General features: G+C 54.7%; 115 protein-coding genes, 1 tRNA gene, 1 other RNA gene and 3 pseudogenes (2 of these 120 cut by a window edge). 60 read left to right on the top strand and 60 right to left on the bottom strand.

What is annotated here, in order from left to right; translation table 11 throughout:
* Positions 1–5,026: the 3' portion of an RHS repeat-associated core domain-containing protein gene (locus ACL2XN_RS11605; protein WP_413730862.1), read on the top strand. It extends 20 nt beyond the left edge of the window; the window shows 5,026 of its 5,046 coding nt (coding positions 21–5,046); its start codon lies beyond the left edge, outside the window; the stop codon is at positions 5,024–5,026.
* A gap of 86 nt (positions 5,027–5,112) precedes the next feature.
* Here ACL2XN_RS11605 and ACL2XN_RS11600 read toward each other — a convergent pair whose 3' ends face one another.
* The 8 genes from ACL2XN_RS11600 to ACL2XN_RS11565 all read right to left on the bottom strand — a co-directional run bounded on the left by ACL2XN_RS11600 (position 5,113) and on the right by ACL2XN_RS11565 (position 14,016).
* Positions 5,113–6,477: an MFS transporter gene (locus ACL2XN_RS11600; protein WP_410016198.1), complete on the bottom strand. Its 1,365-nt coding sequence runs from the start codon at positions 6,475–6,477 to the stop codon at positions 5,113–5,115.
* Positions 6,478–6,639: 162 nt separating this feature from the next.
* Positions 6,640–7,530, bottom strand: a complete 891-nt coding sequence (gene cyoE, locus ACL2XN_RS11595; RefSeq protein WP_410016197.1) for a heme o synthase — start codon at positions 7,528–7,530, stop codon at positions 6,640–6,642.
* Positions 7,531–7,545: 15 nt separating this feature from the next.
* Positions 7,546–7,881 carry a cytochrome o ubiquinol oxidase subunit IV gene (locus ACL2XN_RS11590; protein ID WP_410016196.1) on the bottom strand — a complete coding sequence of 112 codons (336 nt, stop codon included), beginning with the start codon at positions 7,879–7,881 and terminating at the stop codon, positions 7,546–7,548.
* Positions 7,881–8,501 (bottom strand): cytochrome o ubiquinol oxidase subunit III, encoded by a 621-nt coding sequence (locus ACL2XN_RS11585; protein ID WP_413722257.1) that lies wholly within the window; start codon positions 8,499–8,501, stop codon positions 7,881–7,883. Before ACL2XN_RS11585 ends, ACL2XN_RS11590 begins: the two co-directional genes overlap by 1 nt.
* Positions 8,491–10,485 (bottom strand): cytochrome o ubiquinol oxidase subunit I, encoded by a 1,995-nt coding sequence (gene cyoB, locus ACL2XN_RS11580; RefSeq protein ID WP_410016194.1) that lies wholly within the window; start codon positions 10,483–10,485, stop codon positions 8,491–8,493. The genes ACL2XN_RS11585 and cyoB overlap by 11 nt, the downstream gene beginning before the upstream one ends.
* A gap of 5 nt (positions 10,486–10,490) precedes the next feature.
* Positions 10,491–11,423 carry a cytochrome o ubiquinol oxidase subunit II gene (gene cyoA / locus ACL2XN_RS11575; protein WP_410016192.1) on the bottom strand — a complete coding sequence of 311 codons (933 nt, stop codon included), beginning with the start codon at positions 11,421–11,423 and terminating at the stop codon, positions 10,491–10,493.
* Between the two features lie 449 nt (positions 11,424–11,872).
* Positions 11,873–13,360 (bottom strand): muropeptide MFS transporter AmpG, encoded by a 1,488-nt coding sequence (gene ampG / locus ACL2XN_RS11570; RefSeq protein WP_410016191.1) that lies wholly within the window; start codon positions 13,358–13,360, stop codon positions 11,873–11,875.
* Between the two features lie 77 nt (positions 13,361–13,437).
* Positions 13,438–14,016: a lipoprotein gene (locus ACL2XN_RS11565; protein ID WP_410016190.1), complete on the bottom strand. Its 579-nt coding sequence runs from the start codon at positions 14,014–14,016 to the stop codon at positions 13,438–13,440.
* 309 nt (positions 14,017–14,325) lie between these two features.
* Here ACL2XN_RS11565 and bolA point away from each other — a divergent pair, with 309 nt between their 5' ends.
* From bolA to ACL2XN_RS11520, 9 genes are all read left to right on the top strand, one after another.
* Positions 14,326–14,640, top strand: coding sequence for a transcriptional regulator BolA (gene bolA / locus ACL2XN_RS11560; protein ID WP_413727072.1), 315 nt, complete (start codon positions 14,326–14,328; stop codon positions 14,638–14,640).
* A 904-nt stretch (positions 14,641–15,544) separates the two neighbouring features.
* Complete coding sequence (gene tig, locus ACL2XN_RS11555; RefSeq protein ID WP_410016188.1) at positions 15,545–16,849, top strand: trigger factor; 1,305 nt, start codon at positions 15,545–15,547, stop codon at positions 16,847–16,849.
* A 412-nt stretch (positions 16,850–17,261) separates the two neighbouring features.
* Entirely contained in the window at positions 17,262–17,894 is a 633-nt protein-coding gene (gene clpP, locus ACL2XN_RS11550; RefSeq protein WP_413722258.1) for an ATP-dependent Clp endopeptidase proteolytic subunit ClpP, read from the top strand.
* A gap of 141 nt (positions 17,895–18,035) precedes the next feature.
* Positions 18,036–19,310: an ATP-dependent protease ATP-binding subunit ClpX gene (gene clpX, locus ACL2XN_RS11545; protein WP_410016186.1), complete on the top strand. Its 1,275-nt coding sequence runs from the start codon at positions 18,036–18,038 to the stop codon at positions 19,308–19,310.
* Between the two features lie 198 nt (positions 19,311–19,508).
* Positions 19,509–21,869: an endopeptidase La gene (gene lon, locus ACL2XN_RS11540; protein ID WP_410016185.1), complete on the top strand. Its 2,361-nt coding sequence runs from the start codon at positions 19,509–19,511 to the stop codon at positions 21,867–21,869.
* Positions 21,870–22,081: 212 nt separating this feature from the next.
* Positions 22,082–22,354, top strand: a complete 273-nt coding sequence (gene hupB, locus ACL2XN_RS11535; RefSeq protein ID WP_162367713.1) for a nucleoid-associated protein HU-beta — start codon at positions 22,082–22,084, stop codon at positions 22,352–22,354.
* Positions 22,355–22,596: 242 nt separating this feature from the next.
* The gene (gene ppiD, locus ACL2XN_RS11530; protein ID WP_410016184.1) at positions 22,597–24,477 is read left to right on the top strand and encodes a peptidylprolyl isomerase; all 1,881 of its coding nucleotides are present in this window, start codon (positions 22,597–22,599) and stop codon (positions 24,475–24,477) included.
* Positions 24,478–24,673: 196 nt separating this feature from the next.
* Positions 24,674–25,264 (top strand): ComEA family DNA-binding protein, encoded by a 591-nt coding sequence (locus tag ACL2XN_RS11525; protein ID WP_413722259.1) that lies wholly within the window; start codon positions 24,674–24,676, stop codon positions 25,262–25,264.
* A gap of 171 nt (positions 25,265–25,435) precedes the next feature.
* Positions 25,436–25,765: an Arc family DNA-binding protein gene (locus ACL2XN_RS11520; protein WP_413722260.1), complete on the top strand. Its 330-nt coding sequence runs from the start codon at positions 25,436–25,438 to the stop codon at positions 25,763–25,765.
* Between the two features lie 194 nt (positions 25,766–25,959).
* On the opposite strand, the gene queC is transcribed toward ACL2XN_RS11520, so the two are convergent.
* Together queC and ACL2XN_RS11510 are read right to left on the bottom strand one after the other, a co-directional pair.
* Complete coding sequence (queC, locus tag ACL2XN_RS11515; RefSeq protein WP_410016181.1) at positions 25,960–26,661, bottom strand: 7-cyano-7-deazaguanine synthase QueC; 702 nt, start codon at positions 26,659–26,661, stop codon at positions 25,960–25,962.
* A gap of 72 nt (positions 26,662–26,733) precedes the next feature.
* The gene (locus ACL2XN_RS11510; protein WP_410016180.1) at positions 26,734–27,774 is read right to left on the bottom strand and encodes a PLP-dependent cysteine synthase family protein; all 1,041 of its coding nucleotides are present in this window, start codon (positions 27,772–27,774) and stop codon (positions 26,734–26,736) included.
* Positions 27,775–27,894: 120 nt separating this feature from the next.
* On the opposite strand from ACL2XN_RS11510, the gene ACL2XN_RS11505 reads away from it, so the two are divergent.
* From ACL2XN_RS11505 to amtB, 5 genes are all read left to right on the top strand, one after another.
* Positions 27,895–28,350, top strand: coding sequence for an Lrp/AsnC family transcriptional regulator (locus tag ACL2XN_RS11505; RefSeq protein WP_413722261.1), 456 nt, complete (start codon positions 27,895–27,897; stop codon positions 28,348–28,350).
* Positions 28,351–28,401: 51 nt separating this feature from the next.
* Positions 28,402–30,171: a SmdA family multidrug ABC transporter permease/ATP-binding protein gene (locus ACL2XN_RS11500; RefSeq protein ID WP_413722262.1), complete on the top strand. Its 1,770-nt coding sequence runs from the start codon at positions 28,402–28,404 to the stop codon at positions 30,169–30,171.
* Positions 30,164–31,945 carry a SmdB family multidrug efflux ABC transporter permease/ATP-binding protein gene (locus tag ACL2XN_RS11495; protein WP_413730861.1) on the top strand — a complete coding sequence of 594 codons (1,782 nt, stop codon included), beginning with the start codon at positions 30,164–30,166 and terminating at the stop codon, positions 31,943–31,945. The genes ACL2XN_RS11500 and ACL2XN_RS11495 overlap by 8 nt, the downstream gene beginning before the upstream one ends.
* A gap of 320 nt (positions 31,946–32,265) precedes the next feature.
* Positions 32,266–32,604: a P-II family nitrogen regulator gene (gene glnK, locus ACL2XN_RS11490; protein WP_009639071.1), complete on the top strand. Its 339-nt coding sequence runs from the start codon at positions 32,266–32,268 to the stop codon at positions 32,602–32,604.
* Between the two features lie 41 nt (positions 32,605–32,645).
* Entirely contained in the window at positions 32,646–33,932 is a 1,287-nt protein-coding gene (amtB, locus tag ACL2XN_RS11485) for an ammonium transporter AmtB (protein ID WP_410016176.1), read from the top strand.
* A gap of 106 nt (positions 33,933–34,038) precedes the next feature.
* Here amtB and tesB read toward each other — a convergent pair whose 3' ends face one another.
* Positions 34,039–34,902, bottom strand: a complete 864-nt coding sequence (gene tesB, locus ACL2XN_RS11480) for an acyl-CoA thioesterase II (RefSeq protein WP_410016175.1) — start codon at positions 34,900–34,902, stop codon at positions 34,039–34,041.
* Between the two features lie 267 nt (positions 34,903–35,169).
* On the opposite strand from tesB, the gene ACL2XN_RS11475 reads away from it, so the two are divergent.
* Entirely contained in the window at positions 35,170–35,730 is a 561-nt protein-coding gene (locus ACL2XN_RS11475) for a YbaY family lipoprotein (protein ID WP_410016174.1), read from the top strand.
* Between the two features lie 268 nt (positions 35,731–35,998).
* On the opposite strand, the gene ACL2XN_RS11470 is transcribed toward ACL2XN_RS11475, so the two are convergent.
* Complete coding sequence (locus ACL2XN_RS11470; RefSeq protein WP_410016173.1) at positions 35,999–36,313, bottom strand: MGMT family protein; 315 nt, start codon at positions 36,311–36,313, stop codon at positions 35,999–36,001.
* Positions 36,314–36,516: 203 nt separating this feature from the next.
* On the opposite strand from ACL2XN_RS11470, the gene ffs reads away from it, so the two are divergent.
* Positions 36,517–36,613: signal recognition particle sRNA small type (gene ffs / locus ACL2XN_RS11465), an RNA gene on the top strand.
* Positions 36,614–37,081: 468 nt separating this feature from the next.
* Here the strand turns inward: ffs and ACL2XN_RS11460 are convergent.
* Both ACL2XN_RS11460 and tomB read right to left on the bottom strand, forming a co-directional pair.
* Entirely contained in the window at positions 37,082–37,285 is a 204-nt protein-coding gene (locus tag ACL2XN_RS11460) for an HHA domain-containing protein (protein ID WP_162367725.1), read from the bottom strand.
* A gap of 46 nt (positions 37,286–37,331) precedes the next feature.
* Positions 37,332–37,691: an Hha toxicity modulator TomB gene (tomB, locus tag ACL2XN_RS11455; protein WP_162367726.1), complete on the bottom strand. Its 360-nt coding sequence runs from the start codon at positions 37,689–37,691 to the stop codon at positions 37,332–37,334.
* Positions 37,692–38,309: 618 nt separating this feature from the next.
* Here tomB and ACL2XN_RS11450 point away from each other — a divergent pair.
* Positions 38,310–39,026: a metal ABC transporter ATP-binding protein gene (locus ACL2XN_RS11450; protein ID WP_413722265.1), complete on the top strand. Its 717-nt coding sequence runs from the start codon at positions 38,310–38,312 to the stop codon at positions 39,024–39,026.
* The gene (locus ACL2XN_RS11445) at positions 39,020–39,907 is read left to right on the top strand and encodes a metal ABC transporter permease (protein WP_410016607.1); all 888 of its coding nucleotides are present in this window, start codon (positions 39,020–39,022) and stop codon (positions 39,905–39,907) included. The genes ACL2XN_RS11450 and ACL2XN_RS11445 overlap by 7 nt, the downstream gene beginning before the upstream one ends.
* An 86-nt stretch (positions 39,908–39,993) precedes the next feature.
* Here ACL2XN_RS11445 and ykgO read toward each other — a convergent pair whose 3' ends face one another.
* From ykgO to ACL2XN_RS11425, 4 genes are all read right to left on the bottom strand, one after another.
* Positions 39,994–40,134, bottom strand: coding sequence for a type B 50S ribosomal protein L36 (gene ykgO, locus ACL2XN_RS11440; RefSeq protein ID WP_410016171.1), 141 nt, complete (start codon positions 40,132–40,134; stop codon positions 39,994–39,996).
* Positions 40,135–40,160: 26 nt separating this feature from the next.
* Positions 40,161–40,412, bottom strand: a complete 252-nt coding sequence (locus tag ACL2XN_RS11435; RefSeq protein WP_410016170.1) for a type B 50S ribosomal protein L31 — start codon at positions 40,410–40,412, stop codon at positions 40,161–40,163.
* 170 nt (positions 40,413–40,582) lie between these two features.
* Positions 40,583–43,753, bottom strand: coding sequence for an efflux RND transporter permease subunit (locus tag ACL2XN_RS11430; RefSeq protein ID WP_410016169.1), 3,171 nt, complete (start codon positions 43,751–43,753; stop codon positions 40,583–40,585).
* Positions 43,754–43,771: 18 nt separating this feature from the next.
* Positions 43,772–44,959 carry an efflux RND transporter periplasmic adaptor subunit gene (locus ACL2XN_RS11425; protein ID WP_410016168.1) on the bottom strand — a complete coding sequence of 396 codons (1,188 nt, stop codon included), beginning with the start codon at positions 44,957–44,959 and terminating at the stop codon, positions 43,772–43,774.
* A gap of 144 nt (positions 44,960–45,103) precedes the next feature.
* Here ACL2XN_RS11425 and acrR point away from each other — a divergent pair, with 144 nt between their 5' ends.
* Positions 45,104–45,757: a multidrug efflux transporter transcriptional repressor AcrR gene (acrR, locus tag ACL2XN_RS11420; RefSeq protein ID WP_410016167.1), complete on the top strand. Its 654-nt coding sequence runs from the start codon at positions 45,104–45,106 to the stop codon at positions 45,755–45,757.
* 19 nt (positions 45,758–45,776) lie between these two features.
* Here the strand turns inward: acrR and ACL2XN_RS11415 are convergent, their stop codons facing one another.
* Positions 45,777–45,929, bottom strand: a complete 153-nt coding sequence (locus ACL2XN_RS11415; RefSeq protein ID WP_410016166.1) for a DUF2496 domain-containing protein — start codon at positions 45,927–45,929, stop codon at positions 45,777–45,779.
* 106 nt (positions 45,930–46,035) lie between these two features.
* Complete coding sequence (gene priC, locus ACL2XN_RS11410; protein WP_413730860.1) at positions 46,036–46,578, bottom strand: primosomal replication protein PriC; 543 nt, start codon at positions 46,576–46,578, stop codon at positions 46,036–46,038.
* A gap of 380 nt (positions 46,579–46,958) precedes the next feature.
* Between priC and apt the strand changes: the two genes are divergently transcribed.
* The 7 genes from apt to hemH all read left to right on the top strand — a co-directional run bounded on the left by apt (position 46,959) and on the right by hemH (position 55,839).
* Positions 46,959–47,510, top strand: a complete 552-nt coding sequence (gene apt / locus ACL2XN_RS11405; RefSeq protein WP_410016164.1) for an adenine phosphoribosyltransferase — start codon at positions 46,959–46,961, stop codon at positions 47,508–47,510.
* A gap of 74 nt (positions 47,511–47,584) precedes the next feature.
* Entirely contained in the window at positions 47,585–49,972 is a 2,388-nt protein-coding gene (gene dnaX, locus ACL2XN_RS11400; protein WP_413722266.1) for a DNA polymerase III subunit gamma/tau, read from the top strand.
* 61 nt (positions 49,973–50,033) lie between these two features.
* The gene (locus ACL2XN_RS11395) at positions 50,034–50,363 is read left to right on the top strand and encodes a YbaB/EbfC family nucleoid-associated protein (RefSeq protein ID WP_410016162.1); all 330 of its coding nucleotides are present in this window, start codon (positions 50,034–50,036) and stop codon (positions 50,361–50,363) included.
* Positions 50,363–50,968: a recombination mediator RecR gene (gene recR / locus ACL2XN_RS11390; protein WP_410016161.1), complete on the top strand. Its 606-nt coding sequence runs from the start codon at positions 50,363–50,365 to the stop codon at positions 50,966–50,968. The genes ACL2XN_RS11395 and recR overlap by 1 nt, the downstream gene beginning before the upstream one ends.
* Before the next feature lie 144 nt (positions 50,969–51,112).
* Positions 51,113–53,041 (top strand): molecular chaperone HtpG, encoded by a 1,929-nt coding sequence (gene htpG, locus ACL2XN_RS11385; protein ID WP_413730859.1) that lies wholly within the window; start codon positions 51,113–51,115, stop codon positions 53,039–53,041.
* Positions 53,042–53,988: 947 nt separating this feature from the next.
* Positions 53,989–54,633, top strand: a complete 645-nt coding sequence (gene adk, locus ACL2XN_RS11380; protein WP_413722267.1) for an adenylate kinase — start codon at positions 53,989–53,991, stop codon at positions 54,631–54,633.
* 240 nt (positions 54,634–54,873) lie between these two features.
* On the top strand, positions 54,874–55,839 hold the full coding sequence (hemH, locus tag ACL2XN_RS11375; protein ID WP_410016158.1) for a ferrochelatase: 966 nt from the start codon (positions 54,874–54,876) through the stop codon (positions 55,837–55,839).
* Between the two features lie 3 nt (positions 55,840–55,842).
* On the opposite strand, the gene ybaL is transcribed toward hemH, so the two are convergent.
* The 5 genes and pseudogenes from ybaL to copA form a co-directional block, all read right to left on the bottom strand.
* Complete coding sequence (ybaL, locus tag ACL2XN_RS11370) at positions 55,843–57,513, bottom strand: YbaL family putative K(+) efflux transporter (protein WP_413722268.1); 1,671 nt, start codon at positions 57,511–57,513, stop codon at positions 55,843–55,845.
* A gap of 224 nt (positions 57,514–57,737) precedes the next feature.
* Positions 57,738–58,883, bottom strand: a pseudogene (locus ACL2XN_RS11365) (MFS transporter); the annotation flags it as partial.
* 53 nt (positions 58,884–58,936) lie between these two features.
* Positions 58,937–59,443, bottom strand: coding sequence for a Cys-tRNA(Pro)/Cys-tRNA(Cys) deacylase YbaK (gene ybaK, locus ACL2XN_RS11360; protein ID WP_410016156.1), 507 nt, complete (start codon positions 59,441–59,443; stop codon positions 58,937–58,939).
* A 97-nt stretch (positions 59,444–59,540) separates the two neighbouring features.
* Positions 59,541–60,341 (bottom strand): TraB/GumN family protein, encoded by an 801-nt coding sequence (locus ACL2XN_RS11355; protein ID WP_413730858.1) that lies wholly within the window; start codon positions 60,339–60,341, stop codon positions 59,541–59,543.
* Positions 60,342–60,402: 61 nt separating this feature from the next.
* A complete protein-coding gene (gene copA / locus ACL2XN_RS11350; protein ID WP_413730857.1) occupies positions 60,403–63,123 on the bottom strand; it encodes a copper-exporting P-type ATPase CopA in 2,721 nt (906 codons plus the stop codon).
* 135 nt (positions 63,124–63,258) lie between these two features.
* Between copA and cueR the strand changes: the two genes are divergently transcribed.
* Entirely contained in the window at positions 63,259–63,672 is a 414-nt protein-coding gene (gene cueR, locus ACL2XN_RS11345) for a Cu(I)-responsive transcriptional regulator (RefSeq protein WP_413730856.1), read from the top strand.
* A 37-nt stretch (positions 63,673–63,709) separates the two neighbouring features.
* Here the strand turns inward: cueR and ACL2XN_RS11340 are convergent, their stop codons facing one another.
* The 5 genes from ACL2XN_RS11340 to tesA all read right to left on the bottom strand — a co-directional run bounded on the left by ACL2XN_RS11340 (position 63,710) and on the right by tesA (position 67,684).
* The gene (locus tag ACL2XN_RS11340; protein WP_410016152.1) at positions 63,710–64,168 is read right to left on the bottom strand and encodes an NfeD family protein; all 459 of its coding nucleotides are present in this window, start codon (positions 64,166–64,168) and stop codon (positions 63,710–63,712) included.
* Positions 64,169–64,170: 2 nt separating this feature from the next.
* On the bottom strand, positions 64,171–65,085 hold the full coding sequence (locus ACL2XN_RS11335; protein ID WP_410016606.1) for an SPFH domain-containing protein: 915 nt from the start codon (positions 65,083–65,085) through the stop codon (positions 64,171–64,173).
* Between the two features lie 248 nt (positions 65,086–65,333).
* Complete coding sequence (locus ACL2XN_RS11330; RefSeq protein ID WP_410016151.1) at positions 65,334–66,191, bottom strand: tetratricopeptide repeat protein; 858 nt, start codon at positions 66,189–66,191, stop codon at positions 65,334–65,336.
* Between the two features lie 49 nt (positions 66,192–66,240).
* On the bottom strand, positions 66,241–67,017 hold the full coding sequence (locus tag ACL2XN_RS11325; RefSeq protein WP_410016605.1) for an SDR family oxidoreductase: 777 nt from the start codon (positions 67,015–67,017) through the stop codon (positions 66,241–66,243).
* A gap of 4 nt (positions 67,018–67,021) precedes the next feature.
* Complete coding sequence (gene tesA, locus ACL2XN_RS11320) at positions 67,022–67,684, bottom strand: multifunctional acyl-CoA thioesterase I/protease I/lysophospholipase L1 (protein WP_410016150.1); 663 nt, start codon at positions 67,682–67,684, stop codon at positions 67,022–67,024.
* Between tesA and ybbA the strand changes: the two genes are divergently transcribed.
* The 3 genes from ybbA (at position 67,652) to ACL2XN_RS11305 (ending at position 73,267) form a co-directional block, all read left to right on the top strand.
* The gene (gene ybbA, locus ACL2XN_RS11315; protein ID WP_410016149.1) at positions 67,652–68,338 is read left to right on the top strand and encodes a putative ABC transporter ATP-binding protein YbbA; all 687 of its coding nucleotides are present in this window, start codon (positions 67,652–67,654) and stop codon (positions 68,336–68,338) included. The genes tesA and ybbA overlap by 33 nt on opposite strands.
* A complete protein-coding gene (gene ybbP / locus ACL2XN_RS11310) occupies positions 68,335–70,767 on the top strand; it encodes a putative ABC transporter permease subunit YbbP (RefSeq protein WP_410016148.1) in 2,433 nt (810 codons plus the stop codon). Before ybbA ends, ybbP begins: the two co-directional genes overlap by 4 nt.
* Positions 70,768–71,035: 268 nt before the next feature.
* Positions 71,036–73,267, top strand: coding sequence for an NADP-dependent isocitrate dehydrogenase (locus tag ACL2XN_RS11305; RefSeq protein ID WP_410016147.1), 2,232 nt, complete (start codon positions 71,036–71,038; stop codon positions 73,265–73,267).
* 203 nt (positions 73,268–73,470) lie between these two features.
* On the opposite strand, the gene purK is transcribed toward ACL2XN_RS11305, so the two are convergent.
* From purK to ppiB, 4 genes are all read right to left on the bottom strand, one after another.
* Complete coding sequence (purK, locus tag ACL2XN_RS11300) at positions 73,471–74,547, bottom strand: 5-(carboxyamino)imidazole ribonucleotide synthase (RefSeq protein WP_410016146.1); 1,077 nt, start codon at positions 74,545–74,547, stop codon at positions 73,471–73,473.
* A complete protein-coding gene (purE, locus tag ACL2XN_RS11295; protein ID WP_410016145.1) occupies positions 74,544–75,053 on the bottom strand; it encodes a 5-(carboxyamino)imidazole ribonucleotide mutase in 510 nt (169 codons plus the stop codon). The genes purK and purE overlap by 4 nt, the downstream gene beginning before the upstream one ends.
* Positions 75,054–75,211: 158 nt before the next feature.
* Positions 75,212–75,937 (bottom strand): UDP-2,3-diacylglucosamine diphosphatase, encoded by a 726-nt coding sequence (locus ACL2XN_RS11290; protein WP_410016144.1) that lies wholly within the window; start codon positions 75,935–75,937, stop codon positions 75,212–75,214.
* 9 nt (positions 75,938–75,946) lie between these two features.
* Positions 75,947–76,441, bottom strand: coding sequence for a peptidylprolyl isomerase B (gene ppiB / locus ACL2XN_RS11285; protein ID WP_410016143.1), 495 nt, complete (start codon positions 76,439–76,441; stop codon positions 75,947–75,949).
* Positions 76,442–76,731: 290 nt separating this feature from the next.
* Here ppiB and cysS point away from each other — a divergent pair, with 290 nt between their 5' ends.
* Complete coding sequence (cysS, locus tag ACL2XN_RS11280; RefSeq protein ID WP_413730855.1) at positions 76,732–78,117, top strand: cysteine--tRNA ligase; 1,386 nt, start codon at positions 76,732–76,734, stop codon at positions 78,115–78,117.
* Positions 78,118–78,291: 174 nt separating this feature from the next.
* Here cysS and ybcJ read toward each other — a convergent pair whose 3' ends face one another.
* Both ybcJ and folD read right to left on the bottom strand, forming a co-directional pair.
* Positions 78,292–78,504, bottom strand: a complete 213-nt coding sequence (gene ybcJ / locus ACL2XN_RS11275; protein ID WP_410016141.1) for a ribosome-associated protein YbcJ — start codon at positions 78,502–78,504, stop codon at positions 78,292–78,294.
* Positions 78,505–78,516: 12 nt separating this feature from the next.
* On the bottom strand, positions 78,517–79,380 hold the full coding sequence (gene folD, locus ACL2XN_RS11270; RefSeq protein ID WP_410016140.1) for a bifunctional methylenetetrahydrofolate dehydrogenase/methenyltetrahydrofolate cyclohydrolase FolD: 864 nt from the start codon (positions 79,378–79,380) through the stop codon (positions 78,517–78,519).
* 185 nt (positions 79,381–79,565) lie between these two features.
* On the opposite strand from folD, the gene ACL2XN_RS11265 reads away from it, so the two are divergent.
* Positions 79,566–79,642, top strand: a tRNA-Arg gene (locus tag ACL2XN_RS11265).
* A 15-nt stretch (positions 79,643–79,657) separates the two neighbouring features.
* Here the strand turns inward: ACL2XN_RS11265 and ACL2XN_RS11260 are convergent.
* The 9 genes and pseudogenes from ACL2XN_RS11260 to ACL2XN_RS11220 all read right to left on the bottom strand — a co-directional run bounded on the left by ACL2XN_RS11260 (position 79,658) and on the right by ACL2XN_RS11220 (position 86,609).
* Positions 79,658–80,821 (bottom strand): tyrosine-type recombinase/integrase, encoded by a 1,164-nt coding sequence (locus ACL2XN_RS11260; RefSeq protein ID WP_413730854.1) that lies wholly within the window; start codon positions 80,819–80,821, stop codon positions 79,658–79,660.
* A 161-nt stretch (positions 80,822–80,982) separates the two neighbouring features.
* Positions 80,983–81,063, bottom strand: a pseudogene (locus ACL2XN_RS11255) (hypothetical protein); the annotation flags it as partial.
* A gap of 297 nt (positions 81,064–81,360) precedes the next feature.
* The gene (locus ACL2XN_RS11250) at positions 81,361–82,239 is read right to left on the bottom strand and encodes a putative phage abortive infection protein (RefSeq protein ID WP_413730853.1); all 879 of its coding nucleotides are present in this window, start codon (positions 82,237–82,239) and stop codon (positions 81,361–81,363) included.
* A 132-nt stretch (positions 82,240–82,371) separates the two neighbouring features.
* The gene (locus ACL2XN_RS11245) at positions 82,372–84,225 is read right to left on the bottom strand and encodes a DNA cytosine methyltransferase (protein ID WP_413730852.1); all 1,854 of its coding nucleotides are present in this window, start codon (positions 84,223–84,225) and stop codon (positions 82,372–82,374) included.
* Between the two features lie 251 nt (positions 84,226–84,476).
* Positions 84,477–85,271 (bottom strand): annotated as a pseudogene (locus tag ACL2XN_RS11240) (ParB/RepB/Spo0J family partition protein); the annotation flags it as partial.
* Positions 85,271–85,480 (bottom strand): hypothetical protein, encoded by a 210-nt coding sequence (locus tag ACL2XN_RS11235; RefSeq protein WP_413730851.1) that lies wholly within the window; start codon positions 85,478–85,480, stop codon positions 85,271–85,273. The gene ACL2XN_RS11235 and the pseudogene ACL2XN_RS11240, both read right to left, overlap by 1 nt.
* Positions 85,477–85,650 (bottom strand): ANR family transcriptional regulator, encoded by a 174-nt coding sequence (locus tag ACL2XN_RS11230; RefSeq protein WP_413730850.1) that lies wholly within the window; start codon positions 85,648–85,650, stop codon positions 85,477–85,479. The genes ACL2XN_RS11235 and ACL2XN_RS11230 overlap by 4 nt, the downstream gene beginning before the upstream one ends.
* A gap of 84 nt (positions 85,651–85,734) precedes the next feature.
* The gene (locus ACL2XN_RS11225) at positions 85,735–86,220 is read right to left on the bottom strand and encodes a hypothetical protein (RefSeq protein ID WP_413730849.1); all 486 of its coding nucleotides are present in this window, start codon (positions 86,218–86,220) and stop codon (positions 85,735–85,737) included.
* A 152-nt stretch (positions 86,221–86,372) separates the two neighbouring features.
* Positions 86,373–86,609: a DNA polymerase V gene (locus ACL2XN_RS11220; RefSeq protein ID WP_413730848.1), complete on the bottom strand. Its 237-nt coding sequence runs from the start codon at positions 86,607–86,609 to the stop codon at positions 86,373–86,375.
* Between the two features lie 188 nt (positions 86,610–86,797).
* Between ACL2XN_RS11220 and ACL2XN_RS11215 the strand changes: the two genes are divergently transcribed.
* Positions 86,798–89,491 carry a phage tailspike protein gene (locus ACL2XN_RS11215; protein WP_413730847.1) on the top strand — a complete coding sequence of 898 codons (2,694 nt, stop codon included), beginning with the start codon at positions 86,798–86,800 and terminating at the stop codon, positions 89,489–89,491.
* 36 nt (positions 89,492–89,527) lie between these two features.
* Here the strand turns inward: ACL2XN_RS11215 and ACL2XN_RS11210 are convergent, their stop codons facing one another.
* The 12 genes from ACL2XN_RS11210 to ACL2XN_RS11155 form a co-directional block, all read right to left on the bottom strand.
* Positions 89,528–89,911, bottom strand: coding sequence for a hypothetical protein (locus tag ACL2XN_RS11210; protein ID WP_413730846.1), 384 nt, complete (start codon positions 89,909–89,911; stop codon positions 89,528–89,530).
* Positions 89,908–90,132 carry a hypothetical protein gene (locus tag ACL2XN_RS11205; protein ID WP_413730845.1) on the bottom strand — a complete coding sequence of 75 codons (225 nt, stop codon included), beginning with the start codon at positions 90,130–90,132 and terminating at the stop codon, positions 89,908–89,910. The genes ACL2XN_RS11210 and ACL2XN_RS11205 overlap by 4 nt, the downstream gene beginning before the upstream one ends.
* Positions 90,133–90,138: 6 nt before the next feature.
* The gene (locus tag ACL2XN_RS11200; RefSeq protein WP_413730844.1) at positions 90,139–90,366 is read right to left on the bottom strand and encodes a hypothetical protein; all 228 of its coding nucleotides are present in this window, start codon (positions 90,364–90,366) and stop codon (positions 90,139–90,141) included.
* A 2-nt stretch (positions 90,367–90,368) separates the two neighbouring features.
* On the bottom strand, positions 90,369–90,614 hold the full coding sequence (locus ACL2XN_RS11195; RefSeq protein WP_413730843.1) for a hypothetical protein: 246 nt from the start codon (positions 90,612–90,614) through the stop codon (positions 90,369–90,371).
* A gap of 2 nt (positions 90,615–90,616) precedes the next feature.
* Complete coding sequence (locus ACL2XN_RS11190) at positions 90,617–91,096, bottom strand: hypothetical protein (protein WP_413730842.1); 480 nt, start codon at positions 91,094–91,096, stop codon at positions 90,617–90,619.
* 10 nt (positions 91,097–91,106) lie between these two features.
* Entirely contained in the window at positions 91,107–91,439 is a 333-nt protein-coding gene (locus tag ACL2XN_RS11185) for a hypothetical protein (protein ID WP_413730841.1), read from the bottom strand.
* 3 nt (positions 91,440–91,442) lie between these two features.
* Complete coding sequence (locus ACL2XN_RS11180) at positions 91,443–91,850, bottom strand: hypothetical protein (protein WP_413730840.1); 408 nt, start codon at positions 91,848–91,850, stop codon at positions 91,443–91,445.
* Between the two features lie 45 nt (positions 91,851–91,895).
* Positions 91,896–93,488 carry a YqaJ viral recombinase family protein gene (locus ACL2XN_RS11175; RefSeq protein WP_413730839.1) on the bottom strand — a complete coding sequence of 531 codons (1,593 nt, stop codon included), beginning with the start codon at positions 93,486–93,488 and terminating at the stop codon, positions 91,896–91,898.
* Positions 93,475–94,305, bottom strand: coding sequence for a phage recombination protein Bet (gene bet, locus ACL2XN_RS11170; protein ID WP_413730838.1), 831 nt, complete (start codon positions 94,303–94,305; stop codon positions 93,475–93,477). Before bet ends, ACL2XN_RS11175 begins: the two co-directional genes overlap by 14 nt.
* Positions 94,305–94,598: a hypothetical protein gene (locus ACL2XN_RS11165; RefSeq protein WP_413730837.1), complete on the bottom strand. Its 294-nt coding sequence runs from the start codon at positions 94,596–94,598 to the stop codon at positions 94,305–94,307. The genes bet and ACL2XN_RS11165 overlap by 1 nt, the downstream gene beginning before the upstream one ends.
* A gap of 180 nt (positions 94,599–94,778) precedes the next feature.
* Positions 94,779–94,928: a hypothetical protein gene (locus ACL2XN_RS11160; protein WP_413730836.1), complete on the bottom strand. Its 150-nt coding sequence runs from the start codon at positions 94,926–94,928 to the stop codon at positions 94,779–94,781.
* A gap of 282 nt (positions 94,929–95,210) precedes the next feature.
* Positions 95,211–95,390, bottom strand: a complete 180-nt coding sequence (locus ACL2XN_RS11155; protein ID WP_413730835.1) for a hypothetical protein — start codon at positions 95,388–95,390, stop codon at positions 95,211–95,213.
* A 69-nt stretch (positions 95,391–95,459) separates the two neighbouring features.
* Here ACL2XN_RS11155 and ACL2XN_RS11150 point away from each other — a divergent pair, with 69 nt between their 5' ends.
* Positions 95,460–95,657, top strand: coding sequence for a hypothetical protein (locus tag ACL2XN_RS11150; protein WP_413730834.1), 198 nt, complete (start codon positions 95,460–95,462; stop codon positions 95,655–95,657).
* 784 nt (positions 95,658–96,441) lie between these two features.
* Here the strand turns inward: ACL2XN_RS11150 and ACL2XN_RS11145 are convergent.
* Both ACL2XN_RS11145 and ACL2XN_RS11140 read right to left on the bottom strand, forming a co-directional pair.
* On the bottom strand, positions 96,442–96,861 hold the full coding sequence (locus tag ACL2XN_RS11145; RefSeq protein ID WP_413730833.1) for a hypothetical protein: 420 nt from the start codon (positions 96,859–96,861) through the stop codon (positions 96,442–96,444).
* 166 nt (positions 96,862–97,027) lie between these two features.
* Positions 97,028–97,708, bottom strand: a complete 681-nt coding sequence (locus ACL2XN_RS11140) for a LexA family protein (RefSeq protein WP_413730832.1) — start codon at positions 97,706–97,708, stop codon at positions 97,028–97,030.
* A 117-nt stretch (positions 97,709–97,825) separates the two neighbouring features.
* Here ACL2XN_RS11140 and ACL2XN_RS11135 point away from each other — a divergent pair, with 117 nt between their 5' ends.
* From ACL2XN_RS11135 to ACL2XN_RS11030, 22 genes are all read left to right on the top strand, one after another.
* The gene (locus tag ACL2XN_RS11135) at positions 97,826–98,059 is read left to right on the top strand and encodes a transcriptional regulator (RefSeq protein ID WP_413730831.1); all 234 of its coding nucleotides are present in this window, start codon (positions 97,826–97,828) and stop codon (positions 98,057–98,059) included.
* Positions 98,060–98,122: 63 nt separating this feature from the next.
* Positions 98,123–98,476, top strand: coding sequence for a hypothetical protein (locus ACL2XN_RS11130; RefSeq protein WP_413730830.1), 354 nt, complete (start codon positions 98,123–98,125; stop codon positions 98,474–98,476).
* Positions 98,477–98,505: 29 nt separating this feature from the next.
* Entirely contained in the window at positions 98,506–99,204 is a 699-nt protein-coding gene (locus ACL2XN_RS11125; RefSeq protein ID WP_413730829.1) for a hypothetical protein, read from the top strand.
* 59 nt (positions 99,205–99,263) lie between these two features.
* The gene (locus ACL2XN_RS11120) at positions 99,264–100,241 is read left to right on the top strand and encodes a replication protein (RefSeq protein WP_413730970.1); all 978 of its coding nucleotides are present in this window, start codon (positions 99,264–99,266) and stop codon (positions 100,239–100,241) included.
* Positions 100,238–100,945, top strand: coding sequence for a replication protein P (locus tag ACL2XN_RS11115; RefSeq protein WP_413730828.1), 708 nt, complete (start codon positions 100,238–100,240; stop codon positions 100,943–100,945). Before ACL2XN_RS11120 ends, ACL2XN_RS11115 begins: the two co-directional genes overlap by 4 nt.
* The gene (locus ACL2XN_RS11110; protein ID WP_413730827.1) at positions 100,938–101,138 is read left to right on the top strand and encodes a hypothetical protein; all 201 of its coding nucleotides are present in this window, start codon (positions 100,938–100,940) and stop codon (positions 101,136–101,138) included. The genes ACL2XN_RS11115 and ACL2XN_RS11110 overlap by 8 nt, the downstream gene beginning before the upstream one ends.
* The gene (locus ACL2XN_RS11105) at positions 101,139–101,588 is read left to right on the top strand and encodes a DUF1367 family protein (protein ID WP_413730826.1); all 450 of its coding nucleotides are present in this window, start codon (positions 101,139–101,141) and stop codon (positions 101,586–101,588) included.
* Positions 101,589–101,597: 9 nt separating this feature from the next.
* Complete coding sequence (locus ACL2XN_RS11100) at positions 101,598–101,933, top strand: hypothetical protein (RefSeq protein ID WP_413730825.1); 336 nt, start codon at positions 101,598–101,600, stop codon at positions 101,931–101,933.
* Positions 101,926–102,258 (top strand): hypothetical protein, encoded by a 333-nt coding sequence (locus ACL2XN_RS11095; protein WP_413730824.1) that lies wholly within the window; start codon positions 101,926–101,928, stop codon positions 102,256–102,258. The genes ACL2XN_RS11100 and ACL2XN_RS11095 overlap by 8 nt, the downstream gene beginning before the upstream one ends.
* Positions 102,242–102,532 (top strand): DUF1364 domain-containing protein, encoded by a 291-nt coding sequence (locus ACL2XN_RS11090; RefSeq protein ID WP_413730823.1) that lies wholly within the window; start codon positions 102,242–102,244, stop codon positions 102,530–102,532. The genes ACL2XN_RS11095 and ACL2XN_RS11090 overlap by 17 nt, the downstream gene beginning before the upstream one ends.
* On the top strand, positions 102,529–102,891 hold the full coding sequence (locus ACL2XN_RS11085) for a RusA family crossover junction endodeoxyribonuclease (RefSeq protein WP_413730822.1): 363 nt from the start codon (positions 102,529–102,531) through the stop codon (positions 102,889–102,891). The genes ACL2XN_RS11090 and ACL2XN_RS11085 overlap by 4 nt, the downstream gene beginning before the upstream one ends.
* A complete protein-coding gene (locus tag ACL2XN_RS11080) occupies positions 102,888–103,703 on the top strand; it encodes an antitermination protein (protein ID WP_413730821.1) in 816 nt (271 codons plus the stop codon). The genes ACL2XN_RS11085 and ACL2XN_RS11080 overlap by 4 nt, the downstream gene beginning before the upstream one ends.
* 295 nt (positions 103,704–103,998) lie before the next feature.
* On the top strand, positions 103,999–104,571 hold the full coding sequence (locus ACL2XN_RS11075) for an MT-A70 family methyltransferase (protein WP_413730820.1): 573 nt from the start codon (positions 103,999–104,001) through the stop codon (positions 104,569–104,571).
* A gap of 483 nt (positions 104,572–105,054) precedes the next feature.
* Complete coding sequence (locus ACL2XN_RS11070; RefSeq protein WP_413730819.1) at positions 105,055–105,423, top strand: hypothetical protein; 369 nt, start codon at positions 105,055–105,057, stop codon at positions 105,421–105,423.
* A complete protein-coding gene (locus ACL2XN_RS11065; protein ID WP_413730818.1) occupies positions 105,423–105,755 on the top strand; it encodes a hypothetical protein in 333 nt (110 codons plus the stop codon). Before ACL2XN_RS11070 ends, ACL2XN_RS11065 begins: the two co-directional genes overlap by 1 nt.
* Positions 105,752–106,291, top strand: coding sequence for a glycoside hydrolase family 108 protein (locus ACL2XN_RS11060; RefSeq protein ID WP_413730817.1), 540 nt, complete (start codon positions 105,752–105,754; stop codon positions 106,289–106,291). The genes ACL2XN_RS11065 and ACL2XN_RS11060 overlap by 4 nt, the downstream gene beginning before the upstream one ends.
* Positions 106,291–106,533 carry a hypothetical protein gene (locus tag ACL2XN_RS11055; RefSeq protein WP_413730816.1) on the top strand — a complete coding sequence of 81 codons (243 nt, stop codon included), beginning with the start codon at positions 106,291–106,293 and terminating at the stop codon, positions 106,531–106,533. Before ACL2XN_RS11060 ends, ACL2XN_RS11055 begins: the two co-directional genes overlap by 1 nt.
* Positions 106,530–106,835, top strand: coding sequence for a hypothetical protein (locus ACL2XN_RS11050; protein WP_413730815.1), 306 nt, complete (start codon positions 106,530–106,532; stop codon positions 106,833–106,835). Before ACL2XN_RS11055 ends, ACL2XN_RS11050 begins: the two co-directional genes overlap by 4 nt.
* Positions 106,836–107,062: 227 nt before the next feature.
* A complete protein-coding gene (locus tag ACL2XN_RS11045; protein ID WP_413730814.1) occupies positions 107,063–107,590 on the top strand; it encodes a hypothetical protein in 528 nt (175 codons plus the stop codon).
* 81 nt (positions 107,591–107,671) lie between these two features.
* Positions 107,672–108,088 carry a hypothetical protein gene (locus ACL2XN_RS11040; RefSeq protein WP_413730812.1) on the top strand — a complete coding sequence of 139 codons (417 nt, stop codon included), beginning with the start codon at positions 107,672–107,674 and terminating at the stop codon, positions 108,086–108,088.
* Positions 108,089–108,218: 130 nt separating this feature from the next.
* On the top strand, positions 108,219–108,638 hold the full coding sequence (locus ACL2XN_RS11035) for a hypothetical protein (RefSeq protein WP_413730811.1): 420 nt from the start codon (positions 108,219–108,221) through the stop codon (positions 108,636–108,638).
* A 172-nt stretch (positions 108,639–108,810) separates the two neighbouring features.
* Positions 108,811–109,014, top strand: a complete 204-nt coding sequence (locus tag ACL2XN_RS11030) for a hypothetical protein (RefSeq protein WP_413730810.1) — start codon at positions 108,811–108,813, stop codon at positions 109,012–109,014.
* A 55-nt stretch (positions 109,015–109,069) separates the two neighbouring features.
* Here ACL2XN_RS11030 and ACL2XN_RS11025 read toward each other — a convergent pair whose 3' ends face one another.
* Positions 109,070–109,504, bottom strand: coding sequence for a DUF6173 family protein (locus ACL2XN_RS11025; protein WP_413730809.1), 435 nt, complete (start codon positions 109,502–109,504; stop codon positions 109,070–109,072).
* Between the two features lie 76 nt (positions 109,505–109,580).
* Here ACL2XN_RS11025 and ACL2XN_RS11020 point away from each other — a divergent pair, with 76 nt between their 5' ends.
* The 3 genes in view from ACL2XN_RS11020 to ACL2XN_RS11010 are tightly spaced (at most 1 nt apart) and all read left to right on the top strand, a layout consistent with a single transcriptional unit that may run on beyond the window.
* Positions 109,581–110,183 carry a hypothetical protein gene (locus ACL2XN_RS11020; protein ID WP_413730808.1) on the top strand — a complete coding sequence of 201 codons (603 nt, stop codon included), beginning with the start codon at positions 109,581–109,583 and terminating at the stop codon, positions 110,181–110,183.
* Entirely contained in the window at positions 110,183–111,664 is a 1,482-nt protein-coding gene (locus ACL2XN_RS11015; protein WP_413730807.1) for a terminase, read from the top strand. The genes ACL2XN_RS11020 and ACL2XN_RS11015 overlap by 1 nt, the downstream gene beginning before the upstream one ends.
* A 1-nt stretch (position 111,665) precedes the next feature.
* Positions 111,666–112,745, top strand: the 5' portion of a protein-coding gene (locus ACL2XN_RS11010) for a DUF4055 domain-containing protein (protein WP_413730806.1). The gene runs 330 nt beyond the window's last position; 1,080 of the gene's 1,410 nt are visible here — the first part of the coding sequence; its start codon is at positions 111,666–111,668; its stop codon lies off the right edge, out of view.

Raw genomic sequence — 112,745 nt, 5'->3', positions numbered from 1 at the left:
CCAGGCATTTAATTATAGCGATGCCAATCAAACCACGGTCAATCCGCGTACCGGCATGTTTAATGTTTATTTGCCCTTAGTGAACTTGGTGGGCAATGCGGGATTAGGGCCCGTTTTCCAGGTCGCGCTCAGCTATAATGGGTTTGGTAGCTTTAATTATGGTTTTGGCTTAGGATTTCATCTTGGCTATTCTTATTATGATACTGCCTATGGGATTTTAGTACTGAGTTCAGGTGAACAATATAGTGTCATCGAAACCCCACAAGGCATTGAGGTGATACAAAAAAAACTGACTAACTTCCATTTTGTTAGAACAGAAAACGGTTATCGGATTATATGGAAAAATGGCATAGTGGAAGAATTAGGCAGCCCGCAAAAGATGGACACGTTCAAAGTTGTCCTGAGGATTTACAACCCCTTTGGTTTAATGTTGATGTTTCAATGGGATATTGTCGACTCCAATACGATGCCTAAGTTGACTTCCATAGTCGACAATGATTTTGGGACCTTAAGAATTGATTATTTCAATCAAAGTGGTCTCCCCGAAGATCGGCTTACTTTAATAACTGCCTGGCCGGGCACCCAAGAATCTATTTCGTTCGCATTACGATTTGATGACCATAATAGTCTTAGCGAAGTGTTGACCTTAAGCGAAAACGAAATATTGGCGAGTTCCGAATTTGAATATACTAATTTTCTTCATTACCGCTTACTTACAAAAATGCATGCCGATCCTGATATTACGTATGAAATAACCTATGAAGATAGCGCAACGGTCTTCCCTACTAGCGCGTATTTACCGGCATTACCGAGAGTATCGAAAAAGGTAACAAGCATCGGCGGTAAAACTCCCCTCATCACCAGCAACTACACCTACTCTTTATCCAATTTTCTTGGCGGTCACTCCCCTGAACAATTTTGGGTACACTATCGTGACTATCTGCTTGAGCATAGTCAGTATCTTTTTGATTATCAATACTATCAACATGAAGAATATACAAACGGTGCTGATACCATTAGTATTCGATATGTATTTGATGTATTGCATAATGATATAGAAGTGATAAAAACGGTAACGCGTGACTCAAAAAGCTATGTCACTAAAAAAGAAACTGTGTTTAATTCTAATTTGACAGAGCCTTTTGATGCCCAGCCCAGTCAATATCAGCTGGCGTCCACTCAAAAAATAACCTACATATCTCCGGATAAAATCACCAGGGTGGAAACTACCGAAACGCGCTACGACGAAGGCGGCAACCTAGTTTGGCAGCAAAATCCCGATGGTATGATTATCGAAAATGAATATTATCAGAATAATAAGGAGCATCCAGAGACATTAGATCCCTGGGGGTTTGTACGCTATTTATATAAACAAACCATCAAACCTTCTAGTCGGGAATTTATTACTGAATATACAGTGACAGTACATGAATATGAAAGTTTTCCCTCAATAGATAATGCACCGGCCGCCTGGTCCATTGTTCCGAAAAAAAGCCACTTTTATGCCCATGAATCGGTGAAATCAGAAGAGGTACTTATCACCAGCGAGGAACTATTCTATATAAGCAGCCCTCTTAACAACAACCCAATGCATGGCAGGCTAGAACGGAGGGTCAAAACGTTTATCGATGGCGATCACAGCTATCCCGCCACCACACAATTTACCTATTTCTTGTCGGGTGTTATTTTAGTCATATCCAGGGATGACACCGGCTATGATGGCCTAGCCTATGCCACCGCCAGCAGAACCTCTTCTTGCACCGGACGCGTGCTGTCAGAAGTCGATGCGCAAAACAGTCAACACAATTATGACTATGATTTGTTGGGCCGTTTAATCCGGCACACGCAAAATCCCGGCACCGCCTATCAACGTATAAGCACACTAGATTACTACATAGAGAGAAACTGTGACGGTAATTTTGGGGTGACAACCACCACCGATGCTTCCGGCAATAAGATACGCAGCTGGTTTGATGGTCTAGGAAGGCCAGTTAAAAAGGCATCCAATAATATTGATCGCGCCGAAAGCGATGAATGGTTTGAGATCGAAAGTAAGGAATATAATGCTATTAGCCAGGTTTTATCTAATACCCTGACTGACCACTTTGTTCCCACACCTGATGAAATAGAAGAAAGCGTAAGTATTACAGCTACCATGGAATATGAACCTTGGGGAAATGTCAGCGTGATAAGACGCAGTGACGGAACCCATGAGGAAATACAGTTTGATCCGATTAAACTTCAGGCAACCTTGAAAAAATACAGTTCCACCGATCCTAATAAAAAACTTGGCGATATCAGGATCGATTTTAATATAGGGATGCAACCGCTAAAAAAATCATGTATTAGTCTTGATGGCAGCGTTTATTCTGAAACTAGCTCAAGATATGATGGCTACGGCTTGCTGCGTGAGTACAAAGACGAAAAAGGCTATGTCACCCATTACGAATATGATGCGTTTCATAGGCAAGTTATGGTAGGTTTGCCTGATAAAAATGCAACTTTACGAAAGTATGCCGTCCATACTGATAAACCCTGCGTAACCGAAGTTAGTGTACAAGATATACAGGAAAACGTGACGATATTAGGCACTCAGGCATTCGATAGTTTGGGACGTTTGAAGGAGTCCGTTTCTGGCGGGCGCAGATATACTTATGAATATATTGGTGCTAATCCTAAACCTAGCGTAGTAACCACCCCGGCGGGACAATCACTTGAATATCAATATATTCCAGAATTGGGCAATGTGGTCAGTTTAGTAGCCGATCGAAGTCTATACAAAGTATATTCCTGGAATACCCTGGCCGGGAAAATACAAGCTTCGACAAGTGAAAATGTTGACTATCCGGTAGGCCGGGGGCGGATTATGCAACGCTGGTTTTATTCACCTTCTGGGCAACTTGGGCAAGAAGATTTTTCTTCTGACATCAACGCTAGTATTAGATTCGATTGGACATTGTTGGGCGCTGAAAAAAAAGGTAGTCTGTCAGGGGATAATCCATCATCCACTTATGAACGTTCTTTTTGGTACTCTAAACAAACAGGTCAACAAATATTAGGTCAAAATATTAATTCTTACACTAAAACGGATTACGATGATTTTGGCCGCGTGGCCGAGTTAAACCATACCGATGGTTATGTTGATTTTTACGTTAATACCAAATTTTCCTATGATGAGTTCAGTCGTGAGTATAAACGTGAAATTGTTATGGGAGCGGATTTTCAAACCAATTTCAAGGAAACGAAACTAACAATAGAATATTTTTATGAACGAAATGGGAATATTCTTGATAAAAAGATCACTTTGGATGAAAAACTTGTAAACCATGAATTATACGAATATGACGAGTGTAACCGGCTTATTCATATGAAAAGTGAAAGCCAGGAGTTTGCCACGGATGCTTATGGTCAACAATTTGATGAACAGAATTTTTCCTACGATGCATTGAATAATATGACCCGCTGTCACACGCATTTTTTTTATGGAGATGATTATGCGGAGTTTCATTATGACAATCCGGATGATCCTACTCAATTGACCTCGGTCTCACACAGTGCTCCAGTCTATCCCCCGTTAATTTCACTCCACTATGATGCTAATGGGAGAATGGATGTGGACGAGGCGGGGCGTACATTGCAGTACGATATTCTCGGGCGGCTAGTAAAAGCCCATTCACCTGAGCATTCAGGTAATTATGATTATGATGGCATGGATCGCCTGGCAAAAGAAGAAATTGATCATCAGCCGGTGAGTAACATTATATACGAGCATAATACACCACAGTTGAAACGTGATGCTGATGCCAATGATACTGCCTGGGTTGCTAAATGGTTAAAGATATCAAGAGCCAACGGCTTTTTTGAAGACATGGCAGAAATGGCGAGAGATAGATTGCTAAATGTAGTTTTAACCGGCCGCGTAAGTTTTGACGTTACTGCCACCTTTAATACCGAACTCCATTTGTACACCCCATGGGGTTACCGTCAAACGGAGGATCCAGCCTTGCCGGGATTTAAGGGTGAGCTGCGCGATGCTATTACCGGCGCTTACCCATTGGGCAATGGCTACCGTTCATACAACCCGATTTTAATGCGCTTTAACAGCCCCGACAGCCTCAGCCCATTTGGTGCGGGGGGCATAAACCCCTACGTCTATTGCAACAATGATCCAATAAACGGCATTGATTTGGATGGTCACTTAAGCAGAAGATTAGCATTTACCGTTTTATTTAGTGTGATAGGGTTAGTGTTAGCCATACCTACCTTCGGCTACTCATTGGCGGCAGCCACCGCGGGCGTGATGGCCTTATATGGGGTGGCAGGTTTACTTGAGCTCACCTCCGCCGCGACCGGAATTGCTTCGGCTGCTTTAGAAGGATCGAATCCGCGTACATCAGCTATTCTCGGTTGGGTTTCATTAGGGACAGGCCTCGGTGGATTAGGAGCCTTGGGTGCGGCGGCGGCGGGTGCGAAGTTGTCGGTACTCGCTGCTAATAGGGCTGCATTGGCTGCGGGTGGGGAAATGTTAGGCGAAGATTTTATTATATTCAGAGGCTCGCAATATTCCGATCGATTAATCATTGACGCCCATGGGGCTCAACCATTTTTTAGTGGTGAACGTATTGAGGTTTCTGATGGCACCGCTGTCCGTTTTTTTGGGCGCGAAGGGCGATTTCTTAATGATCCTGGGTTGGTTGGCATTATGGATAGTAGCTATCAATCAAGGAATATTGTTCTTCCTGGGGCTTATGTAATTAATTATAATCTTATGCAATATCCAATTGAAGACAGCTTGGAAATCGAAGAACAAGCATATGAGACGCTATTCCATCTATCTCAACGGTATAATGTGGACGTCGTGTTCCCCGCCAGAGGCGTAATTGATTATAAATTTGCCAACTTAAATAGCCTTTTCAGTGAGCTAGGTAAGGCGGGTCTTCGTTATCAATATATTGATGGCGTCTTTTGCCGATTGAATCCATGGCGTTATTTTTGGGCTGCCGCAGATGATGCTATACACTTTTGAACCCTATACTCATATGCTTTCATTATCGGACAGCGCCTGGGATTTATTCAATCCAAGACCTAAGTAGAGACCCTAATAAATTTGGTTTATACCAAGCTTATCAACCGTTCGAGTTCTAATCGGCTGGTTTGCTTGGTATCAATTTTGATATAGGCGCTCCGTTCTTCCGCCACCACCACCACCTCGGTAACCCCAGGCTGCGCTTTCAGTCTTTCCGCCAGCGCGCCATCCTTAACCGCCAGTTCCGACAAGGTAATCCGCAGGCTGCTGACATAAGGCGGTTCCTTAAGCGAAATGCTGATAACCCACCACATCGCCGCCAGCGCCGCGCCAAAGGTAAATACCAGCCACGCCCCCTGCCATTGATACAATAATCCCCCCAGGCTACCGCCGGCCGCCACGCCGAGAAACTGGCTGGTGGAATAGACGCCCATGGCGGTGCCTTTATACCCGGCCGGTGCTTCTTTACTGATAAGCGAGGGCAGAATGGCTTCCATGACATTGAACGCCAGGAAAAAAATCTGGATGCCGGCAAATATCGTCCACAAATGCTGCCCCGCGGCCAGCAGCACGATTTCCGCCAGCAGCAACAGGGTAATGCAGATCATAAATACCCGCTTCATCCGCCGCTTAACCTCGGCGTAGATGATAAATGGCACTACCGCGGCAAAGGATACCAGCATGGTAATAAGATAGACTTTCCAATGATCGGCGGGCGCCAGGCCGGCCTTGGCCATCATCGGCGGCAGGGCGACGAAACTCGACATCAGCAGCGCATGCAGGCAAAAAATGCCGATATTGAGCTTAACCAGCTGGCCGTTGGCCAGCACCTTGCTAAAGCTTCCTCTGACGATGCCGGACTCGCGGTTAAGCATATGGCTATCCGCCGCCGGTACGATGGCCAGGGTGATGATGATGCCCGCCAGCGCCAGCAGGGCGATACCCCAAAACAGCGCATGCAGGCCCAGGGCATGGGTTATTATCGGCCCCAGCACCATGGCGATGGCAAAGGTGACGCCGAAGCTGACGCCGATAAATGCCATGGCTTTGGTGCGGTTCTGCTCGCGGGTTAAATCGGACAGCAGCGCCATAACGGCGGCGGCGATGGCCCCCGATCCCTGCAGCGCACGCCCTAAAATGACGCCCCAGATCGAATCGGTGAGGGCGGCGATAACGCTGCCCAGGGCAAACACCAGCAGCCCGCCGATAATCAGCGGCTTGCGGCCGACCCGGTCGGAGATCAGGCCGAAAGGTACCTGGAATAGCGCCTGCGCCAGGCCATAGATGCCGATGGCCAGCCCAATCAGGGCTTCGCTGGCGCCTTGTAATGCCATACCGTAAGTGGTCAGTACCGGTAGCACCATAAACATGCCCAGCATGCGTAACGAGAACACCGTACCCAAGCCCCAGGTGGCGCGCAGTTCGCTGCCGGTCATTTTAGTATCGTTCATTACTACCTCAAGAGAGCTACCCACATCATTTTAATGCGCCGTGCGAACCGGGTAAACGGAACGTCTTTTAACAGATGTAACAGATGGCGGCGAAAGGGTGTCGATGGCGGGGCAGGTGGCTGGCAAAACCGGGGCTTTGCCAGCCATAGGTCAATGCGGATTTTACCAGACGTACGATAACAGGCTGTTGCTGGCCGGGACCATAAAGTCCACGGACATCATCACGCTCAATGAGGTGATCGCCACGATGGAGAAAATAAACAGCTTGCGCGCCCAGACCTTGTCGTCGTTGGCCGATTTATAGCCCTGCAACGCCATGCCCAGCCACCAGACGCTGACCGCGGCCGCGACGATAAAATATTTATAGCCGGCGTAACCGCCCAGGGTCAGCATCAGCGTCGCCACCATAAACCCGATAATATACAGGGTAATATGGTTTTTGGTCACCGATATGCCGCGTTTTACCGGCAGCACCGGGATTGACGCCGCCTGGTAGTCCTTGAAACGGTAAATGGCGATGGCGTAAGAATGCGGCATTTGCCAGAGACTGAAAATCAGCAGCAGAATCAACGCGCCCATATCGAACCGGCCGCTGACGGCGCAGTAGCCGATAACCGGCGGCGCCGCGCCGGACAAACTGCCGATAAGGGTGCCATAAACTGACTTGCGCTTCATATACAGGCTATAAACGCCCACATAGACAATAAAGCCCGCCACCGCCAGCCACATGGCCAGCGGGTTGGCCGCCACGTACAGCAGCACAAAACCGGCGATACCCAACACAGTCGCGTAAACCAGGGTCACTTGCGGGGAGATAAGTCCTTTCACCAGGACCCGGTTCTTGGTCCTTTCCATTTTCTTATCAATGTCCCGGTCGATAAAGTTGTTGAAAACACAACCCGAGGCGACCACCAGCGAGACACCGATTAAGGTGGCGAAAAATAAGGCATGGTCAATTTGGCCTTTGGAGGCCAGCAAAAATCCGCCGATGACAGAAATTAAATTACCGAAAATAATTCCTGGTTTTGTTACTTGCAGGTATTGCTTAATCATCAGGATTACGCTCGGTTAATGGCTCATCAGGTTGTAGTTCAGATGCAGCATGACCCACAGGGAACCGACAACCAGAATGGCGATGATGAGTACGGCGAAGACCAGCGCCACCACGTTCCACCGCTGCTCGGAGGAGCGATCCAGATGCAGGAAATACACCAGGTGGACCATGATCTGCACCACGGCGCACAGCGCCAGGACGGCAATCAGCGTGGTCTTGGTCGCCGAGCCGTTCATCACCATGACAAAAGGAATGACGGTCAGGATAATCGACAGGACAAAACCGATGAGATACGACTTCAGGCTGCCGTGGCTGGCGCCGCCGTGCCCGGTTGTTGCATGACTACTCATTACATGGCCCCCATCAAGTACACCACGGTAAAGACGCATATCCAGATTACGTCAAGGAAATGCCAGAACAGGCTCAGGCACATCAACCGGGTCTGGTTGGTGGCGGTGAGGCCGCGTTTCGCCACCTGTACCATCATTACCGCCATCCAGATCAGTCCCGAGGTCACGTGCAGACCGTGCGTCGCCACCAGGGTAAAGAACCCCGAGAGGAAGCCGCTGCGGTCCGGGCCGTTGCCTTCGGCAATCAGGTGATGGAATTCATACAGTTCCATGCCGATAAACGCCAATCCGAACAGGAACGTCAGGCCCAGCCAAGCGTTGACCCGGCTTTTATTGCCTTTGTTCATGGCAAGTATCGCCATGCCGTAGGTAATGCTGCTGAACAGCAGGCAGAAGGTTTCCACCAGCACAAACGGCAGTTCAAAGATTTCCTTACCCGACGGACCGCCCGCGGTGCTGTTGACCAGTACGGCATAGGTGGCGAACAGCGTGGCGAATAAAATACAGTCGCTCATCAGGTAAATCCAGAAGCCGAAGACCTTGATCGCCCCGGCGTCGTGGTGCCCATGACCGGCATGGGCGTCTACGTGATCGTGATTATGTAAGATCTCAGTTGACATTATTCAGGCCCGCTTCGCTGATTTGTTCAAAATGACGGTTTTCGATGCGTTCCACTTCCGCGACGGGCACGTAGTAGTCCACGTCTTCCTTGAAGCTGTGCACAATCCAGGTCACGATCATGCCGGCGAAGCCGATAATCGCCAGCCACCAGATATGCCAGATCATGGCAAACCCGAAGAACAGGCTGAACGCCGCGATCACCACGCCCGCGCCGGTGTTTTTCGGCATATGGATCGGCTCGTAGGACGCCGGTTTCTGGTAAGCGGTGCCGTCTTCCTTCATCTGCCAGAAGGCGTCGCGGTGATCCTGGACATCCGGCACCACGGCAAAGTTATAGAACGGCGGCGGCGAGGAGGTGGACCATTCCAGGGTACGTCCGCCCCACGGGTCGCCGGTCAAATCGCGGTTCTGATCGCGCTGGATAACGCTCAACACAATCTGGATGACCTGGCACAGGATACCGAGCGCGATTAACGCCGCCCCGCCGGCGGCAACCAGCAGCAAAGCATGGAACTGCGGATCAATCTGCTGGCTCAGACGACGGGTCATGCCCATGAAGCCCAGGGCGTACAGCGGCATAAAGGCGACATAGAAACCGACGATCCAAAACCAGAACGCGCGTTTACCCCATTTTTCATTCAGGGTGTAGCCGAAGGCCTTCGGCCACCAGTAGGTCATGCCGGCAAAGCAGCCGAACACCACGCCGCCGATGATGACGTTATGAAAGTGGGCAATCAGGAACAGGCTGTTGTGCAGCACGAAGTCGGCGCCCGGCACCGCCAGCAGCACCCCGGTCATGCCGCCGATGGAGAAGGTGATGATAAAGCCGACGGTCCAGAGCATGGCCGAGTTAAAGACGATACGGCCCTGGTACATGGTAAACAGCCAGTTGAAGATTTTAACCCCGGTCGGAATGGCGATAATCATCGTCATGATGCCGAAGAAGGCGTTGACGTTGGCCCCGGAGCCCATGGTGAAGAAGTGATGCAGCCACACGCAGAACGACAGGATGGTAATGGCGATGGTGGCCCATACCAGGGACGTATACCCGAACAGCCGCTTCTTGGAGAAGGTGGCCACCACTTCCGAGAACACGCCGAACACCGGCAGCACCAGGATATACACTTCCGGATGGCCCCAGGCCCAGAACAGGTTGACATACATCATCATGTTGCCCCCCATGTCGTTGGTAAAGAAATGGGTGCCGAGGTAGCGGTCCAGGGTCAGCAGCACGATGGTCACGGTCAGGATCGGGAAGGCGGCGATGATCAGCACGTTGGTGCACAACGAGGCCCAGGTAAAGACCGGCATTTTCATCATCGGCATGTTCGGCGCGCGCATCCGCATGATGGTGGCGAAGAAGTTAACGCCGGTGAGGGTGGTGCCGATACCGGCTATCTGGATACTCCAGATCCAGTAGTCGACCCCGACGCCGGGACTGTACTCCTTGCCGGCCAGCGGCGGATAGGCGACCCAGCCGGTCTGGGCGAATTCGCCGATGCCCAGCGAGACGTTAATCAAGATCACGCCCACCACGAAGAACCAGAAGCTCAGTGAGTTCAGGAACGGGAAGGCCACGTCGCGCGCGCCGATTTGCAGCGGCACCGCCAGGTTCATCAGCCCGACCACGAACGGGGTGGCCATGAAGATGATCATGATGACGCCGTGGGCGGTCACCACCTGGTCGTAATGGTGCGGCGGCAGGAAGCCGGCCTCGCCGGCCGAGGCCAGCGCCTGCTGCGAACGCATCATGATGGCGTCGGCGAAGCCGCGCAGCAGCATGACGAACGCCACGATCATATACATGACGCCGATTTTTTTATGATCGACGGTGGTGAACCACTCTTTCCAGAGATATTCCCATTTACCGAAATACGTAATGCCTGCCACCAGCGCCGCGCCGATGACGATAATGGCGGCGACGGTGATCATAATGATCGGTTCGTGGTACGGAACCGAATCCAGCGTTAATTTTCCCAACATCGTAGTTATTCCTCGGTTCCCGCGTGAGAGTGCTCACTCATGCTCATGTCCATGTCCTTGTCCTGGGTCATGTCCATGCTCTTGCCCTTGCCCATGAATTTATCAATCACCGCATGGTACAAGTCAGGCTTAACGCTGGAGAAATACTCAACCGGATTGAATTCGCTGGGCGCGGCCAACTGTTCGTAGGCATCCATGGTGGTGAGCGTTTCCGGCGAGGCTTTAACTTTGGCCACCCAATCATCAAACCCTTGCTGGTCCGGCGTGGCAATGGCCTTGAATTTCATGCCGGAGAACCCCCTGCCGCTGAAGTTCGACGAGATGCCGTCATAGGAGCCGGATTCGTTGGCAATCAGATGCAGCGTGGCGTTCATGCCCGCCATGGCGTAGATCTGGCCGCCCAGGCGCGGGATAAAGAACGAATTCATCACCGAGTTGGAGGTGATTTCGAACCTGACCGGCACGTTGGTGGGGAAGGCTATCTGGTTGACGGTGGCGATGCCCTGCTCAGGATAAATGAACAGCCACTTCCAGTCCATGGCGACCACCTGGATGGTGATGGGCTTGGCGTCGGAGGCAATCGGCTTGCTGGGGTCCAGCGCATGGGTTGATTTCCAGGTAAGGAGCGCCAGGAAAATAATGATCAGGATCGGGACAGTCCACACCACCAGTTCCACTTTGCTGGAGTGGGACCAGTTGGGGCTGTACGTCGCCTGGGTATTGGACGCGCGATATTTGATGGCAAAAACCACTGCCATGACGATTGCAGGTACAACCACTAATAACATCAGCCCAAGGGCGGTGAGTATGAGTGAACGTTGCTCCAGTCCAATCTGTCCTTTGGGATTCATTAACGCCATATCGCAACCGCTCAGCAGGGCGGAGGCGCAAAACAATGACAGAATCCCTAAACTTTTATTGTATTTCCTGAGTCTCATCTAACGACCTCAATAAAAAAAGGGCTTTAATGTCGTTTCTTGTGTGTGGGCATTTTACGGGAAGGTTGCAGTACTGTAAACACGCTTAAGCTTTTGTCAGAAACATGTTTCCGCTTTTTGCAAATGAAATCTTTGGCAACCGAAATTATAACAAAACATGAATATCCACAAAGGCTTAGAGAGAAATAAACCAAACCGCCGCTTTATCCGCCTTAGAAAGAATAACACCGCAGTTTTAGTATCATTGCATTAACAATGCAGTAGCATTTTTAGACAAATAAACTACAAGCCGGCAAATATGACCGCTTGAAAATAGTAGATTGACTAAATTGTCACATTACTGGCATAAAAAAATATCGTATTCCGATACAAAAAATATGTCCCCGCTATCCGGGCTATTTTTTCGCCAGTTATTGCGTCGGCAACACAACGCTTATTTTTTAATCGACTCAAACGGCGTTTTTGGCGCGCCGCATTGATATAAAATCGCACCAGCACCCGCTTAGTATACCCAAAGCCAGCAACATCGCCCCTGATTCCCACAAAAAACCTGTAATGGACCCGGACGCCAGCCATCCCAGGGCCTGCAGCGCCAGCAGCAGCAGGCTTATGGCCAGCAGCGCCGCGCCCAGCATCAGCAGCCGCAGCGCCCAGCGATAGGGACCGATAAAACCGTCGCGCCGCAGGAAACTGTCGGTTTCCTGGGTAAACCGCAGGGTTTCACGGCATAACAGCAGCAGGAGCAGGCCGGGAAACGCGGCGATGATGGAAAAGACATAGAACCAGGCCCAGCCATGGAGCTCCACGAACCAGCCGGCGATGGGGCCGACATAGACCCGGCCCACCGCCGACAGCGCGGACAGCAGGGCAAACTGCGTGGCGGAAAAGGACTTGTTGCATAAAGTCATCAACAACGCCACGAAGGCTGCGGTTCCCATGCCGCCGCAAAGATTCTCGACAAAAATGGCCGCGCCCATGGTCAGGATATGCCGATCCGTAACCGCCAGCAGCCAGTAACCGGCGTTGGAGACCGCCTGCAGCAGGCCGAACAGCATCAGGGCGCGAAACAGCGACAGGCGCTGCATCAGCAGGCCGCCTGCCAGGGTGCCCACCACGGTGGCCAGCAGGCCGAGGGTTTTGTTGACCACCCCCACTTCCCCGGCGGCAAAACCGACGCCGCGAATAAGGAACGTGGTGCTAAGGCTGCCGGCAAAGGCGTCGCCAAGCTTATAAAAGACAATCAGCATCAGGATAAGCCACGCGTTATTGCGGCCGAAAAAATCCTTCAGCGGCGCCACCACCGCTTGTTCAAGGGTCGGCGGCGCGGGAACCGCGTCGTCCGGCTCCGGCGCCAGCAGGGCGACGATCACGCCGATCAGCATCAGTCCTGCCATCAGCCAGTAGGTGGCCTGCCAGCCCAGCAGCCGATCCGCCAGCCACAGGGCCAGCCCGCCGGATACCAGCATGCCGACGCGATAGCCCAGCACCGACACCGCCGCGCCGGTGCCGCGATCCTGCGGCGCCAGGAGATCGGTTTTATAGGCATCGAACACGATATCCTGCGAGGCGGAGCAAAACGCCACCCATACCGCCAGCAGGGCCATCAGCATGAGATCGCGCGACGGATCCCGGGTGCCCATGGCGATAAGCCCGGCCATCAGCAACAGTTGGGTTATCACCAGCCAGCCGCGCCGCCGGCCCAGCAGCGGCGGCTGGTATCTGTCCATCAGCGGCGACCAGAGAAACTTAAACACGTACGCCTGCCCCACCAGCGAAAAGAATCCGATGGTCTTTAAATCGACATCGGCCACCGTCATCCAGGCCTGGAGCGTGCCTGATGTGAGCGCGAGCGGCAGCCCCGAGGCGAAGCCCAGGCACAATAACATGAGGGATCGCGGCTGGGCGAGGGTGGCGAGGCTGAGCTGGTGATTAGGCATGGGCGGCTTTCTGCTGTCTCATTGGCGTTGCGGGACCGGCGGCTGCCCGCCTGAACGCGGGCAGGATAAGGCAAAAATTACTGGGCGTTTTGTTTAATAAAGTTGGTGATACTGGTGTCCTGCGCCATATCGCTGATGACATCCCCCAGCACGCTGTTCACCGCATTGGTGATTTTTTGATTGCTGGCGACAAACGCGCCCTGGACATTGTAGGTGGACTGGTAATGTTTTATCTGTTTATTGCCGTTTTTCGCCTGGGCAATTATCGAGATATCCGCGCTGGTGGTGATGTTATAGCGCACATTGCCTTGGGATACATCCGCATACAGTTTGTTGACGATAATTTGCAGGTCGACGCCGCCGTTCGGTCCAACCATATAGCCGCGGGCGGTCATCTGTTTTTCCAGCACTTCCTGCAGCAGGAAGCGCAGGTCGCGCGACGGGGTGAGGACGACCAGTTCGCCGTCGCGGTTCACCTTGGCTAGCGCCTGGTCGGTGCGCTGATCGGCGCCGTTGACGCTGACGGTGGCGCCGCGAATCATCGGATCCTGTTGCGGCAACTCGATTTTAGGCGTGATGTCGAGGGTGTTGCTCTTGCCGGCGCAGCCGGCGAGCAACAGCGCGGCCAATAAGGGGAAAAACAATTTTTTAAGCATAATCGCCTTCTCAATCATTAAGATGCATTAGGGGTGAGAGATATTGCTCTCATCATATCATCGCCGCTGGCCGGGGGAAGATCTGAATCACGCTAAATTGCGTCATGGTCAGATCTTCCCGCTGTGGCGGGGGCTCGGCAAAAAAATGTCTTTTTAACCGTTTCGTCACTCCATATACTGTTAAACCAGGCTGAAGTTTCGGCTTTTTAAGACAAAAATTTATGATAATAGTGCTATGAGTTAATAAAAAGTCAGCTAAAGTTTAATTGACAGTGCAGGGCACGCGGCCTACGCAGTAAGGAGAATGAAATGTTTCGCGAGCAGATTGAAGCAAAAATAAGGGCGGCGTTTGATCCGATCTTCCTGGAAGTCGTGGACGAGAGCTACCGGCATAATGTGCCGGCGGGTGCGGAAAGCCATTTTAAAGTGATCGTGGTGAGCGAAAACTTCACGGGCGAGCGCATTTTAACGCGCCATCGTTCCCTGTACGCCGTGTTGGCGGAAGAACTGGCCGGTCCGGTTCACGCGCTTGCGCTGCATGCCTATACCCTGAAAGAGTGGACCAGCCTGCAGAACGCGGTTCCCGCATCGCCGCCGTGCCGCGGCGCCCGGCTTATCGCCTGAACTGATTACCTTTTATTTGCGTCTGCCGTTGGCGGGCATCCTCTCCCTCAAACACGCCGTGATTCGCTGCGGTGTCGGCGGGCCTGGCATGCCGTGGGGCACTCGGTCGGGCGGGAACACCACGCCCGATTCGACCCCATTGGCACGGTCTCCCTTGAACACGTCTGCTTTAGGAACGGTGTTGGCGGGCATACCGCGCCATGGGGCGCTCGGTCGGGCGGGAACACCACGCCCGATTCGACCCCATCGGCATGCTCTCCCTCAAACACGCCGTGATTCGCTGCGGTGTTGGCGGGCCTGGCATGCCGTGGGGCGCTCGGTCGGGCGGGATAACACGCCCGATTCGACCCCATTGGCACGGTCTCCCTTAACACGTCTGCTTTGAGCGCGGTGTTGGCGGGCATACCGCGCCATGGGGCGCTCGGTCGGGCGGGAACACCACGCCCGATTCGACCCCATTGGCACGGTCTCCCTTGAACACGTCTGCTTTAGGAACGGTGTTGGCGGGCATACCGCGCCATGGGGCGCTCGGTCGGGCGGGAACACCACGCCCGATTCGACCCCATCGGCATGCTCTCCCTTAAACACGCCGTGATTCGCTGCGGTGTCGGCGGGCCTGGCATACCGCGGCGTCCGGTTTTTTTGAATTCTGTGCGCCATGGCGCTCTGTATGCGGCAATTTTCGCACTGTTCTCGACTCATAAACTCTATGCCGCTATAATGCCGCGTCTTATATTTCCGGAATGTATTCGGGATGCTTCTGACGACGACGGGGAACAGGTATCTGTTCACTCAGACCTCCCGGTTCTCAGAGGCCATTTTCACGTCAGTGGACCTGGATGACCGCTTCTTTGAAAACGGCTTCTGGCGTTGACCGAGCACTGTGATTTTTTGAGGTAACAAGATGCAAGTTTCTGTTGAGACCACTGAAGGCCTGGGGCGTCGTGTAACAATTACCGTTGCCGCCGACAGCATAGAGCAAGCGGTAAAAAGCGAATTGGTGAATGTCGCCAAGAAAGTTCGCATCGACGGCTTCCGTAAAGGTAAAGTCCCCATGAACATCGTTGCGCAGCGTTACGGCATGTCGGTACGTCAGGACGTACTCGGCGATGTTATGCAGCGCAACTTCGTCGACGCCATTATCCAGGAAAAGATCAATCCGGTTGGCGCGCCCAGCTATATACCCGGCGAGTACAAGGCCGGCGAAGATTTCACCTTCAGCGTAGAGTTTGAAGTCTATCCGGAAGTGGAGCTGAAAGGCCTGGACGCCATTGAAGTCGAAAAGCCGATCGTGGAAGTTAACGACGCCGACGTCGACCAGATGCTGGAAACCCTGCGCAAGCAGCAGGCGGACTGGAAAGAAAGCGATGCCGCCGCGACAGCGGAAGATCGCGTCACCGTTGATTTCTCCGGTACCATCGACGGTGAAGAATTCGACGGCGGCAAGGCCAGCGATTTTGTCCTGGCAATGGGACAGGGCCGCATGATTCCCGGCTTTGAAGAGGGCGTTGTCGGCCATAAAGCCGGCGAGTCTTTTGATATCGACGTCAATTTCCCGGAAGATTACCACGCGGAAAATCTGAAAGGCAAAGCGGCCAAATTCTCGATAGTGTTGAAAAAAGTCGAAGTGCGCGAGCTGCCTGAACTGACCGAAGAGTTTATTAAACGTTTCGGCGTGGCCGACGGTTCCATCGAAGGCCTGCGCGCGGAAGTGCGTAAGAACATGGAACGCGAACTGAAAAACGCCGTGCGCAACCGCGTGAAGAACCAGGTGATCGACGGCCTGATCAACGCTAACGAAATCGATGTGCCGGCCAAGCTTATCGACGGCGAAATCGACGTGCTGCGCCGCCAGGCGGCACAGCGCTTCGGCGGTAATGAAAAGCAGGCGCTGGAGCTGCCGCGCGAATTGTTTGAAGAACAGGCGAAACGCCGCGTGCGCGTAGGCTTGCTGTTGGGCGAGGTTATCCAGACCAATGAGCTGAAGGCGGACGATTCACGGGTGAAAACCCTGATAGAGGAAATGGCCTCCGCTTATGAAGACCCGCGCGAAGTGATTGAGTTTTACGCAAAAAATCAGGAAATGATGAATAATATGCGTAACGTCGCTTTGGAAGAACAGGCGGTTGAAGCCCTGCTGGCCAAGGCCAAAGTGGTTGAAAAACCCACCACGTTCACCGAACTGATGAATCAGCCGACCGCGGCCTGATAAACGACCGGCCCAACGTATTCCCGGCCGGTCGATGTGTTTGTCATTAAAAGCCCGCCATCAACCGATGGCGGGCTTTTTGTTGGTTTGTGCTTCACGATGATAACTTTCAGTAATTAACGCTATATTAAAAGAGGATGCGATGCTAAAACTGGATTGGCGCCGCGCCGCGCCGGCAAGACAATAACGAAAACCGTTAAAGAAAATGCGGCGGGCGCTTGAAAAGGGACGTTTCATACCCCAATTAGCTATATAGATGGGATTATAAAGCCCAGACAATGATACGTCCCTGGCTGATTACATCCGTCCGACACCAAGGCGGCCCGACGGCTTGAGCATGGCGATCGCGCTTCATCTCAAGTAGAATCGGAAAATATAAAGACGCCGAGCGAATTTTATCTAGGAGACGATAATGTCATACAGTGGCGAAATAGAACAACAAGCACCCCATATGGCCCTGGTGCCGATGGTGGTTGAGCAGACTTCACGCGGTGAGCGTTCATACGATATCTTTTCCCGCCTGCTGAAAGAACGCATCATTTTCATGACCGGCCAGGTTGAAGATCATATGGCCAATCTGATCGTGGCGCAGATGCTGTTCCTGGAAGCGGAAAACCCGGAAAAAGACATTTATCTGTATATCAATTCACCGGGCGGCGTGATTACCGCCGGCATGTCGATTTACGACACCATGCAGTTTATCAAACCGGACGTCAGCACGTTCTGTATGGGACAGGCCGCGTCCATGGGCGCGTTTTTGCTGACCGCTGGCGCCAAGGGCAAACGTTTCTGCATGCCGAACTCGCGGGTGATGATCCATCAGCCGTTGGGCGGTTTCCAGGGCCAGGCCACGGATATCGAGATTCATGCCCGGGAGATCCTCAAGGTCAAGGCGCGCATGAACGAACTGATGGCCAAACATACCGGCCGCTCTCTTGAGTCGATAGAAAAAGATACGGAACGCGATCGTTTCCTCTCCGCCGAAGAGGCGGTAGACTACGGTTTGGTTGATTCCATATTAAGCAAACGCGATTTGACGGCGTAATTCTGAATACCGATAGACTATAGTTACAGTATTGAGTCATTCGAGTAGACTAACACCACTCAAACGCCGGTTTTACGTTAAGCAGTCGCGTTGCCGCCGTGGTTGGCCTGCGGGACAAAGACTAGAGAAAGAGGTTTACTGATGACAGATAAGCGCAAAGACGGTTCAGGAAAGCTGCTGTATTGCTCTTTCTGCGGTAAAAGCCAGCATGAGGTGCGTAAGCTGATCGCAGGGCCGTCAGTGTATATCTGCGACGAATGTGTCGATTTATGCAATGACATTATTCGCGAAGAGATCAAAGAGGTGGCTCCGCATCGCGAACGCAGCGCTCTGCCGACGCCCCATGAAATTCGCCATCACCTGGACGATTACGTTATCGGCCAGGAAAAAGCCAAAAAAGTGTTGGCGGTGGCGGTGTACAACCACTACAAACGCCTGCGTAACGGTGATACCACTAATGGCATTGAGCTCGGCAAGAGCAATATCCTGCTGATAGGCCCCACCGGCAGCGGTAAAACGCTGCTGGCGGAGACGCTGGCGCGCTTCCTGGATGTGCCCTTTACCATGGCGGATGCCACCACCCTGACCGAAGCGGGTTATGTCGGCGAGGACGTGGAAAACATCATCCAGAAACTGCTGCAAAAATGCGATTACGATGTGCAGAAGGCGCAGCGCGGTATCGTCTATATTGATGAAATCGATAAGATCTCACGCAAATCGGACAATCCGTCGATTACGCGCGATGTGTCCGGCGAGGGCGTGCAACAGGCGCTGCTGAAACTGATCGAAGGCACCATCGCCGCCGTTCCGCCCCAGGGCGGACGCAAGCATCCGCAGCAGGAATTCCTGCAGGTGGACACGTCCAAGATCCTGTTTATCTGCGGCGGCGCGTTCGCCGGCCTGGACAAGGTGATTGAGCAGCGTGTGGATACCGGGCGCGGCATTGGTTTTAGCGCCACGGTTAAAGGCAGCGCCCAGAAGGCGTCCGAAGGCCAGTTGTTGACGAAGGTCGAGCCGGAAGATCTGATTAAATTCGGTTTGATTCCTGAATTTATCGGCCGTCTGCCGGTGCTGGCCACGCTGAATGAACTGAGCGAGGACGCGCTGATTCAAATCCTGAAAGAGCCGAAGAACGCGCTGACCAAGCAATACCAGGCGTTGTTCAATCTGGAAGGCGTGGAGCTGGAATTCCGCGACGAAGCCCTAACGGCTATCGCCAGGAAAGCCATGGCGCGCAAAACCGGCGCCCGCGGCCTGCGTTCCATAGTGGAAGGCGCGCTGCTTGAAACGATGTATGAACTGCCTTCGCAGGACAGCGTCGAGAAAGTGGTGATCGACGAAGCGGTAATTGAAGGCCAGTCGGAACCCTTGCTGATTTATGGTAAACATGAAACCCAGCAGGCGTCCGGTGAATAATCCATCAGTTGAATGATGATATTCGGCAAAAAGTAAAAAAGTGGGGGATTCCGTCCCCCATTTGTTTTTCCGTTATCCCGGCTGTTGAATGTAAAAGATTCGCCCCCATATACTCAATTACCTATTTGTTGAAACTGGCAACGGCCGAGTTTTGCGAATCCCCTAAACCTGGCGGAAGCTAAACTAAGAGAGAGCTCTATGAATGCTGAGCGTTCCGAACGCATAGAAATCCCCGTATTGCCTCTGCGCGATGTGGTGGTCTATCCGCATATGGTCATCCCGTTGTTTGTCGGGCGGGAGAAATCGATTCGGTGCCTTGAAGCAGCCATGGATAGCGACAAAAAAATCATGCTGGTGGCGCAGAAGGAAGCCTCTACGGATGAACCGGGTATCAACGATCTCTTTTCAGTCGGGACCGTCTCTTCGATTCTCCAGATGCTGAAGCTACCCGACGGTACGGTTAAAGTACTGGTCGAGGGGTTGCAGCGCGCCCGCATAACCACTTTGTCCGATAGCGGCGAGCATTTTGCCGCCCAGGCTGAATATTTTGCCACGCCCGAAATCGATGAGCGCGAACAGGAAGTCCTGGTGCGCACCGCGATTAATCAGTTTGAAGGCTATATCAAGCTGAATAAAAAAATTCCGCCCGAGGTGCTGACATCGTTGAACAGCATCGATGATGCCGCGCGCCTGGCCGATACCATCGCCGCCCATATGCCGCTCAAATTAAGCGACAAGCAGTCGGTGCTGGAAATGGCGGACGTTACCGAGCGGCTGGAATACCTGATGGCGATGATGGAATCGGAAATCGATCTCCTGCAGGTCGAAAAACGTATCCGCAATCGCGTCAAGAAACAGATGGAAAAAAGCCAGCGCGAGTACTATCTGAATGAGCAAATGAAAGCCATCCAGAAAGAGCTGGGCGAAATGGACGACGCGCCGGATGAAAACGAAGCGCTGAAACGCAAGATTGAAGCGGCAAAAATGCCGAAAGAGGCGCGGGAAAAAACCGAAGCCGAACTGCAAAAATTGAAAATGATGTCGCCGATGTCCGCCGAGGCCACGGTGGTGCGCGGTTATATCGACTGGATGCTGTCGGTGCCCTGGCATACCCGCACCAAGGTCAAGAAAGATCTGGTCAAGGCACAAGAAGTGCTGGATAAGGATCATTATGGCCTTGAACGGGTCAAGGACCGCATTCTCGAATATTTGGCGGTGCAAAGCCGGGTCAGCAAGATAAAAGGGCCGATCCTGTGCCTAGTAGGACCGCCGGGGGTGGGTAAGACCTCGCTCGGACAGTCGATTGCCAAGGCCACCGGGCGCGAGTACGTGCGCATGGCATTGGGCGGCGTGCGCGATGAAGCGGAAATTCGCGGTCACCGTCGCACCTATATAGGCTCCATGCCGGGTAAGCTTATCCAGAAAATGTCCAAGGTCGGCGTAAAAAATCCGCTGTTCCTGCTCGACGAAATCGACAAGATGTCGTCGGATATGCGCGGCGATCCGGCTTCCGCCCTGCTGGAGGTGCTGGATCCCGAGCAAAACGTGGCGTTCAACGATCACTATCTGGAAGTGGATTACGATCTCTCCGATGTGATGTTCGTCGCGACGTCCAACTCGATGAATATCCCGGCGCCGCTGCTCGATCGTATGGAAGTGATCCGGCTGTCAGGCTATACCGAAGATGAAAAGCTGAATATCGCCCGCGAACACCTGCTGCAAAAACAGCTCGATCGCAACGCGTTGAAGGCAGGCGAATTAACCATCGACGACAGCGCCCTGGTGGGCATTATCCGTTATTACACCCGTGAAGCGGGCGTGCGTAACCTGGAACGTGAAATCTCCAAGTTATGCCGTAAAGCGGTTAAGACGCTGTTAATGGATAAAAGCGTCAAGCATATCCATATCGACGGCGACAACCTTAAGGATTACCTGGGCGTCCAACGCTTCGACTACGGCCGCGCCGAGGGCGAGAATCGGGTGGGGCAGGTTACCGGCCTGGCCTGGACCGAAGTGGGCGGCGAACTGCTGACCATAGAAACCGCGTGCGTGCCGGGAAAGGGGAAATTAACCTATACCGGATCGCTTGGCGAAGTGATGCAGGAATCCATCCAGGCGGCGCTGACCGTGGTGCGCTCAAGGGCGGATAAGCTGGGCATTAATAACGATTTCTACGAGAAACGCGATATTCATGTCCATGTGCCGGAAGGCGCAACGCCGAAAGACGGCCCCAGCGCCGGTATCGCCATGTGTACCGCCCTGGTGTCCTGCCTGACCGGCAATCCGGTGAAAGCCAATGTGGCCATGACCGGCGAAATCACCCTGCGCGGGCTGGTATTGCCGATCGGCGGATTGAAGGAAAAACTGCTGGCGGCGCATCGCGGCGGCATCAAGACCGTGTTAATCCCTTACGAGAATAAACGCGATCTGGAAGATATGCCGGCAAATGTGATCAACGATATGGATATCCACCCCGTGCAACGGATTGACGAGGTCTTGACCCTGGCCTTGCAGAATGCGCCTTTTGGCATGGAAATCGCCACCGCGGCGGCAAAATAAGCGCGTAAAGTAACATATACCGCTAAAAAACGGGCTGGCAGGTGAAATCCCACTTGCCAGCCTTTTTTTGTACCGTTAAGTTAGGTAGCTGGCGGCTCTGGTCGGTATCCGGCTTTGGCTTGCCATGCTATAACAGGCTTGATATAACAGCTGCGCTGTCGCGTTTAAGGAAAATTCCGCCGCGACGAGAGAATTCAAGAGGGGATGAAAGAGTGAATAAGTCACAACTGATCGACAAGATTGCCGCAGGTGCTGATATTTCCAAAGCGGCTGCCGGACGTGCATTGGATGCCATTATTGGTTCCGTTACCGAAACGCTGCAACAGGGAGATGATGTTGCGCTGGTGGGTTTCGGCACCTTTACGGTGCGAGCGCGTGCCGCCCGTACCGGCCGTAATCCTCAAACCGGTAAAGAAATAAGTATCCCGGCTGCCAAAGTACCCGGTTTCCGTGCCGGCAAAGGATTGAAAGACGCTGTCAACTGATTGTTGCACCGCTGTTTTTCGCGTCAAACTATTACCTGACGCAGGGGAACGGGTAGGGTAGAATACAAGGCGCATCTTTTTTGATGTGCCTTTTTTGTTTTTATTTTTCCCTGACAGTTGCGCATTTCGGTTGTCAGAGGAATAGCTTTAGCGCGCAGCAGCTCTCGGAGCTACGGCATGAAGGCGGATCTTACTGCCGGCGCAAAGGTTTCATTCATATTACAGCGGAGTGTTGTCACACTATGATGGACAATTTACGCGCGGCCGCCAATCACGTCGTGCTCAAAATTATTCTGGCCATTGTCGCCATTTCATTCGTGCTGACCGGGGTAGGCAACTATCTGATTGGCGGCGGCGGGGATTACGCCGCGAAGGTGAACGGCCAGCAAATCAGCCGTGCCCAGCTGGAACAGGCGGTGCAAAACGAGCGCAACCGCCAGCAGGAGTCGCTGGGGGACAGTTTCTCGGCCCTGGCCGCCAACGAAGGCTACATGCTCCAGATGCGCCGCCAGGTGCTGTCGCAGCTGATTGATGAGACCCTGCTGGACCAATATGCGCAAACCCTGGGGCTTGCCGTTAGCGATCAACAGGTCAAGGAGGCGATTTTCGCCATCCCGGCGTTTCGCACCAACAACAATTTCGACAATGAAAAATACCGCTCAATCATCGCCAGCATGGGATTGACGCCGGATCAGTATGCGCAGCTGATGCGCAAGCAGCTATTGACGCAGCAGTTGATCCAGGGGCTCGGCGGCACCGGTTTCCTGCTGCCGGAAGAGACCAACCGGCTGATGGCGCTGGCCATCCAGGAGCGTCAGGCGCGCCTGGCGACGCTTGATATCAACGCGCTGCTCGCCGGGCAAACCGCTTCCCCGGAAGAGATCCAGAACCACTATAACCTGAATAAAAACACCTATGTCCAGCCCGAGTCGTTCAAAGTGTCCTATATCGCCCTGGATGCCGCCTCGATGCAGGCGAAAACCACGGTGAGCGAACCGGAAATCCAGGCCTACTACGACCAGCATAAAGACCAGTTCTCACAGCCGGCGCGTAAACGTTACGCCATAATCCAGAGCAAAACCGATGCCGACGCCCAGGCTATCCTGGCGCAACTGCAAAAAGGCGCCGATTTCGCCGCCCTGGCCAAACAACGCTCCACCGACATTATTTCCGCGAAAAACGGCGGTGATATCGGCTGGATGGACGCTGACGCCACGGTGGACGAGCTCAAACAGGCCAACCTGACCGATAAGGGCCAATTGTCCGGCGTGATCACCTCCTCGGTGGGCTTCCTGGTGGCGAAACTGACCGATATCCAGCCGGAGCAGGTGAAGCCGCTGGCCGAGGTGCACGACGGCGTAGCGGCGAAAGTGAAACAGGAAAAAGCCATCGACGCGTATTACGCCTTGCAGCAAAAGGTCAGCGACGCGGCCAGCAACGATAACGAATCCCTGGCGTCGGCCGAAACGGCCGCGGGCGTCAAGGCGGTGCAGACCGACTGGTTTACCCGCGACAGCGTACCGGAAGCGTTGAACGCCGATGCCGTGAAACAGGTGCTTTTCGGCGGTTCGCTGCTGGGCGTCAACGGCGCTCCCGGCAACAATTCCGATGTAATCACCGTCGACGGCGACCGGGCTTTCGTCCTGCGCCTGGCCGAGCATAAACCGGAAAGCACCAAGCCTCTGGACGCGGTGCGCGCCCAGGTGGAAAACCAGGTGAAACGCCAAAAGGCGCTGCAACAGGCCCGCATCGACGCCGAAAAAATTCTGGCGGCGCTCAAGCAGGGTAAGGGCGCCGAGGCGATGAAAGCCGCCGGCCTGAGCTTCGGCGAGGTGAAAACCTTTGACTCGACGCGGCAGAACGATCGTTTGACCCAGGCTATCTTCACGTTGCCGCATCCCCAGCCGAACGCCTCCTCCTACGGCATGTCGGAGGATGAACAGGGCAATATCGTCCTGGTGGCGCTCGATAAGGTCGCGCCGCGCCAGCTTGATGAGCAGCAGCGCGGCCAGGTGGTCAGCCAGCTTAGCCAGGGCATGACCGGCGTGACGTTCGACGCGCTGCTCAATAACCTGCGTACCGAAGCCAAGATCAAGATGGGCACCGGCGCGCAAATGCAATAACGCTCATAAAAATACTGAACATAGTGTAATGACCAAAGGCCGCTTTCGCGGCCTTTTGCATGGTTCAATTTCCCTGGTTGCCGTGGTAATACCCTTAAGGCAACCTGCCTGCCGTGCCGGTATCTCACGGCATAACGTGTGGTTATCCACGACCCAAGGCAAGCAATCACAAGGACGTCATGTTATGAAAACTCCAATGAAACGTACTCTGAGCCTGGTGTTACTGACCAGCCTGTTCGCCCTTTCGGGCATCGCCTGGTGTTCGGTGGCGGACGGGGATAAATCCGGCGATGCCGTTGTCGTCAGCCATGACGGCGCAGGGGAAAAAGCCGCTAAGGTTCCGGCGGACGGCGGCGGTGCTAGCGACGGCATCATCAAGGTCATCGGCGCCACGGAGCACGGCGACACCAGCGACAGCGGCAGTGAGGGCGACAGCGCGGCCACCACCCTGTCCGCAGCGGCGACCACGCCGCCCGTATCCGGCGAAGCGGCCAAAGAAGACGCCGCCGAACCGGCCGCAGGCCAGGACGCGACGCAAACGGCGTCGGATACCGAAGATAAAAGCACCCAAACGGATGACTTCGGCGATGAAAAAATCAATATCAATACCGCGTCGGCTGAGGACATGGTGAGCGCGCTGAAAGGCATCGGGCCTAAAAAGGCGCAGGCCATTATCGACTACCGCGAGGCTAAGGGACCCTTTACCCATACCGACCAGTTGAAAGAAGTCAAAGGCATCGGCCCATCCACGTTCTCGCAAATCAAAGAGTTAATCATCGTGGAATAAAACAGGGGATCAATACTGACATGCCGGCCGGGTTTCAGCGCCAGGGGAAAATGTTTTCCAGCGCCGACCCCCGGCCACAGGCGATGCGCCAATATTAAATTTTTATGACAGTGTGGACATCGGGCCGTATCTTTCCTAAGTTAGTGACTCTTCTATCAATAGGAAAGCACTATGAGTGAGACAGCTAATTTAACGATTAAATTGCCTCTCGAGCTAAAGGAAAAATTGAAGTCCTTGGCCGCGAGTAAAAGCGTTTCCATGAGTGCGGAAATCAGCGCAAGGCTAGAGCGCAGCCTGGACGGCACGATTGAGGATGACGTTGAAGGCGGGGTCGAGGCAAAGCGCCACGCTAAAAACGCGGCACACAAAGAGCATGTCGCCGCCGATGTTGATAATCAACATACCGAAGAACTTACCGAGCAGCCTTTTACCACCGGTGAAGTAAAAAAGCTGCGCGCGTTACTGAATGCCAACACTAAAAAAAAATCAAAGAAAAAATAGCCAGAGGCCATTTGACCGGGCCGTCGAGTTAACTGCGGTCATAACATAACGTTATTTGTGAATCAGAGGGGAAGATATACCCTCTGATACCAACGCCTGTCTTCAATCCATCAGTCTGCCCACCTCACCTTGTTCCCGCACCATGGCGCCACAGCCGCTAACGACGGCAAAGACTGGGCGCGCGGGTAGCATGATTATGGCAGCGACGTTTTGGCTTTCATCGCCGCCATGACCCTTTCCCGATGCTGCTGATAGTCGGCCAGGCCCTTGGCGCGCAGATGGCACGCCGCGCAGGTGCCGCAACCATCCCCTTTGATGCCGTTATAGCAGGTCAGCGTTTCCTGACGCACCAAATCCAATTGCCGGTAATAATCGGCCAGCGCCCAGGTTTCGGCTTTATTCAGCCACATCAGCGGGGTGGCGAAGCGAATGTCGCGGGCCATGCCCAGGATGACGGCATTGTTCAGCGCCTTGACGAACTCATCGCGGCAGTCGGGATAACCGGAAAAATCCGTTTCACACACGCCGGTAATGACCGTTTGCGCCCCCACCTGATAGGCATAAATGGCCGCCAGGGTGAGGAACAAAATATTACGGCCCGGCACAAAGGTGCTGGGCAAGGCGTCGCCGCCGGCGCCAGGGTCAAACGCGGGCACCGGAATATTCTCCCGGGTCAGGCTGCTGACCGCCAGATCATTTAACAAACCGGCGTCGATGACTTTGTGCGCGCGGGCGCCCAGCTTGAGCGCCAGGGCGCGCGCTATGTCGATTTCAGCCCGGTGCCGCTGGCCGTAATCAAACGTAACGCAGTGCACCTCGTCATAGTGCGTTAAGGCCTGGATCAGGCAGGTGGTTGAATCCTGCCCGCCGCTAAAAACCACCACCGCTTGTGTCATTGTATTACTCAATTTAAGGAGCCACGGCCCTTATGGTAACGCCTCCGTGGCCATTTGGCATCTTTCCCGCACTTAGAGGGCCGTCAATGTATCCTGCCAGGGACTCAGGTCGCCGATATGTTCACGTACCCACTCCATCTGATAATAGGTGTCATGGTAGCGTTCCCCGCCGTCGCACAATATCGTAACGATGGCGCCTTGCCTTCCTTCGGCGCGCATCCTGACGGCCAGTTGCAGCGCGCCCCACATATTGGTACCGGTGGACGCCCCCACCCGGCGGCCGAGGATAGGCTCGAGCCAGTAAAGGGTGGCGATGGTGGCGGCGTCGGGTACCTGGATCATTTCATCAATCACATCGGCAATAAACGACGGCTCCACGCGCGGCCGGCCGATGCCTTCGATCCGGCTGGCTATGCTTGCGGTGAGCGCGGCGTCCCGGTGATGAAAATATTCAGCAAAGACGGAATTCTCCGGATCGACCACCACCAGCCGGGTGTTATGACCCTGGTAGCGAATATAGCGCCCGAGGGTGGCCGACGTGCCGCCGGTGCCGGCGCTCATAACAATATAATCGGGTTCCGGGCAGGGCTCCTGCGCCATCTGGCGAAAAATGCTTTCCGCTATATTATTGTTGCCGCGCCAGTCGGTGGCGCGCTCCGCGTAGGTAAACTGATCCATATAATGGCCGTTTAACTCATGGGCCAGGGCTTTGGCTTCGTCATAGATCATGGCGCTATGCCCGACAAAATGGCAGCGGCCGCCGTAAAAAGTAATCTGTTCAATTTTACGTTTAGCCGTGCATTCCGGCATGACGGCAATAAAAGGCAAGCCGAGCAGCCGGGCGAAATAGGCCTCCGAAACCGCCGTGCTGCCTGACGAGGCCTCGATAATGGTGGTGCCCTGCTTTATCCAGCCGTTGCACAAGCCGTATAAAAACAGCGAGCGGGCCAGCCGATGTTTTAGGCTGCCCGAGGGATGGGTGCTTTCATCTTTCAGATAGAAAAAAATGCCCGGAAACGCCGGCAGCTGAAACCGTATTAAATGCGTATCGGCGGAGCGCTGGAAATCAGACTGGATTTCGCTGATGGCCTGTTTCACCCAGGGCGCGGTCATAATAATTATCCTTAATGCGGAAGGGGGGGTTCACAGCATAGCGGGGATGAAGAAAAAATAAGTTGCCTTTTTCACTCGATTAACGTGTGATAAGAGAAATATTTTCTCCAAAAGATACTTATGCTAGATAAAACTGACCGCACGTTACTCTCATTGCTGCAGCAAGACTGTACGCTTTCGCTTCAGACGCTGGCGGATGCGGTCAACCTGACCTCCACACCATGCTGGAAACGTCTTAAACGTCTCGAGGAAACCGGTATCGTGCGCGCTAAGGTGGCGCTGCTGGATAATGAAAAGCTGGGGTTGGCCTTGACCGCCTTTGTGCTGATTAAAACACAGCAGCATAATAGCGACTGGTATCAGGCCTTTGTGGCGCAGGTTAAAGGAATGCCGGAAGTGCTGGCCTTTTATCGCATGGCCGGCGAGTATGATTACCTGATGCAGGTGGTGGCGAGCGATATGAAGAGCTACGACAACTTTTATAAGCGGCTGGTGAACGGCGTGCCTGGCCTCATCGATGTGACCTCGAGTTTTGCCATGGAACAAATCAAAAATACCACCGTATTGCCGTTATAATTTATCTTTCGCTGCGGCGGGTCACTTTCAATAGGTTTGGAATAAAACTGCGTGAGATTATTTGCACAATTAGGTTGGTATTTTCGCCGCGAATGGCGACGTTATCTGGGGTCGGTCTTATTGTTGATCATTATCGCCATACTGCAACTGATCCCGCCCAGACTGGTCGGGGTTATCGTGGACGGCGTGACGGAGCATCGGGCCTCCACGCGGATGATCATGATGTGGCTGGGCGTCATGGCGTTTACCGCCGTGCTGGTATACCTGCTGCGCTACGTATGGCGTGTGCTGCTGTTCGGCGCCTCTTATAAGCTGGCGGTGGAGCTGCGCGCCCGTTTTTATCATTTGCTCAGCCATCAACTGCCGGGTTTTTATCTGCGCCACCGCACCGGCGATCTGATGGCGCGCGCCACCAACGACGTGGACCGGGTGGTATTCGCCGCCGGGGAAGGGGTGCTGACCCTGGTGGACTCGCTGGTGATGGGCCTGTCGGTGCTGGTGGTGATGAGCGTGCAGATAAGCTGGCAGCTTACCCTGCTGTCGCTGCTGCCGATGCCGGTCATGGCGCTGCTGATTAAACACAATGGCGATGAGCTGCACCGGCGGTTTAAAACCGCCCAGGCGGCGTTTTCGTCACTCAATAACCAAACGCAGGAAAGCCTTACCGGCATCCGCATGATCAAGGCCTTCGGTCTGGAGGGATACCAGTCGGAGCGGTTTGTGCAGGTGGCCGCCGACGCCGGCGCAAAAAATATGCGCGTGGCGCGCATTGACGCGCGTTTCGATCCCACCATTTACCTGACCGTCGGCTTTTCTAACCTGCTGGCCATCGGGGGCGGCAGTTGGATGGTGATGAACGATCTGCTGACGCTTGGGCAGTTAACCAGCTTTATTATGTATCTGGGCCTGATGATTTGGCCGATGCTGGCATTAGCCTGGATGTTTAATATTGTCGAGCGGGGCAGCGCCGCCTATAGCCGGATCCGCCAAACGCTGGACGAGGCTCCTCAGGTCAGGGACGGTAAGGAAATGCTTCCCCCCGGACGCGGCGTCCTTGAGGTTGACGTCGACAGCTTCAGCTATCCGCACACGCCGCAGCCGACATTGAATAATATCCATTTGCGGCTGGCGCCGGGACGGGTGCTGGGTATCTGCGGCCCGACCGGCGCCGGTAAAAGCACGCTGTTATCGCTGCTGCAGCGGCATTTTGACGTGACCCGGGGCGAGATCCGTTTCCACGGTATGTCCCTTGCCGATGTCTCCCTTGATCAGTGGCATAGCCGCCTGGCGGTGGTCAGCCAGACGCCGTTTTTATTTTCCGATAGCGTGGCGCGTAATATCGCCCTCGGCCGGCCGGACGCCACCCGGGAGCAAATCGAGCGGGCGGCGACCCTTGCCTGCGTGCATGAGGATATCCTGCGGCTGCCGCAGGGCTATGAAACCGAAGTGGGCGAGCGGGGCGTGATGCTGTCCGGCGGGCAAAAACAGCGTCTGTCCATTGCCCGCGCCCTGCTGCTGGAGGCGGAAATCCTGATATTCGACGACGCGCTCTCCGCCGTGGACGGGCGTACCGAACATACCATCTTGCGCAATCTCAGGCAGTGGGGCGAGGGACGTACCCTGATCATTACCGCCCACCGGCTGTCGGCGCTGAATGCGGCCGATGAAATCGTCGTGCTGCGCCACGGCACCCTTGCCCAGCGGGGCGAACATCAGCATCTGCTGCAGGAAGAGGGCTGGTATCGGGATATGTTCCGCTACCAGCAGTTGGAAGCAGCGCTCAGCGCCGATCCGGACGGGCAGGAGGCGGCCGATGCGTAAATGGCAAACCCTGTGGCCGACGCTGAAACGGCTGCTGGCCTACAGCCGGCCTTACCGCAAACCGCTGACGCTGGCGGTGGTCATGCTGTGGCTGGCGGCCGGCGCGGAAGTCGCCGGCCCGGTGGTGATCAGCTTTTTTATCGACCGGGTCGTACCGCTGAAAACCTTTCCGCCGCTGCTGGTGACCGGGCTGGCGCTGGGTTATATCGCCCTGCAGATGGTGTCCGCGTCCCTGCGCTACTACCAAGCACTGCTGTTCAACCAAACGGCGCTCGACGTGGTGCAGCAACTGCGCACCGAGGTAATGGACGCCGCGCTGCGCCAGCCGCTGAGCGCCTTTGATACCCAGCCGGTGGGCCAGCTTATCTCGCGGGTGACCAATGATACCGAGGTGGTCAAGGATCTTTACGTCACGGTGATGGCGACGGTGCTGCGCTGTATCGCCCTGGTGGGCGCCATGCTTATTGCGATGTTTATGCTGGACTGGCGCATGGCCGCCATTTCGATGGTGATCTTCCCCGTGGTGGCGCTGGTAATGACGGTGTATCAGCATTTCAGCACCCCGATCGTGCGTCGCCTGCGCGCCTATCTGGCGGATATCAACAATGGCTTTAATGAAGCGATAAGCGGCATGAGCGTCATCCAGCAGTTTCGCCAGCAGGGGCGTTTCGGCCAACGGCTGGCGCAAGCCAGCCACGCCCATTACCTGGCGCGGATGCAGACCCTGAGGCTTGAGGGCTTTTTGCTGCGCCCGCTCCTGAGCCTGCTGTCGGCGTTGGTATTATGCGGGCTGCTGATGCTGTTTAGCTTCAGCCCGGCGGGCACCGTCGGGGTCGGGGTACTGTATGCCTTTATCAATTATCTCGGCCGCTTAAATGAGCCGCTGATTGAACTGACCACCCAGCAATCGATGCTGCAGCAGGCCGTGGTGGCGGGCGAGCGCATCTTTGAACTGATGGACGGCGACCGGCAGCAGTACGGCGACGACGACCGGCCCTTGAGCAGCGGACGTATTGATATTCGCGACCTCAGCTTTTCCTACCGCGATGCCACGCCGGTATTGCGGCATATTTCCCTGTCGGTGCCATCCCGGCGCTTTATCGCGCTGGTGGGGCATACCGGCAGCGGTAAAAGCACCCTGGCTAATTTAATGATGGGCTATTATCCCATCAGCGAGGGCGCGCTGTTGCTCGACGGCCGGCCCATCGCCAGCCTGTCGCACCGGGTGCTCAGACAAGGCGTCGCCATCGTCCAGCAGGACCCGGTGGTCATGGCGGACACTGTATTCACCAATATTACCCTGGGGCGTGATATCAGCGAATCCAGGGCCTGGCATGCCCTGGAACAGGTGCAACTGGCGGAACTGGTCAGATCCATGCCGGGCGGCATCCACGCCGGCCTCGGCGAGCAGGGCAATACCCTGTCGGTCGGGCAAAAACAGCTGCTGGCCATGGCCAGGGTTCTGGTCCTCACTCCGCAAATCCTGATCCTCGACGAGGCCACCGCCAATATCGACTCCGGCACCGAGCAGGCGATCCAGCGGGCGTTGGCGGCTATCCGCCACCAGACCACCCTGGTGGTTATCGCGCACCGCTTATCCACCATCGTCGAGGCTGACGAAATTCTGGTGCTCCACCGTGGCGAAGCGGTGGAGCGGGGCTCCCACGAGGCGTTGTTAACGCAGCGGGGCCGCTATTTCCAGATGTATCAACTGCAGCAGGCCGGCAGGGCGCTCGCCGCCGACGTCAGGGTGGCCGGCGCGGGGCACGGCTGACGATGTGCGACGGATGTGCCGCCCGTGGGTAGCCGCGGATAAGCATGCTGGGCGCTTAAGCGCAGCGCGCACCGGGATTGAGCATCCCGGCGCCGATATTCCCCTTTCTGCACCGTAATCTGGCGTAGCGCACTAATACAGTGCGCCTCGCTGGTGTATTTTTGCGCGTCGCCGGAGCCAATGCTGCGCCTGAGGCGGGTTTTGCTGTATCGGCGGGCGTCCAACGGTAAATTTCTATTTCAAAACATTTGTGGCACATGCTTTGCTTTACTCAGGCGTAGCGATCGCGAGTTCAGATCCAAATTCTTGAGGGGGAACATATGAAGCTGGTAACCGTGGTGATTAAACCATTTAAATTAGAAGACGTGCGAGAAGCGCTTTCTGCTGTGGGCATTCAAGGGCTGACGGTCACCGAGGTCAAAGGCTTTGGACGGCAAAAGGGCCATGCAGAGCTGTATCGCGGGGCCGAATACAGCGTTAATTTCCTGCCCAAGGTAAAAATTGATATCGCCATTGCCGACGATCAGCTAGATGAAGTTATCGATGTCATCAGTAAAGCGGCGTATACCGGAAAGATCGGCGACGGCAAGATTTTTGTTGCTGAGCTACAACGGGTCATCCGGATTCGTACCGGAGAGACCGACGAAGCAGCACTTTAACGACACACACGCGCGAATTTTGTGGATAGGGATGAATGAAAATGAAGAAACTTGTCTCATTGACCAGCCTCGGCGCAGTAGCATTGTTGCCGACATGGGCCATGGCCGCAGCGCCTGTTGCTGACAAGGCCGATAACGCTTTTATGATGATAAGCACCGCTTTGGTGCTGTTTATGACTTTACCGGGGATTGCCTTGTTTTACGGCGGCCTGCTGCGCGCCAAAAACGTGCTGTCGATGTTGACCCAGGTTGCGGTCACCTTCGCCATGGTCTGCGTGCTGTGGCTGATTTACGGTTACTCCCTGGCCTTTAGCGAGGGCAATCCGTTTTTCGGCGGGTTCGGTTGGACCATGTTGAAGAATATTGAGCTGACGGCGCTGACCGGTACGTTCTATCAACTGATCCACGTCGCGTTTCAATGTTCGTTTGCCTGTATTACCGTCGGTCTGATTGTCGGCGCCCTGGCGGAACGTATTCGTTTCTCCGCGGTGCTGATTTTTGTGCTGGTATGGCTGACCTTTTCCTACCTGCCGATGGCGCATATGGTTTGGGCAGGCGGTTATCTGGCGGCGCAGGGCGCGCTGGACTTCGCCGGGGGTACTGTCGTTCATATCAATGCGGCGAGTGCCGGTTTGGTGGGTGCCTATATGCTGGGCAAACGCTCAGGTTTCGGCAAGGAAGCGTTTAAGCCGCATAACCTGCCGATGGTCTTTACCGGTACCGCGATCCTGTATGTCGGCTGGTTCGGCTTCAACGCCGGTTCCGCCAGCGCCGCCAACGAAATTGCCGCACTGGCTTTCCTCAATACCGTCATGGCTACCGCCGGCGCCATCCTGTCCTGGGTGTTTGTTGAGTGGATGCTGCGCGGCAAGCCTTCCTTGCTGGGCGCCTGCTCCGGTTGTATCGCCGGTCTGGTCGCCATCACTCCTGCCGCCGGCACCGTCGGCGTCGGTGGCGCACTGGTCATTGGCTTGGTGGGCGGCGTAGCCGGGCTTTGGGGTGTGGTTGCCCTGAAAAAATGGCTGCGGGTGGATGATGTCTGCGACGTATTCGGCGTGCACGGCGTGTGCGGTATCGTAGGCTGCCTGCTGACCGGCGTATTCACTTCCGCCTCGCTCGGCGGCGTGGGTTACGCTCAGGGTGTTACCATGGGGCACCAGCTCTGGGTTCAGCTGTTCAGCGTGATCGTCTGTCTGGTCTGGTCCGGCGTCGTGGCCTTTATTGGCTTCAAGATTGCCGATATGGTGGTGGGTCTGCGTGTGTCCGAAGAACAGGAACGCGAAGGCCTGGACGTCAACAGCCATGGCGAAAATGCCTATAACGAATAATTTTCTATGCAGCGCCGGGGCACGATAACCGGCCATGGAAAATCAGCAGGGGCGATTTATCGCCCCTGTTTTCATTTGCGCAAAGCGCCGGGCGGGCCGGGTGGGTTCACACCCCATGGTGCCGCATCACGCCTTCCTGCGCCGTCGAGGCTACCAGCACCCCGTCGCGGCGGAAAATCTGTCCGCGCACAAATCCCCGCGCGCCGGACGCCGAAGGGCTTTCTATCGCATATAACAGCCAATCGTCAAAACGAAAAGGGCGATGGAACCACATCGAATGATCAATGGTGGCGATTTGCACCCCGGGCTCAAGAAACCCCACGCCATGCGGCTGGAGCGCTGTGGGCAGGAAGTTAAAATCGGACGCGTAGCCCAGCAGGAATTGATGGCATTCACGATCATCCGGCAGTGTGCCCGCAGCCCGCAGCCAAACATAACGCACGGGTTTTTCCACGGCGCCTTTAAACGGGTTATGGAAAACAACCGGACGCATTTCTATCGGCTTTTCACCGGTCAGTTTTCGCCGCAGCGGCTCGGGCAGACCGGCGGCCAGCGGCAGCGCGATATCCCGCTCCGAGGGCAACCCCTCGGGGGCGGGCACCTGGGGCATCGGGCTTTGGTGCTCAAAGCCCGTTTCTTCCGCCTGAAACGAGGCCGTCAGGTAAAATATCGGCAGGCCCTGCTGAATGGCGCTGACATGACGGGCGCTGAAACTGTTGCCATCGCGCAGCTCGGCCACCTGATAGACAATGGGCAAGCTGACGTCGCCGGGGCGTAAAAAATAGCTGTGAAAGGAATGGACATGCCGCGCCGGGGGGACCGTCTGCCGTGCGGCGTACAAAGCCTGGGCCACCACCTGCCCGCCGAAGACCCGCGGCAGGCCCAAATCCTCGCTTTGACCGCGAAAAAGGCCTTCCTCCAGCTTTTCCAGGGTGATCAGATTCAATAGATGATCGATTTTACGGGTCATAACTACGCTCCAGTAACCAGGGTCTTCACTGCGGGTAAACGCATGACGGGTGCCGGCATAGCGTCGGGGCGCCGAACCTCCCAGGCCGGCCATGACAGCCCGCTTTAATGAGCATAACCGCAAACGTGTCCGGTGCGAATGCAACCGACAGGAAAATATCAGGATTCTGTGCCATGATTAAATCATTAGGTGGTTCAGCCACCAAGACTTCACCGCCGCTTGGTATCGGTGAAATGATGAGCTAATAATAAGAAGGAGAGATAAATCATGAAACTCTGGCAAGTAGTAGGTGGCGCTGCGCTAGCGGTCACCTTGGCGGGATGCGCTGATAAAGGCCATCAGGTGGCTACCCCGGCGTTCAAAACCCCGGGCACCGCTGAACAAGCCGAAGCGTTAAGGCAACCCAGCGTTTCCGGCACCGTTTGGATCAGGCAACGGATCGCATTGCCTCCCGACGCGGTATTGACCGTAACGCTGTCCGATGCCTCGATAAGCGATACGCCGTCTACCGTCATTGCGCAACGTGTGGTACGCACGGAAGGTAAGCAGGCGCCGTTCAGCTTTGTGTTGCCGTTTAATCCGGCGCAAATACAGCCCAATGCGCGCATCCTGCTAAGCGCGGCGATTACCGTCGATGGCCGGTTAATGTTTATTACCGAGCAGGTGAAGACGGTTATCAACAACGGCGGCACCAAACAGGATCTGACGCTGGTGCCGGTGGAAGCCGTGGCCATGCCGACACGCGCCGCGGCGGCATCTACCGTGCCGCTGACCTCTCCCACCCAGGTGGCGCCGGCCAGCAGTGTTCCCGCGCCTAACCAGTTGTAAGGTCTCTTGGGATGGTGCTAAACGCCGCGGTGTTGGCGGCGTTTATGCCGGCTAAAGCGTCGCGTGCGTGGGCACAACGGCTGGAGACGTTACTGAACAACACTGAACAACGCCTCTGGTGGCGATAGGTTGAGTGTCTCACAGGGAGGTGAGACGCGCTCACGCCCTAGCGCCATGGCGACAAATCATCATCCCCGCCAGGACTAAGGTATTTAACGTGTCGCGGCCTCTCCTCTCCCTGGCCCGCTGTTCCAGCCTGGCCGGCGTTTTACAAGACCCAGCGATAGCGGGACAAGTCGATATTTCCGCCGCGCCCGAATTCCACGCCCTCCGCTTCCAGGGCGGTTCTCTGCCGTTCATAATCTTCGCCCGCCAGTGAAATGCCGCCGTGCCGGTTGACCACCCGATGCCATGGCAGGCGGCTACCCGCGGGCAACCGGCTCAGTATGCCCCCGACCTGCCTGGCGGCGCGCGGAGATCCCGCCAGCCGGGCCACATCGCCATAGGTGGCAATGTGGCCGGAAGGAATGGCGGCGACAATCTGGAATACCCGCTGGCGAAACGTATCAATTGGTTCATTCATCGTATGGCACAGAATTCATTAAGCCCAAGGCAGCATATTGGCATAACCCGGCAGGGTCAAAAAGGATTTAAAATAGGACAGGGCCACGGCGCGGATGGCGATTGCCCAAGAAAACAGCGCTTGGCGCGTATCGGCTTGCAATTGCGCGGGGCATCATTGATAATGCCCCGCGCTCGGGAAAAACGAGCCGTCAATGGAGGCCCCGTTGGTGCTCCCGCAACACTAACTTGTGAACTCGGTCAGGTCCGGAAGGAAGCAGCCGTAGCAGGCGACGTGTGTGCCGGGATGTTGCTGGCGGGGCCTCCACCCAATCAAACGCCCCACCATTATTCTCCCATTTTTCATCAATGCTTCTTTATGGATGCCAGGTCCGCTGTTTTTTCAACCAGCCGCCGTTATTAATTAGTCGATAGCCCGGGCCAATAGGATGTTCTATGGCGCTTGTCGATGAAATAACGTCCGTTGATATATTGCCGGGAAAAATTAAAGGATGGAATACCTTGCATAATAGCGTCTATTAAAATAAAGCACTGGCTATCCGGCATTACGCCGTGATAGCTGCTATGGCATATTTATTCGTGTTTTTATTACCAATCCAGGGCATACCCGGGGCGCGTCAACACGCATAAGAGCGCACGTTTACACTTGGGGAGCGCGATAATCTGCGTCACAACACGGAATAGCCGGTGATAAAAAAGGAGTGATAAATACACCTATATGAACATAAATTTTTATTAATGTTGATATTAAGTATCACTTAATGGCTGTTTAACGAACATACTTCCAGACCGATACCGGAACTTTATCATAGAGTTTGTCCATGGTCAGTTCCGCGAGACGATGGTCGGCCGCAGAGTTGAATATCTCCAGTTCGTCGTCGGACAGTTCATATTTGTTTTTCTCTATCACCCGCTCCAGCGTCTCCAGGGTTCTGCATTTGCGTAACCGCATTAAATAATCGATCTTGTTCATATTGGCCTTTTGGGTTCTCTCATATGTTAAAATATCATTTACTATTTCAGGAAATACAGAGTTCAGTCTCTGAGAAAGTTCCGAATAGCCGTGAACGGCTTTTGCGCCACCGTTGCACATCCAGATTATTGATACCGTAGCTGCTAAATAAGGTAAAAGTATCGTCCAGGAAGGTTTCTACATGATCGACCAAATCGCTTTCATTATGATGTTTAAGCTTAAAAATGACCACATAAGATGCAATATGGTCGATTAATTCATTCATCTGTAAATTAATCGCCGATGCCGGGTCATTAACCCACCCATGGTAGCTATCGCCCAAACTGGCAATGCCCTCATCATACAGATTGCCACAGAGGTATTTAAGCTGTGCTATATCATGTCGTTTGGGTGAATACTCATCCATATCAGCCCTCCTAACGCTAAACAAATTACCGTCATCTTTAAGATGGGATTGAGGCACGCCCACGTATCATCGGCGTTCCCGCGCCCTATTTAAAGATAGAAGATTTTATGCAGTTTGGCACTATCAGCTTACATTATCTTACCGTCATATCCTATTGCAATTTCATTAACACTAATTGCACAAACGGTGAAAGCCTGTGGGCGACGATGGTTACCAGCAGTCAACGTGGTGGTGATAAAGCAGCTATTTGCACACAGCAAGCAACGGGTAAACACTCATTTCCGCCGCTATGGTATTTATTATATTTATTTTTACCATTTCTTGTCGCAATACTCATCCCTTATTGCCATAAAATTATGACAATACGTTGCTAAACCGTTCAAACCCGGCGGTTCCTTAACAGTTAAACGCCGGAGGGATGTTGGCAAGCCTCCCAGTACGTGATATGTTATAGTATAACATTTTATGAAGGCATGTTTTCATGCGATCCTCTATCAGCAAAACCACCGACCCCACGCCTGACAATCTGATGTGCGCCTCCGGGTTACGGCGCATAGGATTTGGCCTGGCCCTGCTGTGTGTCCTCTGGCTGGGTATCTTTTGGGCATCCTTACTGCCATGATGACATTTGAACAGTTATGTATCGGCTACCACGGGCACGCTATTATCGACGCCCTGGACGGCAAATTCGAGGCCGGCAGCCTGACCGCGGTTATCGGCGCCAACGGCACCGGTAAATCGACCCTGTTGAAAACCATTGCCGGACTTTTGCCGGCTATCGGCGGCAGCCTTTCGTTCTCGGCAGGGCAAAAACCCCGTATCGCCTATTTACCACAGCAGTCAGAGCTGGACCGTCAGTTTCCGTTGCGGGTGTTTGAAGTGGTCGCTATGGGCTGTTGGCCGGCCATCGGATTGCTGCGGCGTATTAACAAGACGGCCATGGCGCGCATCCATGACGCCCTGGATCGCGTCGGTCTGGGATCAATGGCAACGAGCCCGATTGAAATACTATCAGGCGGCCAGTTCCAGCGTATGCTGTTCGCCCGCCTTCTGGTGCAGCAGGCGCCGCTGATATTGCTGGATGAGCCTTTCAGCGGGATTGACAGTCCAACCTGCGCATTATTGATGGATGTCATCGACCAGCTTCATAAGGCCGGCCACACCATTATCGTGGTACTGCACGACGACGCCCTGGTAGTCCGTCGTTTTCCACAAACCCTGCTGCTGTCCGGCCGGCACACGCGCTGGGGGGCGACAGACGCGATCCTCGCGGACGCGTTTTCTCCCCGGGCCGCCTGGTCCACCGATCGTTGCTTCCATCAGGCCGCATCATGATCCTTCACCTCTTATTCGACCCCTTTCTCTCGCTTGGATTTATGCGGCGTGCGCTGGTGGCCTGTTTTGCCCTTTCGCTCAGTTCCACTCCGCTGGGGGTTTTCCTGTCGCTACGCAGGATGAGCCTGGTGGGGGATGCCTTATCACACGCGATATTGCCCGGCGTCGCCATCGGTTATCTGCTGTCGGGCATGTCGCTGATGGCCATGGGCATCGGCGGATTTATCGCCGGATTACTGGTCGCGGTGCTGTCCGGCTGGGTGACCTCGCTCACCGTCCTGAAGGAAGACGCCAGCTTTGCCGGTTTTTATCTGGGATCGCTGGCCCTGGGCGTGACCTTGGTATCCCTGCGCGGGTCCAGCGTCGATTTGCTTCATCTGTTATTTGGCACCGTATTGGCGGTCGATAGCCAGGCCATTCTGTTTGTCGGCCTGATTGCCACCGTTACGCTGCTTTGCCTGGCGCTGATGTATCGCGCGCTGATTATTGAGGCCTTCGACGCGGCGTTCCTGCGCATAAACGTTCGCGGTTATCCCCGCCTGATCCATGCCTTATTCCTGGCGCTGGTGGTGCTTAACCTGGTGGCGGGTTTTCAAATTCTCGGCACCCTGATGTCGGTGGGACTCATGATGCTGCCGGCGGTGGCCGCCCGCTGTTGGTCCGGGCATCTGCCGGGCACGCTGCTGATAGCGTTGTTGATTGGCCTGCTTAGCGCCTGGGTAGGGCTGCTGTGGTCGTTCTACGCCTCGATTCCGGCGGGCCCGGCCATTGTGCTTACCGCCAGCCTGATCTTTTTTATTTCGGTACTGTTAGGACCGCGCGGCAGTTTCACCATGATTTTGCGCCGGCATTATTTCACTGCCGGCAAGGCAAAAAAATAACCTGCGTGCCGCCATCGCCGGCCGCGCCGGCGGCAAACAAAAGGCCTCCAGCGGAGGCCTTTGACCGGCTGAGTAACCGGCGCCGGTTATTTTTTCTTTTTCCCGCCCTGGACCGCCTTGAAGCGGGGATTGGATTTGCAGATGACGTAAATGCGGCCGCGACGGCGAACGACTTTACAATCCGGATGACGCGTCTTGGCGGAACGCAACGAGCTTAATACCTGCATGATAACCACGCCTCTTCTAATAGTGACTACTTGGTGAAAAAACGGCCGAAGCGTTGGTTAAAGCGCGCGGTGCTGCCTTCTTTATCCACGATCCGCTGCTTGCCGGTGTAATAGGGATGGGATTCGGATGACACCTCCACCGTGATGTAGGGGAATGTTTTCCCGTCCAGCTCCACGGTACGGTCGGTCTTGATGGTCGAACCCACTTTAAAATACGCATCCGCGCTGGTGTCGTGAAACACCACGGTACGGTAGTCGGGATGGATGCCAGGTTTCATATCTCACCTCATTTCGTTATGTTATATCATAACTATTATCCTCTTTTTCTCCATCGGGTCAAGCCCCCTCAAGCCGTCGGCCTAAGCCAGACATAAAAAAAGCCGCTTGCGCGGCTCGGGACTTGACTGAACCATCAGGCCGCGTCAACGGCCCGATGGTTAAACGGTGCTTAACGGTGCGGATTATCCAACTGAGGATTATTCACCGGGCGATCCTGTTCCCGCTGTTCGTCGCTTTTGTTACCGAAGCGGCGGCGAACCACGACAAAAAACACCGGTACGAAAAATATTGCCAGCAAGGTGGCGGTGATCATACCGCCGATTACCCCGGTGCCGACGGCGTTTTGCGAGCCCGACCCCGCGCCGGTGCTGATGGCCAGCGGCAATACGCCGAGGATAAAGGCCAGCGACGTCATCAGGATGGGACGCAAACGCATGCGCACCGCCTCTAATGTCGCCTCAACCAATCCCTTGCCTTCCTTGTCCATCAAGTCCTTGGCGAACTCGACGATAAGAATGGCGTTTTTCGCCGACAGCCCGATGGTGGTCAGCAGCCCCACCACAAAATAGACGTCGTTATTCATACCGCGGAAAGTGGCGGCCAGCAGCGCCCCGACCACGCCCAACGGCACCACCAGCATCACCGCGAAGGGGATGGACCAGCTTTCATACAACGCCGCCAGGCACAGGAACACCACGATCAGCGAGATGGCGTACAGCGCCGGGGCCTGGTTGCCGGATAGCCGTTCCTGATAGGACATCCCCGTCCAATCGTAGCCTACGCCGGCGGGCAGCTTAGCCACCAGTTCCTCCATCAGCGCCATGGCTTCACCGGTACTCTTGCCCGGCGCCGCCTCACCCTGGATTTCCATCGAGGGCAAGCCGTTATAACGCTCCAGGCGCGGCGAGCCATACTGCCAGTGCGAGGTGGACACCGCCGATAACGGCACCATCTGTCCATTGGTGCCGCGCACAAACCAGTTGCCTATGTCCTGCGGCAGCATACGGTACTGCGCGTCGCCCTGCACATAGACCTTTTTGGTTCGGCCGCGATCGGTAAAGTCATTGATATAGTTACCGCCCAGGGCCGCGCCCAGAGTGGTGTTGATATCATCCAGCGAGACGCCCAACGCCGAAGCCTTCTCCTGATCCACATCCAGCTTGAACTGCGGCGTATCCTCCAGGCCATTTGGCCGCACGCCCACTAAGGTATCGGGATGCTGCGCAATCATACCGAACAGCTGGTTACGCGCCTCGGTAAGCTTGGCATGCCCCAGGTTGTTCTCATCGATTAACTCGAAGTCGAAGCCGGTAGCATTACCCAGCTCAACGATGGCCGGCAGGTTAAACGCCAGGGCGATACCGTCCTTTATCTGAGAGAATTCCCCATTGGCCCGGGCAATGATCGCCGGGACCTTATTTTCCGCCCCTTTACGCTCATCCCAGCTTTTCAGGCTGACGAACGCGATGCCGGAGTTCTGGCCGCGCCCGGCAAAACCGAAGCCGTTAACGGTAAAGACCGAGTTGACGTTATCCTTTTCTTTCGTCAGGTAATACTGGGTCATCTGGTCCAGTACTTTCTGGGTGCGTTCCTGGGTGGCCCCGGCCGGCAACTGCGCCATATTCAGGAAAACCCCCTGATCCTCCGACGGCAGGAAGGAGGAGGGCAGGCGAATAAACAGCAGCGCCATGCCGACCACAATCAGCAGATAGATGATCAGGTAGCGTCCGGTGCTGTTAAGGATATGGCCGATACTGTCGGTATAATGATTGGTGCTTTGATCGAACTTTTTATTAAACCAGCCGAAGAAGCCTTTGGTGGTGCCGTGATCGCCTTTTTTGACCGGTTTTAATATGGTGGCGCACAGCGCCGGGGTCAGGATCATGGCCACCAGCACCGACAGTACCATCGCCGAGACGATGGTAATGGAGAACTGGCGGTAGATGGCGCCGGTCGACCCGCCGAAGAAGGCCATCGGCACAAATACCGCCGACAAGACCAGCGCGATGCCCACCAGGGCGCCCTGGATCTGGCCCATGGATTTGCGCGTCGCCTCCTTGGGACTAAGGCCTTCCTCGCCCATGACGCGTTCGACGTTTTCCACCACCACGATGGCGTCATCCACCAGGAGCCCTATCGCCAGCACCATGGCGAACATGGTCAGGGTATTAATGGTATAGCCGAACGCGCTCAGTATGGCGAAGGTGCCCAGCAAGACGACCGGCACCGCAATGGTCGGGATAAGCGTGGCGCGGAAGTTCTGCAGGAACAGATACATGACCAGGAACACCAGGATGATCGCTTCCACCAGGGTCTTCACCACTTCCTGGATGGAGATTTTCACAAACGGGGTGGTGTCGTACGGATAAACGACTTTTAATCCCGTCGGGAAATCCGCCTGCAGCCGGGCCAGCTCCGCTTTAACCGCGTCGGCGGTATCAAGGGCGTTGGCGCCGGTGGCCAGTTTAACCCCGAGCCCGGCGGCCGGTTGGCCGTTGAAGCGCGCGATAACGTCGTAGTTTTCCCCGGCCAGTTCAACCTTGGCCACGTCCTTCAGGCGTACCTGCGAGCCGTCGGCGTTGACCTTGAGCAGGATTTTGCCGAACTCCTCGGCGTTGGTCAGGCGGCTTTGCACAATGATCGAGGCGTTCAACTGCTGGCCTTTAATCGCCGGCGCTCCGCCTAGCTGTCCGGCGGCAATCTGGTTGTTCTGAACCGTCAATGCGCTGACCACATCCACCGGGGTAAGCTGGAAGTTGTTCAGTTTATTGGGGTCCATCCAAACACGCATGGCATATTGGGCGCCGAATAGCTGCACTTCGCCCACGCCCTGCGTACGGCTTATCGGATCCTTGATTTTGGAGCCGACATAATCGCCGATATCCTGCTGGGTGGCATTTTTATCGTCGCTGATAAACCCGGCCACCATCAGGAAGCTGGCGCTGGACTTCTGTACCTGCACCCCCTGGCTCTGCACGGCCTGGGGCAGCAGCGGCATGGCCAACTGCAGTTTGTTCTGCACCTGCACCTGGGCGATATCCGGATTGGCGCTGGAATCGAATGTCAGCGATATGGTGGCGGTACCGGATGAATCGCTGCTGGACGACATATACAGCAGATGATCGATACCGTTCATATTCTGTTCGATAATCTGGGTTACGCTGTCCTGCAGGGTCGTCGCGTCGGCGCCCGGATAGGTAGCGGTGACCCGGATGGTCGGCGGCGCGATGGCCGGATACTGCTCGATGGGCAGCTGCAAGATAGACAGCAGGCCCGCGAGCATAATAATGATGGCAATCACCCATGCAAAAATGGGGCGATCGATAAAAAACTTAGCCATATCGTTTACCCGTTCCTATTAAGACTTTTTGGCGGCGTCAGGCTGCGGTTGTGCCGGTTCATCAGTCGCTTCCTTGGCCGTGACCTGCACACCCGGCTTGACTTTCTGCAGGCCGCTGACAATCACGCGGTCGCCTTCCTGTAAGCCGGCGGTGACCAGCCATTTATCGCCGATCGCCTGTTGGGCGGTGATTTGGCGTACGGCAACCTTATTGTCAGGACCCACCACCATTGCGGTCGCTTCGCCTCGGGGATTGCGGGTTATGCCCTGCTGCGGCACCAGTAACGCATTGTCGTTGGTCCCTTCTTCCAGACGGGCGCGGACAAACATACCGGGCAGCAGGCTATGCTGCGGGTTGGGGAAAATGGCGCGCAGGGTGATGGAGCCGGTGGTTTCATCCACGCTGACATCGGAGAATTCCAGGGTGCCGGGCTGCGGGTATTCGCTGCCGTCTTCCATCAGCAGCCGCACGGCCGCTTTTCCGTCCTTCTGTTTGAGGGCGCCGCTGTCGAGTTCCTGTTTTAAGCGCAGGAAATCGTTGCTGGACTGGGTTACGTCCACATAGAGCGGATCCAACTGCTGAACGGTGGCCATGGCGGTGGTCTGGCCATTGGTGACCAGGGCGCCTTCGGTATAGGCGGATTTACCGATGCGGCCGCTGATAGGCGAGGTGACCTTGGTGTAAGCCAGGTTGATGCGCGCGCTTTCCAGCGACGCTTTGGCGGCAAGCACCGCGGCGTCGTTCTGCTGCATGGTGGCGACCGCCGTATCGTAGTCCTGACGGCTGACAAAGTTGGTGGCGATCAGTTTTTTATAACGGTTGACGGTGACACGGGCGATATTGGCATTGGCCTGCGCCTGGGCTAAGTCGCCGTTGGCGCTGTCATACGCCGCTTTATAGGTTGCCGGATCAATTTGATAGAGGGAGACGCCGGCCTGCACGTCGCTGCCTTCGACAAAATTGCGTTTTAAGATAATGCCATTAACCTGGGGCCGGACTTCGGCAACACGGAAAGCGGCGGTACGACCAGGCAGATCAGTTGTGACATTCAATGATTGTTTTTTTACCGTCACCACACTAACTTCCGGGGCCTGTTGCTGATTTCCTGCCTGTTTAGCGTCTTTATTGTCACATCCAATGAGAATAAAGCTGCCTGAAAGCATCAGAACGGCTGCCAGAGGCAAAATCCCTCTGTTTTTGTTCATAGATAAACCTCAAGAGTCCGATTTGAAAAAATTGATCAATTGATCACAAGCCTACAAACCCATTGCTGCGTAACAATTAGCCTTATGCTATGGTACATACATTCGCGAATGTATGTAAATCTAAAGACAACCAAAAAAAGCGCTATGGCACGAAAAACCAAACAGCAGGCCCAGGAAACGCGCCAGCATATTCTGGATGCCGCAGTCCAGGAATTCTCAATGCGCGGGGTTTCCGCAACGTCGCTCACCGATATCGCAACGGTGGCAGGGGTAACCCGTGGTGCTATTTATTGGCATTTCAAGAATAAAGTCGAGTTATTTAATGAGATCTGGCATGCCGCTGAAGCTAGGATATTGGCATTAGAGCTAGAGTATCAGGCAAAATTTCCCGACGATCCACTACATGTCTTAACCGAGACATTGATTTACATTCTGCAGTCCACCGTATCCAATACCGAATGGCGCGCCTTAATGGAAATTGTTTTTCATAAATGTGAATTTGTCGGAGAAATGGAACTGTTCCAGGAAGTCCGCAAAGGATTATACGCCGAATGTTATGAACGCATTGAAGAGACGCTCAACCGGTGCATAGAATGCGGTCAACTGCCGGCCGGTCTGCACTGCCGCCGCGCCGCCATCCTGCTGCGCGCCTATATGACCGGGTTGATGGAAAACTGGCTGTTCGTGCCCGGCACCTTTGATCTGGCTGGCGGCTCCCGCATCCTGATCGCCGCCTTTATGGATATGCTGCGGCTAAGCCCTAACCTGCGTCACGACCCGGCGGCGCTGCCGCAGTAGCCGCCCGGCTGGGGCAGGGTTATTCTTCCCCGCGGCGCGCCTTGATGACATAATCGTTTTTCACAATTTCCAGGGCCGCCAACACCAGCTCCGGCTCCATATCGTTACTCTCCAGCAGCATAATCAAATCGACCGCCAGTTTAATCTCGGGGGATTCATCTTCCAGCGCCACAGGTCTCTCCTGAATGCGTTGTCGAGTAGACGAAAACTACCAGTATAGATGAAAACATGAAGCAATTTATAATGAGCGAATAAACAAAATGTGACAGCACGTGCTATCAACCCTTTTCCAGTCCATTCTCCCTGCGCTCGATCAGACGCTCAATGCGCGCCAACGCCTGCCGGCAGCGGGCCAGCCGGCCTTCAAGGGCGGCGATTTCCTGTTGCAACTGCTGGGCACGGGCATAATCGCCCGTGCTTTGCCGCAGGCTGTCCCGGTCGCGGATCATGGACAGCAGCCGGCGCTCATAGTCCTGATGTTCATTCAGCCGGGCGTAATAATCCACCGGCGCGGCCTTGGCAGGCTGGCCGCGCCGCAAGTCCTGTGTGGCCAGTTCCCGCGCCAGGGCGGTCATTTGATCGATAAGCCGCTGCGCCAGCCAGGCCACCCGCTCGGTGTAACCCTGCTCGACGGTCAGCGTCAGGCGCTGCAATGTCTGGCGGCTTTCGGCCAGATAGTCGTCAAGGCGGGTTCCCCGGCTCTGGAAAAGCTGGTGGTCAAAGCGGGACTGGGACACCGTCTCCTGTCCGGCCGCCTCGATCCGCCCGGCCAGCGTGTTGAACTGGTCGCTTAACGTGACGAGGAGCTTGGATGAATGCACGCCCTTCTCCTGAGTAAAAACCGCGAAAAAAAAGATATTAACCTGTCGCCGCCATGATACCGCGTTCGCGCCTGTCCTGAACAGCGCGCCGGCGGGCAAAGAAAGATGAAAATATTCCGGGGCCGCGGTATGTTAACAGGGATGCAAAACCGGTACGGAATAGGCCGGAAATCACGCCGTGCGTCCATGGTTGACTTTACGCAACAAAAGGCTAAATGAGTCGCCCTCGGTGGTTGCATTTTTCCGCCAGTTTGCATAGATTTGAGCGCTTTCGTGCGCGGTCGGTCCTGCCAGCCCATGTTAAAACGCGATGTACCGTGGTTGTTCAGGATAACGCGTCCGCGCGGATTATGATTTCTTTCGTTTCAGGCGCATACATTATGACCGCGATGGCCGAACAGCTAGCATTGATCAAAAACAGTATCAAAACGATTCCCGATTACCCCAAACCGGGTATTTTTTTCCGGGATATCACCAGCCTGCTGGAAAATCCCCAGGCCTATGCCGCCAGTATCGAACTGCTGGTGAATCACTATCGCGGCCACGGCTTGACCAAGGTGGTGGGCACCGAAGCGCGCGGTTTCCTGTTCGGCGCGCCGGTGGCGCTGGCGCTGGGGCTGGGATTCGTGCCGGTGCGCAAGCCTGGCAAGCTGCCGCGCGCGGTGCTGAGCGAAAGCTACGAGCTGGAATACGGCGTCGATAAGCTGGAAATCCATCAGGACGCCATCGCGCCAGGGGATCGGGTACTGGTGGTCGACGACCTGCTTGCCACCGGCGGTACTATCGAGGCTACGATAAAATTAATCCGCCGGCTGGGCGGTGAGGTCAAGGACGCGGCGTTTATTATCAACCTGGCCGATCTCGGCGGCGAAGCGCGCCTGCAGCGCCTGGCCGTCAATAGTTACAGCCTGGTGGGTTTCGCCGGGCACTGATCATATCAGCCTCGCGCTCCGGTGCGAGGCTGTGTTAGCATGACCTCCCTGTCCACCGACATATTTCGCGACCCATGAGCTATCAGGTTCTTGCCCGTAAATGGCGTCCGCAGACGTTTTCAGATGTAGTAGGTCAGGAACATGTTCTGACGGCGCTGACCAATGGCCTTTCACTGGGCAGGGTCCATCACGCCTACTTGTTTTCTGGTACCCGCGGCGTCGGCAAGACCACTATCGCCCGCCTGCTGGCCAAGGGGCTTAATTGCGAAACCGGCATCACCGCCAGCCCTTGCGGTCAATGCGCCAACTGTCGTGAAATCGAGCAGGGCAGGTTTGTCGATCTGATTGAAATCGACGCCGCCTCGCGCACCAAGGTGGAGGACACCCGGGATCTGCTGGACAATGTGCAATATGCGCCGGCGCGCGGCCGCTTCAAGGTCTATTTGATCGATGAAGTGCACATGCTCTCCCGGCATAGCTTCAACGCGTTGCTGAAAACGCTGGAAGAACCGCCGTCCCATGTGAAATTCCTGCTGGCGACCACCGACCCGCAAAAGCTGCCGGTAACCATCCTGTCCCGCTGCCTGCAGTTTCATCTCAAGGCGCTGGATATCGGCCAGATTCGCGCGCAGTTAGAGCATATCCTGCGTGAAGAGAATATCGACAGCGAGCCGCGCGCCCTCCAGCTACTGGCCCGCGCCGCCGACGGCAGCCTGCGCGACGCCCTGAGCCTGACCGATCAGGCAATCGCCATGGGTATGGGGCAGGTCACCACCCAGACCGTGGGCGACATGCTGGGTACCCTTAACACTGAACAACCCCTGGCGCTGATAGAGGCTCTGGCGGCGGCGGACGGCAACGCCATGATGGCGCAGCTGGCCCAGTGCGCCTCCCGCGGCGTGGACTGGGAAACCCTGCTGGTGGATATGCTCCAGCTGCTGCACCATATCGCCATGGGTCAACTGGTTGCGGATGCCCTGGATGACGAGGATGACGCCGCCATCGCGCCCCGGCTGCGTGAGCTGGCGCGGATCGTTCCCCCGGCGGATTTGCAGCTTTATTACCAAACGCTGCTGGTGGGACGCAAAGAGCTGCCGTTTGCCCCCGATCGCCGCATGGGGGTCGAAATGACCCTGCTGCGCGCGCTGGCGTTCCACCCGCGCATCATTGATCTCACCCCGCAGGCGGGGGAGAACACGGAAAAAAAAACGGCTGAATCCGTCGCTCTAGCTCCGGAACGTACAAATAACCGGCAGCCGGCGCCCGATAACGCGGTTCCCGCGCCTGGTCGTGGCCGGCAAATGACGCCGCATAACGACGCGCCGCCGTCGGATCAGGTCAGGCCGACCCCTGAGGTACACACCGCGCCGCCGTCGGATCACGCCAGGCCGACCCCTCAGGTCAACGCCGCGCCGCCGTCGGATCAGGCCAGACCGACCCCTCAGGTAAACGCCGCGCCACCGTCGGATCAGGCCAGGCCGCCGCGCCTGGAACATGGCGCGCCGTCGCCGGGCCATGCCGGGCAGGCGGTTTCCATCCCCACGCCCCAAATGCGGGACGATGCCGGCGCCGATATGCCGGATGACTGGGTCAGCGCCGCCGAGCAGTACGCGAATATGGCCGGCGACCCGGCATCCGACGATGCCGGTGATGATAGGTACGCTTATCAGGCGGATGACGCGGCCGGGCATGTTCCCGCGCCGGCCTCCGCGGATCGGCCTGCGGCGCCGGCGTCGCTGCCGGACAGTACCGCGCAATTGCTATTGGCGCGCACCGCGTTATTACAACGCCACGGCAACCAAAACGTAAAAAAGAACGATACATCGCCGGCCAGGCCACGGCCCGCGAACAGCGCCCTGGAGCGCCTGGCCACGGTCAGCGAACAGGCCCAGCAGCGGCAGGCCGCCGGCGGCAAGGAGCCAGGGACCGCCAAAGCCGTCAAACCGGAGGCCTATCGCTGGAAGGCCAGTATTCAGACCACGCAGGACAGCGATCCGGTGGCGACGCCCAAGGCCCTGCGCACGGCGCTGGAGCATGAAAAAACGCCTGAGCTGGCGGCCCGCCTGGCCGAGGAATCCATCGTGCGCGATCCTTGGGCGGCGCTGGTGGACAGGCTAAAGATCCCCAAGCTGGTACAGCAACTGGCGTTAAACGCCTTCCGGGAAGATCTGGCGCCGGGCAAGGTCTGCCTGCACCTGCGTTCCGCGCAGCAGCACCTTAATTCCCCCATTTCCCAGGGAACGCTGGCCGAGGCCCTAAGCACAGAACTCGGCGCTCCGGTTGAATTAACCGTGGTGACAGATGATAATCCGGCGATACGTACCCCGCTGGAATGGCGACAGGCCATATATGAAGAAAAATTGATGCAGGCGCGCCAGGCGATTATCGCGGATAATAATATCCAGACGCTTCAGCGTTTTTTTGATGCCGAATTGGATGAAGATAGCATCCGTCCTGTTTAACTGCCGCACGGCGCGTAGAGAGATGCCGCCTGCGGTTCGACGCTACGAGAGAGGGAAATGTATGTTTGGTAAAGGCGGAATGGGCAATCTGATGAAGCAGGCCCAGCAGATGCAGGAAAAAATGCAGCAGATGCAGGAAGAGATCGCCCAACTGGAAGTTACCGGCGAATCTGGGGCAGGCCTGGTCAAGGTTACCATCAACGGCGCGCATAACTGCCGTCGTGTTGAAGTCGATCCCAGCCTGCTGGACGACGACAAGGATATGCTCGAGGATCTGATCGCGGCGGCTTTTAACGACGCGGCGCGCCGTATTGCCGAAACCCAGAAGGAAAAGATGGCTACCGTCTCCAGCGGCATGCAGCTTCCTCCTGGTTTTAAAATGCCGTTCTGATGCAAACCAGTCCATTGCTAGAGGCGTTAACCGAAGCCTTGCGCTGCTTGCCCGGCGTCGGGCCGAAATCGGCCCAGCGCATGGTCTTCCAGCTTCTGCAGCGGGATCGCAGCGGCGGTATGCGTCTGGCGCAGGCGCTCACCCGCGCCATGTCTGAGATCGGCCACTGCGCCGATTGCCGGACGTTTACCGAGCAGGACATCTGCACCATCTGCGCCAATCCCAGGCGCAGGCAAACCCGGCAGATCTGCGTAGTGGAAAGCCCGGCGGATATTCATGCCATCGAGCAGACCGGGCAATTCGCCGGCCGCTACTTTGTGCTGATGGGGCATCTGTCCCCGCTGGACGGCATCGGTCCGGACGATATCGGCCTGGATCGCCTGCAGGAGCGCCTGGAAAGCGAGGATATCGCCGAGGTGATCCTGGCCACTAATCCCACGGTGGAAGGCGACGCCACCGCCAATTACATTGCCGAGATGTGCGCCCATTTTGAAGTCCTGGCTACCCGTATCGCCCACGGCGTGCCGGTGGGCGGTGAGCTGGAAATGGTCGATGGTACCACGCTGTCCCATTCGCTGGCGGGACGCCACCCGATTAAATTTTAAATCGGCGGCGCGTCCGCGCCGTCTTTTCCGCCCCTTTTTTTACCTTTTGTGCTTGAATTCCTGCGCCGCAATCCCCATCTGTTCATCATTGCAGTATCTACACCCGCCTGATTGATAGCTATTTGGATTGAGGTAAGTATAAATATGAAAGGACAAGAAACCCGCGGATTCCAATCTGAAGTTAAACAATTGCTTCAGCTGATGATCCACTCACTTTATTCCAATAAAGAAATTTTTATACGCGAACTGATCTCCAACGCTTCGGATGCGGCGGATAAACTGCGTTTTCGCGCTTTATCCCAGCCGGAGCTCTATGAGGGGGACGGCGAGCTACGGGTACGCCTGTCAAGCAACAAAGAAGCACGCACCCTGACTCTGAGCGACAACGGCATCGGCATGACGCGCGAAGAGGTTATCGACAATCTGGGTACGATCGCCAAATCCGGCACCAAGGCTTTCCTTGAGTCCATGGGTTCGGATCAGGTCAAGGACAGCCAGCTGATCGGCCAGTTCGGCGTCGGGTTCTATTCCGCTTTTATCGTGGCCGATAAAGTCACGGTGCGCACCCGCGCCGCCGGCGCTTCCGCCGATGAAGGGGTTTTCTGGGAATCAGCCGGTGAAGGCGATTACACCATTGCCGATATCACCAAACCCGAACGCGGCACCGAAATCACCCTGCATCTGCGCGAAGGCGAAGACGAATTCCTCGATGACTGGCGTTTACGCAGCATCATCAGCAAATATTCGGATCATATCGCCCTGCCTGTCGAGATCGAAACCCGCGCCCAGGCGGAGGCCGTGGACGATGAAGCCGCTGATGCCGATGCCGATGCCGCTAAAGAAGAAAAAGAAGCCACCGTCACCTGGGAAAAGATTAATAAAGCCCAGGCGCTGTGGACGCGCAGCAAGGGCGAAATCAGCGACGAGGAATACAAAGAATTCTACAAACACCTCTCCCACGACTTCAGCGATCCCCTGATCTGGAGCCATAATCGCGTCGAAGGCAAGCAGGAATATACCAGCCTGCTGTATATACCGGGCCAGGCGCCGTGGGATATGTGGAACCGCGATCATAAACATGGCCTGAAGCTCTATGTCCAGCGCGTCTTTATCATGGACGACGCCGAGCAGTTTATGCCTAACTACCTGCGCTTCGTCAAAGGCCTGATCGACTCCAACGATCTGCCGCTGAACGTCTCCCGTGAAATCCTCCAGGATAACCGCGTTACCCAGAACCTGAAAAGCGCGCTGACCAAGCGCGTGCTGCAGATGCTGGATAAGCTGTCCAAGGACGATGCCGAAAGCTACCAGAAATTCTGGCAGCAGTTCGGCCTGGTGCTGAAAGAAGGCCCGGGCGAGGATACCGCCAACGCCGAAAGCATCGCCAAGCTGCTGCGCTTTGCGTCCACCCATACCGACAGCTCGGCGCAAACCGTATCGCTGCAGGATTATCTGGGACGCATGGTGGAAGGCCAGGAAAAGATCTATTACATCACCGCCGACAGTTACGCGGCCGCCAAGAGCAGCCCTCATCTGGAACTGCTGCGCAAAAAGGGCATCGAAGTCCTGCTGCTTTCCGACCGCATTGACGAATGGATGATGAGCTACCTGACCGAGTTTGAAGGTAAACCATTCCAGTCGGTAAGCAAAACCGACGCCACGCTCGACAAGCTGGCCGACGAAGAGACCGCCGAGGAACAAAAAGACGCGGAAAAAGCGCTTGAGCCGTTTGTCACGCGCGTCAAGACTTTCCTGGGCGATCGCGTCAAGGACGTGCGTCTCACGCACCGCCTGACCGATACCCCGGCCATCGTCACCACCGCGGCCGACGATATGACCACCCAAATGGCGAAGCTGTTTGCCGCCGCCGGCCAGGCCGCGCCCGAGATCAAATACATATTTGAACTCAATCCGGATCATGCGCTGGTCAAACGCGCCGCCGACATTAACGAAGAGAGCCACTTCAACGAATGGATTGAGCTGCTGTTCGATCAGGCGCTGCTGGCGGAACGCGGCACCCTGGACGATCCTAACCAGTTTATCCGCCGCATGAACCAACTGCTGAGCGCATAACGCCGCGCGGGTATATTTACCAGCACACTAAGGGCCAGGTTAACCTGGCCCTTATACTATGGAAAAACATGCGCCAAACCGAACTCAACGCAGATCTGTTCAAGGGAGGGCGTGCCGATGGGGTCGAATCGGGCGTGTGTTCCCGCCCGACCGAGCGCGCCATGGCGCGGTATGCCCGCCAACACCGAGCTTACAGCAGACGTGTTCAAGGGAGACCGTGCCAATGGGGTCGAATCGGGCGTGGTGTTCCCGCCCGACCGAGGCCCCATGGCGCGGTATGCCCGCCAACACCGGGCTTAAAGCAGACGTGTTCAAGGGAGAGCGTGCCAATGGGGTCGCATCGGGCGTGGTGTTACCGCCCGACCGAGCGCCCCATGGCGCGGTATGCCCGCCAACACCGGGCTTAAAGCAGACGTGTTCAAGGGAGACCGTGCCAATGGGGTCGAATCGGGCGTGGTGTTCCCGCCCGACCGAGCGCCCCATGGCATGGTAGGCCCGCCAACACCGGGCTCAAAGCAGACGTGTTTAAGGGAGACCGTGCCGATGGGGTCGAATCGGGCGTGGTGTTACCGCCCGACCGAGCGCCCCATGGCGCGATATGCCCGCCAACACCGGGCTTAAAGCAGACGTGTTGAAGGGAGAGCGTGCCAATGGGGTCGAATCGGGCGTGGTGTTCCCGCCCGACCGAGGCCCCATGGCGCGATATGCCCGCCAACACCGGGTTTAAAGCAGACGTGTTCAAGGGAAAGCGCCCCATGGCGCAGTATGCCCGCCAACACTGCGGTTAATGCAGACGTGTTCAAGGGAGAGCGTGCCAATGGGGTGGATTCTGAAAGCGCCGTTAAACCGTCTCTCCCTGCGCCCTTTCCTTGAGGAAACATACCCAGTAGTGGTAAGGTTTAGCGTTTTCTTATTTTTTTACATTTGTTAGCAAGGGGATTTACGCAATGCGTATCATTCTGCTGGGCGCTCCGGGCGCTGGTAAGGGCACTCAAGCACAATTCATTATGGAAAAGTACGGCATACCGCAGATTTCCACCGGCGACATGCTGCGCGCCGCGGTAAAAGCGCAATCCGAACTGGGTAAAAAAGCCAAAGCTATCATGGACGCCGGCAAACTGGTCACCGACGAACTGGTGATTGCGCTGGTCAAAGAACGCATCAAACAGGACGACTGTCGCAACGGCTTCCTGCTCGACGGTTTTCCGCGCACCATTCCGCAGGCGGACGCCATGAAGGACGCCGGCATCAACGTCGACTATGTCCTGGAATTCGCCGTGCCGGATGAACTGATTATCGATCGCATCGTCGGCCGCCGTGTCCATGCGCCGTCGGGGCGCGTCTATCACGTCAAATTCAATCCGCCAAAACACGAAGGCAAGGATGACGTCACCGGCGAGCCGCTCACCACCCGCAAAGACGATCAGGAAGAAACCGTGCGCAAACGCCTGGTGGAATACCATCAGCAAACCGCGCCGCTGATTGGCTATTACCTGAAAGAAGCTGAAGCCGGCCACACCCAGTACCGTAAAATCGACGGCACCCAACCGGTCGCCGCCGTCAGCAAAGAACTGGCCGCGATCCTGGGCTGATTACCGCGCATTATACGCCAGGCGGTATCTACGCCTGGCGCCTCTTGTCCGCCGCGCCTCCGCCAATGCCTCTCTCCCCACGATCATCGCCCTGCCGCCTATCGTAATGATTTGCATCCCCGGCGCCGATAACAATTTCCGGCCGCCACTTTTGCGCTACAATAACTTGGCGATAACCGCCGGTTAATCCCTTTTAAATACAGGGAATTGGCTTATTGACCATATAAGGAAGGGCAGGGAATGAAACAGGAAAAATATGGCGTGCTGATGGTAAACCTGGGCACGCCGGAGGCGCCGACACCCCAGGCCGTAAGGCGTTACCTGGCCGAATTTCTCAGCGACCGGCGCGTGGTGGATACCCCGCGTATCCTGTGGTGGCCGTTGCTGCGCGGCGTCATACTGCCGCTGCGCTCACCCCGGGTAGCCAAATTGTATAAAAGCATCTGGATGGAACAAGGATCGCCGCTGATGGTATTTTGCCGGCGCCAGCAGGCGGCACTGGCCGCCGTATTGCCGGACGCGCAGGTGGAGCTGGCGATGAGTTATGGCAGTCCGTCGCTGCCGGCGGCGCTCGAACGCCTGCTGGGGGCCGGTATCACCAAACTGGTGATCCTGCCGCTCTACCCGCAGTACTCCAGTTCCACCAGCGCGTCCATCTGGGATGCAGTGGCGCGCATCCTTGGCCGCTACCGGTCCCTGCCGTCCATCAGCTTTATCCGCGACTACGCCGAGCATCCGGCCTATATCGCCGCGCTGGCGCAAAGCGTCCGCCGGTCTTTCGCCGAACACGGCGAACCGGATCGCCTGGTGATCTCGTTTCACGGCATCCCGCAACGCTACGCCCGCGAAGGGGACGACTACCCGCTGCGCTGCGAGGACACCCGTCGCGCGCTGGTGGCCGCGCTCGATTTTCCGCCGGAAAAGGTGATGATGACCTTCCAATCGCGCTTTGGCCGCGATCCCTGGCTGACGCCGGCGACCGATTTGACACTCAAAGACCTGCCGGCGCAGGGCATCCGGCATATCCAGGTGATATGCCCGGGATTCTCCTCCGACTGCCTTGAGACGCTGGAAGAAATCAAGGAACAGAATCGTGAAATTTTCACCCACGCCGGCGGCGACGCCTTCCACTATATCCCGGCGCTGAATGACGACCCCGCCCACATCGACATGATGCGCCAACTGGTCAGCGAGCAGTTGCGCTAAGGATCAGTAGGGGATTTTGGCGGCGTCCAACTGGAGCAGGGCAATCATGCTGGATGCGATTTCCCGCTCGCCCATCACCACCCGGGTGGCGCCGCGTTCGGTAATATACGCCACCTCGTCGTCATAATGCGCGCGCACGATAATGCGCAGATCAGGGCGTTTTTCCCGCGCCAGGGCGACGATTTCCCCGGCCTCGAACCCATTTGGGATGGTCAGCAACAGCCAGCTGGCGCAGTCCAGGCGCGCGAGGGACAGGATTTCCGGCTTGGCGGCATTGCCCAGCACGACATTGATTCCCTGGCCGCGCAGCGTATCCACACGCGCCCGGTTATGTTCAATCACCACCATCGGCATGCCCGCCTCGGCCAGTTTCGCCCCGATCAGGCTGCCGACCCGGCCGTAACCGACCAGCAGCGCGTGATGACACACTTCCATCGGCTGCTGGATCTCCTCCCCGGCCTGCCTTTCGGCGGTTTTTTCGTCCTCGCTATCATGCCGTGCCAGATAGCGCTCAAGCAGGGCAAACATCAGCGGGTTGATCATAATCGACAAAATCGCCCCGGCCAGCACCAGGTTCTGCCCCTGCGGCGATAACATGCCAAGTGAAATGCCGAGTCCCGCCAGAATAAAAGCGAACTCGCCTATTTGCGCCAGGCTGACTGAAATGGTCATGGCGGTACGACTGGAGTGACCAAAGATTTTTACCAGCGCAAACGCCGCCGCCGATTTCCCGACCAGGATAATGGCCAGGGTGGCCAGCACCGCCAGCGGCTCGTGGATAACGATCAGCGGGTCGAACAGCATACCCACCGAGACAAAAAACAACACGGCAAACGCGTCCCGCAGCGGCAATGTGTCATGGGCGGCGCGATGGCTTAGCTCCGATTCATTCAACACCACGCCGGCGAAAAACGCGCCCAGCGCAAACGAGACGCCGAACAATTCCACCGCGCCGAAGGCGATGCCCAGCGCCATGGCCAGCACCGACAGCGTGAACAGCTCACGGGAGCCGGTACTGGCGCTTTTCGCCAGTACCCACGGCACAATCCGCCGCCCCACCACGATCATCAAAGTAATAAAGGCCGCCACTTTGCCAAGCGTCAGCGCGAGATCCAGCCACACCTGCCGCATCGTTTCGCTTTCGCCGCCGAGCAGCTTGCCATAGGCCGGCAGCAAGACCAGCGTCAGCACCATGACCAGATCTTCGACAATCAGCCAGCCGATGGCGATTTGGCCACGCCGGCTATCGATAAGCTGCCGCTCCTCCAGCGCGCGCAGCAGCACCACGGTGCTGGCGGTGGACAGGCATAGCCCGAACACCAGCCCATTGGCCAGGGTCCAGTCCATGACCAGGGAAAAGGTCATGCCCAGGAGCGTTGCCACCGCAATTTGGGCGATGGCGCCGGGAATGGCGATGGATTTCACCGCCATCAGGTCTTTCAGCGAAAAATGCAGCCCCACGCCGAACATCAGCAAAATCACGCCCAGCTCGGCCAGTTCGGGGGCCAGCGACGTATCGGCGACGAAACCGGGGGTATGCGGACCGACCAGCACGCCGGCCGCCAGGTAGCCTACCAGGGGTGAAATGCGAAAGCGGTTAGCCAGGATGCCCAGCAGGAAAGCCAGGACCAGTCCTCCCACGATGGTATTAATGAGCGGTGTGGCATGATGCATCCCAACTCCTTCATTAAGGGGGGTTAGAAACAAAGTTTTACATATTGAGTTTATGGTATTCGATGGGGCTTTGTGTAGGAATTTATAGCAAAGAGGCGAAAAAAAGCTTTTGCGACGAAAAAAGGGTCAAGACGAAAGTTTCATCACTTTTTTACGCTATTACCGTGCGGGGCAAGGCCTGTGGTTTCCCAGCGAAACAGTTTCGTGGGAAACAAAAAACACTTTTAGCTATTATCAGGCAGAAAAGCGGTCAGAATGCCTAATAAAGGCAAATACGAGCAGATTTGGTAGACATATTCAATGCTGGTGCTATCGGCGATATGGCCAAGCACCGCAGCGCCAAGCCCGCCCATGCCGAAGGCGAAGCCGAAAAACAGCCCCGATACCATGCCGATCCTGCCCGGCAGCAGTTCCTGGGCATACACCAGTATGGCGGAAAAGGCCGAGGCGATGATGACGCCGATAAACAGGGTCAGCACGCCGGTTACCGCCAGGGAGGCATAAGGCAGCATCAGGGTAAACGGCGTGACGCCGAGGATCGAACCCCAAATCACGTATTTCCGGCCGATGCGATCGCCCACCGGCCCGCCGATAACGGTGCCGACCGCCACCGCAAACAGAAACGCGAACAGATGCATCTGCGCCGCCTGTACCGACAGGCCGAACTTATGGATCAGGTAGAAAGTGTAATAACTGCTGATGCTGGTGAGATAAAAATATTTGGAGAAGATCAGCACCAGCAGCACGGCAATGGCGCAGGCTACCCGCCGGGACGGCAGCGGCGATGCGCTGGCCGCCTGGGCGCGTTGCGGCGCGGGCGTCCGGATGGCGCCGCGGTACCATTTGCCCACCTGCAGCAAGATGATGGTGCCCAACAGCGACGCCAGCGCAAACCAGGCCAGATGCCCCTTGCCATAAGGCGCTATAAATACCGCCGCCAGCAGCGGACCGAGCGAGGCGCCGAAATTGCCGCCGACCTGGAACAGCGACTGGGCCAGGCCATGGCGCCCACCGGACGCCATGCGCGCCACCCGGGACGATTCCGGATGAAAAACCGACGAGCCGGTGCCGACCAGGGCCGAGGCGACCAGCACCATTGGAAAGCTGGTCGCCGCCGCCATCATCAGGATGCCGCATAAGCTAAAACCCATGCCGATGGGCAGCGAGTAGGGCTGCGGATATTTATCGGTAAAGCCGCCGATAAGCGGCTGCAGCAGCGAGGCGGTAATCTGGTAGGTGAGGGTAATCATACCGACCTGGGTAAAACTGAGCGCAAACGACGCCTGCAGCAGCGGGTAAATCGCCAGGATCAGCGATTGCACCATATCGTTGAGCAGATGGGCGACGCTGATGGCAGCCAGGACCGGGAACAGCGTGCGCCGTCCCCCCGTATGCGCAGACAGCGAATCGGTGGCGCGTAACGTCATGCGAGTGGCGCACCCTTATCCTGGCCGTCGCGTTTAGCGATATCGGCAAATGTCGCCGACAGCAGCTGGCGCAAATCAGCCGGGCTGAGTTCAATATCCAGGCCGCGTTTGCCGCCTGAGACGAATATCGTGGCAAATGCCTGCGCCGGCGCGTCAATGACCGTCGGCAGGCGTTTCTTCTGTCCCAGCGGGCTGATGCCGCCGACCAGATAGCCGGTGGTCTTTTGCGCCAGCAGGGGGTCGGCCATTTCGGCTTTTTTCGCGCCCAGCGCTTTGGCGACTTTTTTCAAATCCAGCTGCAGTGCCACCGGCGTCACCGCCACCGCCAACTGCCTGGCCTCGCCGTTCAGGGCCACCAACAGGGTTTTATAAACCTGGGCCGCGTCAAGTCCCAGCTTGCTGACCGCTTCCGCGCCAAAATGGGTTTCATCGCTATCATGCTGGTAAGGATGGAGCGTGAATGCAATATGGTTTTTTTCCAATATATTAACCGCAGGCGTCATAACATCGTCCCGAATACCAATAAGATACTTAATGAATAAATAATAATTCAGGTTAACGTAGTCGCGGCAAGGGGTAAATGCCCCGCCGGACAAAAACTCAACGCCGCAGCAGCGAGGGCAGGCTTTGGGCGCCGTACAAATGCAGGGCGCCCACCGCCACCACATAGCCGCCGGCGGGAAGGTCCTGCAACTGCTGTTTCCAGCGCAGGTTGCGTTCGGTCATCAGATAATGATACAGATCCGCGCTGAAGGTGGCGGGAAAGGCTTTATCCAGGTTGACCGGCCTGCTGTCGAGCCACCAGCCGATCATGGTCTGCAACAGGCGCGCATTGGTATGCCAATGGCGCAGGGTATCCTCCAGCAGGGCGTTCCCCTGATCCGGAAGCTGCAGCAGCAGGTCCAGCTGTTCCTGCGGCCCTTCCAGTTCAATGACCGGCTTGCCCATGTCCCTGGCCGCCTGGATCAGCTGATAATCGATGCCGTAGTCCGCGCGCAGCCCCAGCCGCTCGGCCTGGCGCGCCTGCAGCATCAGGGCGATCTGCCAGGCGGGCAACGCCGACAGCGCCTCCCCGTCCAGCTGATATTCGGCGCACAGGTCGCTGAAAATGCGATAGTGGTCTGCGGACAGACGATCCCTGAGCGGGGTAGCCACCGGCGGCACCGACGTCAACGGCGAGCCGGCGGTGATATCCGCTTCCACCACCAGCGCCGTGGCCTGGCGCAGTAGGGATAGCAGGCGCGCGGGCAGCGGCGCCATATCACGGGTGCCCATATGGATGCTGCCCACCATATGCAGCCGGCGGTGATCGGACAGGCTGACGTCCATGCCGGGCCAGGCGTACTGCTCCGCGGGCAAAAAACCCAGCAGGGTCGCCATGCGCCGTAATAAGCTCCTCATTGCATACCACTCCCGTTGCGTGACAAGTCCTTAACGTTAACATCATCGCCCGTGTAAGGCGTTACGCTTTGGGCTTAAAGCGTATCAGGCGGTTGGCGTTGCTGACCACGGTAATGGACGATAAGGCCATGGCCGCGCCGGCCACCACCGGGCTGAGCAACGTGCCGGTAAAGGGATAGAGGACGCCGGCGGCGATGGGAATACCCAGGGCATTATAGATAAATGCGCCAAGCAGGTTTTGCTTCATATTGCGCAGCGTGGCGTTGGCTATCGCCAGCGCATCGGCTACCCCGTGCAGGCTATGGCGCATCAGGGTAATGGCAGCGGTTTCAATCGCCACGTCGCTGCCGCCGCCCATGGCGATGCCGACTTCCGCCTGAGCCAGCGCCGGGGCGTCATTGATGCCGTCGCCAATCATGGCCACCCGGTGTCCGTGGCGTTGCAGCGTTTTAATCGCCTCCGCCTTGCCGTCCGGCAGGACGCCGGCGATCACCCGGTCGATGCCGGCTTCCCTGGCCACCGCGCCGGCGGTAGCCGGGTTATCGCCGGTCAGCATCACCAGGGAATAACCCAGGCCATGCAGCCGGCGCAGCGCGGCCACGCTGTCGTCGCGCAGCGGATCGCGGATGGCGAACAGCGCCGCCGCCTTGCCGTCCAGCGCCAGCAATACCGGCGTGGCGCCCTGCTCAGACCAAAAGGCGACCCGCGCGGCAAGGCCGGCGATATCGACCTGCTGTTGTTGCAGCAGCGCGCTGTTGCCAAGCAACGCCCGCTTCCCCGCGACGTCGCCGCTGACGCCCAGGCCGCGCAGGGTGCGGAAATCACCAACCCCGGCCAGCGCCCGCGTGCCGGCATAGGCCACCAGGGCGTGCGCCAGGGGATGGCTGGAGCCTTGCTCCAGCGCGGCGGCGATCGCCACAACATCCTCCAGGACAAAACCGGCCGCCGGTTCGGCCGCCACCACCCGCGGCCGCCCCTCCGTCAGCGTGCCGGTTTTATCGAATACCAGGGTATCAAGGGTGGTGGCATGCTGCAGCGCGTCGGCGTCGCGCACCAGCACGCCGAACTCCGCCGCGCGACCGATCCCCGCGATAATAGACATGGGCGTGGCCAGCCCCAGGGCGCAGGGACAGGCGATAATCAGCACCGTGGTGGCGATCACTAGGGTGTAGACCATCTGCGGCTGCGGGCCCACCAGATACCAAATGGCCGCGCTGATCACGGCTATCGCCACCACGGCGGGAACAAAGATGGCCGAAATGCGATCCGCCAATTGGCCGATGGCCGGTTTGCTGCTCTGCGCCTGGCGTACTAAACGGATAATCCGCGCCAGCGTCGTCTGGCTGCCGATGGCGTCGGCCCGGAACAGCACGCTGCCGTCCTGCGCCACGGTACCGGCATGGATCTTTTCGCCGGCGGATTTATGCCGTGCCGCCGGCTCGCCGGTCAGCATGGACTCATCCAGCCAGATCTCGCCCTGGGTAATCTCGCCGTCCACCGGCACCCGGTCGCCGGTGGTCAGGCGCAGGATCATGCCAAGGCGCACCTCGGCCAGCGGCAGGGCGCGTTCGCCGTCGGCCTCGACCACCCGGGCCATGGGCGGCGTCAGATCCAGCAGGCGTTCCAGCGCCTGGGACGAGCGCTGGCGCGCGCGCTGCTCCAGGGCGTGGCCCAGGTTAATCAGCCCGATGATCATCGCGCTGGCCTCGAAATAGAGGTGCCGCGCCATCATCGGAAACACGTCCGGCCACAGCGCGACGCTGATGGAATAAAGCCAGGCGGCGCCGGTGCCCAACGCCACCAGGGTATCCATGGTGGCGCTGCCGGTTCGCAGGCTCTTCCAGGCGCTGCGGTAAAAATGACCGCCGGCGATCGCCATCACCACAAGCGTAGCAACGCCGATGACCAGCCACAGCGGACGGCTTTCCGGCGTCAGCGTCATACTGCCGCCGAACAGTCCCCACGCCATCAGCGGCACGCCCAGCGCCAGGGCCAGCGCCGATTGCCAGCGGAAACGACGCGTCGCCTGGAGCGCCGTCTGCTGCTGGCGCTCCCGCCGCAGGGCGTCATCCTGGATAATTTCCGCGCCGTAGCCGGCGCGCGCCACGGCGGCAATCAACGCGTCGCCGTCGGGCGCTCCCAGCACCAGGGCGCTACGCTCCGCCAGGTTGACCCGCGCCTGCCCAACGCCAGGCACCTGCTGTAAGGCCCGTTCAACGCGCAGGACGCAGCTGGCGCAGCTCATGCCGCTGATAAGCAGATGCAGGCTGTCATCGGTATCGGTACTTGCCGGAGCCGTTGCCGGAGGTAATGTCGCCGCTGCCAGAATATCCGGCGCTGAAGTGTTGCCTGTCAGCGGCTCAGTTTTTGGGTGGGCGATATCCCCCGCAAGGATAGCCTGATAGCCAGCCTGCTCCACCGCCCGGATAAGCGCCGCCGGATCGGCCGCGCCATAAACGCCGGCGTGATCCAACGTGACCTCGGCGGCGTTGACGCCCGGCACGGCGGCCAGCGCTTTACGGGTAGTAGCTACACAATGGCCGCAGCTCAGGCCGGAAAGCTGGAGTTCGGTATCGGGCCGGCCCGCGGGCGCGGCCTCGTAGCCGGCTTGTTTGACGCTGGCGATAAGCTCCGCCGCCGTCGCGGCGCCGGTGACCGTGGCATAATCCAGCGCCACCTGGGCGCTTTCCACGTCATCGCGTGATTCCAGGGCTTCCCGGACCCGTTTGATACAATGTTCGCAGGAGAGTCCCTGCAGGGCGAGCACAATGGTCTGTGACATTGAAAACTCCTTGGTGGAAAAGGCGGCGGGTCGTTACCGGCGGTAATAAGGGTGCCGAACTGATTGACTGCGCCGTGGAAAAGTCGTTGTAATAGAGCTTAAACCTTGCCGCAAGGGGAAGGTCAAGGGGGAACCATGAATATCAGCGATGTGGCGAAAAAAACCGGTTTAACCCGTAAAGCGATCCGTTTTTATGAGGATAAGGCGCTGGTAACGCCGCCGGTGCGCCGGGATAACGGTTATCGCAGCTATAACGCGCGCCATGTGGAGGAGCTAACGCTGCTGCGCCAGGCGCGGCTGGTGGGATTTAACCTGGATGAGTGCCGCGAGCTGGTGGCGTTGTTTAACGACCCGCTGCGCCACAGCGCCGATGTCAAGGAACGCACCCTGCGTAAGGTCAAAGACATTGAGCGCCACATTGAGGAACTGGAGGCCATGCGCCGTCATTTATTGATCCTGGCGGAAAGTTGCCCCGGCGACGATAGCGCCGAATGCCCGATTATCAATAACCTGTCGGGTTGCTGCGCCGCCGGCGCCCGCCGGGAATAACGACCCTGCTACCTGCCGCGGGCCACGGCGGGCGGCCTCATGCGTGTTCATGATAAGGACGCACCCGCAGGGTAATGCCTTCCACCGCGATCACCTCGACCGTGGCGCCCATGGCCAGATCCGTATCGCAGCGCGCGCGCCAGGTGCTGTCGCCAATGCGTACCCGGCCCACCCCGTTCACCAGGGGTTCCGCAAGGGTGGTCTTGACGCCGACCAGCTGTTCTCCGCGCCGGTTCAGCAGCGATGCCGGATACGCTTTGGTGCGCGAGCGCAGCCAGTACCACCATCCCAGCGCCGCGCAGATAGTCAGCAATGCGAAGGCCACGCCCTGCCACTCCCAGCCTAGCGGCACGGCCCATACCACCAGCCCCACCAGTACGGCGGCGACGCCGCTCCACAATAAATATCCGCTGGCGCCCAACATTTCCGCGGCCAGCAGCAGACCGCCGAGCGAAATCCAAAACCAGTGCGGATGGACGACCAGCGCGGCAAGCATGGTTATTTACCCCGGCCGGTTTTGCTCTCGCCAAGCAGTTCGGCGATGCCGCCGATGGCGCCCATCAGATTGCTGGCCTCAAGCGGCATCATGATAACCTTGCTGTTGTTGGCGGAGCCGATATGCTTTAGGGCATCGGTGTATTTCTGCGCCACAAAGTAGTTAATGGCCTGGATATTGCCCGCGGCGATGGCCTCGGACACCATTTTAGTGGCCCTGGCTTCCGCCTCGGCGGCGCGTTCGCGGGCTTCCGCCTGCAAAAATGCCGCCTGTCGTTCGCCTTCGGCGTTGAGGATCTGGGACTGTTTTTCACCCTCGGCGCGTAAAATGGCCGCCTGGCGCACGCCTTCCGCTTCCAGGATATTGGCGCGTTTGGTTCGCTCGGCCCTCATCTGGGCGTTCATCGCGGCGATCATCTCGACGGGCGGGCGCACATCGCGGATTTCGATACGGGTGACCTTAATCCCCCAGGGACTGGTGGCTTCATCGACAATATGCAGCAGACGGGTATTGATGCCGTCGCGCTGCGACAGCATTTCGTCCAGCTCCATGGAACCGAGCACCGTACGGATGTTGGTCATGGTCAGGTTAAGGATGGCCTGCTCGAGGTTGCTGACTTCATAGGCCGCGCGCGCCGGATCGACCACCTGGATAAAACACACGGCGTCGATGGTCACGTTGGCGTTATCCTTGGAGATGATTTCCTGCGAGGGAATATCCAGCACCTGTTCCATCATATTAATCTTGCGGCCTACCCGGTCCATAAACGGCACCACCAGGTTCAGCCCGGGTTTTAAGGTAAGGGTATAGCGGCCGAAACGCTCAACCGTCCATTGGTATCCCTGAGGGACAATTTTTATCCCCGCCCAGACGATGATCAGGGCCAGGACAATAATAATTGGGATTACCGTCAGCATGGGTGAAATCTCCATGGTGAAATCTCCATTTCATGAGAGAAAATAATAACGCCATCTAGCGCGGCCGGTGCGACATCTTCTTCACACGTATTTAGCATGACACACTCTTTTCAACACTAATGTAATAGTACGCTTTTGCCGGGGCAAAGACGCGCCAAGCGGGGGGAATCAGTGACACAGGCACGCATTTCATGCGCGCCCGGCGGCATAAGCAGAGTGTAGCCGGGCGCCATTGGCCCGGGGAACCCTTAGTAGAGCAGGGAATAAAGCTGGCGGCGGTATTTGGCGGCTAAGGCATCGCCGGTGCCGAGCGCGGCCAGGATATCCATCAGGGTCTTGCGCGCATCGCCGTTGGCGGCGGCAAGATCTTTACGCAAATGGCCGATGAGCAGTTCCAGCGCTTCTTCATTGCGGCCGACCTGGTGTAATTGCAGCGCCAGTTGCACCGCTAGCCCCGCGTCCGCCGGGGCGTTTTGCACCTGCTGTTGCAGCAACTGTATTTCCGGCGTATCCGCCGCCTGCTTCATCAGTTCGATTTGCGCCATCAGGCCCTGGTAGCGCGTGTCCTTATCCTGCAGCGGAAAAACCGCCAACACGGCTTCGGCATCCTCGGTGCGCTTGAGCTGAATATAGGTTTCCGCCAACAGCAGGCCCGCCTCGCTGGATTTGTCACTCAGCTGCCAGGCTTCCTTGAGCAGGGGCAGCGCTTCGGCATACTGTCCTTGCTGCATCAGGTCGCTGGCCTCGGTCATTTTCAGCTGAGCCGGATCGGGCAGGGCGCGCAGCAGCAGTTCGCGAATCGCCTCTTCGGGCTGCGGTCCCTGAAAACCATCCAGCGGCTGCCCGTCTTTGAACAGATAGAGCGTCGGGATGGCGCGCAAGCCGAACTGGGCGGCGAGCGCCTGCTGGGCGTCGCAATCCACTTTGGCCAGGACGAACTGCCCGGCGAATTCCTGCGCCAGTTTATCGATAACCGGGGTCATCTGCTGGCAATGCGGGCTGCGTTCCGACCAGAAATAGAACAGCACCGGCTGCGACATGGACAGTTCGAGCGTCTGCTGTAGGTTTGCTTCGTTAATATCAATAATGGTGGCTTGAGCTAACATGAAATTCTCTCTCCCGTTTTAGCACTATATTGGGGCATCTTTCCCCGCCTCAATGGCTGGCGCGTAAAATCATATCCAGGCAACGGCCCGGCAGCCAACGGCGCAGCAGGGACAAACCGCTGGCGACCAGGGTCACCGGATAACGCAATCGGGGGCGTGGATGCTCCAAAGCATGACGTAGTTTGGGCAGTATAGCCTCTGGCGGCAATGTAAATCGTGAGGCGATGCCGGGATTGGTCACCGGTTTATCCGCCTGCGACTGGTTTACATTGCGGGTAAAGGCGGTGCTGAGCGGCCCCGGCTCAATCAGGCTCACGCACAGACCGGTGCCGTGCAGTTCCATGCGCAGCGTATCCGACCAGGCTTCCAGGGCAAATTTACTGGCGGCGTAGGCGCCCCGTCCCGGGGTGCTTACCAGCCCCATTACCGAACTGGTCTGGATGATGCGCCCCTCGCCGTGGGGCAGCATGGCCGGCAATAGCCGCTGCGTCAACTGATGGGTGCCGAAAAGATTGCTGGCGAACTGCTGTTCCAACTGGCGGCGGGAAAGGCTTGCCAGCGGTCCGTATACCCCGCATCCGGCATTGTTGAATAAACCGTACAGCCGCTTGCCGCAGAGGTCCAGGATGCGCGCCGACGCGTCGTCGACGCTGCGCTCGTCGTCAAGATCAAGCGCCAGCGTTTCAAACCCGGCGGCGGCCAGGCGGGCGACATCCGCCGGTTTACGGCAGGTCGCCAGCACCCGATAGCCGCGCCGGCGCAGGTCCTGCGCCGCCACCCAGCCGATGCCGCTGGAACAGCCGGTGATAACGACGGTTTTTTGCATAACTTTACCCATTGGCCGCTCCGCCGGAGGCGAAATCATGTTTAAGTAGGGGCAGCAGCCTGGCGGACATCCATTCGGCAATAAAAGGCTGCGCATCCGCGTTGGGATGAATGGCGTCATCCTGCATCCATTGTGGCTTCAGGTACACCTGTTCCATAAAAAAAGGCAATAACGGCACGTTATATTGCTGCGCCAGCGCCGGATAGATGGCGCTGAACGACTCGGTATAGCGCCGGCCGTAATTGGATGGCAGCCGGATTTGCATCAGCAGGGGCTGCGCGCCCGCCGATTTAACCTGTGATATGGCCTTGGCGAGATCGCCGGCGATTGACGGCGGCGGGAAGCCGCGCAGGCCATCGTTACCGCCCAGCTCAATCACGACCCAGCGCGGCTTGTGCAGCGCCAGCAGGCCCGGCAGGCGCGCCAGTCCTTGTGTCGCGGTGTCGCCGCTGATGCTGCCGTTGACGACGCGGATATTGTCCGACTCCTTGCGCCAGCGATCGTTAAGCAGGGACGGCCAGGCCTGCGTCGCCGGCATCCGGTAGCCGGCACTAAGACTATCGCCCAAAATCAATAAGGTGTCTGCGGCGTTTGCACGTACACTCAATAACGCCATCAGGAAAAGGAAGAGAAAATGCCCGCGGAAAACGTTCTTGAAGTTCATCATCTTAATAAACACGTCGGTCAGGGAGAAAACCAGATCTCCATCCTTACCGGAGTTGAGCTGCTTGTCAAACCCGCCCAGACAATTGCCCTGATCGGCGAATCCGGATCCGGCAAGTCGACCTTGCTCGGCATTCTGGCCGGCTTGGACGACGGCAGTGAAGGGGAGGTGCGTTTATTGGGGCAACCACTGGCGTCGCTCGACGAAGAGGCACGCGCCAGGCTACGGGCCAAAAGCATCGGTTTTGTCTTCCAGTCGTTTATGCTGGTGCCCACCCTGACCGCGTTGGAAAATGTGCAACTGCCCGCCCTGCTGCGCGGCGAAAACGAACGTCAAAGCCGGGAGCAAGCGCTGGAACTGTTGGATAAGCTTGGCCTGGCGCGGCGCCTGGGACACCTGCCCGCCCAGCTTTCCGGCGGCGAGCAGCAGCGCGTGGCGCTGGCCCGCGCGTTCAGCGGCCGCCCGCAGGTGCTGTTTGCCGATGAGCCGACGGGCAACCTGGATCGTAAAACCGGCGATCGTATTGCCGATCTGCTGTTCTCGCTTAACCGGGACAACGCCACCACGCTTATCCTGGTCACGCATGATACGCAGCTGGCGGCGCGCTGTGAACGACGCCTGCGCCTGCAGGACGGTCAATTGCTGGAGGTGGCATGATCGGTCGCTGGTTCTGGCGTGAATGGCGTTCACCGTCGCTGCTGATTGTCTGGCTGGCCATGACGTTGTCCGTTGCCTGCGTGCTGGCGCTGGGCAATATCAGCGACCGCATGCAAAAAGGGCTCGGCGAGCAAAGCCGCGAATTCCTGGCCGCCGACCGGGTATTACGCGCGTCGGGTCCGGTGGCCGAGGGCTGGCTGCAGCAGGCCGCGAATGACGGCCTGGCCGTAAGCCGGCAGATCCGCTTTATGACCATGACTTTCGCCGGCGATAATGCGCAACTGGCCGATGTCACGGCCACCGACGCCCTCTATCCGCTGTACGGCACGCTGACGACCCGCCCGGCCGGCCTGCGTTCGCAACCGGGGACCGTCCTGGTGGCGCCGCGGCTGATGGCCCTGCTGGGGCTGAAAATCGGCGATCCGCTCGATGTGGGCGATGCGACGTTGCGCATCGCCGGCGAGCTTATCCAGCAGCCGGACAGCGGTTTTAATCCCTTCCAGACCGCGCCGGCCATCGTCATCAACCTGGCGGATGTGGCCGCCACCGGCGCGGTACAGCCGGGCGGGCGGGTCAGTTGGCGCTATCTGTTTGCCGGCGATCCGCCCGCGCTTGAGCGTTTCGAACGCTACCTGACGCCGAAGCTCGACGCTTCCCAGCGCTGGTACAGCATGGATGATTCCAGCGGCGCGCTGAATTCATCCCTGGAACGATCGCGGTCCTTCCTGGTGCTGTCGGCGCTGCTGACGCTGTTGCTGTCGGTGGCGGCGGTGGCGGTGGCCATGGGGCATTACTGCCGCAGCCGCGGCGATCTGGTGGCGGTGCTGAAAACCCTGGGCGCCGGCAGGCGCGCGCTGATGAAACTGGTGGTCGGCCAATGGCTCTCGCTGCTGGTCTTCGCCGGCGTCAGCGGCAGTGTGATCGGTTTATTATTTGAAGCGGCCCTGATGCGGATGCTGGCGCCGGTCCTGCCTGCCGAACTGCCGCCCGCCGGCGGCTGGCCGTGGTTATGGTCCCTGGGGGCGCTGGTGGTGATTTCTCTGCTGGTGGGGCTGCGTCCTTATCGTCAGTTGCTGGCAACCCGCCCCCTGCGCGTGCTCAGGCGCGACGCTACCCAAACCTTCTGGCCGCTGCGTATCTATCTGCCGGTAATGCTGATTATCGTGCTGGCCCTGCTGCTGCTCACCGTCGGCGCCAACGGCCTGTTATGGTCGCTGGCCGGCGGCATGGGCGTCCTGTCCCTGCTGCTGGCAGCGGTGGGATGGGGCGCGTTATGGCTGTTGCGTCGCCTGGTGGTCCGGCGTTTGGCGCTGCGCCTGGCGCTGAATCGCCTGCTGCGACAGCCCTGGATAACGCTGACCCAACTGGCGGCGTTCTCGCTGTCGTTTATGCTGCTGGCGCTGCTGCTGGTGATGCGCGGAGATTTGCTCGATCGCTGGCGGCAGCAGTTGCCGCCGGAAAGCCCTAATTACTTTTTGCTGAACATGACCGGCGATCAGGTGCCGCAGGTCAGGGACTTTCTGCAGCGCAACGGGGTAGCGCCAGGCACCTTTTACCCGATCATCCGCGCCCGGCTGACGGAAATTAATCACCAAAAAGCCACCGACCTGATCCATGAGAACGATGCGGGCGGACGGACGGTAAACCGCGAGCTGAACCTGACCTGGCTGGAGCAAAAGCCCGATCACAACCTGCTGGTGGCGGGCGTTTGGCCGCCGGGGCCGGGGGAAGTCTCCATGGAACAGCAGGTAGCCGACCAGCTCAAGCTCAAGCTTGGCGATACGCTCACCTTTACCGGCGATACCCAATCCTTCAGCGCCCGGATCACCAGCCTGCGCAAGGTGGACTGGGAAAGCCTGCGGCCGAATTTTTTCTTTATTTTTCCTCCGGGCGCCCTGGACGGCCAGCCGCAAACCTGGCTGACCAGTTTCCGTTATCAGGGCCCCGCGGCTTTTCCGGCACAGCTAAACCGCCAGTTTCCCACGCTCAGCCTGCTGGATATCGGTGCCATTCTGGGACAGATCGGCCAGGTTCTGCAACAGGTCAGCCGGGCGCTGGAAATCATGGTGATACTGGTATTACTGTGCGGCGGGCTGCTGCTGCTGGCGCAGGTACAGGTCGGCATGCGCCAGCGCCAGCAGGAATTGGTGGTCTATCGCACGCTTGGCGCCGGGAAAACGCTGCTGCGGGCCACGCTGTGGTATGAGTTTGCATTATTGGGACTGGTATCCGGCGTGGTGGCGGCGGCGGGCGCGGAGGTGGCCCTGGGGCTGTTGCAGCGTAAAGTGTTCGATTTTCCCTGGGAGCCGGATTATCGCCTGTGGTGGATGGTTCCGCTGTGCGGCGCGCTCTTGCTTTCCGCCTGCGGCACCGTGCTGGGGCAGCGCCTGCTGGGGAAAAAAGGCGCTCACCGGCAATATCAGGGCTAATTTTTACAATATGTGAACATTAATGAAACAATTGATGTTCAACAGAGTGACAACCCGGTTGACAGTTACCGGCCGTCTACTGCACAGTAACGGCCTGGTACACCATCATTCCGCAGACCCACTCTGCCCAACTGAAGCACCTGGAAGTGTTTCCCGGAAATCGTTTTTTTCCGCCTATGCTCCCGGATGGTGCCGACGGTGAACGCAACGGTCCCGCACTCTTCAAGATAGTTGCAATCGCTATGATATAGAGGAGTTAACGTAATAAATGTCCACAACCTCGAAGATCGTCTATACGCTTACTGATGAAGCCCCGGCCCTGGCCACCTATTCCCTGCTGCCGATCATCAGGGCGTTCACCCAATCCCTGGGCATCGCGGTGGAAACGCGCGATATCTCGCTGGCCGGGCGCATCATCGCCAACTTCCCGGAATACCTTAACGAAAATCAAAAAATCGCCGATCACCTGGCCGAGCTTGGCCAACTGGCCGTCACCCCCGAAGCCAATATTATAAAATTACCCAATATCAGCGCTTCGCTGCCGCAGCTGAAAGCGGCCATCAAGGAACTGCAACAGCAGGGCTACAAGGTGCCGGACTATGTGGATGAACCCGCCACGGACGCCGAAAAAGAAGCCAATGCCCGTTACGATAAAATCAAAGGCAGCGCGGTAAACCCAGTGCTGCGCGAAGGTAACTCCGATCGCCGCGCGCCGCTGTCGGTGAAAAATTATGCCCGCAAGCATCCGCACCGGATGGGCGCCTGGTCCGCCGACTCAAAATCCCACGTTGCCCATATGAGCGACGGCGATTTTTACGGCAGCGAAAAATCCGCACTGATTGCCGATAACGGCAGCGTAAAAATCGAGCTGGTGGGCAAAGATGGCGCGGTACAGGTACTGAAAGCCAAAACCGCCGTGAATGCCGGTGAGATTATCGACGCGTCGGTGATGAGTAAAAAGGCGCTGCGCCGCTTTATCGCCGAACAGCTTGAGGATGCCAAAAAACAGGGCGTGCTGCTGTCGGTGCATCTGAAAGCCACCATGATGAAAGTCTCCGACCCCATCATCTTCGGCCAGTTTGTCGCCGAGTATTACCAGGATGTGCTGGAGCGCTACGCGGACGAACTCAAACCGCTGGGCATTGATGTCAATAACGGCATCGGCGATCTGTACGCCAAGATCAAGGCGCTGCCCGCCGACCGCCAGCAGGAAATCGAACAGGCCATCCAGGCGTTGTACCAGGTGCGGCCGCAGTTGGCCATGGTCAATTCCGACAAAGGCATCACCAATCTGCATGTGCCGAGCGATGTCATTGTCGACGCCTCGATGCCGGCGATGATCCGCGACTCCGGTAAGATGTGGGGCGCCGACGGCAAGCTGCATGATACCAAGGCGGTGATCCCGGATCGCTGCTACGCAGGCGTATACCAGGTGGTGATCGACGATTGCAAACGGCACGGCGCCTTCGATCCGACCACCATGGGCAGCGTGCCCAACGTGGGCCTGATGGCGCAAAAGGCCGAGGAATACGGCTCGCATGATAAAACCTTCCAGATCAAACAGGACGGTGTAGTCAAGGTTACCGACGAGCAGGGCAACGTGCTGCTGGAACAATCCGTCGAGGCCGGCGATATCTGGCGCATGTGCCAGGCCAAGGATCTGCCTATCCAGGATTGGGTGAAACTGGCGGTTAACCGCGCCCGTGAATCCAATACTCCGGCCATCTTCTGGCTTGACCCGGCCCGCGCCCATGACGCGCAAATGATCCGCAAGGTGGAGCGTTACCTGAAGGATCACGATGTCAGCGGGCTGGATATTCGCATTATGTCGCCGGAAGAAGCGACCCAGTTCTCCATCGATCGCATCCGCCAGGGCAAGGACACCATCTCGGTGACCGGCAACGTGCTGCGCGACTACCTGACCGATCTGTTCCCGATCATGGAACTGGGCACCAGCGCCAAGATGCTGTCCATTGTGCCGCTGATGAGCGGCGGCGGCCTGTTTGAAACCGGCGCCGGCGGCTCGGCGCCAAAACATGTCCAGCAGTTCCTGCAGGAAAACCACCTGCGCTGGGATTCCCTGGGCGAGTTCCTGGCGCTGGCGGCGTCCCTGGACCATGTGGGCAGCACCCGCGCCAACGCCAAGGCGAAGATTTTGGCGAAAACGCTCGATCAGGCCAACGGTAAATTCCTGGATACCAATAAATCGCCTTCGCGTAAAACCGGCGAGCTGGACAATCGCGGCAGCCATTTCTACCTGGCGCTGTATTGGGCGCAGGCGCTGGCGGGGCAGGATGAGGATGCCGAGCTGCGCGATCAGTTTGCCCCCTTGGCGAAAACCCTTGCCGAACACGAAGGCCAGATTGTCGCCGAGTTAAACCAGGTGCAGGGCAAGGCGGTTGATATCGGCGGGTATTATCATCCGTCGCCGGAATTGGCCAGCCGGGCCATGTGCCCAAGCGCCACGCTTAATGGCGCGCTGAAAGATTTTATGGTCTGATGCGCAAAGCGTGATGTTATTTGGGGGACAATTTTGCCGGCGGTGTGATGCATGCCGCCTGGGCAACTATTTCATGTGCAAGGCTTAGGTGTCTCCCTGTAGTGCCTGCGCCGGGCAATACAGGGGGCGCTCGATGCATGGGGCCTGGCATGAACTTCACCGCCCCCGCCTGGGCCTTTTTAAGTGAGTCTCTCCGCGATCTTTCAGCCCAATTCGGCCAGTTTTTGCCGCGCCCATTCCAGCCCGCTGTAATACTCCACTGGTAGCATTGGAGCGAGATGTTCCAACGCCAGGCTCAGCGCGGCGGGATCGCTATGGTTAAGATTCAGGTGGCCGACCTTACGTCCCGGCCTCACCTCTTTTTCATACCAATGCAGATGGACCAGCGGCTCGGCCAGCCATTCGGTGTTGCAGTCGGTGCCGATAAGATTAACCATCACCGACGGTGCCGTGACGGCGGGTTTAGGCATCGGCAGGCCGAGGATGGCGCGCAGGTGCAGCTCGAACTGGCTGATGGACGCGCCGTTTTGCGTCCAGTGCCCACTGTTGTGCACCCGTGGCGCCAGCTCGTTAATCAACAGATCATCGCCGTCGATAAAACATTCCATCGCCATCACGCCGACATATTTTAGTTCATGCATTATTGCCGAGAGCATGCTCTCGGCCCGGCGCTGCAATCTGTCGTCCGGCCGGGCAAAAACCACGCTGGTGCGCAGGATGCCGTCCTGATGCAGGTTATGCGTCAGCGGATAAAACACCCTGTCGCCGTTATGCCCGCGGGCGCCGATCAGCGAAACTTCGCCGGAAAAGGCGATACCGCGCTCAACGATACAACTGCCGTAGCACTCCTGGGGCAGCGCCGCCTCTTCGCCGGGTACGAGACGCCATTGGCCGCGCCCATCATAGCCACCCACGCGCCGCTTGACGATGGCCAGGTCGCCAAAGGAGGCAAACACCTGCGGCCATTGCGCCGCCGCGGTCAGTTCTTCCCAGGGCGCGGTGGCAAGCCTCAGGCTGTCCAGCAGCTGTTTTTGCGTCAGCCGGTCGGCAAGCCGCGGAAAAATATCGCGGTTAACAAAGGCATTATGCTGGGCCAGCTCGCGGGTAAGGGGGGTCTGCGGCCAGCGCTCGATCTCAGCGGTAATCACGCTTTGCGCCACCGGCACCGAGCCGGGATCGGCGTCAAGCCCCACCGGGAAGACCGCAATGCCCAGTGGTTCGCCGGCCTGGCGCAGCATGCGCCCTAGCTGGCCGTTGCCCAGGATACATACCGGTTTCATGCTTCCTCCCGCGGATCGGGATGCGCCAGCACCTCGTCAGTCTGCGTCACACGCCAGGCCGCCAGCCGGGCGGATAATTCCCGATCGTGCAACGCCAGGATCTGCGCCGCCAGCAGTGCGGCGTTGGCCGCGCCGGCCTTGCCGATCGCCAGGGTACCCACCGGCACGCCGCGCGGCATCTGGACAATGGAATAGAGGCTGTCGACGCCGCTTAATGCCGCGCTCTGCACTGGCACGCCAAGTACCGGCACCAGCGTTTTTGCCGCCAGCATGCCGGGCAGATGGGCGGCACCGCCTGCGCCGGCGATAATCACTTCAAACCCGGCGGCGGATGCCTGTTCAGCAAAGCGGAAGAGCTTGTCGGGGGTGCGATGCGCCGAGACGATCTCCACATGACAGGCAAGCTGCAGCGTGGCGAGAATGTCGGCGGCGAATTGCATCGTGGCCCAGTCGCTTTTGGACCCCATGACGATGGCGATTTTTGCCGGGGCAAGATTGGATTGCATGCGCGTGGTGCTCCTGTAAATGTTGCCGACCGCTCTCCCACAGCCTGCGCCGCAATGCGCCCGGCGCAGGCTATCAGAAAGAAGAGGGCGTAGAGCATATCATGTGCGCCTGGAGAGGAAAACGGTTGCGTAGCCGCCGGCGCTATAAATTGCGCCGCTTAATCGAAGGGGAACTCAATCAGCTCGACGCTAGCCCCGGTAACCCGGATCATCGATCCCTGAAGGTGCCAGGCGCCCAGTACCGCGCGATGGGCGATGCCCGCCGCGGTCTGCACGGCATGGATCGCCGGCCGGTGGGTATGGCCATGGATCATCCAATCGGTCCCATGACGCACAAGCGCGGCGGTAACCGCCTCTTGGCTGACGTCCATAATCGTCTGGGATTTCGTCATATTGGCGCGCTGGCTGCTGGCCCGCATCCGTCCGGCAATGCGCAGGCGCCATCTCAGCGGCAGCGCCAGGAACAGGCGCTGCAGCCAACGTTGATTGATTCGCCGGCGGTAGCGTTGATAAGCCTGATCATCGGTACACAGCGTATCGCCGTGCAGAACCAGCACCGACCGGCCGTACAGGGTAAGCAGTTGTTCTTCCGGCAGCAGCGTCATGCCGCTGGCGGCGGCAAAATCCCGGCCCAGCAGGAAATCCCGGTTGCCGTGGATAAAAAAACAGGGTATTCCCCGGCGCGCCAGCGCATTCAGCGCCGCGGCTATCTCGCCGTGCAGCGGGGAAGGGTCGTCATCGCCAATCCAGGCTTCGAACAAATCGCCCAGGATATAGAGCGCGTCGGCGTGGACGGCCTGCCGTTGCAAAAAATGCAGAAAACCGGCGGTAATCGCCGGTTCCTGGACGCTAAGATGAATATCCGCAACAAACAGGGTTGCCATGGCAACGATTTATTCGTCTACGGTCACGCCGGTTATGATCACATCTTCTTTCGGTACATCCTGATGCGGGCCGCTGTTGCCGGTCGCCACGTTTTTAATCTTATCGACAACATCCATACCGTCGGTTACTTCGGCGAAAACGCAATATCCCCAACCGTCCGGGCGTTCGGAACGGAAGTTCAGGAAGTCGTTATCCACCAGGTTAATAAAGAATTGCGCGGTGGCGGAATGCGGATCGTTGGTGCGGGCCATGGCCAGGGTGCCGCGATTGTTCTTCAGGCCATTGTTGGCTTCGTTTTTCACGGTGGCGCGGGTTTTTTTCTGCGTCATGCCGGGTTCAAAACCGCCGCCCTGGATCATGAAACCATTAATAACGCGATGGAAAATGGTATTATCATAAAAGCCGTCACGGCAATAGGTCAGGAAGTTCTCAACGGTTAACGGCGCTTTGTCGGCGAAGGTCTTAATAACGATATCGCCGTGATTGGTATGAAGAGTGACCATAAATAGTTGTCCTACGAGTCGGTAAAAGAGTTGCTCACACGAAGTGATCAAGCAGACTGGATTTATAACATAAGTCTGCCATGGAGTCAGCATTCACCGCAGCGGATGACCATTTCTGTTATTCTGGCAAGCCAGGCCGTGCTGTTGGCCGGGGATAACCCGCCGTTTGAAAACCAGGGCCCCGTCCTTGCATTACCGACGCCTTCAGGGTTCAATACGCTGTTGGAAAATACCCTGTCTCAACTTGTCGCTATACACACGTACCCGTTAACACCATGGAATGAATGTCGATGCTGAAGATTTATAATACCCTGACACGTCAAAAAGAGGATTTCCAACCCATTCATGCCGGTAAAGTCGGTATGTACGTGTGCGGCATCACCGTTTATGACCTTTGTCATATCGGCCACGGCCGGACGTTTGTCGCCTTCGACGTCGTTACCCGGTACCTGCGTTTTAAAGGTTATGAGGTGAAGTATGTGCGTAACATCACCGATATTGACGACAAGATCATCAAACGGGCCCATGCCAACGATGAAAGCATCGATACGCTTACCGGCCGTATGATCGCTGAAATGCACCGGGACTTCGACAGCCTGAATATTCTGCGTCCGGATGAAGAACCACGCGCGACCTTGCACATGGCCGATATCATCGACATCGTGGCGGTCTTGCTGCAAAAAAACCATGCCTACCAGGCCGCCAACGGCGATGTCATGTTCGCTGTGGACTCCGACCCCACCTATGGCGTGTTATCGCGTCAGGATCTCGAGCAGTTGCAGGCCGGCGCCCGGGTGGATATCGACGATGTCAAACGCAACCCGATGGATTTCGTCTTGTGGAAAATGTCCAAGGAAGGCGAGCCCAGCTGGCCGTCGCCATGGGGACCGGGGCGTCCGGGCTGGCATGTGGAATGCTCGGCCATGAACTGCAAGCATTTGGGCAATCATTTCGATATTCACGGCGGCGGTTCGGACCTGATGTTTCCCCACCACGAAAACGAAATCGCCCAGTCGAGCTGCGCCCACGAAGGGCCTTATGTCAATTATTGGATGCATTCCGGCATGGTGATGGTCGATCGGGAAAAAATGTCCAAATCGCTGGATAACTTTTTTACCGTGCGCGACGTGCTGAAATATTACGATGCGGAAACGGTGCGGTATTTCCTGATGTCCGGCCATTACCGCAGCCAGCTGAATTACAGTGAAGATAATCTCAAACAGGCCAGATCCTCCCTTGAGCGGCTTTACATCGCCCTGCGCGGTACTGATGCAGCGGCCGTGCCCGCCGGCGGCGAGTCGTTTGTCGACCAGTTTACCGCCGCCATGGATGATGATTTTAATACGCCGGAAGCGTATTCGGTGTTGTTCGAGATGGCCCGCGAAGTCAACCGCCTGAAGGTGGAAAACCCGTCTGCGTCGCTCGGGCTGGCAGCGGCGCTGCGCCGGTTGGCTAATGTCCTGGGCTTGCTGGAACAGGATCCCGAGCAGTTCCTGCAAAACGGCGCCCAGGTGGATATCACTGAAACCGAACAGATCGAGGCGCTGATCAAGCAACGTAACGATGCGCGCAACAATAAACAGTGGCAACTGGCGGACGAGGCCCGCGCAAAACTGACCGAACTGGGCATCGTATTGGAAGACGGCGCCGGCGGCACCATCTGGCGGCGTGGATAATAGCGCCGCGTTGCCGGGGCTGAAGGCGGGTTTGCGCCGCGGCATGCGCCAGCAATAAGCGTTGTTTCTTACGGCTGCGGATACGGCAAGGGCGCGGTTTTTCCGCGCCCTTGTTGTTTATAGCGCTTCACGCCCCGGCGGCATACGGATATCCTGCGCCGGGCCGATAGCGGTTCATTCGACGACTTTCACCACCTGTCCTAAAAATTCCACCTGCTGCCCGGTGACGATCTTGCATCGCTTGCGGGTTTCCATCGCACCGTTGACCTTGACCTGCTGACCATAAATGGCGGTTTTCGCCGCCGCGCCGCTGTGACACCAACCCTGAATCTTCAGTAAATCGCACAGTTCAATGTACGGATGGCCGTCAAGTGAGAAAGTTTCCATCGTGTTCCGCCGTTAAGATGCTGTATCGTGAAAGTCTTCACATGCCTGCAAAGTGTTTTGAATAAGGGTCGCGACCGTCATAGGACCGACGCCGCCGGGTACCGGCGTAATATAGGATGCGCGCTGCGAAGCCGCCTCGAAGGCCACGTCGCCCGCCACCTTGCCGTTGGCAAGACGGCTGATGCCGACATCCAGCACCACGGCACCGGGTTTAATCCATTCGCCGGGAATAAATCCGGGTTTGCCCACCGCCACCACCAGCAAGTCGGCATATTCGATATGACGCTGGAGGTCCCTGGTAAACCGGTGGGTGACGGTGACGGTGCAGCCGGCCAGCAGCAGTTCCAGGCTCATCGGCCGCCCGACGATGTTGGATGCGCCCACCACCACGGCATTCACCCCGAAGGTCTCGATCTGATAACGTTCCAGCAGGGTGATGATGCCGCGTGGGGTGCAGGGCCGCAGCAATGGCGCCCGCTGGCACAGGCGGCCGACATTATAAGGGTGGAATCCGTCCACATCCTTATCCGGCGCAATGCGCTCCAGCACGTTGATATTATCCATGCCCGGAGGCAGCGGCAGTTGCACCAGGATACCATCAATCGTCTTATCGGCATTAAGCGTATCGATAAGCGCCAGCAGTTCGGCCTCGCTGACCGTGCTCGGCAATTCATAGGAGCGGGAGACAAAACCGACATCCTCGCAGGCTTTGCGCTTATTGGCGACGTAGATCTGCGATGCCGGATTTTCCCCGACCAATACCACCGCCAGTCCCGGCGCGCGTTTCCCGACGCTCAGGCGTTGCCGCACCCGCACGGCCACTTCATCCCTGACCTGCTGAGCAATAGTTTTACCATCAATAAGTTTAGCGACCATCAGAATCGGCAATCCATCAGTGTAATCATGCTGAGATGGGGGGTATTTTGGCAGAAGCGCGGCCCGCTGTCAGGCACTGAATGAAATCCTTTTGTCCAGCGAACCACCCGTTGTCATAAAAGCCATTGACTCGACCGGTCCGCTCCGTATAATCCAATCCGCGTTATCCAGCAACTTCCCGCAGTGCGCCCTTAGCTCAGTCGGATAGAGCAACGGCCTTCTAAGCCGTAGGTCACTGGTTCGAATCCAGTAGGGCGTACCATTTGGATTCAATGGGTTACGCTTCTTTCTTTTTCTCCCCAATATCGCAAAGTGCCAGATTAGTGACATTGATGCCTATCATGCCGTCTAATTTCTTCGCGTGCTCGGTGAGATGGTTGGGTGAAAGGTGTGCGTAGCGGCGCACCATTTCTATGCTTTCCCAACCGCCCATTTCCTGCAATGCTGACAGCGGTACTCCTGCTTGGACTAACCAACTCGCCCAGGTATGCCGCAGGTCATGAAAACGAAAGTCTGTGATGCCAGCGCGGCGGAGGCCAGTCCGCCAGGCTGAGTTATCATCAACGCGCATTTTCCTGACTGATTGCGTTTTTGTTCCATCCGCCCGATGCCATGCGCCGGTATGGACAAAGACATAACGCGAGTTCCTTCCTATCTGATCCCTCAATACCTTGCATGCCGTATCATTCAGAGCTACGCCTATAGCCTTCCCGGCCTTGGCGTTCTCTGGGTGGATCCATGCGACCTTCCTTTGCAAATCAATCTGCGACCATTCCAAATCCAATATGTTCGACCGGCGCAGCCCGGTAACCAATGCAAAAATCACTATCGGCCTAAATCCTTGAGGCATGCAATTTACCAGCGTGGTAGCCTCATCTCTGGTTAACCATCGGATCCGCTTGCTTACCGGCTTTCTCGTTTTTATCACTGGCGCCTGGCGCAACCATTTCCACTCATCCGTTGCGATACGAAACAAGCTGCGAATGAATGATAGGTATTGGCTGCGCGTGGCCGCCGTGATGTACTTTGCTTTATACTCAGGTGCTGGCAGTCCTTTCCTTATGGCCGCGTCCCTGCGGGTCTCCCATATGCGCTTATGGCGCCGGTCAATCATCCCTGACGTGACCGCTACGATTTTATCTTCCGTGATGCTAGAAAGCGCCTGTCCCAGGAAATGCCCGAGGAAAAACTCTATCTTCGTGCGGTCATCATCAAGTGATCGTTTCTGCTCCTTCTCCGTAAGCCAGCGGAGACACGCCTCATCAAAGGTATGCTCCGCTATCTCTCCCAGGCGATTTACCCGCCAGGATTCAGACCTCAACTTATCGTACAACTCCTGCGCTTGCTTCTTGTCTGCCGTTCCAAGGCTTTTCCTAACTCTTTTCCCACCCGGCGCAACGAAATCACAGTACCAGAGTCCGTACCGTTGTTTGAGTGCCATACAGCGTTCCTCTCTGAATGGCCGTCATCTGCATTCACGACCTGATTGTGTGTTTTCTGGCTGACATAAGCAATGCAGTCGGATTTTAAAATCTCCAGGCACCCGCCGCCGTTAGCTCCGCTTTTACCTGCCCGCAGGCGTTTTGCAGCGATGAGCGATCGAACGGTTCGGGGGCTTTTCTTCAGGAATGCGGCGGCTTCGGCAAGGGTAAATACCTCGTCGCCGATGTGAATGTCGGTCATACTTCACCTCGTTATTCTCTGTCGATAGACGCTAAAAGTACACAAACCAGAATTTTTACAGGGGTGTTACTGAAGGCAAGGCCTGAATAGATTTGGTGTGCTAACGATAGGAGATAATTATAGATGTAAATTTTTAGCTAGGAAATTAAATCATTAAGAAAGCAATGAAATATTAATATAGTGAAGAAATATTATCACACAATAAAATAATTATTTTATTTGAGTTAAAAAATGAAAAAAAATCCAATATATCTTTTTAGAATTTATTATAATGACTCAAGAGAAGAGTAATGTTGTTCAGGATGTTTGATTGCATTGAAAGGATTTAAATTTTTCATCAATATCGTCTATGAAATCTTCTCCTTGCTTTCCGAAAGCTTCTTTTTTTATAAAGTATTTATGGTTAACACTCATTAAACTATATATAGGTAGGTTATCGAATAGTTGATGTTTGATAGCAATTTTTACGAACGGATTTCCTAGTTCAGTCAGGCAGTTATAGAAAATAATCAATAATTCATAATTTGAAAGCTGTGCTCTTAAAATTTTTGAGTAATTAATTTTATCGGTTTCTGTTATTGATGCATTATCTATATACCTAAAAATATTATATAAAAATCTAAAGTAATGACCAAGATCCTGCTGTCTTTTCTCATACAGTTTTGAAAATTCTTTTTTTAAATGTAATAACTCTAAAGATATGTTTGTAACAGAGCTATCGCTACCAAATGACCTATTTACAAATAAATTTTTCATATAGAAAAAATAAAAAGCATCTCTCCCTGTAAATGCAGTTTTTTCACTATCTGTGGTTCTAATATCCATATCTCCAATAATAGACCCAAGGAAGTTTAGCATTTGGAAAAAATTACTTTCAAACTTTTGAAGCGTTAAGAAATTTGTTTGTTCGCTATTGGCTTTCTCCGATTTTGTATTTGCTACTGACTGCATTCGAATGGTAAACAAAACGCCTAAAAATGCGAGGGCAGAGAAGAGGGATGTGATAGCTCCCCATGAGTCACCAAACTGTCCCAAGCCCTCTCGTGTATATTCAGAAAAAGGCCACGCTAAAAAATAAGAGGCATAAAAATACATAATACATATTACTAATGTTAAAATAGAAAATATTATTATCAACTTCAATCCTTTATAATCATTTGGTGTTTCTTCTCTCATGTTTGCATCACATTATTAGAAGAATACATACTTTGTAATGCCTTTAAGTGTCTCATTAAGAAAATTAAAGTCAAGCTTCCTCATGAGTAGAGATGAACACACTAATTTCTTAAGGTTGTGGCTTTAATAAAATCACGCCGCCTCCTCGGCTTTGGCCCGGCACAACTCCGGCAGGTTAGCGCGCACCAGCGCTTCAGCGAATGGCGGCGGTACCGCGTTGCCGCAGCGCGCGACCTGCTTATCTTTGGCGTATTTGGTGCCCTTGTAGTCTTGATCGATGATGTACCAGGACGGGAAGCCCTGGGCGGCGTATAGCTCGTGGGGTTGCAGCATGCGCATGCCGATATCCACAATTTGATAATCAACACCTTCGACGGTTACCAGTCCAAAGCGGTCATTGGAGGTCACTGTATGCAGCGGATCGGTCATGGCGCAGCCGTCTTTATCTGTGCCGTAATACTTCAGCAGAAAGGCGCGAACCTCGCCTATGTGCAGTCCGCCGGCGGTGATGGTCGGCAAAGGCTCGGTGACAGGCTGGCCGTCTTTGCAGGTTCCGCGCAATTTAATCAGATGGGACGTGACCAGGGCAGAATCGGCTTTTGCTGTTACGGTTTGCACTGGTTCGCTGATGTCGCGCGGGCGGCTTTGTCCGGCCCGGCCGCCACACCCCACCAGCTGCGCGGAGACCAGTGCATGATGGTCTACCGTTGTCACCGTGTGTGCGGGTTCGTCCAGGCTGGCCCCCGGGCCGGTATAATTGCCGCCGAAGTGTTTAGCCAAGAACGCGGAAACCAGCAGATGTTCGGCTTTACTGGTCACCGTGGTGAGCGGGCCTTCCGGGCTGTAAGCCATGCGGTCCCCTCCGAAGCCTGTTTGCCCTATACGGGCGATAACCGGCGCCACTACGCAGGAGTGGTTGGTGTTGCATAGCGTATGCAGCGGTTGTTCTACCGAACGCGGTTTAGCCTGATATTTAGGCCCACCAGCGCCGGCTATTACCGGGCTGACCAGCGCATAGCCATGGGTTTTTGTTATGGTCTTCAGAGGTTCATCGATAGACTGGCCCCGAAAACAGTCATAAGAACCGTCTTTGGTGGAGTGGTTGCACTTAACGATAAACGGTGTCGGGTTATCAATAACGAAGCGCTGGATGCCGCGCGCGATCCGTTTAAGCGTGTTCTCTGCCAGCGGCCGCTTGCGCTCGAATATGCTCGGGCATGGTAGGGACCAGTCTATGATTTCCGCCGCGGTGCGCCATGGTTTGAGTTTCCCGCTCTGGACCTCCAGTGATTTTGGATTGCCATGAGTCGGTACCGGCCAGGCTATAGCCGCGTCATCGCACCGCATTACCATGAAAAATCGCTCCCTGATCGTTGGAGTACCAAGATCGCTGGCGCGGAGCTCACGGAACTCAACGGTATAGCCCAGCCCGGCCACCAGCCGAAGGCGGTCGTCACTGTCAGCAGCAATGCCGAGGATTTCGCAACATTCGTCCAATGCCGGATGATTGGCGGCTACGCCGGTCGTCAGCATCGCTATGAACGCCGCGAATGTTTCTCCCGCTCGAGCCGGGTCCGGGTGCTGTGTACCGTCATCAGCGGTCAGCAGCGGTCCCCAGGTTTTAAACTCTTTGACGTTTTCCAGAATCATTACCCGTGGACGTGATTTGAGCCCCCAGCGCAGAGCAACCCAGGCAAGGCCCCTTATTTCTTTTTTTACGGGCGTGCTACCTTTGGCCTTACTGAAATGACGGCAGTCAGGCGAGAACCAAGCCAGCGCTACCGGCCTGCCGCTACAGGCCACAACCGGATCGACATCAAAAACTGATTCGCAATAATGCAGCGTGTCCGGATGGTTGGTGCTGTGCATATCGATCGCGTTCTGGTCGTGATTAATGGCAATATCGACGCTCCGGCCGATCGCCATTTCAATACCCGTTGACGCGCCGCCGCCACCGGCAAAATTATCTACGATGATTTCCTTCATGCGGTTATTCCCATCAGTTTGGTCAGTGTGCTGGCCTGGTTGATAATGGCGGCCGTTGGTAGGCCATCTAATTTCATGCGGTTTATATGGCTGCGGATTTTGTTCTGCAAGTCATGAGGCAGATCCAGCGCGGCCGGTACCTGGTCGAAGATGAAATGCACCTCAGCTGGCCAAACAAGGTTTTCTGCATCATGTATCGGCGTGTCGTTTGGCGTGTTCTGAATATTAGATGGCGGATTCCACAACGATTTAAATTCTTCCAGAATGCCGATCACCTCATCCTTGACGCCATCAGGCAGCATCAGCAAATCGTGGTTGCCTTGAATAATTGGCGCGGAGTGGGCAAGTAACTCGCACAGTCGGCGCGCGGATTTGGCGCTGAATTGCGGTTGGGCGATGGATTTCGTTACTTTTGTTTTGCCCGCGGCCTTTGCTTTTTCGACATCCACCGCCAGGGATTCGCCGGCGTTCTCACCCTCTTTGCGAACACGGTCAACCGCGACATCGACCGCAACCTCTCCGGCCTTGACCATCATCTGCACGTCATGGTTGGAACGGGAAAGGATGAGCAACTTATCAACGGTTGCGCGGCTCTTATTAATCTTTTTGGCAATCTCGTCTGGCGTCAGATTGAATGCGGCCAGCTCCTTCACTACAGCCGATTGTTCGAGCTGAGTAAGCGGCAATTGGTTGTTGCTGGTCATGATGCGGGCAAGGCGTTCTACATCACCCCCATCGAACGGGGTGATCTTTATCCATTCGACAGGCTTTCCAGCCTCCCGGCAGCGCAAGTAACAACGATGGCGCCTGTGTCCCTCCACAAGCCACACGCCTCCCTCATCCCTGGCGATTACTTCAAGGGGAGGGACCACGCCGCCGGCCATTAAATATTCGAACAAGTCATCATCTGCCAGGCGGGTGCGCTCGTCGTCGTCGCGCTTATTGAACCCTGGCTTAACATGGATATTGTCGATCTGAATCTGCGGGCCCGAGTCAGGGCGCTTGATAATGCCAGTCCTGCCCATCAACTTCATTGAATTAGCCACTATGCCTGTCTCCTTTGTTGTTCTGCGCGCTTAAATCCTTCGTAATCATCCCGGCAATCCAGATCGCAAAAGGCGCCAGTCTTAATTGCTTCATCACACCAGTAGCAACGACCGGTAAACTTCAGCTCTGGCCGCTTGCGGTTTTTGATAGCCATCTCGGTGTTGAACTGCTCCAGCTCTGCGGCCTGGTCGATTTCGTCAGCCATCATGCCCACTCCCGTGTTATTGCCCGGTCGCAAAGAGCTGCGCGGTTCTGGGCATATTCTTTCTGCTTTTCGTTGGCAGCCTTGACCGCCTCATTCCACAGCCTGCCGGCTTCGACATAGTCATGCGCCCGCTCATAGGCTGATGCCTGAGCGGCTAATATTTGATAATCCATAATTATCTCCGGGCATTAAAAAACCCGCACTATGCGGGTTTGTGTACAGGGACGATTGAACGACATTTACAGCGCAGGCATTTCTTAACCTTCCTTTTTATCTCCTTCCTTTTTGACACCTTCCGTTTTTGTGTCGTCTATTTTAAGTCCTTTGAAATTGAGTTCATCCGGTTCGGTTACTTTGCCAACGACGTATTTATTCAAATAATCGTTAATTTTATTATCAATCTTAATTTCTTTGTCCGTTTTCACGCGAGGAGGCAATACCCTTGGCTTTTTATTCTGCTCACGCCATGCCTCAACCATGCTGGGCGTGACGTCCTCCAGATAGCAAAGAACTCCCGTGTCAGGCTTGCGGCTCCATGCGCTACGCGCCCCGCATCGGCTGTCCACTGCATCTCTTATTTCTGGGCAAGGGCAGGGACCGGTGAATTTCATATGACTGGTGAGGTATTCGCGGATGATTTCGGTTTTAACTTCATTGTCTGATAATGTTTCCGGTTTAGCATTCGAAAATGAGGTAAATATTAATATCGGAATAAATAGCAGGTATCTCGACATTGATTTCATATAAATCCTTTTATATATCTAACAAATGGTTATTTGAAGTTGACGCCCCGTTGAGGGGAAATCAAATATAAATGGATTTCATAAATATGTGAATACCCGAAAAACGATATTTTTATTGTATTTGTCTTACCGGTAATTATTAAGGTTATTATTTAACGCTGATTTGGGTTGAATTTCGTGTAGATGTTAAAACCATACTCACCCTCGTCCATGAGGCGCCAACCGATTTTGTAGCGTTCTATCCAGTTGTTCGCCTGCGACGGCGAGAAATGATGGTTCAACTCTTCCAGTTCGAGGATAAAGTCTTGCACCGTCACAACGTATCGGCCCTGTTTGTCACGCTTGGTCGCGTTATCGAACGCGGCGGGTATCTCGTATGCACGAGCCATGATTTGTCTCTTGGGCTTCCATGCCATGGAGTATAACGAGGTACTGTGTTTATTTACAGTACTTTCTGTTAGGCTTTTTGTATAGGCTTGATTTAGTGATTAGGCCTCGTAACTTCCTGCTGTGTAAAGAAAAAAGCAGAAAGCTGTCTAGTATTGCTGTTCTTACTTTTCAATAAGGTACCTAACATATGCCCATACCAAACGTTGTTGTATCGATGCCTTCACAGTTATTCACACTCGCAAATAGCTTTCAAGCATGCGCCAATGGTTCTATCTATGTCGGTCGGATAGATACTGATCCAACCGTTGTCGCAAATCAGATCCAGGTTTATGTTGAGAATGCTGATGGCACCTATACCGCTGTGACCCAACCCATAAGCACTAATGCCGGTGGATACCCTGTTTATGCCGGCCAGGTAGCAAAGTTTGTAACCGTAGAAGGGCAGTCAATGACTATCTTAGATAGCCTCGGGGTGCAGCAATTCTACTTTCCTAATGTTATTCGTTATGACCCAGACCAATCTGGTAAGCGTCTTGGTATCCCTGACGTGGCTACACTTCGGCTCACTATTGGCGAAGCGGGGAGTATTGCTCTACTTGATAGCTATTGGCTTGGCCTCAGTTCTGGCGGTGGATATCTAACTTGGGTTGTTGATCCAACCAGCGCCGATGATGGGGGCACGTTTTTTAGAGTTAATTCTAGCGGCGGGTGGAAAAGAGATGTTTCCACTCAGATACATGCTGAATGGTTCGGAGTCAGGGTAGATGGAGTGGCCTGTTATTCCAATTTTGTTAGCGCAATAAGTTATATAACAAATAATGGCGGAGATTTATTGCTTCCAATGACCGGCGAAAACCAAGAAATAAATCTTGGTTCTGATTATGATACTTCTCAAGGAGCGCGGATAGTAATTCGTTGGTTCGATGGTATCCAGCCTTTTCGCATTAAAGGTCACGGTAAAAACACACTTGTCACTTTTGATAATATAATGCCTCCAAACAGAGGGACTTCTAACTGGTCAAGAGAACCTACGCTATTTAGAATTTGGGGTGCTAATTATTCCCAGTATCTCACTTTTGATATCTGCGATTTTTGCATCGATTACTCCAGGCAAGTTAATAAGGGTGGCACAAGTTTAGATACCCTCCCGCTCACTCACGCAACGCCATACTCTGTTGGCGTCAATGTATTTGACATTTTATGGTCGTTGAACTCTTCAATCCGTGGAATGAATATATCAAATGTCTACGGTAATGGTATTTTTATTAAGTCCTCGACACATTTTATCGTAGAAAAAAACTATCTTTACATGGTGTCAGGTAACAATATACTAAATAGATCCGGCGGAGAAGCCACTGACTCTGACGGTGCAGGTATAGTTTCTTATGGCTCTTATGGCACAATAATACGCGATTGTATTGCGTGGAATCCACGAGTTTACTTGGCTCCTTGTGTCATGCCTACGTCCGGCGTGGAAACCTTGGGGACTTTATGTGGGTATATCGGGTTTAATGCAGAAGCAAACATCCAAGTGCAAGGTACAAAGTTAGAGCCGCCGCTGACTGATGCTTGGCTGGGAGATCGAACCAGTGCAGAAAATTCCGCTGCGGGCAATGATATCCGTGCCAACGGTGTACTGATAGAAAATTGTATTTCTTACGGATATGTTATTGGCATAAAATCAGAAGGTAGCACCCAGTCGGTGATACGAAATAACATAAGCCTTAAATCCTATCTTCCTATTTACCCAGTCGGTGTTCCGTCTTTAGTTTTGAACAATTACATTGATATGCTTGATGCAGGGAACCAATCATCGCCACAGGCAGGGTTCCAAAGTATACGGGCTTGGTGCATGTGTGGTATGGGCAGTTCTTCTTCGACGAAGATGGCCGATGGAGTTACATGGAGAGGTAATAAATTTCATGGAAACAACAGCCAGTCGTTGATCCTACTGGATAGAAATGATGCTGTGATAGAAGATAATACCTTTTATGTTGATGGCCCAACCATGGGCCAGTTTATCAAATCGCCAACGGGTGTAGAATATCGCGGCGCTATGATATCAAAAAATAGATTTTATATCGATTCGAAATGTACAACAATAAATAATGCTCAATGGTATATGCATAGTGGCGCACTCATAACGGATAATTATTTTGTTAACGATAGCACAGCCGAGTTACTTTTGTGGCCTTCCAGGTATACGTACGGGCGGCAGTGGATTTTTAAAGGAAATAAATTTAGGGGTAACATCAGGCTGAGCATAAATGCGGATGATTGCGTCGTAGAAGACAATGATTTTTATCGCAACGCAGTTTATAGCGGGGCGATGATTACCATCGGAAACAACAGACTTAGAAATAAAATATTAAGGAATAGCTTTCGCTATCCATCCACGCATGGTACATATATTATTGATGCTTCGGGCGCTAGTAATATCTATATTGATAAAAATACATTCATTTTGTCAAACGCAGGAGCTGCTTCCACCACACCTTTGGCGATAGTAAACATCAATACAGTGTTAGTCTCTGAAATAACAGGCAATAATGTTGTGGGTAATACCATTGACAATATACCTTTTATTAGATTAATTGGTAACAATATAGCCAAAATTGAAGGTAATAATGGCGATGGAACCGGTCCATGTACCCTGTGGGGAGCAAATAACAAAGGACCAATCCAAGTGGGTGTTAATAAATTCGCTTCTTTTTATGTGGGCACCCTGACTAACGATCCAAATCTGCAAGCTAACCTATCAACTAACTTTGTGCCGTACTTTGGGGCTAAAGTAAACTACTTGCAGCCCGTTGCCGGTGGGCGAGAGGGGATTATATATACTACTAACCTCGGATGGCGTGAATTCGGCAGTATCTTATAATAACGTAGCCCCTGCGGGGGCTTTATTTATTATCATTCAACGCAGCGCAGATGTGATGATTTTCATTAGGAACTCATGGCTTTCCTTTTCCTCGAATCCAAATCTATCAAAAATCTTGCATGCTGCATTCAATGCCCGCTGCTCAACAACGTCCGGCGCGGGCACGGGTGGGAGGGTGAACAACATCTGGTCTTCATAGAACTTATCACTACAGGTAGAATAACTTTCGGTGTAATTCCATGAGCCAGTCTCGCTGGCGTAGCGTTGACGATATCGCATTGCCACTGGCGGTTGCTCCAGTACTTCCGGCGCGAACCGAGCGAGCATTGCCATTTCTGGTGCCGGCGGCTGTCGGATGATTAAATCAAGCACGCCCGATTCTTTCATTGCCCTGACCTGGGCGATGGTGTCGTTATTCATACTTTCACCCATCCTTTACTGGTACTGGCGATAAGCTCTTTCTTGCGCAGCGCTTGAAGGCGACGGTCGAGAATTCGGAACGCCGGAGAAATGTCGTATTCCGAGGCAGCAATTTTAATGCATTCTTTTTCAACCGCGCCGCCGAAGATGCCGCTAAATGTTTTGGGAGTATCGCTAATCTTTATCAAAATCAGCGCGTCCAAATCGTCATATTTAGCCATGGGTTACTACTCCAGCGAGTCAAACAGTTTTCGGTCATAGTTAGCGCTGGAATCTATTTCCAGCCATCCTCCGCAATCACGATGACTATGCTGAAATTGTTCCCCTCGAATATCATCAATATCATGTGGGTCGCCGTTCAGGCCGATAGGTCGGTTGCAGTGCGGGCAAAATACACCCCAGTCACCATCCAGACTTCCTACTTTATGAACGAGTAAAATTTCATCTGTAGCCATGGTTATTCACCCTTCTTCACATAGTCAGCCCGGAGTTGCAGCGCGCGCCCATCCGGCAAATCCCAAGATATAATCCGGTCCTCTGTTGCCAGCTTCTGAGCAACCACGGACAAGCATTGAGTAGTTACATCCACCTTTTCACCCGTGAATTGCATGGCGCCGGCAGGACCGTCTTTCATCGGTTTAGCTGCTCCTGCAAAAATGGTCCCGGTAAGAGGAGACAGGCCGATGTGGATATTTTTAGCCATGGTTATTGGTCCTCTTTGGTGGGCGCTGCGGGGAGATGCTTCCAGTGCGTTGGATTCGCATGAATAAAAGGCCATACCCACCTATCTGGGTTCGCCCATCCTTTTGGTTGTCCAAAATAGCCATCAGCCATACGGCCCTGCTTTCCAGCTAACAGCACGATAGTCCCGTCCGTTGGTGCGGTATCGATTGGTTTCCACCCATCCGGCGCCAGGCTTGCTGCGGGCGGGGCGGCGAAAATTTTATAATCTCCATCTGGTAATTCTTTATTAGCATCGGTTTTTAATTCAAGGCTCCTCCCGTATATTCTAACTGTTGCCAACACCTCCCCCTGCTGCGCATCGCGGTGCGCTAATTCAGCGGTCAGCGCTTCGATATGGCCGACTAATTGCGATATTAGGAGGTTACAATCAAAATTATTCTTACCGTGCTTACTTATGGCTCGAATCGTTTCCAGTTCCGCAGCCGTTAATAATTTGCTCATGATTTAATCCTTATTTTAGGATTGATATTTCCTGCTCGCTAAACCCAGACTCGCGCATTTTTTTAATGACTGCATTGCGAGATTCATTTTGTAGGCGCAGAGCTTTATCGGCTTCCGATTCTTTTTTTATTTCGCCCGGTACTAACCATCTTGAGCCAACCTTAACCGCTATGGCTTGTTCTACCGGACAATCACTACCTTGCACATACTTCTTTTTACCGAGGCGAGTGGCTGTTTCACGCGACTCACTGACATAAAGCACAACTGAATATCCACGACCTTCTGTATTGTCAGTATTGCCAATGGTCAACCAGACTGTTTTTTCTTCTTTGATTTCCACCATGGTTTAATCCCCTTCACCCTTGGCTGCGGCGCGGATACTGTTGGCATATTCGAGTAGGTCGCGGAATACGATTTCCGTTACGTCATCAAGAACGTCATATTCTCGTCTCAGTATATTTATGCTGTCCTCCACCGCGCCGGCGCGAATCTCGGCCAGTGCGGCATCGGCTTCTTTGCGAGAGAAAGGGACGTTTAAGCCTTCCGACTCGATTACATATAACAACCGTTCTATGTAAGCCGACTGTCTGTCGTTGGCTTGCTCTAAACTATCTCGCTCATCCTTGAGCGCTGCCATTTCTTCCTGCTTAGCAAGCATTTTTCTGGCGAAATAGTTCGCGAGCCGCTCGTTAACCTTCAGATCTGCAGGCAGCGCTTTGCCTGCCAATACCGCTGACACATCTTTGCTATCCATCGTTATTCTCCAGCCGGCAGTTACCGGCGCGTTGTCATCTCTGACTCAGAAATTTGCAGAGAACGCCCGAACTCTCCCAGCCTTAATTGCTGTTGATAATTTTTCAACGTCAGCGAGATTCATCGTGATACCGGCGCGGGCAATATCAACCTGAATGCTTTGTAAAAAAGATGGTTTGCTGACTGTACGCGTCACGGGGCGCGCAATTGTTACGGTATCGCCATTGCTCGTTTGTGCTTGTTCCTGTTGGTCGTATGATTGTTCTTCCGGCTCAGTGGAAGAAGCCAACAAGCGGGCGTCTTCAGCTTCCTTTTCGCGGGCTATGATCAACTGGCGCTCGCGTTCTTTTTGCTGCGTTTCGGCCTCTTTTTGCTTGCTGATTCGCTGCTCAATCAACAGCCGCAAATGCTCCTTATCATGGGCGACAAGTTGGGCTTTATCAGCAAACAGGTTTTGATATGCCGGTTCGATATCGGTAAATAATTCCAGATTAGAGGCGTATTTTTCAGATAGCCGGGTCGCCTCGATTTTGGCCCTGGCGAGTTCGTCATTTGCCGCGCCCTGTAGCGATGTCAGCGTTTTCTTTCCCTTTATAGCGGTGACAAAATCAGCCTGAATTACAGGAAGGGATACTACGGCTAGGCGCTTATTGAGTTCAGCAATGTGTTGCGCCAAATCCGTTTTAGCTCTCATCACGATTTCGCCGCGAATCTCATCCTTGCGTGTCTTTACGAGCTTGGTCAGCGTCAGGCGCTTGCTACGCATTTCCTCGCGCAGCGTGTCGATCGTGCGAAATAGGAAGTCGATTTTTTCTGTTTGAGACAGCGCTTGCTGTTTTATCAGATCAAGTTCGCTTTCGGCCTTTTCACAGAATTTCACGGTTTCTTCAGCGTCGGCAAAATCTTGATCAGTGGTCAAATCGGTGTTAATCGACTGAATAAAAGCCAGCGCTTGGCTTTGGTAAATCGCTAAATTGGACTGTTTAACGTCGCCTTCAATTTCCACCTTTAGAGCTGGAAGCCGCATGATGGCTTTTCCGACCGGCACTTCTTTTGCAGCGGTAACCGTATAGCTATTGAGGTCCGTTTGGAATTGCCGCCAACCCGCTATAAGTTCTTCTGCGCGCCCGGGAACGGGACGATACTCCATCTGCTCGAAATTATTCTCTGTTCCATCAGAGACGACGAAAATCACACGCTCTGCGCCACTGACAAGTAGCTGCTGCTCCAACTGCCAGTAGTATTCCGCCGGCAGGTCGCCGGCCCTCACGGCATCGGGTAGAATGCCATTCCACATCTTGTGCTCGAACAGCGTGTCCTCCATCATTGTCATGCCGTCGAATGAGGCCAGCAAATAACCATCATCATCAATGGCTGTCGCCGGGAAGAGTTCTTCACCGATCAGAGATTCAACTATCGTGCGGGCCATGGCCTCCTGCTCGTGACCTTTATCAAACAAGTTTTTTTGCACCCAATCGCTGATTTCCTTATCAGAACCGGTCGCCTTCATGCGAAGAAGCTCATCGCGGGTTGCTTTGCTGGATGCTGCCATCATCACCGGTGCTTCGCTGGCAGTGAAATGCTTGGCGCGCAGGGAATGCCATTCATCGGTGCCTTGCTGGACGTTAATTACTTGCATTTGATGGCTCCAGTTCTTTGATGGATTTGATTTGCTGTTCGCTTAAGGTGTATTTGCTGCCTACTGTGGCGATTACTGCTGCGGCGGTTTTCTTTCCTGCCTCAATATATTTTTTCCAGGTGGGCAGGTTTGCTGAAAATTCATCATCCGGATATACCGGGTGGGCATGGACAATCGTGTGGTCTTTAGGAGTGACATCCCTGTAGTCGCTAACATCCAATGTCTTGCCTTCCATCTCCTCAGCGGTCGGTTGCTGGCCTATCTCCGGCCACGCCTTGCGTAATGCCTGCGCTTCGGCGCATTTCGCTATCTGGCCGTAAGGGCGTTTTTTCCACATTGCGTTTGGTGCCATCGTATCCCTGCCGGCCGTGGCGTAGTTCTCGATCCAGTATTCCTTTGCGCTGTATTCGACTACCAGGCCGCCGGGCATCATCTTGCAGACCGTGTATTTGCACCACTGCGGGAAAGTCACATCGACTTCTCCCAGGCGTTGGGTCACGTCTGGCCCAAACTCAGGCTCCTTTGCGCCGGCGTAATTTCCTGAGCGATCTGCTTGGATGCGGTAAAGGCCAACACCCGGCATAACCACGTCACGCTGCTCTCCCTTGCCAGTCTTGGCATCCTTAACGTACATCGGGACCAGATGCACTGGCTTCATCAGCGGATCAAGCAGGCGTGCTTTGCAGTAGTCCCAGGCCATCAAAACTGACTCATCTTTAGAGCCAGGATAAATAGAGTTCTTCAGGGCGCTCCAAATCGCTTCATCAATGCCGCGAGAAATTGCTCCCTGCGGCATAATCATTACATCGTTAGCCATTAGGCCACCTCGTCAAACGTTGCTGAATAGTTGAGCATGTCGAGAGCATGCTGATTACAAATAGCCGCGGCCACGATGTCGTACATGACCGTCTGGAATACGTCGTTTTGCTGCATCGCGAGGATCAGCGCATCCGGTGAGCAATTCGGTATCAAATTCGATAAATATCGGGCCAGTCCTTCATCGTTCCATTTCTTATTGGCCCACTCGACGTCCCTGCCGCAAGTCTCCAATTGCTCAGGCGTGAAGTTTTTCACGGCCTTGATAACTGCATTTTCGGTTGAAATATTCATCACGCGCTCCTCTGAGAACGTTTCAGTAAAACGATCGCCCGAGTCCACGTAACAACGCGGCGGCGAGCAATAGCACGGCGGGCCAGTGCTTGAGCCAGCCGCAGATATTTGTGGTTCATGGGGTTACCTCGGATTAATAATTATCATCATGCCTACTGCGCAATGGGCATGGGGGAATTACTAAACGATGGTGTGAATATGTTTTACCTCAACGTTTTCTTTCTCAATCTCACGGCTAATAGCGCCAGCGGACATACACAGCGCGGCCGCTAACATGCCGATGCTACTGCTAAATAACACTGCTGGAATTAACCACCAGATACTAATCATGATAAACATTCCTTTTGGCACAATGCGCCAGCGTTAAACGATAAATACGAATGTGGCGATAACCATAGATATAACCAGAACGATGCACGTATATAATGAAATTCGAATGGCTGTGTAACCTGCGATTGTCATGGTTAACCTCATTTGAGCGTGGTAAATGGTGTGCGTATTCGCTCGCCAGCGTTACAGTTCACATAATTCACCCTCCAGCCGTACACCCGTTTAAATCGCGGCGGTCCGCTTATTGCTGCGCCTTGTCAGTTGGCGCAGTGTATGAGTGGGCTATTCTATTTCCGCCATTTCATCGATATTTAAAAAGGCGTTGAAGCGCGTTTTGCAGCCACTGCAAATAACAATTACGTCGATCTGTTGATTATTGTGATAAGCTTCCTGTGCCAATAATTCCATTTCGTGCGCTTCACCGCATTTCGGACAAATCGTTTCAGTTAAAGTTGAAGCCATTACCATTCTCCAAGGGTGATGCTTGTTATGTGATTGAAAAACAATCATTTTAGTGAATAGGAGACAATTATGAAAGAGTATGTTTTGCAGTGCCCCGAATGCGGCTCAAAAGATGTATTGGGCGACTTATCGGATCTTGATGGATGGAATAGTGCTATATGTGACGGATGTGGTCATAAGTATTCAAGGCAAGAATATGAAGAAATGAGCGCAAAAATATCAGTTCAGATGCTTCAAGATGGTTTGAAAAATAGTGGAATTAGGTGAAGTTCAGGTTTAAAAATAGTTCTATGCCTGCCGCCCCAAATTGGCTGCGGCAGGGTAAATCCGCTTTCATATGTAGGCTGATTGATTGCGTTAATGGGGCGCCACTCCAAACTCACCCGTGCTCATTGGCCACCTTTCCTCGGGTACGTCGCTATAGGAACTGGCCCCTTACATCAGCTTCGATGCAGGCCGGCAATTGCGGTCTATCCGCTTTACTGCTGCATTGGCTTATCTCCTATGGTTGATGGGGTCGACATATGCCGCTGACCCATGCACCGGTCCACATTTCGCATTGCTCCTCTCCTGTCTTGGTTGGCTCAATCCAGATCTCTTAGGATTGGCCGCTATTTCAATTTGCCAGGGATGCGATTTGTTACCCGGTGCGCGGCTGTCGAATTGTTAAAGAGCACTTCCTGTCGTACTGATTGGCGTCCTGCCCGGCGGTGTTCGCTGCCGATGGATAGAATTTAGCGTAATGCTAAATTACATGCAATAGCAAAATGCTAAATTATTAGCGCATAAACTTTACTGTTTTGATAAATAAGAGAATTAAGTTTTTTGAATTGATTGGGCCGACAGGCCAGGGGGGGATTAGCGGATTTCAGGCACAAAAAAACCCGCCGTAGCGGGAATCAGGGTAGGGTAACGGCAGGTTTACATCTGCCTAGTAGAAGATTAGCAGGCTGCTGCATCGCTGCCTGGCACACCTCACAAATGCTAATTTAGGTAATTCAGGCACAAAAAAGCCTGAGCTGGGGCAGGCTATGGAGTTGGGGGGGCTTGATTATCTTAATTTAAGAATGGAGCAGATCTCTCGTGACAGGCGCTCTGCTTCTTTGCATAACGATTTTGTTTCATCTTCATCTGGCCCAGGATTTTCGTTTGTATGATGAGCCGTAAACCTATTCATTATTGCAATATAAGCGCCAAAGGCTTTGTTAAACCTCAATGACTCACGCTTTGTTAATCTTCTCCTTAAGGAATTTATGACCTCAAAGGGGACTTGATATTGATTATAAAAAGTTCCGGCGCCATGTTCCCGAATTCTTCGCTCGAAGAAAGCTAATACTGGCTCGGCTAATGCATTGAATTCCTTTCTTTTATCGTTCTTTTTACCAACAGACACGCCAATAAGGTATGTTGCAGGAATTGCAATAACTGATACTATTAGTGCAATTGTTGAAACTACCTCAGGGTATTGCATAGGATAATCCTTATGAATAGTGCAGACGTACTCGCTACTATTTCCCTCGTTGTGGCTATATCAAATCTATGTTGGATTGGCTGTATTTGGTGGTCCGTAAGAAGTTAGTGAAGATAAGCTTACCGCGAGGATAGTCTAAGCCTTTCACCCCACCCGCGCCGGCTATCTAGATCAGCCGCATCTTAGTTTCGATGGCTACGCCGATTATCTTACAGTTGCCATTAATCGGCATCAGTGGCCACGCCGGGTTTAGCCCACGCAGGAATCGCTGCCCACCATCAATGATAAGCTTTTTGAAAGTCGCTTCGTTGACGTCGGTCAGCTTGGCTATCACCAGGCTGCCATTAACCGCGTCACGGCCGGTGTCGAAAAGAACAAGAGTGTTTTCAGGAATGCTCAAGCCAGTTGGCGCCGTCATCGAGTCACCCTCTACACGCAGCCAGAATGCCTCGCCCTGGATTTTTGCGTCCGACTCATACCATTCATCAATATCTTTAAGCGCATAGGGCTCATTTGCTTCTGACCATGCGCCAGCACTCACCAAACTGATAAGCGGGTACTTATTGCCGTGAACATGCGGGCCAACGTAGGAAACGTTACTACGCTCGACAGCATTGTCAGCATGCAGAGAGTCAAGCCATCCGGCGTTTAACTTGAGCGCTTCTTCTATTTTTCTCGCCAGATTATCGCCAAGATTACGCACGGAATTTTCGCCCGTGATCTGACTTAATGTCGATGCAGATGTACCGCATCGTTCGGCAAATTGTGCCTTGTTCAATCCCTCTTCACGCTGGTACTTGTCCATCAACCAGAGAAGATTGAGCCGTCGAATATCTTTATTTTCCATCCCTAAATCATCCCAGCGTTTAGCAAAATGGTAAATACTCAAAACGCTAAATCACTATTGCTAAATATTTAGCATAACGCTAAACTCACAGTTGAACGTTAACAACAGGAGCGATTTATGAGTAACGAGCTGCTTCGCTGGCGCAAGGAGGCTACTCCGATGGAATGGGAGTCTCTTGCTACCTTGGCGAATACTTCGGTCGGTTACCTCGATCAAATCGCATACGGTTTCCGCCGGGCATCCCCGAGCAAAGCGTATGAAATTGAAACGGCCACCACGAAATTTAATAAATACGCTCCAGTGACAAAAGAAAGCCTTGTCTTTGCGCCTGCTCGCGTCACTGCTGCATAACCGGCGGCCTCGGTCGCCATGCTCTTTAACAATTAAAGCTTTAACACCAAGGAATTATCACAAATGGACATCGCAAACACTAACAAACCGATCGCGCTTAAATGCCGGCCAGAAGAACTCGAAAGCTTCTGGTTACGGCAGGTTGGGAAACTAACTAACCGGCGCATCGCCCAACGCATCGGGAGGCATGAGACATACCTGAGCAGGAACAAGTCCGACATCATCCAAGTCGCATGTGCGTTTTTATGCGAACTGGGACTACCAGCTGGTTCGGTGGAAACGGACGGATGCGAACCGACAGTAATCATTCAGGGAGAGGAAGCAAGGGAGGCCGCGAAGGCGTTGCTATCGATGCTGGAATTTCTGCGCGAGCCAAAAGAAAAAGCCCCATCAGCAGCAACTGATAGGGCCCTTTAAATCTCGGTACACAACACAAGGATTATAACATGCAAGACACTGAACGAACAATAAACAAAGAGCGGCCAATATTGTTCAACACCGAAATGGTGAGAGCTATTTTGGACGGCAGGAAAACTCAGACGCGGCGCGCTGTGAGATTCCCTTTCCGGGATAAATATTGGGGGTGCGAGTTAGCCGGCAACGAATTGGCCGGAGAATTGAAGGCAGGCCGCTTTCGCAATTCCCCCCTCGGCCAGCTCGGCGATCGGCTTTGGGTGCGCGAGACGTGGGGCGTTGTCAGTCACGCATTCAACGATGACGGCTTTCGGATTCCCTGGACTCCCCATCGGCCAGCAACACCAGTTCATGAAATGCCGTTCGGAAATGGCTATTACTCTGGCCATGTTATTTATCGAGCTGACGGCGGCTTTATCTGGAGCGGTGATGATGACGGCGACGGCGAAAGAACAGCCTGGCATCCGTCCATTCATATGCCCCGCAAAGCCAGCCGCATTGACCTGATGATCACCGGCGTTCGGGTAGAGCGGTTGCAGGATGTTACCGACGAAGACGCGAGATCGGAGGGTTGCCCGACAGCCCTGCCGAAAAACCTTGATGATTACCGACAAGCCCGTACTTGGTTTCGCGGACTATGGTCTGAAATTTATGGAGAGGAAAGCTGGGCAGTCAATCCCTGGCTTTGGGTTATTTCGTTTGAACTGCTCGCTAAGGATGGTGAGCAATGAATACAGCAGAGGTAATTCAGTTTCCCGGCCCCGCGCCGGGGCAAATCAGGAGCAACAGGATGGAAAACCAGAAAACCGGTTACGTCCCGTTGTACCGCAGCGTTAAAAAGAAACCTTGGGCCAAAGATGTTTTCCTCCGCACATTGTGGGACAACCTCTTGCTTGATGCGGCCAGACAGCCATTTACTGCCGATTTCAAAGGTCACCAATGGAATCTTGAACCCGGTCAACTGGTCGTAACAGCGGCCGATTTGGGACTATCCCTTTGCGATAGAAAAGGCGTCCCAACTAGCCGCGACACAGTGGAAAGGATGCTGGCTTTTTTCGTCAAGGAAGGAATGATTTCTATCACCGGAGAACGCCGAAAAGGACGGCTTATTACCATCCTGAATTACTCCGAATATGCCGAAAAAATAGTCGATTTACCCGCACATAACGGCGCACATAAGCCCGCACATATCAGCGCACATAACAAACCCAGTGCTGGCGCGGCTTCCGAGGGTGGTGCCGCACATAACGGCGCACATAAGCCCGCACAAAGAACCGCACATCATGAACAAGAAGTAAATAATAAAACCTTAAAACCATCTTCGTCTCGACATTCTGACGAATGTCAAAACGGACCCTCTGAAAAGTTTCTCGCAAAGCATCCTGAAGCGGTCGGCGGATGTTTCACCCCCTCTGGCAAACTTTGGGGAACGGCAGACGACTTAACCGCGGCGAAATGGATTTATGCCCGCGTCACGATCGTGAACGCCAGCCTGCCCGAACCAAGCTGGCCTTCCTGGGCAAACGAGGTTCGGTTACTCCGCACAACCCGCGAGCAAACCCACAAGCAAATTTGCGAAGTTTTCAAATGGGCTAACGGTCACCACTTCTGGGCGGCCAATGTCCTGTGTCCTGCAAAGCTGCGCAAGCAATGGGACACGCTCGTTACGCAGAAGGCCCAGCAGCCAATCGCTACCAAGACAAAAACGCAAGAACTGAACTGGGATAACCGGGACTGGGCCGACAAATTACCTCCGGGGGTTTTATGAAATCTCTCCAGCAGGCGATACAACAACGGGACGCCGGCGCGCTACAAAGCATGATGCCAGAAGAGCGCGAGGCCGACTCACCCGGCAGCTACGACGCGGTGGACTTGTTCAACGAACTGTTTCGCCAGATCCGCGCCACGATGCCGGCCGCCATAGCCACCATCAAATCGCAAGCTGATCTGGATGAACTGCGGCGCCAGTGGACCATGGCTTTCAAGGAAAACGGGATACGGCAAATTTCCCAGATCGAGGCTGGCATGGTGGTGGCCCGTCAGCAGGAAAAACCGTTCCTGCCATCGCCGGGGCAGTTTGTAGCGTGGTGCAAGCAGGGCTGCATGCGGGCGGCAGGGCTACCGGGTGAGGACGAATTGGTCGTTATGGTGAAGACATACAGCGCTCGTCGCGGCGGATACGTATCGGCAGAAGCTTACCCCTGGCCCAACAACGCGGCTTATTGGATGGTCACGCGCCTCTACACAGGCATGCGGTTCGGTAACTGGTCAGAAGCAGAATTGCTCCGCGAGGCCCGGAAAGAGCTGATGTTCATGGCTCGCAGGATTGAGGCTGGCGAAACCATACCGACTCCGGTCAAGCAGATTACCAGCCACGCCACAAAGCGTCCGCTATCCCGCCAAGATGGCTTAACCCGCATTCAAGAAATCCGCCGCAAGTTCGGGTTCAAAACAGGAGACGACAATGGGTGACGTTATTCCATTCCGGCCGGCGCCATCCGCTCTTGATATGGCGCGCAACCTGCTCGAGGGCATGGCCGACCTGATAGAGAATCTTCCGGTTGAAAACCATGCACAGCTCATGCGCGACGTGCTGGCAGAACGGGCAGGGGAGGCGCACGACATCATCAAGGGCTACATCGAAGCGAGCCAGGAGAGCGGATAAATGCAAATCGAGATGATTAAGTCCGCAGGCGGTGTTTTCGTCCCTGCACTGGAAACTGAGGTGGCGCGCCTGACCCGCTTCAAGAACGGCGGCCAGTACACCATCGAGGTTAAAACAACCCGCAACCCCGACTTTCACCGCAAGGTATTCGCCTTTTTCAATTTCTGTTTTTCTCACTGGAGCGCCGAGAAAACCGACGGGCGGTTTATGGATGAATCCGCGCAATTCGATCGCTTTCGCAAAGACCTGACCATCCTGGCCGGTTATTACGAGCAGACCGTGAGGTTAGACGGAACCATCAGGACTGAGGCCAAGAGTCTGGCTTACGGAAATATGGACCAGGAAGAATTCGAGCGTTGCTACAGCGCGCTGATTAACGCGGCTATCAAGCGGATATTCGGCGGCACGAAAGATCAGAACATCATCAACCAACTCTACAGCTATTTCTGAGGCGGCAGCATGAAAATATCAAAGGCTGAAGTTAAGAAAATCATCGCAAAAACTCTTGCTGAAAATGACGGAATTACCACGCGAGGCATGGCGAAAATAATCAATATGCACGAGTGCTATATGGTCAAGCTCATGAAAGAAATGCGAGAAGACGGTGAAATATTTTTCAGCGGAAACAATCGCGAATATCACTATCACCCGACCCGAGAGCTGGCAAGAAAAGCAAATAACGGCCAAGCAAGCAAGGCACGCATCAGAGTCGATATCGTTGCTGAGTACCGCGCCAACAGCCTGATATACCGGTTCGACAAGCTTCAGGCAGCAGCGAGGGTGAATCATGGCTAGTGTTCTCCGGCACCCTGGTGAAGAACTTCATCGATTAAGGCGAGAACTTCATATCAGCAATATACGTTGCATCACGCTCGAACACCAAAAAACCGTCCTGCAGGACAGGTTAAATCTTCTCGACGTACACGCATCAGCTATTCCGCCGATAAAAATCATTCCCAGGGTAAGACGCTGGATGACTGAATTTAGCCTGCCGTGGGAAATGTTCTGGTGCGAAGAGCACAGGCGCTGGTTCAGTGAGTTGGATAACAGCTTTCCGTATTTTCTGGAATATTCCGTTTGCGTGAAATGTAAGGAGGCGAGCAATGCCAAATCTGCGTAAAGAAGCCCGAGGCCGGGAATGCACAGTCAGACTGCCAGGGATATGCAACGGCAACGCTGAAACGGTGGTGCTGGCTCATTGTCGCCTGCCTGGGTTGTGCGGCATGGGAATGAAGCCTAACGACCTGTTTGGTGCCTGGGCCTGTAACTGCTGTCACGATGAGATTGACCGTCGCACTCGGTTGATGGATGCAGAGGCGGCCCACCTGGCCCACCTTGAGGGCGTTATCCGCACCCAGGCGGTTTTGATAGCTGAAGGGAAGATAAAAGCATGAGTAAATACAGGATATTCCTGCCATACCCGCCGACCGTAAACACATATTGGCGTCACGCCCGGGGCCGGAACTATATCAGCGAGAAAGGCACCCGCTACCGCGCCGAGGTAATAGCAATAATTCTTCGTGAGCGTCTCGACATCAAGTTAACCAGCCGCCTTAAGGTCAAACTTCTCGCCAGTGTTCCCGACCGCCGCATACGCGATATAGACAATCTATTTAAGGCTCCACTGGATGCATTGGTTCATGGCGGAATGATTAACGACGACGGTCAGATTGACGACCTGCGGATCATTCGCGGCGAACGGGTGAAGGGTGGCGCGCTGGAGATAGTGATAACCGAACTGGAGGCCGCATGAGACTTGAAGCAGCAGTAAAACACTTTTCACCAAAGACAACGACCATCAGTGATTCCCCACGGGCGACCGCATCAGACGCTTTGACCGGTACCGACATAATGGCAGCTCTTGGCTTTGCAGAGTCAAAAGCTGGCTTCGGTATGGCACTTTTCTTGGGTAAGAACGACGTAAGCGATCTGGATAAAGTACGCGCCGTGAGGAATCTATTTCAATATGCCCTAAGTCAGGTCGGCAAGTACAAGGCAATTTCCCGGCTCGAAAATGATGTTATGACAAACGTAGCGCAAACACTCGCAAGGTATGCGTATGCGGATTATGCCCGGAGCGCGGCCAGTACCAAACCGTGTCCTGATTGCACCGACGGTTTCATTGATGCTGAAGTATTCACCACGAAAATCACTACACCCAGAGGGCCAGCGCCGGTATGGGCCTCCAATTCCAGGAATGCTCGCCCAAGCGATTGGGACCACATCCGCCAGGTGCGTGAACAAGTTCGCGTTTTGTGCCCGACATGCAACGGTAAGGCGGTGGTAAGCAACTCCTGCAGGTGCCACGGTCGCGGTGTAGTGGTGGACAAGGAGAAAAGCGAGTCCGTGGGTATGCCGATCATGAAAACGTGCTCGAAATGCCAGGGCCGGGGATATTCGAGGCTACCGGCGTCGGAGGCATGGGAAGCCCTATGCGTATTCATCCCAGACATGCCAGAGACGACATGGCGCAGGAACTTTAAACCGCTTTATGAAGCGCTGATAACGAAATGCCACGCAGAAGAGAGTAGTGCTGATTCAATATTTAACGCCGTGACACGTTAGACGCACGATTGCCAAGGATGGCAACACTTTGAAAACTAACTATTGCAAAGTTGGCGATAATGGCCTAATATCAGCCTAATGATGGGATTTCTACGATTCATTGACTCCCAAGAACAATAAGACCCTGGCCGAAAGCCGGGTTTTTTCATTTAACGGTACCTCACACCTTAGTGACGATGTAAGGCGCTGCTCTTCCTGTTCGCCTATGAATGAACAGCGAACCAACCCCGGAGTCAACCGGGAAACATTTCAAAGCTGCACTCCGACGTGGCACTTTTCTATTTTAGGAGGAACCGTGAATTACAAATTAATTTACGCCGATCCTCCCTGGCAATACCGTGACAAAGCCAAGGATGGTAATCGCGGCGTCGATTTCAAATACCCTACCATGACTATTCCCGATATCTGCCGCCTGCCGGTCTGGGAATTGGCGGATCCTGATGCTTGTTTACTGGCTATGTGGTGGGTGCCGACGCAGCCCATGGAAGCGCTGAAAGTGGTCGATGCCTGGGGATTCAGGCTGATGACAATGAAGGGTCTGACGTGGATGAAGACGAACAAGAACAAGGGCAACCCAGCCATAGGCATGGGCCACATGACGAGGGCCAATAGCGAGGACTGTTTGTTTGCAGTCCGCGGTAAGCTGCCTGTGCGCATGGATGCGTCAATCTGCCAGTACTTCAGTGCGCCACGCATGGAGCATAGCGCAAAGCCGCCGGTTGCCAGGCAGATGTTGGAGCGGTTGCTCGGCGACGTACCGCGCATCGAACTGTTCGCCAGGGAGATGGTAGACGGCTGGGATCGGTGGGGAAACGAATGCGTCAGTACCATAGTCATGAAAAAGGCGACTTTAGACAAGGTAGCTTAAAAAGGTAAATGATATTGATCATTCTCCAATCATTGTCAGGAGAATATCTATCATGGGCTGTGTTGGCTGTGGCGAGTCCCTTCGTGATTCTTTGGTAGCTGAAAACGTGGGTAAGTTATACAAATCATGCCCTAAGTGCTCAGCAGATGCGGGCTATCATATTTTTTATCGTTATGAAGATTTCGGCATGCGCAATATGGATGATGGGCGGCATATCGTTCAGTCTTATTGCCCGTCATGCCGGTCTAAAGAACCACCTTCACTGACGCCAGTTTTTACATGTAAATAGCCACACTGCTGAATCAAAAGGTTCGCTAATGCGAGCCTTTTTCTATTTCGTCTCCCTGCCAAATCTGACGTACAAACCCTCATCCGCGCGCGCCTACGGCAGCGGAGACGAACCCCTTTTGGTCTGCACAGGATTTCCCCTTCATCACGGGCTGGCGGACTGCTTTTACACACGCACCGGGCAACAGGTGACCCATGAATAAAGAGTTCGTCACCGCCTTTGCGATGGTGGTGTTTACTGTCGGCGGCATCGCTATAGCTTGGAAGCCGGTATTTTCCTTTCTGGCCTCGCTCGTTGCCAGTAACGTCGCTAATAAAGATATGCTCGGCGCTTACAAAGAACAGGTAACTCTCCTTCGTGAAAGTAACAACCTGCTTAAGCAAGAAAACGCTGAACTGTTAAAAACCAACGAAATGCAGTCCCGCGAAATCTCCACGCTGAAAACCGATCTGCGAATTATCAAGAGTGCGCTGAGCATCCTGCTGGCGATTACCGAGTCTGAAGGCAATGACAAATTCAGGGATGAGGTAAAGCGCGTCATGGCCACGCTGGAGGAACACTAATGCCTATTAATTATTTAGAGGGCGTGCTGTCAAAGCTCGTTCACTCAAAGCACCCACTTGTGATAGCTGCGCTGATGCTTTTTATCGCCATCATGTTTGGCCTGCTCACGCTGATTTTTATATACGTCAGCAGCAATGCAAAAACACAGGTTGATGCCATCCGCCAGGACTATCAGCGCCGTGCCGATCGCCGTGATTTGAAAGTTGATGAAATAGCCGCACAGCAGAAATCCCAAGGCAATCAGTTAAACGAGCTGCAACACAAAGTTGACACCCTGCCGCTGAAGACTGCCGAAAAGGTCAAGCAGGACGTGAAGGACGATGCCAAATGACAAAAGACGATATTTTTAACGAGATTATCGGCAAAGAGGGCGGCTACGTTAATAACCCTGACGACAAGGGCGGCCCAACAAATTGGGGTATAACGCAAGCAACCGCTCGCGCGCATGGATACGCCGGCGATATGCGCAATCTGACTCGATTACAGGCCGTTGCCATCCTTGATGCTGATTACTGGACGGGCCCACGGTTCGATCAGATTTCCCAAGTTTCCATGCCGATCGCTGTGGAGCTAACGGACACTGGTGTGAACATGGGGCCATCTGTGGCTGCAAAGTTTCTCCAGCGCAGCCTTAACGTAATGAACAATCAGGGCAAGCTTTATCCGGATCTGATTGCTGATGGACAGATAGGACCGCGCACTATCACCGCGCTGAAAACATATCTTTCGGGCCGCGGGGCAAATAGCCTCGTCATTATGCTGCGCTCTTTGAACTGTCTCCAGGGTGCAAAATACATCGAACTGGCCGAAAACCGGGTCGCTAATGAAACCTTTGTCTATGGCTGGCTTGCCAATAGGGTGGCGTAATGTCAATTCTCGATATCCTGCGCAGCTCCGGCGACGGCTCTATCTCCATGAGCAAGACTCATGCAACGTTAGGTTTTCTGGTAGCCACAGGCATTGTCACCTGGTACGCCTACAACCTTCAGCTTTCCGAGTGGATGTTCGTTGCGTACATGGGTATTGCCCTTGGTGCCAATTCCATCAATAAGAAAATCGCGACGGACAACGCACCGCCCGCACCGCCACCCCTGGAGCCACGACCATGATTATGTGGATAGTAGAGCACTTCTCAATTATCGGCTCAGTAGTGATGGGGCTGATTGTGATTATCGGCGGGGCGTTCGGCTTGGGCCATTCCAAGGGTAAGACTTCGGCTGAGACCGCGGCGAAACTCGATAAGGTCGAAGAGGAAAAGCAGGCCATCCAATCCATTGCAGAACGTCAGACAACCGTAACGACCGAGGCTAAAAATGTTCAGGAAAATGTTAATCGCATGTCTGACCCTGATGTTGATAACGAGTTGCTCTCAAAATACTCCTATCCCGCAGACAAAGACGGTGGTAGTTGATACGGCCTGCAGTTGGGTGCGGATAATCCGTCTGACGCCGGAAGACATTAAAGCGCTAGACCCGCGCACGAAGAAAGCAATACTTGCGCATGACAAGGTAGTGGATGCCAATTGTCCGAACACAAACTAGCCTTACATGAGCATTCTTTTCTGTTGCCTCATTTTATCACTTAACAGATGCTTTATTTGGATCTAATCTCTTATGTTTAGAACATGAGAAAAGAAAGATGAAAGAGTTGATACCTGTACTTACGGCATTTTTAGGGGCTTTATTTACTTTTATGATTACATATTTTTCCAATAAGTGGTCAGATAAGCGCTTCGATAAGCAACTTAGCTATGAAAAAGATAAAGAAAACAAAAAACTCTTGTTGGAAAAGGGTGAGCAGCTTGATGTATTAATTTCTATATGGTCAAAATCAATTTTCAGCTATCAAATGTGTCAAATGAAAGTTATGAGAGGTAATTTGACAAGTGAAGGGATGATGGAGTCGCTCAAGCTACAAAATCCCAAAAATGATCATGATAGAATGGAGTCTCTACTTCATATTTATTTCCCTGAACTGCTTAGCCATTTAGATAAAGCAAAGGCAGAGTTAGCGCTCGGAAATGCAGCTTTTGATAGTTTTGAAAAATCGAAAGGTGAAAAGGAAGTATTATTTAATAAATTATATAATTCAAATATAGCAATTGAAAAACATCTTCAGAATCTTAACTCTGATATACGTAAAAAATTATACAGTCATCTCCATTAATCAACCGCCTACGGGCGGTTTTTTATTGCCATCACAAAAGCTATTCTCTGAGTGGATTCAGTAATGACATAGGAACGCCACATGGCTGCAGGACAATACGATAAGCTCCGGCGTGCTGGGGTTCATTTCTTCAATGCATACCCATACCCGGTGCAAGTTGGCTGTTATGTCATTGGGAGCAAGGTTGAAGAGAAGATATGCTGGGTTGCAGGTATTGAGCCAGCGACAGGGAAGGGAAGGTGCACGTCCTACCGGGGCGATGGAATGAACCTGGTGCTCATCGGCGTCGTTGCGAACCTTGATGAGTACAACGATACCCTCTGCCACGAGTGTTACCACGCCATGAATGCCATATACAACTGGATGGGTAGCAAACACGACCTTATCAACGACGAACCTGGCGCTTACTTCCTCGGCTACCTCGTCCGGTATTGCAATATCGAGTTCGCAAGGATGCCTGAGATAATCGAGTTGAAGGCGGGTGTCAATAAAGCATGATTGACTTATCGCCACGCTGCCGGAAGCCACAGCATAAGAATGTGTGCAAAGACAAAGAAACGTTGGCATGTGGTGTTATTGTGCTTATACCAATAACATGGCCCAGCGGGTAGCGAGGAGCGGGTATCAAATGAGAATTATTGCACTATTTTTTTTAATCATTTTAATAAGTGGTTGTGCCGCAGACCTCAAATTGGTTGATCGCTCCAGCGGCATTGAATATGCAGGCAAGACAGGAAGTACCATGGGTGGCGAAGGTACTGTCAATGCTCTGGTTGAAAATTCAAACTACAGCGGCTCATTCATTTATATGGAAAACGGTGGTGGCTATTCACTGACATCGGCAACAGCAACATCAGGTGTTGCTACTGCTTATGGTCAGTCGATGACAACTACACTGTCAGCGCGCGGTCATGGCATGATTAACATGCGGGCGCTAGAAGGAAAATTTATCCGCTGTGTTTTTGACTTTAATTCTCTATCAAACAAAGGCATCGGTGAGTGTATCCGTAATGATGGCCGCCAGTATGATCTCTGGATTAAGCGCTAATTGCCGCTTTCTTCTTAGTTGCTATCTATGTCGGCTATTGCGGCAGATGAACAATTTCATGATGGATGACTAAGAAACGAGCAAAGCAACATAGCGAGATCTTGACTCAGGGCATGCCATAAAGTTTGGACAACTGCTAACGTGTGATCTTCTTTATCAATGGGAGTTCCTGATGTTAGAAAATTATTACGGATCTGGCGGCCTCGAGTCTGACGACATAGAAAAGCGACTTATAGCTGTCCAGGCCGCTCTTGAAATAGCTAAAGCCTCCGCGAGCAATGCGCCGCATGTTTCAAGTGCATTGTCAGATACTACAAGTTGGGTAAAGGGATTGGCTGACGCTATCCAAGAGGCATTAGAAGTTAAACAGGGTTAAGCCCGATATTATCGACAAGCCGCCTCCGGGCGGCTAACGCCATAATCAAAAATCGCTAATCATCTTGATTCTTGAATTTTTCATACTCAGCCCAAGAAGCGAAACCGATTGGACGTTTAGGCTCGTCTGTTTGGATTCGTTTCTTTTTAATCAAAAGAATATTTATTTGACTAACGTGTTGGACTAACTCAACAGGGCTTCCATCTTCTAGCACGCCAATAAAAGAAATTAGCGAAGGATTCCAGTAACCGATGTCGGTGAAGTGAAACTCAATAAACCTACCGAAACTTGCCAACTGGCCGCCAACCTCGTAATCATCTTCTAAGTTGCGGTGAAAGTCGTTTATCCAGCAAAGGAGGCGAGAGTGAAATTCATTAGCATAGTTTGGGTCTTTAAACACGCTGGCGGAAGCCTGGTTAAGCGTGTTTGCAAGATTAGCGTAATGGTCAGCGGGCAATACAGGAATACCAAAGAAGTTTTTATCGGTCATAGTGGCTTATCCAAAGGTAAAAAATAACTATTGATCAAAACCCGATTAAAATAAACACATCAGTTTAGGATATTTTATGACCAAACCAGATTGGGAGGCCATCGAGTCGGCTTACCGGGCTGGCTTGCTGTCAGTAAGAGAAATCGCCTCGCAGCACGGCATCACACACGGCGCTATCAATAAGCGTGCAAAGCGTGATGGATGGGAGAGAGACCTTAAGGCGAAGATAAAAGCCAAGGCTGATGCGCTGGTATCCAAACGCGAGGTATCCACTCTGGTATCCACGGAGAGAGCGGTTACCGAACGGATACTGATTGAGGCAAACGCCGAAGTTATCGCAAGCGTCCGCATGGAGCATCGCGGAGACATCACGCGGGCCAGAAGCCTGACTAATAGCATGTTTGATGAGCTGGCAGCAGAGACAGCCGACATTGAGGCGCTCCGCAGCCTGGGTGACATGCTGCGTAATCCTGACGACAAAGGCATCGACAAGCTTAATGACATCTACCGTGCAGTCATCTCGCTTCCTGAGCGCGTTAAATCATTGAAGGCACTTAGCGAGACGCTGAAAACCCTCATCGGCCTTGAACGACAGGCATATGGCATTGATGATGGCGACGGCAATAAAACAATCAATCAACTCTCTGACCTAATGGACTCGCTTTCCCAGGGGGCGTAATGACTCCTGCGCAATTAAAGCTGCTGAGCAATAAGCTCTGGCGACTTAATCACCTTTACTGGATAACCGACAAATCAGGTAAGCCGGTTCGTTTCAACATGACCCCGGAGCAGTTCGAGTACTTCGAAGGCATCCACACTCGCAACATCATCCTGAAGGCGCGCCAGCTCGGTTTCACGACTGAGGTCTGCATCATCCAGCTCGATGCGGCCCTGTTCGAATCTGCTAAGTGCGCGCTGATAGCTCACACGCTGAATGACGCAAAGCGCCTGTTTCGAGAAAAGGTGAAGTACGCCTATGACCGGTTGCCCGATGAGATAAAGGCGGCCAACCCGGCGAGCAACGATGCGGCCGGCGAGTTGGTATTCAAGAAAGGCGGCTCGCTCTACGTCAGCACGTCATTTCGTGGCGGCACTCTGCGTTACCTGCACGTGTCCGAGTTCGGCAAGATATGCGCAAAGTTTCCTGATAAGGCCCGCGAGATTGTCACCGGCGCCTTTGAAGCTGTATCAAGCGAATGCTTTACCACGATTGAGAGCACGGCCGAGGGCAGGGCGGGATATTTCTTCGATTATTGCCAGTCTGCCGAAAAGGCGCAGTTGCAGGGCAAGAATTTATCGCAACTCGACTGGAAATTCTTTTTCTTCTCCTGGTGGAAGAATCCACTGTATGCGATTGACCCGGTTGAAGCGCTACCCGACCGCCTGAACGATTATTTCGCTGAGATAGCAGCTAAGCATGGCGTCATCCTGAATGACCGCCAGAAAGCCTGGTATTACGCCAAGGAGAAAACGCTCGGCGACGATATGAAGCGGGAATACCCGTCCATACCTGCCGAGGCGTTCCAGCAGTCCGTTGAAGGCGCCTATTATGCCAAACAGTTTGGCTGGCTCTATGCCAATAAGCGGATCGGCGTGTTGCCGGATAACTCCCATCTGCCGGTACATACGTTCTGGGATATCGGCGTGGGTGACTCAACGGCCATCTGGTTCGTGCGTGTAGTCGGCGAAGAATTCCACGTCATCGACTATTACGAGAACAGCGGGGAAGGGCTACGCCATTACATGAAGGTGCTGAAAGACCGCGGCTATGAATATGCGGAACACTGGGCACCGCATGATATCGAAAATAGGGAATTCGCCGGCGATGGCAAGACGCGTAAGCAGCTCGCTTATGAGGGCTATGAAATTGATGGCGAAACGTATCGCATTAATTTCCAGGTTGTCCCGAAAATTGGCATTGACGAAGGCATTGAGACCGTGCGCGAAATTTTACCGAAATGCGTATTTGATGAGGCCAAATGCGAAGAGGGCATATCTCATCTGGAAGGCTATCGGAAAGAATGGGACGACAAACGAGGATGCTGGAAAGATAAGCCGCTCCACGACAAAACATCCCATGGCTCGGATGGATTTCGTTATTTCGGTGTAGCCAAAAGCAGGAAAAAACCCGTCAAATCTATTAACTTCAAATGGGCATAACATGGCAGATTTAGACATTGATTATCGTCACCCTGCATACAATGAGTTTATGCCCGAGTGGGAGATGATCGGCGATTGCGTCGATGGCGAGCGGAAGATAAAAAAACAGGGCACAAAATATCTTCCTCATCCGAGTGACGACAGCGCAAATGATGACCCGGCCGGTATCCGCTATGACTCATACCTAAAGCGAGCAGCTTTTATCAACGCCACCGGACGGACATTGTCGGGTTTGCTCGGTATCGCTTTCAATAAGCCGCCGAAAATTGAGCTTTCGGGCGGCATTGAAGAAATCACCGACGACGCAGACGGTGAAGGCCAGCCGCTATCGCAGCTTATCCGCGACGCATTAAGCCAAAATTTGCAGCGTGGCCGCGCCGGCATCCTGACTGATTACACAGGTACTGGCACACAGACCCAGGCGACAAAAGGCCGCCCCGTTCTGCGCCTGTTCACCGCAAAGCAGATCATCAACTGGCGCATTACCAACGGGCAAACGTCGCTGGTCGTCCTTCACTTCAAGGAACCGGTTAACGATGAGGCTGGCTTTCAATTAACCATGCAACGGCATTGGATAGAACTTCGCCTCGTCAATGGTATTGCCCATGCTCGCAAATGGGCTGAAGGTGTTAAGGCAATCAATGGTGATGAACTGAAACCGCTGGCGGATGCTAACGGAACCGCGTTGGAAGAACTCCCCTGGTCATGGCTTGGTGCCAGCAACAATGACCATACTCCCGATGCCCCGCCCCTGGCCGATATTGCCTACGTGAATATCAAACATTATCAAGCCGAGGCAGACATTGCCGAAGCGGCTCATACCGTTGGGCAGCCGATGGTCGCGCTTACTGGCCTCGATGAGCAATGGGCGGATAAATATCTGGCTGATGGGTTCAAGGTTGGCTCTCGAAAGGGCGTGCTGCTGCCGAAAGGCGGTGATATGAAATTCGCCCAGCCTGAAGAGCGAAATATTCTGATCGCCCTGGCTGAACGCCGGGAAAAACAGATGGCGATGCTCGGGGCTAAATTGGTTGAGCGCAACACCTCAACCAAGACAGCAACACAGGCCGGCGATGAGGCA

Origin of the sequence: Sodalis sp. RH22, from assembly GCF_047324165.1 — a bacterium.
In the GTDB taxonomy this organism is placed as follows: Bacteria; Pseudomonadota; Gammaproteobacteria; order Enterobacterales; family Enterobacteriaceae; genus Acerihabitans.
This window is presented reverse-complemented; position numbering and strand designations above follow the sequence as displayed.

What these genes read in the sequence shown, in the direction of transcription:
- ACL2XN_RS11600 (WP_410016198.1), bottom strand. Translation starts at nt 6,477, where the DNA reads ATGAACGATACTAAAATGACCGGCAGCGAACTGCGCGCCACCTGGGGC.
- cyoE (WP_410016197.1), bottom strand. Translation starts at nt 7,530, where the DNA reads ATGATTAAGCAATACCTGCAAGTAACAAAACCAGGAATTATTTTCGGT.
- ACL2XN_RS11590 (WP_410016196.1), bottom strand. Translation starts at nt 7,881, where the DNA reads ATGAGTAGTCATGCAACAACCGGGCACGGCGGCGCCAGCCACGGCAGC.
- ACL2XN_RS11585 (WP_413722257.1), bottom strand. Translation starts at nt 8,501, where the DNA reads ATGTCAACTGAGATCTTACATAATCACGATCACGTAGACGCCCATGCC.
- cyoB (WP_410016194.1), bottom strand. Translation starts at nt 10,485, where the DNA reads ATGTTGGGAAAATTAACGCTGGATTCGGTTCCGTACCACGAACCGATC.
- cyoA (WP_410016192.1), bottom strand. Translation starts at nt 11,423, where the DNA reads ATGAGACTCAGGAAATACAATAAAAGTTTAGGGATTCTGTCATTGTTT.
- ampG (WP_410016191.1), bottom strand. Translation starts at nt 13,360, where the DNA reads ATGCCTAATCACCAGCTCAGCCTCGCCACCCTCGCCCAGCCGCGATCC.
- ACL2XN_RS11565 (WP_410016190.1), bottom strand. Translation starts at nt 14,016, where the DNA reads ATGCTTAAAAAATTGTTTTTCCCCTTATTGGCCGCGCTGTTGCTCGCC.
- bolA (WP_413727072.1), top strand. Translation starts at nt 14,326, where the DNA reads ATGTTTCGCGAGCAGATTGAAGCAAAAATAAGGGCGGCGTTTGATCCG.
- tig (WP_410016188.1), top strand. Translation starts at nt 15,545, where the DNA reads ATGCAAGTTTCTGTTGAGACCACTGAAGGCCTGGGGCGTCGTGTAACA.
- clpP (WP_413722258.1), top strand. Translation starts at nt 17,262, where the DNA reads ATGTCATACAGTGGCGAAATAGAACAACAAGCACCCCATATGGCCCTG.
- clpX (WP_410016186.1), top strand. Translation starts at nt 18,036, where the DNA reads ATGACAGATAAGCGCAAAGACGGTTCAGGAAAGCTGCTGTATTGCTCT.
- lon (WP_410016185.1), top strand. Translation starts at nt 19,509, where the DNA reads ATGAATGCTGAGCGTTCCGAACGCATAGAAATCCCCGTATTGCCTCTG.
- ppiD (WP_410016184.1), top strand. Translation starts at nt 22,597, where the DNA reads ATGATGGACAATTTACGCGCGGCCGCCAATCACGTCGTGCTCAAAATT.
- ACL2XN_RS11525 (WP_413722259.1), top strand. Translation starts at nt 24,674, where the DNA reads ATGAAACGTACTCTGAGCCTGGTGTTACTGACCAGCCTGTTCGCCCTT.
- ACL2XN_RS11520 (WP_413722260.1), top strand. Translation starts at nt 25,436, where the DNA reads ATGAGTGAGACAGCTAATTTAACGATTAAATTGCCTCTCGAGCTAAAG.
- queC (WP_410016181.1), bottom strand. Translation starts at nt 26,661, where the DNA reads ATGACACAAGCGGTGGTGGTTTTTAGCGGCGGGCAGGATTCAACCACC.
- ACL2XN_RS11510 (WP_410016180.1), bottom strand. Translation starts at nt 27,774, where the DNA reads ATGACCGCGCCCTGGGTGAAACAGGCCATCAGCGAAATCCAGTCTGAT.
- ACL2XN_RS11505 (WP_413722261.1), top strand. Translation starts at nt 27,895, where the DNA reads ATGCTAGATAAAACTGACCGCACGTTACTCTCATTGCTGCAGCAAGAC.
- ACL2XN_RS11495 (WP_413730861.1), top strand. Translation starts at nt 30,164, where the DNA reads ATGCGTAAATGGCAAACCCTGTGGCCGACGCTGAAACGGCTGCTGGCC.
- glnK (WP_009639071.1), top strand. Translation starts at nt 32,266, where the DNA reads ATGAAGCTGGTAACCGTGGTGATTAAACCATTTAAATTAGAAGACGTG.
- amtB (WP_410016176.1), top strand. Translation starts at nt 32,646, where the DNA reads ATGAAGAAACTTGTCTCATTGACCAGCCTCGGCGCAGTAGCATTGTTG.
- tesB (WP_410016175.1), bottom strand. Translation starts at nt 34,902, where the DNA reads ATGACCCGTAAAATCGATCATCTATTGAATCTGATCACCCTGGAAAAG.
- ACL2XN_RS11475 (WP_410016174.1), top strand. Translation starts at nt 35,170, where the DNA reads ATGAAACTCTGGCAAGTAGTAGGTGGCGCTGCGCTAGCGGTCACCTTG.
- ACL2XN_RS11470 (WP_410016173.1), bottom strand. Translation starts at nt 36,313, where the DNA reads ATGAATGAACCAATTGATACGTTTCGCCAGCGGGTATTCCAGATTGTC.
- ACL2XN_RS11460 (WP_162367725.1), bottom strand. Translation starts at nt 37,285, where the DNA reads ATGAACAAGATCGATTATTTAATGCGGTTACGCAAATGCAGAACCCTG.
- tomB (WP_162367726.1), bottom strand. Translation starts at nt 37,691, where the DNA reads ATGGATGAGTATTCACCCAAACGACATGATATAGCACAGCTTAAATAC.
- ACL2XN_RS11450 (WP_413722265.1), top strand. Translation starts at nt 38,310, where the DNA reads ATGATGACATTTGAACAGTTATGTATCGGCTACCACGGGCACGCTATT.
- ykgO (WP_410016171.1), bottom strand. Translation starts at nt 40,134, where the DNA reads ATGCAGGTATTAAGCTCGTTGCGTTCCGCCAAGACGCGTCATCCGGAT.
- ACL2XN_RS11435 (WP_410016170.1), bottom strand. Translation starts at nt 40,412, where the DNA reads ATGAAACCTGGCATCCATCCCGACTACCGTACCGTGGTGTTTCACGAC.
- ACL2XN_RS11430 (WP_410016169.1), bottom strand. Translation starts at nt 43,753, where the DNA reads ATGGCTAAGTTTTTTATCGATCGCCCCATTTTTGCATGGGTGATTGCC.
- ACL2XN_RS11425 (WP_410016168.1), bottom strand. Translation starts at nt 44,959, where the DNA reads ATGAACAAAAACAGAGGGATTTTGCCTCTGGCAGCCGTTCTGATGCTT.
- acrR (WP_410016167.1), top strand. Translation starts at nt 45,104, where the DNA reads ATGGCACGAAAAACCAAACAGCAGGCCCAGGAAACGCGCCAGCATATT.
- apt (WP_410016164.1), top strand. Translation starts at nt 46,959, where the DNA reads ATGACCGCGATGGCCGAACAGCTAGCATTGATCAAAAACAGTATCAAA.
- dnaX (WP_413722266.1), top strand. Translation starts at nt 47,585, where the DNA reads ATGAGCTATCAGGTTCTTGCCCGTAAATGGCGTCCGCAGACGTTTTCA.
- ACL2XN_RS11395 (WP_410016162.1), top strand. Translation starts at nt 50,034, where the DNA reads ATGTTTGGTAAAGGCGGAATGGGCAATCTGATGAAGCAGGCCCAGCAG.
- recR (WP_410016161.1), top strand. Translation starts at nt 50,363, where the DNA reads ATGCAAACCAGTCCATTGCTAGAGGCGTTAACCGAAGCCTTGCGCTGC.
- htpG (WP_413730859.1), top strand. Translation starts at nt 51,113, where the DNA reads ATGAAAGGACAAGAAACCCGCGGATTCCAATCTGAAGTTAAACAATTG.
- adk (WP_413722267.1), top strand. Translation starts at nt 53,989, where the DNA reads ATGCGTATCATTCTGCTGGGCGCTCCGGGCGCTGGTAAGGGCACTCAA.
- hemH (WP_410016158.1), top strand. Translation starts at nt 54,874, where the DNA reads ATGAAACAGGAAAAATATGGCGTGCTGATGGTAAACCTGGGCACGCCG.
- ybaL (WP_413722268.1), bottom strand. Translation starts at nt 57,513, where the DNA reads ATGCATCATGCCACACCGCTCATTAATACCATCGTGGGAGGACTGGTC.
- ybaK (WP_410016156.1), bottom strand. Translation starts at nt 59,443, where the DNA reads ATGACGCCTGCGGTTAATATATTGGAAAAAAACCATATTGCATTCACG.
- ACL2XN_RS11355 (WP_413730858.1), bottom strand. Translation starts at nt 60,341, where the DNA reads ATGAGGAGCTTATTACGGCGCATGGCGACCCTGCTGGGTTTTTTGCCC.
- copA (WP_413730857.1), bottom strand. Translation starts at nt 63,123, where the DNA reads ATGTCACAGACCATTGTGCTCGCCCTGCAGGGACTCTCCTGCGAACAT.
- cueR (WP_413730856.1), top strand. Translation starts at nt 63,259, where the DNA reads ATGAATATCAGCGATGTGGCGAAAAAAACCGGTTTAACCCGTAAAGCG.
- ACL2XN_RS11340 (WP_410016152.1), bottom strand. Translation starts at nt 64,168, where the DNA reads ATGCTTGCCGCGCTGGTCGTCCATCCGCACTGGTTTTGGATTTCGCTC.
- ACL2XN_RS11335 (WP_410016606.1), bottom strand. Translation starts at nt 65,085, where the DNA reads ATGCTGACGGTAATCCCAATTATTATTGTCCTGGCCCTGATCATCGTC.
- ACL2XN_RS11330 (WP_410016151.1), bottom strand. Translation starts at nt 66,191, where the DNA reads ATGTTAGCTCAAGCCACCATTATTGATATTAACGAAGCAAACCTACAG.
- ACL2XN_RS11325 (WP_410016605.1), bottom strand. Translation starts at nt 67,017, where the DNA reads ATGCAAAAAACCGTCGTTATCACCGGCTGTTCCAGCGGCATCGGCTGG.
- ybbA (WP_410016149.1), top strand. Translation starts at nt 67,652, where the DNA reads ATGCCCGCGGAAAACGTTCTTGAAGTTCATCATCTTAATAAACACGTC.
- tesA (WP_410016150.1), bottom strand. Translation starts at nt 67,684, where the DNA reads ATGATGAACTTCAAGAACGTTTTCCGCGGGCATTTTCTCTTCCTTTTC.
- ybbP (WP_410016148.1), top strand. Translation starts at nt 68,335, where the DNA reads ATGATCGGTCGCTGGTTCTGGCGTGAATGGCGTTCACCGTCGCTGCTG.
- ACL2XN_RS11305 (WP_410016147.1), top strand. Translation starts at nt 71,036, where the DNA reads ATGTCCACAACCTCGAAGATCGTCTATACGCTTACTGATGAAGCCCCG.
- purK (WP_410016146.1), bottom strand. Translation starts at nt 74,547, where the DNA reads ATGAAACCGGTATGTATCCTGGGCAACGGCCAGCTAGGGCGCATGCTG.
- purE (WP_410016145.1), bottom strand. Translation starts at nt 75,053, where the DNA reads ATGCAATCCAATCTTGCCCCGGCAAAAATCGCCATCGTCATGGGGTCC.
- ACL2XN_RS11290 (WP_410016144.1), bottom strand. Translation starts at nt 75,937, where the DNA reads ATGGCAACCCTGTTTGTTGCGGATATTCATCTTAGCGTCCAGGAACCG.
- ppiB (WP_410016143.1), bottom strand. Translation starts at nt 76,441, where the DNA reads ATGGTCACTCTTCATACCAATCACGGCGATATCGTTATTAAGACCTTC.
- cysS (WP_413730855.1), top strand. Translation starts at nt 76,732, where the DNA reads ATGCTGAAGATTTATAATACCCTGACACGTCAAAAAGAGGATTTCCAA.
- ybcJ (WP_410016141.1), bottom strand. Translation starts at nt 78,504, where the DNA reads ATGGAAACTTTCTCACTTGACGGCCATCCGTACATTGAACTGTGCGAT.
- folD (WP_410016140.1), bottom strand. Translation starts at nt 79,380, where the DNA reads ATGGTCGCTAAACTTATTGATGGTAAAACTATTGCTCAGCAGGTCAGG.
- ACL2XN_RS11260 (WP_413730854.1), bottom strand. Translation starts at nt 80,821, where the DNA reads ATGGCACTCAAACAACGGTACGGACTCTGGTACTGTGATTTCGTTGCG.
- ACL2XN_RS11250 (WP_413730853.1), bottom strand. Translation starts at nt 82,239, where the DNA reads ATGAGAGAAGAAACACCAAATGATTATAAAGGATTGAAGTTGATAATA.
- ACL2XN_RS11245 (WP_413730852.1), bottom strand. Translation starts at nt 84,225, where the DNA reads ATGAAGGAAATCATCGTAGATAATTTTGCCGGTGGCGGCGGCGCGTCA.
- ACL2XN_RS11235 (WP_413730851.1), bottom strand. Translation starts at nt 85,480, where the DNA reads ATGATGGCTGACGAAATCGACCAGGCCGCAGAGCTGGAGCAGTTCAAC.
- ACL2XN_RS11230 (WP_413730850.1), bottom strand. Translation starts at nt 85,650, where the DNA reads ATGGATTATCAAATATTAGCCGCTCAGGCATCAGCCTATGAGCGGGCG.
- ACL2XN_RS11225 (WP_413730849.1), bottom strand. Translation starts at nt 86,220, where the DNA reads ATGAAATCAATGTCGAGATACCTGCTATTTATTCCGATATTAATATTT.
- ACL2XN_RS11220 (WP_413730848.1), bottom strand. Translation starts at nt 86,609, where the DNA reads ATGGCTCGTGCATACGAGATACCCGCCGCGTTCGATAACGCGACCAAG.
- ACL2XN_RS11215 (WP_413730847.1), top strand. Translation starts at nt 86,798, where the DNA reads ATGCCCATACCAAACGTTGTTGTATCGATGCCTTCACAGTTATTCACA.
- ACL2XN_RS11210 (WP_413730846.1), bottom strand. Translation starts at nt 89,911, where the DNA reads ATGAATAACGACACCATCGCCCAGGTCAGGGCAATGAAAGAATCGGGC.
- ACL2XN_RS11205 (WP_413730845.1), bottom strand. Translation starts at nt 90,132, where the DNA reads ATGGCTAAATATGACGATTTGGACGCGCTGATTTTGATAAAGATTAGC.
- ACL2XN_RS11200 (WP_413730844.1), bottom strand. Translation starts at nt 90,366, where the DNA reads ATGGCTACAGATGAAATTTTACTCGTTCATAAAGTAGGAAGTCTGGAT.
- ACL2XN_RS11195 (WP_413730843.1), bottom strand. Translation starts at nt 90,614, where the DNA reads ATGGCTAAAAATATCCACATCGGCCTGTCTCCTCTTACCGGGACCATT.
- ACL2XN_RS11190 (WP_413730842.1), bottom strand. Translation starts at nt 91,096, where the DNA reads ATGAGCAAATTATTAACGGCTGCGGAACTGGAAACGATTCGAGCCATA.
- ACL2XN_RS11185 (WP_413730841.1), bottom strand. Translation starts at nt 91,439, where the DNA reads ATGGTGGAAATCAAAGAAGAAAAAACAGTCTGGTTGACCATTGGCAAT.
- ACL2XN_RS11180 (WP_413730840.1), bottom strand. Translation starts at nt 91,850, where the DNA reads ATGGATAGCAAAGATGTGTCAGCGGTATTGGCAGGCAAAGCGCTGCCT.
- ACL2XN_RS11175 (WP_413730839.1), bottom strand. Translation starts at nt 93,488, where the DNA reads ATGCAAGTAATTAACGTCCAGCAAGGCACCGATGAATGGCATTCCCTG.
- bet (WP_413730838.1), bottom strand. Translation starts at nt 94,305, where the DNA reads ATGGCTAACGATGTAATGATTATGCCGCAGGGAGCAATTTCTCGCGGC.
- ACL2XN_RS11165 (WP_413730837.1), bottom strand. Translation starts at nt 94,598, where the DNA reads ATGAATATTTCAACCGAAAATGCAGTTATCAAGGCCGTGAAAAACTTC.
- ACL2XN_RS11160 (WP_413730836.1), bottom strand. Translation starts at nt 94,928, where the DNA reads ATGATTAGTATCTGGTGGTTAATTCCAGCAGTGTTATTTAGCAGTAGC.
- ACL2XN_RS11155 (WP_413730835.1), bottom strand. Translation starts at nt 95,390, where the DNA reads ATGGCTTCAACTTTAACTGAAACGATTTGTCCGAAATGCGGTGAAGCG.
- ACL2XN_RS11150 (WP_413730834.1), top strand. Translation starts at nt 95,460, where the DNA reads ATGAAAGAGTATGTTTTGCAGTGCCCCGAATGCGGCTCAAAAGATGTA.
- ACL2XN_RS11145 (WP_413730833.1), bottom strand. Translation starts at nt 96,861, where the DNA reads ATGCAATACCCTGAGGTAGTTTCAACAATTGCACTAATAGTATCAGTT.
- ACL2XN_RS11140 (WP_413730832.1), bottom strand. Translation starts at nt 97,708, where the DNA reads ATGGAAAATAAAGATATTCGACGGCTCAATCTTCTCTGGTTGATGGAC.
- ACL2XN_RS11135 (WP_413730831.1), top strand. Translation starts at nt 97,826, where the DNA reads ATGAGTAACGAGCTGCTTCGCTGGCGCAAGGAGGCTACTCCGATGGAA.
- ACL2XN_RS11130 (WP_413730830.1), top strand. Translation starts at nt 98,123, where the DNA reads ATGGACATCGCAAACACTAACAAACCGATCGCGCTTAAATGCCGGCCA.
- ACL2XN_RS11125 (WP_413730829.1), top strand. Translation starts at nt 98,506, where the DNA reads ATGCAAGACACTGAACGAACAATAAACAAAGAGCGGCCAATATTGTTC.
- ACL2XN_RS11120 (WP_413730970.1), top strand. Translation starts at nt 99,264, where the DNA reads ATGGAAAACCAGAAAACCGGTTACGTCCCGTTGTACCGCAGCGTTAAA.
- ACL2XN_RS11115 (WP_413730828.1), top strand. Translation starts at nt 100,238, where the DNA reads ATGAAATCTCTCCAGCAGGCGATACAACAACGGGACGCCGGCGCGCTA.
- ACL2XN_RS11110 (WP_413730827.1), top strand. Translation starts at nt 100,938, where the DNA reads ATGGGTGACGTTATTCCATTCCGGCCGGCGCCATCCGCTCTTGATATG.
- ACL2XN_RS11105 (WP_413730826.1), top strand. Translation starts at nt 101,139, where the DNA reads ATGCAAATCGAGATGATTAAGTCCGCAGGCGGTGTTTTCGTCCCTGCA.
- ACL2XN_RS11100 (WP_413730825.1), top strand. Translation starts at nt 101,598, where the DNA reads ATGAAAATATCAAAGGCTGAAGTTAAGAAAATCATCGCAAAAACTCTT.
- ACL2XN_RS11095 (WP_413730824.1), top strand. Translation starts at nt 101,926, where the DNA reads ATGGCTAGTGTTCTCCGGCACCCTGGTGAAGAACTTCATCGATTAAGG.
- ACL2XN_RS11090 (WP_413730823.1), top strand. Translation starts at nt 102,242, where the DNA reads ATGCCAAATCTGCGTAAAGAAGCCCGAGGCCGGGAATGCACAGTCAGA.
- ACL2XN_RS11085 (WP_413730822.1), top strand. Translation starts at nt 102,529, where the DNA reads ATGAGTAAATACAGGATATTCCTGCCATACCCGCCGACCGTAAACACA.
- ACL2XN_RS11080 (WP_413730821.1), top strand. Translation starts at nt 102,888, where the DNA reads ATGAGACTTGAAGCAGCAGTAAAACACTTTTCACCAAAGACAACGACC.
- ACL2XN_RS11070 (WP_413730819.1), top strand. Translation starts at nt 105,055, where the DNA reads ATGAATAAAGAGTTCGTCACCGCCTTTGCGATGGTGGTGTTTACTGTC.
- ACL2XN_RS11065 (WP_413730818.1), top strand. Translation starts at nt 105,423, where the DNA reads ATGCCTATTAATTATTTAGAGGGCGTGCTGTCAAAGCTCGTTCACTCA.
- ACL2XN_RS11060 (WP_413730817.1), top strand. Translation starts at nt 105,752, where the DNA reads ATGACAAAAGACGATATTTTTAACGAGATTATCGGCAAAGAGGGCGGC.
- ACL2XN_RS11055 (WP_413730816.1), top strand. Translation starts at nt 106,291, where the DNA reads ATGTCAATTCTCGATATCCTGCGCAGCTCCGGCGACGGCTCTATCTCC.
- ACL2XN_RS11050 (WP_413730815.1), top strand. Translation starts at nt 106,530, where the DNA reads ATGATTATGTGGATAGTAGAGCACTTCTCAATTATCGGCTCAGTAGTG.
- ACL2XN_RS11045 (WP_413730814.1), top strand. Translation starts at nt 107,063, where the DNA reads ATGAAAGAGTTGATACCTGTACTTACGGCATTTTTAGGGGCTTTATTT.
- ACL2XN_RS11040 (WP_413730812.1), top strand. Translation starts at nt 107,672, where the DNA reads ATGGCTGCAGGACAATACGATAAGCTCCGGCGTGCTGGGGTTCATTTC.
- ACL2XN_RS11035 (WP_413730811.1), top strand. Translation starts at nt 108,219, where the DNA reads ATGAGAATTATTGCACTATTTTTTTTAATCATTTTAATAAGTGGTTGT.
- ACL2XN_RS11030 (WP_413730810.1), top strand. Translation starts at nt 108,811, where the DNA reads ATGTTAGAAAATTATTACGGATCTGGCGGCCTCGAGTCTGACGACATA.
- ACL2XN_RS11025 (WP_413730809.1), bottom strand. Translation starts at nt 109,504, where the DNA reads ATGACCGATAAAAACTTCTTTGGTATTCCTGTATTGCCCGCTGACCAT.
- ACL2XN_RS11020 (WP_413730808.1), top strand. Translation starts at nt 109,581, where the DNA reads ATGACCAAACCAGATTGGGAGGCCATCGAGTCGGCTTACCGGGCTGGC.
- ACL2XN_RS11015 (WP_413730807.1), top strand. Translation starts at nt 110,183, where the DNA reads ATGACTCCTGCGCAATTAAAGCTGCTGAGCAATAAGCTCTGGCGACTT.